Annotated in this window: 100 protein-coding genes and 4 pseudogenes (2 of these 104 running past the window's edge); 69 read left to right on the top strand and 35 right to left on the bottom strand. The window is 72.3% G+C overall.

The genetic code is table 11. The features are described 5' to 3' along the window. The 13 genes and pseudogenes from kdpB to F8R89_RS36560 form a co-directional block, all read left to right on the top strand. A protein-coding gene (gene kdpB / locus F8R89_RS03080) for a potassium-transporting ATPase subunit KdpB (RefSeq protein ID WP_151782484.1) crosses the window boundary here: on the top strand, positions 1-1,708 show its 3' portion. It extends 431 nt beyond the left edge of the window; only the last 1,708 of its 2,139 coding nucleotides appear in the window; its start codon lies beyond the left edge, outside the window; the stop codon is at positions 1,706-1,708. A 7-nt stretch (positions 1,709-1,715) separates the two neighbouring features. Further along, the gene (locus F8R89_RS03075) at positions 1,716-2,384 is read left to right on the top strand and encodes a potassium-transporting ATPase subunit C (RefSeq protein ID WP_151782483.1); all 669 of its coding nucleotides are present in this window, start codon (positions 1,716-1,718) and stop codon (positions 2,382-2,384) included. Between the two features lie 159 nt (positions 2,385-2,543). Continuing rightward, complete coding sequence (locus tag F8R89_RS03070) at positions 2,544-5,123, top strand: ATP-binding protein (RefSeq protein WP_151782482.1); 2,580 nt, start codon at positions 2,544-2,546, stop codon at positions 5,121-5,123. Beyond that, positions 5,120-5,803, top strand: a complete 684-nt coding sequence (locus F8R89_RS03065; RefSeq protein WP_151782481.1) for a response regulator — start codon at positions 5,120-5,122, stop codon at positions 5,801-5,803. Before F8R89_RS03070 ends, F8R89_RS03065 begins: the two co-directional genes overlap by 4 nt. Positions 5,804-5,880: 77 nt before the next feature. Next, complete coding sequence (locus F8R89_RS03060) at positions 5,881-6,684, top strand: alpha/beta fold hydrolase (protein WP_151782480.1); 804 nt, start codon at positions 5,881-5,883, stop codon at positions 6,682-6,684. Further along, positions 6,684-7,973 (top strand): PP2C family protein-serine/threonine phosphatase, encoded by a 1,290-nt coding sequence (locus tag F8R89_RS03055; RefSeq protein ID WP_151782479.1) that lies wholly within the window; start codon positions 6,684-6,686, stop codon positions 7,971-7,973. The genes F8R89_RS03060 and F8R89_RS03055 overlap by 1 nt, the downstream gene beginning before the upstream one ends. Positions 7,974-7,983: 10 nt before the next feature. After that, positions 7,984-8,322, top strand: coding sequence for an STAS domain-containing protein (locus F8R89_RS03050; RefSeq protein WP_151787976.1), 339 nt, complete (start codon positions 7,984-7,986; stop codon positions 8,320-8,322). A gap of 445 nt (positions 8,323-8,767) precedes the next feature. Next, positions 8,768-10,891 carry a hypothetical protein gene (locus tag F8R89_RS03045; RefSeq protein WP_151782478.1) on the top strand — a complete coding sequence of 708 codons (2,124 nt, stop codon included), beginning with the start codon at positions 8,768-8,770 and terminating at the stop codon, positions 10,889-10,891. A 76-nt stretch (positions 10,892-10,967) separates the two neighbouring features. Continuing rightward, positions 10,968-12,479 carry a GT4 family glycosyltransferase PelF gene (gene pelF / locus F8R89_RS03040; RefSeq protein WP_151782477.1) on the top strand — a complete coding sequence of 504 codons (1,512 nt, stop codon included), beginning with the start codon at positions 10,968-10,970 and terminating at the stop codon, positions 12,477-12,479. After that, entirely contained in the window at positions 12,476-13,888 is a 1,413-nt protein-coding gene (locus F8R89_RS03035; RefSeq protein ID WP_151782476.1) for a hypothetical protein, read from the top strand. The genes pelF and F8R89_RS03035 overlap by 4 nt, the downstream gene beginning before the upstream one ends. Before the next feature lie 88 nt (positions 13,889-13,976). Continuing rightward, positions 13,977-14,978 (top strand): GDP-mannose 4,6-dehydratase, encoded by a 1,002-nt coding sequence (locus tag F8R89_RS03030; protein WP_151782475.1) that lies wholly within the window; start codon positions 13,977-13,979, stop codon positions 14,976-14,978. A 31-nt stretch (positions 14,979-15,009) separates the two neighbouring features. Next, positions 15,010-15,723, top strand: a complete 714-nt coding sequence (locus F8R89_RS03025) for a nucleotidyltransferase family protein (RefSeq protein ID WP_151782474.1) — start codon at positions 15,010-15,012, stop codon at positions 15,721-15,723. A 6-nt stretch (positions 15,724-15,729) separates the two neighbouring features. After that, positions 15,730-17,075: pseudogene (locus tag F8R89_RS36560) on the top strand (NAD-dependent epimerase/dehydratase family protein). Positions 17,076-17,091: 16 nt separating this feature from the next. On the opposite strand, the gene F8R89_RS03010 reads toward F8R89_RS36560, so the two are convergent. Beyond that, on the bottom strand, positions 17,092-17,832 hold the full coding sequence (locus F8R89_RS03010) for an SDR family NAD(P)-dependent oxidoreductase (RefSeq protein ID WP_225994317.1): 741 nt from the start codon (positions 17,830-17,832) through the stop codon (positions 17,092-17,094). Positions 17,833-17,890: 58 nt separating this feature from the next. Next, the gene (locus F8R89_RS03005; RefSeq protein ID WP_151782471.1) at positions 17,891-18,268 is read right to left on the bottom strand and encodes a MerR family transcriptional regulator; all 378 of its coding nucleotides are present in this window, start codon (positions 18,266-18,268) and stop codon (positions 17,891-17,893) included. A gap of 71 nt (positions 18,269-18,339) precedes the next feature. Between F8R89_RS03005 and F8R89_RS03000 the strand changes: the two genes are divergently transcribed. Beyond that, positions 18,340-19,572, top strand: a complete 1,233-nt coding sequence (locus F8R89_RS03000) for an MFS transporter (protein WP_151782470.1) — start codon at positions 18,340-18,342, stop codon at positions 19,570-19,572. A 4-nt stretch (positions 19,573-19,576) separates the two neighbouring features. Here F8R89_RS03000 and F8R89_RS02995 read toward each other — a convergent pair whose 3' ends face one another. Further along, a complete protein-coding gene (locus F8R89_RS02995; protein WP_151782469.1) occupies positions 19,577-19,810 on the bottom strand; it encodes a hypothetical protein in 234 nt (77 codons plus the stop codon). After that, positions 19,807-20,586, bottom strand: a complete 780-nt coding sequence (locus tag F8R89_RS02990; protein WP_151782468.1) for a TioE family transcriptional regulator — start codon at positions 20,584-20,586, stop codon at positions 19,807-19,809. The genes F8R89_RS02995 and F8R89_RS02990 overlap by 4 nt, the downstream gene beginning before the upstream one ends. Before the next feature lie 69 nt (positions 20,587-20,655). On the opposite strand from F8R89_RS02990, the gene F8R89_RS02985 reads away from it, so the two are divergent. Then, the gene (locus tag F8R89_RS02985) at positions 20,656-21,855 is read left to right on the top strand and encodes an erythromycin esterase family protein (RefSeq protein ID WP_151782467.1); all 1,200 of its coding nucleotides are present in this window, start codon (positions 20,656-20,658) and stop codon (positions 21,853-21,855) included. Positions 21,856-21,897: 42 nt separating this feature from the next. Here the strand turns inward: F8R89_RS02985 and F8R89_RS02980 are convergent, their stop codons facing one another. Then, on the bottom strand, positions 21,898-24,912 hold the full coding sequence (locus F8R89_RS02980; protein ID WP_151782466.1) for a family 16 glycoside hydrolase: 3,015 nt from the start codon (positions 24,910-24,912) through the stop codon (positions 21,898-21,900). A gap of 304 nt (positions 24,913-25,216) precedes the next feature. On the opposite strand from F8R89_RS02980, the gene F8R89_RS02975 reads away from it, so the two are divergent. Beyond that, complete coding sequence (locus tag F8R89_RS02975; RefSeq protein WP_151782465.1) at positions 25,217-27,289, top strand: SpoIIE family protein phosphatase; 2,073 nt, start codon at positions 25,217-25,219, stop codon at positions 27,287-27,289. 19 nt (positions 27,290-27,308) lie between these two features. On the opposite strand, the gene F8R89_RS02970 is transcribed toward F8R89_RS02975, so the two are convergent. Then, a complete protein-coding gene (locus tag F8R89_RS02970) occupies positions 27,309-27,485 on the bottom strand; it encodes a hypothetical protein (protein ID WP_151782464.1) in 177 nt (58 codons plus the stop codon). A 216-nt stretch (positions 27,486-27,701) separates the two neighbouring features. Here F8R89_RS02970 and F8R89_RS02965 point away from each other — a divergent pair, with 216 nt between their 5' ends. From F8R89_RS02965 to F8R89_RS02955, 3 genes are all read left to right on the top strand, one after another. After that, positions 27,702-28,877 (top strand): spore photoproduct lyase family protein, encoded by a 1,176-nt coding sequence (locus F8R89_RS02965; RefSeq protein ID WP_151782463.1) that lies wholly within the window; start codon positions 27,702-27,704, stop codon positions 28,875-28,877. A 124-nt stretch (positions 28,878-29,001) separates the two neighbouring features. Continuing rightward, the gene (locus tag F8R89_RS02960; protein WP_151782462.1) at positions 29,002-29,520 is read left to right on the top strand and encodes an SRPBCC family protein; all 519 of its coding nucleotides are present in this window, start codon (positions 29,002-29,004) and stop codon (positions 29,518-29,520) included. 36 nt (positions 29,521-29,556) lie between these two features. Then, positions 29,557-31,863: an FdhF/YdeP family oxidoreductase gene (locus tag F8R89_RS02955; RefSeq protein WP_151782461.1), complete on the top strand. Its 2,307-nt coding sequence runs from the start codon at positions 29,557-29,559 to the stop codon at positions 31,861-31,863. Between the two features lie 63 nt (positions 31,864-31,926). Here F8R89_RS02955 and F8R89_RS02950 read toward each other — a convergent pair whose 3' ends face one another. Next, positions 31,927-33,339: a sugar porter family MFS transporter gene (locus F8R89_RS02950; protein ID WP_151782460.1), complete on the bottom strand. Its 1,413-nt coding sequence runs from the start codon at positions 33,337-33,339 to the stop codon at positions 31,927-31,929. Continuing rightward, on the bottom strand, positions 33,332-34,183 hold the full coding sequence (locus tag F8R89_RS02945) for a phytanoyl-CoA dioxygenase family protein (RefSeq protein WP_151782459.1): 852 nt from the start codon (positions 34,181-34,183) through the stop codon (positions 33,332-33,334). Before F8R89_RS02945 ends, F8R89_RS02950 begins: the two co-directional genes overlap by 8 nt. Positions 34,184-34,300: 117 nt before the next feature. Between F8R89_RS02945 and F8R89_RS02940 the strand changes: the two genes are divergently transcribed. The 14 genes and pseudogenes from F8R89_RS02940 (at position 34,301) to F8R89_RS02880 (ending at position 50,365) form a co-directional block, all read left to right on the top strand. Continuing rightward, positions 34,301-35,320: a LacI family DNA-binding transcriptional regulator gene (locus F8R89_RS02940; protein WP_151782458.1), complete on the top strand. Its 1,020-nt coding sequence runs from the start codon at positions 34,301-34,303 to the stop codon at positions 35,318-35,320. A 128-nt stretch (positions 35,321-35,448) separates the two neighbouring features. Further along, positions 35,449-36,120 (top strand): hemerythrin domain-containing protein, encoded by a 672-nt coding sequence (locus tag F8R89_RS02935; protein WP_151782457.1) that lies wholly within the window; start codon positions 35,449-35,451, stop codon positions 36,118-36,120. A 61-nt stretch (positions 36,121-36,181) separates the two neighbouring features. After that, complete coding sequence (locus F8R89_RS02930; protein WP_151782456.1) at positions 36,182-36,469, top strand: hypothetical protein; 288 nt, start codon at positions 36,182-36,184, stop codon at positions 36,467-36,469. A gap of 227 nt (positions 36,470-36,696) precedes the next feature. Next, positions 36,697-40,068 (top strand): family 78 glycoside hydrolase catalytic domain, encoded by a 3,372-nt coding sequence (locus F8R89_RS02925; RefSeq protein ID WP_225994316.1) that lies wholly within the window; start codon positions 36,697-36,699, stop codon positions 40,066-40,068. Next, positions 40,052-40,408 (top strand): PRC-barrel domain-containing protein, encoded by a 357-nt coding sequence (locus F8R89_RS02920; RefSeq protein ID WP_151782455.1) that lies wholly within the window; start codon positions 40,052-40,054, stop codon positions 40,406-40,408. Before F8R89_RS02925 ends, F8R89_RS02920 begins: the two co-directional genes overlap by 17 nt. Before the next feature lie 24 nt (positions 40,409-40,432). Further along, positions 40,433-40,600: a hypothetical protein gene (locus F8R89_RS36085; RefSeq protein ID WP_192806032.1), complete on the top strand. Its 168-nt coding sequence runs from the start codon at positions 40,433-40,435 to the stop codon at positions 40,598-40,600. Positions 40,601-40,869: 269 nt separating this feature from the next. Next, positions 40,870-41,901 (top strand): LacI family DNA-binding transcriptional regulator, encoded by a 1,032-nt coding sequence (locus tag F8R89_RS02915; RefSeq protein ID WP_151782454.1) that lies wholly within the window; start codon positions 40,870-40,872, stop codon positions 41,899-41,901. A gap of 277 nt (positions 41,902-42,178) precedes the next feature. Continuing rightward, complete coding sequence (locus F8R89_RS02910; protein WP_151782453.1) at positions 42,179-43,273, top strand: ABC transporter substrate-binding protein; 1,095 nt, start codon at positions 42,179-42,181, stop codon at positions 43,271-43,273. Between the two features lie 79 nt (positions 43,274-43,352). Further along, complete coding sequence (locus F8R89_RS02905) at positions 43,353-44,912, top strand: sugar ABC transporter ATP-binding protein (protein ID WP_151782452.1); 1,560 nt, start codon at positions 43,353-43,355, stop codon at positions 44,910-44,912. Further along, positions 44,905-45,867, top strand: a complete 963-nt coding sequence (locus F8R89_RS02900) for an ABC transporter permease (protein ID WP_151782451.1) — start codon at positions 44,905-44,907, stop codon at positions 45,865-45,867. The genes F8R89_RS02905 and F8R89_RS02900 overlap by 8 nt, the downstream gene beginning before the upstream one ends. Beyond that, positions 45,864-46,898, top strand: coding sequence for an ABC transporter permease (locus tag F8R89_RS02895; protein ID WP_192806031.1), 1,035 nt, complete (start codon positions 45,864-45,866; stop codon positions 46,896-46,898). The genes F8R89_RS02900 and F8R89_RS02895 overlap by 4 nt, the downstream gene beginning before the upstream one ends. Positions 46,899-46,990: 92 nt before the next feature. Continuing rightward, positions 46,991-49,345: pseudogene (locus tag F8R89_RS02890) on the top strand (AbfB domain-containing protein). 94 nt (positions 49,346-49,439) lie between these two features. Further along, positions 49,440-49,802: a DUF1304 domain-containing protein gene (locus F8R89_RS02885; protein WP_151782450.1), complete on the top strand. Its 363-nt coding sequence runs from the start codon at positions 49,440-49,442 to the stop codon at positions 49,800-49,802. Then, a complete protein-coding gene (locus F8R89_RS02880) occupies positions 49,799-50,365 on the top strand; it encodes a TetR/AcrR family transcriptional regulator (protein WP_151782449.1) in 567 nt (188 codons plus the stop codon). Before F8R89_RS02885 ends, F8R89_RS02880 begins: the two co-directional genes overlap by 4 nt. Positions 50,366-50,425: 60 nt before the next feature. On the opposite strand, the gene F8R89_RS02875 is transcribed toward F8R89_RS02880, so the two are convergent. The 3 genes from F8R89_RS02875 to F8R89_RS02865 form a co-directional block, all read right to left on the bottom strand. After that, positions 50,426-53,701, bottom strand: coding sequence for a LamG-like jellyroll fold domain-containing protein (locus tag F8R89_RS02875; protein ID WP_151782448.1), 3,276 nt, complete (start codon positions 53,699-53,701; stop codon positions 50,426-50,428). Positions 53,702-53,982: 281 nt separating this feature from the next. Then, the gene (locus tag F8R89_RS02870; protein WP_151782447.1) at positions 53,983-54,639 is read right to left on the bottom strand and encodes a hypothetical protein; all 657 of its coding nucleotides are present in this window, start codon (positions 54,637-54,639) and stop codon (positions 53,983-53,985) included. After that, the gene (locus F8R89_RS02865) at positions 54,636-56,279 is read right to left on the bottom strand and encodes a serine/threonine-protein kinase (protein WP_151782446.1); all 1,644 of its coding nucleotides are present in this window, start codon (positions 56,277-56,279) and stop codon (positions 54,636-54,638) included. The genes F8R89_RS02870 and F8R89_RS02865 overlap by 4 nt, the downstream gene beginning before the upstream one ends. A gap of 262 nt (positions 56,280-56,541) precedes the next feature. Between F8R89_RS02865 and F8R89_RS02860 the strand changes: the two genes are divergently transcribed. Then, positions 56,542-56,970 carry a hypothetical protein gene (locus tag F8R89_RS02860; protein WP_225994315.1) on the top strand — a complete coding sequence of 143 codons (429 nt, stop codon included), beginning with the start codon at positions 56,542-56,544 and terminating at the stop codon, positions 56,968-56,970. Positions 56,971-57,144: 174 nt separating this feature from the next. Further along, complete coding sequence (locus tag F8R89_RS02855) at positions 57,145-58,044, top strand: YihY/virulence factor BrkB family protein (protein WP_151787973.1); 900 nt, start codon at positions 57,145-57,147, stop codon at positions 58,042-58,044. Positions 58,045-58,047: 3 nt separating this feature from the next. On the opposite strand, the gene F8R89_RS02850 is transcribed toward F8R89_RS02855, so the two are convergent. Then, entirely contained in the window at positions 58,048-58,770 is a 723-nt protein-coding gene (locus tag F8R89_RS02850; protein WP_151782444.1) for a hotdog fold domain-containing protein, read from the bottom strand. 126 nt (positions 58,771-58,896) lie between these two features. Between F8R89_RS02850 and F8R89_RS02845 the strand changes: the two genes are divergently transcribed. Continuing rightward, entirely contained in the window at positions 58,897-59,706 is an 810-nt protein-coding gene (locus tag F8R89_RS02845; protein WP_151782443.1) for a hypothetical protein, read from the top strand. Positions 59,707-59,718: 12 nt separating this feature from the next. Here F8R89_RS02845 and F8R89_RS02840 read toward each other — a convergent pair whose 3' ends face one another. Further along, positions 59,719-60,759: a PucR family transcriptional regulator gene (locus F8R89_RS02840; protein WP_151787972.1), complete on the bottom strand. Its 1,041-nt coding sequence runs from the start codon at positions 60,757-60,759 to the stop codon at positions 59,719-59,721. Positions 60,760-60,989: 230 nt separating this feature from the next. Then, positions 60,990-62,153, bottom strand: a complete 1,164-nt coding sequence (locus tag F8R89_RS02835) for a PP2C family protein-serine/threonine phosphatase (protein ID WP_225994314.1) — start codon at positions 62,151-62,153, stop codon at positions 60,990-60,992. 337 nt (positions 62,154-62,490) lie between these two features. Between F8R89_RS02835 and F8R89_RS02830 the strand changes: the two genes are divergently transcribed. From F8R89_RS02830 to ykgO, 4 genes are all read left to right on the top strand, one after another. Next, the gene (locus F8R89_RS02830; RefSeq protein ID WP_151782442.1) at positions 62,491-62,739 is read left to right on the top strand and encodes a DUF5133 domain-containing protein; all 249 of its coding nucleotides are present in this window, start codon (positions 62,491-62,493) and stop codon (positions 62,737-62,739) included. 264 nt (positions 62,740-63,003) lie between these two features. Then, entirely contained in the window at positions 63,004-63,168 is a 165-nt protein-coding gene (gene rpmG, locus F8R89_RS02825; RefSeq protein WP_062672420.1) for a 50S ribosomal protein L33, read from the top strand. 50 nt (positions 63,169-63,218) lie between these two features. Then, entirely contained in the window at positions 63,219-63,476 is a 258-nt protein-coding gene (locus F8R89_RS02820; RefSeq protein ID WP_151782441.1) for a type B 50S ribosomal protein L31, read from the top strand. Between the two features lie 41 nt (positions 63,477-63,517). Beyond that, entirely contained in the window at positions 63,518-63,640 is a 123-nt protein-coding gene (gene ykgO, locus F8R89_RS02815) for a type B 50S ribosomal protein L36 (RefSeq protein ID WP_114533933.1), read from the top strand. A gap of 72 nt (positions 63,641-63,712) precedes the next feature. Here the strand turns inward: ykgO and proP are convergent, their stop codons facing one another. Together proP and F8R89_RS02805 are read right to left on the bottom strand one after the other, a co-directional pair. Beyond that, on the bottom strand, positions 63,713-65,221 hold the full coding sequence (gene proP / locus F8R89_RS02810) for a glycine betaine/L-proline transporter ProP (RefSeq protein ID WP_151782440.1): 1,509 nt from the start codon (positions 65,219-65,221) through the stop codon (positions 63,713-63,715). 205 nt (positions 65,222-65,426) lie between these two features. Further along, entirely contained in the window at positions 65,427-66,095 is a 669-nt protein-coding gene (locus F8R89_RS02805; RefSeq protein ID WP_151782439.1) for a type III effector protein, read from the bottom strand. 179 nt (positions 66,096-66,274) lie between these two features. Between F8R89_RS02805 and F8R89_RS02800 the strand changes: the two genes are divergently transcribed. The 7 genes from F8R89_RS02800 to F8R89_RS02770 all read left to right on the top strand — a co-directional run bounded on the left by F8R89_RS02800 (position 66,275) and on the right by F8R89_RS02770 (position 72,224). Beyond that, the gene (locus F8R89_RS02800; RefSeq protein ID WP_151782438.1) at positions 66,275-66,706 is read left to right on the top strand and encodes an Hsp20/alpha crystallin family protein; all 432 of its coding nucleotides are present in this window, start codon (positions 66,275-66,277) and stop codon (positions 66,704-66,706) included. A 404-nt stretch (positions 66,707-67,110) separates the two neighbouring features. Continuing rightward, positions 67,111-67,563, top strand: a complete 453-nt coding sequence (locus F8R89_RS02795) for a DUF2267 domain-containing protein (RefSeq protein WP_151782437.1) — start codon at positions 67,111-67,113, stop codon at positions 67,561-67,563. A 116-nt stretch (positions 67,564-67,679) separates the two neighbouring features. Beyond that, on the top strand, positions 67,680-68,351 hold the full coding sequence (lexA, locus tag F8R89_RS02790; RefSeq protein ID WP_151782436.1) for a transcriptional repressor LexA: 672 nt from the start codon (positions 67,680-67,682) through the stop codon (positions 68,349-68,351). Positions 68,352-68,614: 263 nt separating this feature from the next. Beyond that, a complete protein-coding gene (locus F8R89_RS02785; protein ID WP_151782435.1) occupies positions 68,615-69,943 on the top strand; it encodes a PP2C family protein-serine/threonine phosphatase in 1,329 nt (442 codons plus the stop codon). A 37-nt stretch (positions 69,944-69,980) separates the two neighbouring features. Continuing rightward, positions 69,981-70,334, top strand: coding sequence for a VOC family protein (locus F8R89_RS02780; protein ID WP_151782434.1), 354 nt, complete (start codon positions 69,981-69,983; stop codon positions 70,332-70,334). 132 nt (positions 70,335-70,466) lie between these two features. Next, on the top strand, positions 70,467-71,324 hold the full coding sequence (locus tag F8R89_RS02775) for an NAD-dependent epimerase/dehydratase family protein (RefSeq protein WP_151782433.1): 858 nt from the start codon (positions 70,467-70,469) through the stop codon (positions 71,322-71,324). A gap of 30 nt (positions 71,325-71,354) precedes the next feature. Next, positions 71,355-72,224, top strand: coding sequence for a LysR family transcriptional regulator (locus F8R89_RS02770; protein WP_151782432.1), 870 nt, complete (start codon positions 71,355-71,357; stop codon positions 72,222-72,224). A 19-nt stretch (positions 72,225-72,243) separates the two neighbouring features. On the opposite strand, the gene F8R89_RS02765 is transcribed toward F8R89_RS02770, so the two are convergent. Then, entirely contained in the window at positions 72,244-73,521 is a 1,278-nt protein-coding gene (locus tag F8R89_RS02765; RefSeq protein WP_151782431.1) for an MFS transporter, read from the bottom strand. After that, on the bottom strand, positions 73,518-74,057 hold the full coding sequence (locus F8R89_RS02760) for an ArsR/SmtB family transcription factor (RefSeq protein ID WP_151782430.1): 540 nt from the start codon (positions 74,055-74,057) through the stop codon (positions 73,518-73,520). Before F8R89_RS02760 ends, F8R89_RS02765 begins: the two co-directional genes overlap by 4 nt. Before the next feature lie 167 nt (positions 74,058-74,224). On the opposite strand from F8R89_RS02760, the gene F8R89_RS02755 reads away from it, so the two are divergent. Continuing rightward, entirely contained in the window at positions 74,225-74,440 is a 216-nt protein-coding gene (locus F8R89_RS02755; RefSeq protein WP_151782429.1) for a hypothetical protein, read from the top strand. Between the two features lie 84 nt (positions 74,441-74,524). Here F8R89_RS02755 and F8R89_RS02750 read toward each other — a convergent pair whose 3' ends face one another. After that, entirely contained in the window at positions 74,525-75,829 is a 1,305-nt protein-coding gene (locus F8R89_RS02750; protein WP_225994609.1) for a lipase family protein, read from the bottom strand. A gap of 336 nt (positions 75,830-76,165) precedes the next feature. Here F8R89_RS02750 and F8R89_RS02745 point away from each other — a divergent pair, with 336 nt between their 5' ends. Then, on the top strand, positions 76,166-76,780 hold the full coding sequence (locus F8R89_RS02745; protein ID WP_151782427.1) for a TetR/AcrR family transcriptional regulator: 615 nt from the start codon (positions 76,166-76,168) through the stop codon (positions 76,778-76,780). Between the two features lie 189 nt (positions 76,781-76,969). Then, on the top strand, positions 76,970-78,310 hold the full coding sequence (locus tag F8R89_RS02740) for a ferric reductase-like transmembrane domain-containing protein (protein WP_192806030.1): 1,341 nt from the start codon (positions 76,970-76,972) through the stop codon (positions 78,308-78,310). A gap of 64 nt (positions 78,311-78,374) precedes the next feature. On the opposite strand, the gene F8R89_RS02735 is transcribed toward F8R89_RS02740, so the two are convergent. Both F8R89_RS02735 and F8R89_RS02730 read right to left on the bottom strand, forming a co-directional pair. Continuing rightward, a complete protein-coding gene (locus tag F8R89_RS02735; protein ID WP_151782426.1) occupies positions 78,375-78,890 on the bottom strand; it encodes a hypothetical protein in 516 nt (171 codons plus the stop codon). Between the two features lie 173 nt (positions 78,891-79,063). Then, complete coding sequence (locus tag F8R89_RS02730) at positions 79,064-79,891, bottom strand: DUF2785 domain-containing protein (RefSeq protein ID WP_151782425.1); 828 nt, start codon at positions 79,889-79,891, stop codon at positions 79,064-79,066. A gap of 107 nt (positions 79,892-79,998) precedes the next feature. Here F8R89_RS02730 and F8R89_RS02725 point away from each other — a divergent pair, with 107 nt between their 5' ends. The 4 genes from F8R89_RS02725 (at position 79,999) to F8R89_RS02710 (ending at position 83,114) form a co-directional block, all read left to right on the top strand. Continuing rightward, positions 79,999-80,712 carry a 2-phosphosulfolactate phosphatase gene (locus F8R89_RS02725; RefSeq protein WP_151782424.1) on the top strand — a complete coding sequence of 238 codons (714 nt, stop codon included), beginning with the start codon at positions 79,999-80,001 and terminating at the stop codon, positions 80,710-80,712. A 115-nt stretch (positions 80,713-80,827) separates the two neighbouring features. After that, a complete protein-coding gene (locus F8R89_RS02720) occupies positions 80,828-81,346 on the top strand; it encodes a winged helix-turn-helix transcriptional regulator (RefSeq protein WP_225994313.1) in 519 nt (172 codons plus the stop codon). A gap of 9 nt (positions 81,347-81,355) precedes the next feature. Then, positions 81,356-82,201, top strand: a complete 846-nt coding sequence (locus F8R89_RS02715) for an MBL fold metallo-hydrolase (protein WP_151782423.1) — start codon at positions 81,356-81,358, stop codon at positions 82,199-82,201. Positions 82,202-82,295: 94 nt separating this feature from the next. Continuing rightward, a complete protein-coding gene (locus F8R89_RS02710; protein ID WP_225994312.1) occupies positions 82,296-83,114 on the top strand; it encodes a hypothetical protein in 819 nt (272 codons plus the stop codon). A 76-nt stretch (positions 83,115-83,190) separates the two neighbouring features. On the opposite strand, the pseudogene F8R89_RS36555 reads toward F8R89_RS02710, so the two are convergent. Next, positions 83,191-83,283: pseudogene (locus F8R89_RS36555) on the bottom strand (alpha/beta hydrolase); the annotation flags it as partial. Between the two features lie 183 nt (positions 83,284-83,466). Further along, positions 83,467-84,042, bottom strand: a complete 576-nt coding sequence (locus F8R89_RS02700) for a lamin tail domain-containing protein (RefSeq protein ID WP_225994311.1) — start codon at positions 84,040-84,042, stop codon at positions 83,467-83,469. 407 nt (positions 84,043-84,449) lie between these two features. Here F8R89_RS02700 and F8R89_RS02695 point away from each other — a divergent pair, with 407 nt between their 5' ends. From F8R89_RS02695 to F8R89_RS02685, 3 genes are all read left to right on the top strand, one after another. Then, positions 84,450-84,746: a hypothetical protein gene (locus tag F8R89_RS02695; protein ID WP_151782422.1), complete on the top strand. Its 297-nt coding sequence runs from the start codon at positions 84,450-84,452 to the stop codon at positions 84,744-84,746. An 84-nt stretch (positions 84,747-84,830) separates the two neighbouring features. After that, complete coding sequence (locus F8R89_RS02690) at positions 84,831-85,424, top strand: SMI1/KNR4 family protein (RefSeq protein ID WP_151782421.1); 594 nt, start codon at positions 84,831-84,833, stop codon at positions 85,422-85,424. 149 nt (positions 85,425-85,573) lie between these two features. Then, entirely contained in the window at positions 85,574-86,254 is a 681-nt protein-coding gene (locus tag F8R89_RS02685) for a class I SAM-dependent methyltransferase (protein ID WP_151782420.1), read from the top strand. A 39-nt stretch (positions 86,255-86,293) separates the two neighbouring features. Here F8R89_RS02685 and F8R89_RS02680 read toward each other — a convergent pair whose 3' ends face one another. Beyond that, positions 86,294-86,887, bottom strand: coding sequence for a DUF4291 domain-containing protein (locus F8R89_RS02680; protein ID WP_151782419.1), 594 nt, complete (start codon positions 86,885-86,887; stop codon positions 86,294-86,296). A gap of 19 nt (positions 86,888-86,906) precedes the next feature. Between F8R89_RS02680 and F8R89_RS02675 the strand changes: the two genes are divergently transcribed. Next, positions 86,907-87,332, top strand: a complete 426-nt coding sequence (locus tag F8R89_RS02675; RefSeq protein WP_225994310.1) for a hypothetical protein — start codon at positions 86,907-86,909, stop codon at positions 87,330-87,332. Positions 87,333-87,350: 18 nt separating this feature from the next. Here the strand turns inward: F8R89_RS02675 and F8R89_RS02670 are convergent. After that, positions 87,351-88,152: pseudogene (locus tag F8R89_RS02670) on the bottom strand (phosphotransferase). A gap of 84 nt (positions 88,153-88,236) precedes the next feature. Between F8R89_RS02670 and F8R89_RS02665 the strand changes: the two are divergent. Beyond that, a complete protein-coding gene (locus F8R89_RS02665; protein ID WP_151782418.1) occupies positions 88,237-88,710 on the top strand; it encodes a hypothetical protein in 474 nt (157 codons plus the stop codon). Positions 88,711-88,775: 65 nt separating this feature from the next. Here the strand turns inward: F8R89_RS02665 and F8R89_RS02660 are convergent, their stop codons facing one another. Continuing rightward, positions 88,776-89,489, bottom strand: a complete 714-nt coding sequence (locus F8R89_RS02660; protein WP_151782417.1) for an SDR family oxidoreductase — start codon at positions 89,487-89,489, stop codon at positions 88,776-88,778. Positions 89,490-89,561: 72 nt separating this feature from the next. Here F8R89_RS02660 and F8R89_RS02655 point away from each other — a divergent pair, with 72 nt between their 5' ends. Beyond that, on the top strand, positions 89,562-90,377 hold the full coding sequence (locus F8R89_RS02655; RefSeq protein WP_151782416.1) for a helix-turn-helix transcriptional regulator: 816 nt from the start codon (positions 89,562-89,564) through the stop codon (positions 90,375-90,377). 169 nt (positions 90,378-90,546) lie between these two features. Here F8R89_RS02655 and F8R89_RS02650 read toward each other — a convergent pair whose 3' ends face one another. Together F8R89_RS02650 and F8R89_RS02645 are read right to left on the bottom strand one after the other, a co-directional pair. Continuing rightward, on the bottom strand, positions 90,547-94,224 hold the full coding sequence (locus tag F8R89_RS02650; protein WP_225994309.1) for a S8 family serine peptidase: 3,678 nt from the start codon (positions 94,222-94,224) through the stop codon (positions 90,547-90,549). A 573-nt stretch (positions 94,225-94,797) separates the two neighbouring features. Continuing rightward, positions 94,798-95,136 (bottom strand): DUF6233 domain-containing protein, encoded by a 339-nt coding sequence (locus tag F8R89_RS02645; RefSeq protein ID WP_151782414.1) that lies wholly within the window; start codon positions 95,134-95,136, stop codon positions 94,798-94,800. A gap of 95 nt (positions 95,137-95,231) precedes the next feature. On the opposite strand from F8R89_RS02645, the gene F8R89_RS02640 reads away from it, so the two are divergent. Then, the gene (locus tag F8R89_RS02640; protein ID WP_151782413.1) at positions 95,232-96,239 is read left to right on the top strand and encodes a hypothetical protein; all 1,008 of its coding nucleotides are present in this window, start codon (positions 95,232-95,234) and stop codon (positions 96,237-96,239) included. A gap of 32 nt (positions 96,240-96,271) precedes the next feature. Here F8R89_RS02640 and F8R89_RS02635 read toward each other — a convergent pair whose 3' ends face one another. Continuing rightward, positions 96,272-97,237: an NAD(P)-dependent alcohol dehydrogenase gene (locus F8R89_RS02635; protein ID WP_151782412.1), complete on the bottom strand. Its 966-nt coding sequence runs from the start codon at positions 97,235-97,237 to the stop codon at positions 96,272-96,274. 99 nt (positions 97,238-97,336) lie between these two features. Here F8R89_RS02635 and F8R89_RS02630 point away from each other — a divergent pair, with 99 nt between their 5' ends. After that, complete coding sequence (locus F8R89_RS02630; RefSeq protein ID WP_151782411.1) at positions 97,337-98,059, top strand: TetR/AcrR family transcriptional regulator; 723 nt, start codon at positions 97,337-97,339, stop codon at positions 98,057-98,059. A 20-nt stretch (positions 98,060-98,079) separates the two neighbouring features. On the opposite strand, the gene F8R89_RS02625 is transcribed toward F8R89_RS02630, so the two are convergent. The 3 genes from F8R89_RS02625 to F8R89_RS02615 form a co-directional block, all read right to left on the bottom strand. Further along, positions 98,080-98,436 (bottom strand): VOC family protein, encoded by a 357-nt coding sequence (locus F8R89_RS02625; RefSeq protein WP_225994308.1) that lies wholly within the window; start codon positions 98,434-98,436, stop codon positions 98,080-98,082. Positions 98,437-98,600: 164 nt separating this feature from the next. Then, the gene (locus tag F8R89_RS02620) at positions 98,601-101,897 is read right to left on the bottom strand and encodes a GH92 family glycosyl hydrolase (protein ID WP_151787964.1); all 3,297 of its coding nucleotides are present in this window, start codon (positions 101,895-101,897) and stop codon (positions 98,601-98,603) included. 183 nt (positions 101,898-102,080) lie between these two features. After that, a complete protein-coding gene (locus tag F8R89_RS02615) occupies positions 102,081-102,653 on the bottom strand; it encodes a TetR/AcrR family transcriptional regulator (protein ID WP_151782410.1) in 573 nt (190 codons plus the stop codon). A 139-nt stretch (positions 102,654-102,792) separates the two neighbouring features. Between F8R89_RS02615 and F8R89_RS02610 the strand changes: the two genes are divergently transcribed. Further along, a complete protein-coding gene (locus F8R89_RS02610) occupies positions 102,793-103,530 on the top strand; it encodes an SDR family oxidoreductase (protein WP_151782409.1) in 738 nt (245 codons plus the stop codon). Between the two features lie 151 nt (positions 103,531-103,681). Here the strand turns inward: F8R89_RS02610 and F8R89_RS02605 are convergent, their stop codons facing one another. Beyond that, on the bottom strand, positions 103,682-104,332 hold the full coding sequence (locus F8R89_RS02605; protein WP_225994307.1) for a hypothetical protein: 651 nt from the start codon (positions 104,330-104,332) through the stop codon (positions 103,682-103,684). A 259-nt stretch (positions 104,333-104,591) separates the two neighbouring features. Here F8R89_RS02605 and F8R89_RS02600 point away from each other — a divergent pair, with 259 nt between their 5' ends. The 4 genes from F8R89_RS02600 (at position 104,592) to F8R89_RS02585 (ending at position 110,047) form a co-directional block, all read left to right on the top strand. Continuing rightward, complete coding sequence (locus F8R89_RS02600; RefSeq protein ID WP_151782408.1) at positions 104,592-105,803, top strand: HupE/UreJ family protein; 1,212 nt, start codon at positions 104,592-104,594, stop codon at positions 105,801-105,803. A 124-nt stretch (positions 105,804-105,927) separates the two neighbouring features. Next, a complete protein-coding gene (locus F8R89_RS02595) occupies positions 105,928-107,889 on the top strand; it encodes an FN3 domain-containing metallophosphoesterase family protein (protein ID WP_151782407.1) in 1,962 nt (653 codons plus the stop codon). A 115-nt stretch (positions 107,890-108,004) separates the two neighbouring features. Continuing rightward, positions 108,005-109,057, top strand: coding sequence for a WxL protein peptidoglycan domain-containing protein (locus F8R89_RS02590; RefSeq protein WP_151782406.1), 1,053 nt, complete (start codon positions 108,005-108,007; stop codon positions 109,055-109,057). 120 nt (positions 109,058-109,177) lie between these two features. Beyond that, positions 109,178-110,047 (top strand): AraC family transcriptional regulator, encoded by an 870-nt coding sequence (locus tag F8R89_RS02585; RefSeq protein WP_151782405.1) that lies wholly within the window; start codon positions 109,178-109,180, stop codon positions 110,045-110,047. A 56-nt stretch (positions 110,048-110,103) separates the two neighbouring features. On the opposite strand, the gene F8R89_RS02580 is transcribed toward F8R89_RS02585, so the two are convergent. After that, on the bottom strand, positions 110,104-110,850 hold the full coding sequence (locus F8R89_RS02580) for an SDR family oxidoreductase (protein WP_151782404.1): 747 nt from the start codon (positions 110,848-110,850) through the stop codon (positions 110,104-110,106). Positions 110,851-111,111: 261 nt separating this feature from the next. On the opposite strand from F8R89_RS02580, the gene F8R89_RS02575 reads away from it, so the two are divergent. Further along, positions 111,112-112,533 (top strand): sugar porter family MFS transporter, encoded by a 1,422-nt coding sequence (locus tag F8R89_RS02575; protein ID WP_151782403.1) that lies wholly within the window; start codon positions 111,112-111,114, stop codon positions 112,531-112,533. 31 nt (positions 112,534-112,564) lie between these two features. On the opposite strand, the gene F8R89_RS02570 is transcribed toward F8R89_RS02575, so the two are convergent. Further along, positions 112,565-113,629: a biotin/lipoate A/B protein ligase family protein gene (locus F8R89_RS02570; protein WP_151782402.1), complete on the bottom strand. Its 1,065-nt coding sequence runs from the start codon at positions 113,627-113,629 to the stop codon at positions 112,565-112,567. A 151-nt stretch (positions 113,630-113,780) separates the two neighbouring features. Here F8R89_RS02570 and F8R89_RS02565 point away from each other — a divergent pair, with 151 nt between their 5' ends. Then, positions 113,781-113,842, top strand: the 5' portion of a protein-coding gene (locus tag F8R89_RS02565; RefSeq protein WP_151782401.1) for an RNA polymerase subunit sigma-70. It continues 946 nt past the right edge of the window; only the first 62 of its 1,008 coding nucleotides appear in the window; it begins with the start codon at positions 113,781-113,783; its stop codon lies beyond the right edge, outside the window.

The raw sequence follows: 113,842 nt of genomic DNA, 5'->3' as shown, positions 1-113,842 counted from the left end.
GGTCCCCGGCACGGATCTGAGGATCGGCGACCGGGTGGTCTGCGAGGCCGGCGACGTCATCCCCGGCGACGGTGACGTCGTCGAGGGCGTCGCGTCCGTCGACGAGTCGGCGGTCACCGGTGAGTCGGCTCCGGTCATCCGCGAGTCCGGCGGCGACCGCAGCGCCGTGACCGGCGGTACGAAGGTGCTGTCCGACCGGATCGTCATCAGGATCACGACGAAGCCGGGCGAGACGTTCATCGACCGGATGATCGACCTCGTGGAGGGCGCGGCCCGGCAGAAGACGCCCAACGAGATCGCGCTGAACATCCTGCTGGCGTCGCTGACGATCGTCTTCCTGCTCGCGGTGGCGACCCTGCCGCCGTTCGCGGACTACGCGGGCACCCATCTGACGATGGTCGTGCTGGTGGCACTGCTGGTGTGCCTCATCCCGACGACGATCGGCGCGCTGTTGTCGTCGATCGGCATCGCGGGGATGGACCGGCTGGTGCAGCGCAATGTGCTGGCCATGTCCGGCCGGGCCGTGGAGGCGGCCGGCGACGTGTCGACGCTGCTGCTGGACAAGACCGGCACGATCACCCTCGGCAACCGGCAGGCCGCCGAGTTCGTACCGGTGCGGGGCACCACCGAGGCCGAGGTCGCGGACGCCGCCCAGCTCTCGTCGCTGGCCGACGAGACGCCCGAGGGCCGTTCCGTCGTCGTCCTCGCCAAGGAGAGGTACGGACTGCGCGAGCGCCACCAGGGCGAACTGGTGGACGCCGCGTGGATCGCCTTCACCGCCCGGACCCGCATGTCGGGGGTGGACGTGGACGGGCGCAAGATCCGCAAGGGCGCGGCCGGTTCGGTCGTCGCCTGGGTCCGGGAACGGGGCGGGACCGTCGCCGAGGACGCCGAACCGCTGGTCAGGCGCATCTCCGAGGCGGGCGGCACGCCGTTGCTGGTCGCCGTGGAGGACGACGGCGGCGCCCGCGTCCTGGGTGTCGTCCACCTCAAGGACGTGGTCAAGGACGGTATGCGGGAGCGGTTCGGGGAACTGCGCCGCATGGGCATCAGAACCGTCATGATCACGGGGGACAACCCACTGACCGCGAAGGCGATCGCCGAGGAGGCGGGCGTCGACGACTTCCTCGCGGAGGCGACTCCCGAGGACAAGATGGCGCTGATCAAGCGGGAGCAGGCCGGCGGCAAGCTCGTCGCGATGACCGGTGACGGCACCAACGACGCCCCCGCGCTGGCGCAGGCGGACGTGGGTGTGGCGATGAACACCGGCACGTCGGCCGCCAAGGAGGCCGGCAACATGGTCGACCTCGACTCCGACCCGACCAAGCTCATCGAGATCGTGGAGATCGGCAAGCAGCTCCTGATCACGCGTGGCGCGCTGACGACGTTCTCCCTCGCCAACGACGTCGCGAAGTATTTCGCGATCATCCCGGCGCTGTTCGCTGCGGTGTACCCCGGCCTGGACAAGCTCAACATCATGGGCCTGTCCTCACCGGACTCCGCGATCCTGTCCGCGGTGATCTTCAACGCCCTTGTCATCATCGCCCTGGTGCCGCTGTCGCTGAAGGGCGTGCAGTACCGGCCGGTCAGCGCCGACAAGCTGCTGCGGCGCAATCTGACGATCTACGGCCTCGGCGGCCTGGTCGCCCCCTTCATCGGCATCAAGATCATCGATCTGCTCATCTCCCTCATTCCCGGGATCGGCTGACACCGCCATGAACAACTCCGTATCCAACACCGCCCGGCTGCTCGGAGCGGGCCTGCGCGCCCTCCTCGTGCTGACCCTGGTGACCGGCGTCCTCTACCCGCTGGTCGTCACCGGCATCGCGCAAGGGCTGTTCCACGACAAGGCGAACGGCTCCGAGATCAAGGCGGACGACAAGGTCGTCGGCTCCTCCCTGATCGGCCAGGCGTACAACCTGCCGCTGAAGAAGGGCCAGGAAACCCCGGCACCGGACCTGAAGTGGTTCCAGGGCCGCCCGCAGAACGGCCTCGGCACCAACAGCGTCAACACCCAGTACACGCTCATCCTGTCCGGCGCGACCAACCGGTCCGGGGACAACGAGGAGCTCATCCAGTGGGTGAAGGACGCCAAGGCCGCCGTCGTCAAGGACAACTCCACGCGCGCCTACAAGGTGAAGCCGTCCCAGGTGCCCGCGGACGCGGTCACCTCCTCCGGCTCCGGTCTGGATCCGGACATCTCGCCCGCGTACGCCGACCTCCAGGTGCACCGGGTCGCGGAGAGGAACGGCCTGTCCGCGGCCCGGGTCCAGAGGCTGGTGGACGAGCACACCGAGGGCCGCACGCTCGGCTTCATGGGCGAGCCCCGGGTGAACGCCCTGGAACTCAACATAGCGCTCAGGGAACTCCTGGCGAAGAGCTGACGGGGCCGCCCGGCCCGTCCCCGCCGCACACTGGAGGAGGGTGTCACCGCCTCCGCCACCTCCTCACCGTCCGGGGACGGGCCACCGCCCGAGGCGTGAGCCCGTCCCCCACCCCTGCCGGAACCGCACACGAGAGCCGACGAGAGCAGAGACGAGAACATGGCACGCGGGAAGCTCAGGATCTACCTCGGTGCCGCACCGGGCGTCGGCAAGACGTACGCCATGCTGTCCGAGGCACACCGCCGGACCGAACGCGGCACCGACTGCGTGGTGGCCTTCGTGCAGCATCACGGGCGGCCGCGCACCGAGGTCATGCTGCACGGCCTGGAGGAGATCCCCCGCCGGGAGCTGGAGTACCGCGGCACCCTCTTCACCGAGATGGACGTCGACGCGGTCCTGGCGCGGCGTCCGCGGGTGGCGCTGGTGGACGAGCTCGCCCACACCAACGTGCCCGGCTCCCGCAACGCCAAGCGCTGGCAGGACGTGGAGGAACTGCTGGCGGCCGGTGTCGACGTGATATCGACGGTGAACATCCAGCACCTGGAGTCCCTCGGCGACGTCGTGGAGTCGATCACGGGAGTGCGGCAGCGCGAGACCGTCCCGGACGAAGTGGTCCGGCGCGCGGACGAGATCGAGCTGGTCGACATGTCGCCGCAGGCGCTGCGGCGGCGGATGGCGCACGGCAACGTCTACACGCCGGACAAGGTGGACGCGGCACTGTCCCGGTACTTCCGGCCCGGCAACCTCACCGCCCTGCGGGAGCTGGCCCTCCTGTGGGTGGCCGACCGGGTCGACGAGTACCTGACGCGGTACCGCAGCGAGCACCGGGTGTCGAGGATCTGGGGCTCGCGCGAGCGCATCGTGGTCGGTCTGACCGGCGGGCCCGAGGGCCGCACCCTCATCCGACGGGCGGTCCGCCTGGCGGAGAAGGGCGCGGGCGGCGAGGTGCTGGCCGTCTACGTCGCCGGCGGCGACGGGCTGACCGCGGCCTCGCCCAAGGAGCTGGCCGTCCAGCGCACCCTGGTGGAGGACCTGGGGGGCACCTTCCACCACGTGGTGGGTGAGGACGTCCCGGCGGCCCTGCTGGACTTCGCGCGGGGGGTGAACGCGACCCAGATCATGCTGGGCGTCTCGCGCCGCAAGAGCTGGCAGTACGTGTTCGGACCGGGCGTGGGCGCGACGGTGGCCCGGGAGTCGGGTCCCGACCTGGACGTGCACCTGATCACGCACGACGAGGCGGGCAAAGGGCGCGGGCTGCCTGTGGCGCGGGGCGCGCGGCTGGGCAGGACACGGGTCCTGTGGGGCTGGCTCGCCGGAGTCGTGGGACCCGTACTGCTCACCCTGCTGCTCTCGGTGTCCGACGCCGGTCTGGCCAACGACATGCTGCTGTTCCTGACGCTGACCGTGGCGGCGGCCCTGCTCGGCGGCCTGTACCCGGCACTGGCTTCGGCGGTGGTGGGCTCCGCCCTGCTGAACTGGTTCTTCACCCCGCCCTTCCACACACTCACGATCTCCGACCCGAAGAACATCGTCGCCATAGTGATCTTCGTCGGTGTCGCGGTGTCGGTGGCGTCGGTGGTGGACCTGGCGGCCCGGCGCACCCAGCAGGCCGCCCGGCTGCGTGCCGAGTCGGAGATCCTGTCCTACCTGGCCGGCAGCGTGCTGCGCGGCGAGACCAGCCTGGAGGCGCTGCTGGAGCGCGTCCGGGAGACCTTCGGCATGGAGTCGGCGGCCCTGCTGGAGAGGAGCAGCGACATCGCCCCCTGGACCTGTGCGGGCCGTGCGGGGCCGCATCCCGCCCGGAGCCCCGAGGACGCGGACGTCGACATGCCCGTGGGCGACCACATGGCCCTCGCCCTGTCCGGGCGGGTGCTGCCGGCGTCCGACCGCCGGGTGCTGGCCGCGTTCGCGGCCCAGGCCGCCGTGGTCCTGGACCGCCGGCGGCTGCAGCAGGAGGCGGAGCGGGCCAAGGCCCTGGCCGAGGGCAACCGGATCCGCACCGCGCTGCTGGCGGCCGTCAGCCACGATCTGCGCACCCCGCTCGCCGGGATCAAGGCGTCGGTGTCGTCCCTGCGCTCGGACGACGTGGAGTGGTCCGAGGAGGACCGGGCCGAGCTGCTGGCCGCCATCGAGGAGGGCGCCGACCGGCTCGACCACCTGGTCGGCAACCTCCTCGACATGTCGCGCCTGCAGACCGGCACCGTCACGCCGCTGATCCGTGACATCGACCTGGACGAGGTGGTCCCCGTGGCGATGGGCGGCATACCCGACGCCGGGTCGGCCGTCGTCCTGGACGTGCCGGAGAGTCTGCCCATGGTCGCCACGGACAAGGGCCTGCTCGAGCGGGTCGTCGCCAACGTCGTCGAGAACGCGGTCAAGTACAGCCCGGCGGGCGAGCCCGTCCTGGTCTCGGCCAGCGCCCTGGGCGAGAGGGTCGAGGTCCGGGTGGTGGACCGCGGTCCCGGGGTCCCCGACGAGGCCAAGGAGCGCATCTTCGCGCCCTTCCAGCGCCACGGCGACGCCCCGCGCGGCAACGGAGTCGGCCTCGGCCTCGCGGTCGCCCGCGGCTTCACCGAGGCCATGGGCGGCACCCTCACCGCCGAGGACACCCCCGGCGGCGGCCTCACGATGGTCCTCACCCTGCGTGCCGGAGGGGCGGGTGCGGGGCGTCCCCGGCCCGTTCCGGCCGGGCCCGCACCGGCACACCACCCCGTACACACCGAGAGGCGGACTCCATGACCCGGGTGCTCGTAGTCGAGGACGAGCCACAGATCGTGCGCGCGCTCGTGATCAATCTCAAGGCGCGCAAGTACGACGTCGACGCGGCCCACGACGGTGCCACCGCCCTTCAGCTCGCCGCCGCCCGCCACCCCGACGTGGTGCTCCTCGACCTGGGACTGCCCGACATGGACGGCGTCGAGGTGATCAAGGGCCTGCGCGGCTGGACCCGGGTGCCGATCATCGTGCTGTCCGCCCGGCACACCTCCGACGAGAAGGTCGAGGCGCTCGACGCGGGCGCCGACGACTACGTCACCAAGCCCTTCGGCATGGACGAGCTGCTCGCCCGGCTGCGCGCAGCGGTCCGTCGCGCCGAACCCACCGGCGGAGGCGAGGGCGACGTCGTCGTGGAGACCGCCGCGTTCACCGTGGACCTGGCCGCCAAGAAGGTCCACCGCGGCGGTGCGGACGTCCGGCTCACCCCCACCGAGTGGCAGCTGCTGGAGGTGCTCGTACGCAACACCGGTCGTCTGGTCGGCCAGAAGCAGCTGCTCCAGGAGGTCTGGGGGCCGTCGTACGGAAAGGAGACGAACTATCTCCGCGTCTACATGGCCCAGCTGCGCCGGAAGCTGGAGGCGGACCCGTCGCATCCGAAGCACTTCATCACGGAGCCCGGCATGGGGTACCGCTTCGAGAAGTGAGCCGTGGGGAGGAGACGCCGGCCCTCGGCACGGACCCGTGTCATATGCCCCCGGGTCAAGCTGCGACACTGGCCGGTATGGATGTGGTCCGCAGGAACAACGTCACCGTCACCGGCAACCCGCAGGGGCGCACGGTGGTGCTGGCCCATGGGTTCGGATGCGACCAGAACATGTGGCGGCTGACCGTGCCCGCGCTCGCGGACGACCACCGCGTGGTGCTCTTCGACTACGTGGGCGCGGGACGCTCCGACGCGTCCGCGTTCTCCGAGGACCGCTACGGGTCCCTGGACGGCTACGCCCAGGACGTCGTCGAGGTGTGCGAGGCGCTCGACCTGCGCGACGCGGTGTTCGTCGGACACTCCGTCAGCGCGATGATCGGCGTCCTCGCCGCCGACAGCGCCCCGGAGCGCATCGGCGCCCTGGTGATGGTCGCGCCCTCCCCGCGCTACATCGACGAGGACGGCTACCGCGGCGGCTTCAGCGAGGACGACATCGACGAGCTGCTGGGCTCCCTGGAGTCCAACTACCTCGGCTGGTCGGCGGCCATGGCCCCGGTGATCATGGGCAACGCCGACCGCCCCGAGCTCGGCGAGGAGCTGCGCAACAGCTTCTGCGCCACCGACCCCGACATGGCCCGGATCTTCGCCCGGACCACGTTCCTGTCCGACTCGCGCGACGACCTGAAGCGGGTGCGGGTGCCCACCCTCGTGCTGGACTGCACCCAGGACGTGATCGCCCCCCGGGAGGTGGGCGCGTACGTGCACCGTGAGATCCCCGGCTCCACGCTGGTGACGCTGGACGCCACCGGGCACTGCCCCCACCTGTCCGCGCCGGAGGCCACCAACGAGGCCATCGTCGCGTTCCTCGCCGGACTAGGATGATGGCGCGGGCCGGGCAGCACTCCGACCCGCACGACGCCGACGACGACAAGACGGCCCAGGCCGCCTTCGCCGCCCTGCTGGAGGACAGTGCCGAGGACTTGTACGAGAGCGCACCGTGCGGCTACCTGTCCACCCTCATGGACGGGACGATCGCCAAGATCAACAGCACGCTGCTGGGCTGGCTCGGCCTGGCCCGGCAGGACGTGGTCGGCCGGCTGCGCTTCACCGACCTGCTGACGGTCGGCGGCAAGCTCTACCACGAGACGCACTTCGCGCCACTGCTGCGCATGCAGGGCCACATCAACGGCATCGCCCTGGAGATCAAGCAGGCCGGCGGCGGCCGGATGCCCGTCCTGGTGTCCTCCGTCGTCAAGCACGGCACCACCGGTGAGCCCCTGCTGATCCGCACCACCGTCTTCGACGCCCGGGACCGGCGCGCCTACGAGGAGGAGCTGCTGCGCCGGCAGCGGCTCGCCGAGGAGGCACGCCGCCAGGCCGAGGCCGACCGGGCCCGCCTCCAGGACACCTTCGCCGTGCTCCAGCAGTCCCTGCTCCCCGACATCCTGCCCGAGCTGCCCGGGGCGGAGGCGGCCGCCCACTACCACACGGCCTCCCCCGACCGGCTGGGCGGCGACTTCTACGACGTCTTCCCGCTGGACGGCAAACGCTTCGGGTTCTTCCTCGGCGACGTGTGCGGCAAGGGCCCCCAGGCCGCGGCCCTCACCTCGCTGACCCGCTACACCCTGCGCGCCGCCGCCCTGCACGACCCGGACCCGGTCTCGGCCCTGACGACCCTCAACCAGGTGCTGCACGAGCGCTACTCCGCGAGCGGCGACCCGCGCTACTGCACGGCCGTCTTCGGCACCATCGACCCCGACCCGGCCGCCGGGCGCCTCACCGTCCACCTCGCCTCCGGCGGCCACCCGCCCGCGGTGGTGCTGCGCGCCGACGGCACCGCCACGTACCTGCCTACGCCGGGCGGACTGCTGATCGGCGTCCTGCCCAGCGCGCCCTTCACCGCCGCGAGCACCACCCTCGGCCCCGGCGACACCCTGCTGCTCTACACCGACGGGCTCACCGAGGCCCGCACCGGCACGGACCGCACCAGCCTCTACGGCGACGAGGCCCTGCTGGCCTTCGCCGCGACCCAGGCCGGCAGACCCCCGCACGCCGTCATCGAGGCCCTCGGCGGCCTGCTGGCGGGCTTCGGGGACGGCCTCGACGACGACACCGCCCTTCTCGCGATCGGCGTCCCCTCCTCCGACGACCCGACGAGCGAAACCCGATGAGCGGCACATGATGAACGCACTGAAGATCACGACCCGAGACGCCGCGACCGGACCGGTCCTGGAGGTCGCAGGAGACCTGGACTACCTGAACGCCGGGCAGTTCCGCGACCTCCTCCCGACGGTCACCGTCCGCCCAGGCCAGCGCCTCGTCGTCGACCTGGGCGCCCTGGACTTCTGCGACTCCAGCGGCATCACCGCCCTGATCGCCGCGCACCACCACGCGCAGTCCGCCGGAGGGCAGCTGGTACTGGCGGCCGTACCACCCAACACGCTGCGCGTCCTGAGCATCGTCGGGCTGGACCAGGTCCTCACCATCCACCCCGACAGCGAGGCCGCCACCCGCGTCTGACACGTCGTGGACACGCCCCTGATCCCGGAACGTCGTGTTCCGGGCATCTGAGGCGGTATGACCGGTCATCAAAGATGACCAGAAACCGGCGCGTGTCCTCGCGCCGGACCGGTTCAGACCAGTGGCAGTCGCACCGGCTCGCCCCACCCGCCCCACGGGCCTGTCTCCGCCTCGCTGACCTGCGGCGGAGAGATCGCGCCCACCTCGGCGGACGCCCGCCGCGAACGCCCGAGCACACGGACCGGCCCCTTCGGCGGTGCCCGGCGAACCTGCGTTTTTCCGTCAGGTTCCGCAGCAAGAGCACGAAAGCTCCACAGATACCTCACTATTTGACGCGACGGATGCGTCGACGACCGGTCTCTGAGGGGGAAGCCGGCGTCGCGCGCGGGGGTGCGTCGCTCTGCGGAGCCATGCTCACCCCTGCACGGGGAGGGGACAGCACCGCATGAAGCGGACCTTGAGCACCACTGTGCTGACGACGGGCGCGCTGATAGCCGCCCTCGGCGTACCGGCCGCCCACGCGGCGGAGCCGGAGCCCCGCATCGACCTGCGGGTGCTCGTCGTCAGCGACGGAGGCCCGGCCACCGACGCCATCGCCGCCGAACTGCGGACCGCCGGAACGCCGTACACGGAGATCGACCTGAACCGGTCCGACCGCCCCGTGATCGACGCCGGCTATCTCGCGGACACCGTGGACGGCCGGCCGCGCGCCAAGTTCCAGGCGGTCGTCCTGCCCAACGACAACCCGTTCCCGGCCGGCTCGGCGGAGATGGCCGCCCTCGCGGCCTACGAGCAGGAGTACGCCGTCCCGCAGGTCGACGCCTACACCTACGCCCGGCCCGAGAACGGACTGCAGTACCCCGTGAACGGCGGCTACTCCGGCAGCGTCGACGGGGTACGGGCCGAGGTGACGGACGCCGGGCGGTCCGGGCCGTTCGGCTACCTCGACGGACCGGTGCCCTTCGAGGACAACGCGCCCGACGTCGGCGAGAGCTACGCCTTCCTGTCCAGCCCGGCCGAGGGAGCCGACTTCACGCCGTACGTGCAGGCACCCATCCCCGGCTCCGACCGGCAGGGCTCCCTCGTGGGGGAGTACCGGCACGACGGGCGGCGCGAACTCGTCGTCACGTTCGTCTACAACCGATACCAGCAGCAGTTCCGGCTGCTCGCCCGCGGCATCGTCGCCTGGATGACCGGCGGTGTGCACCTCGGCGCCTCCCGCAACTACTTCGCCGTCCACGTCGACGACGTCCTCGCCGGCGACGACCGCTGGAACTCCACCCTCAACTGCACGCCCGGCGACGTCGACTGCACCGACCCGGACGCCACACCGGACCCGATCCGGATGACGCCTGCAGACGTCGACCACGCCGTCACCTGGCAGCAGGAACACGGCTTCACACTCGACCTCGCCTACAACGCCGCCGGCAGCGTCGACCACCGCGAGGACAACGGCGGCGCCGACCCGCTCGCCGACCGCCTCGTACAGCGGCGCGACGCGTTCCGCTGGATCAACCACACCTACACGCACGCCTTCCTCGGCTGCGAACAGGACACCTCCGTGGTGCCCTGGCGCTGCGCCACGAACGCCGACGGCAGCACCAAGTGGGTCAGCCGGAACGACATCGCCGACGAGATCGCCCACAACCGCGCCTGGGGGCAGACCGCCGGACTCCCGCTGGACGACGACGAGTTGGTGACCGGCGAGCACTCCGGACTCCAGGTGCTGCCCCAGCAGCCCGCCGACAACCCCAACCTGGCGCTCGCCCTCGCCGACACCGGCGTCACCTGGCTCGCCTCCGACAACTCCCGCGAACCCGGCCAGCGCCAGGTCGGCCCCGCCACCACGGTCCCGCGCTACCCGATGAACGTCTTCTACAACGCGGGCCGCGCCGCCGAACAGGTCGACGAGTACAACTGGATCTACACCAGCCGCGCCCAGGGCGGCAGCGGCATCTGCGAGGACAACCCCGCCACCACCACCTGCCTGCCCGCACCGCTCGACCCGGAGACCGGGTACACCGAGCACATCGTGCCCCTGGAACGGCAGATCGCCCTCGGCCACGTCCTCGCCAACGACCCCAAGCCGCACTTCATCCACCAGTCCAACCTGGCCGAGGAGCGCATCGCCTACCCGGTCCTCGACGGCGTCCTCGACGGCTACGAGGCCCTGTTCACGGCCGACACCCCGCTGGTCAACCTGCGGATGAAGGCCATCGGCGAGGAGATGGGCCGCCGCGCCGCCTGGCGGACCGCCGTGGACGAAGGACAGGTCACCGCCTACCGGATCGGCGACACCGTCACCGTCGACGGCCCCGCCGGCGTCGACATCCCCGCCACCATGCCCGACGGCACCACCCGCTCCGGCACCGCCTTCGGCCAGACGTACGCCGGACACCGCTCCGGCTGGACGGCCCCGGCGACCGGGCCGCTCACCCTCACCCTGCCCGCCTCCACGGCACCCGCCGCACCCGGCGGCACGGACGGCTCCGCACCCGCCACCGCCCCGGCCCCGGACGCCCGCGTCCCCGCGGGCGTGGCCGAGCACATCCCGCCCACGGGGAGCTGACCGACACCCGCAGCGAGGTCCCGGCCACCCGCCGGGACCGGCACCCCTCACCACACCTCGGCCGTGGAGCACATCCATGCACGTTCACCACGCCGCGCGGCGGGCCGCCGCCGCGCGCGTCACCCTGCTCACCGAAGGCACCTACCCGCACAGCCACGGCGGCGTCAGCGTCTGGTGCGACCAGCTCGTCACCGGCATGCCCGACATCGAGTTCGACGTCATCGCCGTCACCGGCACCGGACGGGAGCCCCTCGTCTGGGACCTCCCCGGCCATGTCCGCGACGTCCTGTCCGTGCCCATGTGGGGCGCCACCCCCGACGGCCGGCCCCCGCGCGGCCGCTCCCGCCGCCAACTCGCCACCGCATACGAACAGTTCCTGACCTCGCTCGTCGACCCCGGCACCGAGGACGGCTTCGCACCCGCCCTGCACGGACTGGCCCACGCGGCCGCCGCCGCCGAACTCAGCCCGTTCCTGCGGGGCGACACCGCCCTGCGCATCCTCACCGCCGTATGGACCCGCCCCGGCCTCGCCGTACGCGAGGCACGGCCGACGCTGCACGACGCGCTCACCGCCACCGCCCTGCTGGAACACGCACTGCGCCCGCTCGCCGCGCCACCCCCGCGGGACGGCGTCGCACACGCCGTCAGCGGCGGCGTCGCCGTCCTGCCGGGCCTCGCCGCCCGCGAACGGTACGGTGTCCCGCTGCTGCTCACCGAGCACGGCGTCTACCTGCGCGAACGCTACCTGGGCTACCGCACGGCGGCCTACCGCTGGCCCGTCAAGGCCGTCGTCCTCGGCTTCTTCCGGCTGCTCGCGCAGGAGAGCTACCGTCAGGCGGCCCTGATCACCCCGGGCAACCGCTACAACCGGCTCTGGGAGGAACAGGGCGGCGCCGACCCCACCGCGATCCGCACCGTCTACAACGGCGTCGACCCGGCCGCCTTCCCGCCGGCCGGCCCCGAACCCGAGACCCCCACCCTCAGCTGGGCCGGACGCGTCGACCCGATCAAGGACCTGGAGACCCTGATCCGCGCCTTTGCCCTCGTCCGCACCCAACGCCCCGACGCCCGGCTGCGGTTGTTCGGCGGCACCCCGCGCGGCGGCGAGGCGTACCGCGAACGCTGCGAAGCGCTCGCCGCCGAACTCGGGCACGCCGACGCGGTCACCTTCGAAGGCCGCGTCGACGACATCAAGGACGCCTACGCCGCCGGCTCCGTCGTCATGCTGTCCAGCATCAGCGAAGGCTTCCCGTTCACCCTGATCGAGGCCATGTCGTGCGGCCGGGCCACCGTGTCCACCGACGTCGGCGGCGTCCGCGAGGCCGTCGGCGACACCGGACTCGTCGTACCGCCACGCGACCCGGCCGCCATGGCCGCCGCCGCGCTCGAACTCCTCGGCGCCCCCGACCGCCGCCGCGCGATGGGGGAGGCGGCCCGGCTGCGGGTCATCGAGCAGTTCACCCTGCGGCAGACCATCGACACCTTCCGCGGCATCTACCACGAACTGGCTGCCGGGACGGCTCCGACGCCCGCCCGCGTCGTCCTGCCCGCCCCGGCGGTCACCGGAACCGGAAGCCTCACCGGATGAGCGGCCCCCTGTCCCTCGAACCCGGCGACGGGCACGACACGCTCGCCCTGCGCCTCGCCTCGCCCCGCCCGCCGCGCCGCCGCCCCCGCTGGGCCCTCGACGACGAGACCCTCGCCATCCGGCTGCCCGGACAGGGCCCCGACGAGGAGGCGGTCAGCACCCTGGCCGCCGAACTCGCCGACGCCATAGGGCCCGCCGTCCACCCCTACGAGGTCGCCGCCCTGCTCGAGGCCGAGGGCCTGTCCGCGTCCGTCATCAAGGAGCGGTACGGACACCCCAACCTGTTCTCCCTGGCGACCGCCCTGTACGAGCGGGTGCCCCGGACGTTCCCCGAACCGCCGCCCGCACCCGACCCCTGGCGCCCCGACACCCTGCGCTGCCTGCTGCGCGGCGTCCTGTTCGCGCTGCCCGCCCTCGCTCATCTGCTGACCGCCCCGCTGTGGCCGCTCACCCGGTACGCGCCCGTGCTGATCGTCGCGGGCATCGCCTCCTGGGCGTGGGGGCAGGCCCTCGGCCACCGCGCCCACCTGCGGCTCGTCACGGGACGCCGGGAGGCGTCCGGCACCCTGTTCACCGGCTCCCTGCTCGGCGCGGCCACGGCGACCGCCCTCGCGCTGGTCCCCGGCCCCGACGCCCTGGCCCTCGCGGTCGCCGCCGGCCAGTCGCTGTACCTGGCCGCCGCGGGCGTCCTCCTCGTGCTCGCCCGGGAGAAGCTGCTGCTCGCCGCGCTCAGCCCACTCATCGCGGGCGCCGCCGTCCTGCCGTGGTGGGAACCCGGACCCCTCGCCCGGGCCGGGCTGCCGCTGCTCGCGCTGCTCGCCACCCTGGCCGCCGCCGGGCACGTCCTGTGGCGGGGCCGCACCGGCCCAGCCGCCCCGCACGCGCCCCGCACGCCCGTACACATCTCCCTGCCGTACGGCCTGTTCGGGCTCGCCGCCGCCGTGCTCGTCGTCCTGATCGGCCGTCAGCAGCCGTACGCCGTCATCGCGTTGACCCTCAGCATGGGGCCCGCCGAATGGCTGCTGTACCGCTACCGCGGCTGGTCCGTGGCCGCGCTGCGCACCAGCGCCACCCCGGGCGGGTTCCTGCTGCGCTCGGCCGGTGTCCTCACCGGCTGCCTGGCCGCCTACCTGCTCCTGCTGCTGCCCGCCGCCCTGCTCACCGGCACGGACCCGGCCACCCCCCTGCTGCTCGCGGCCACCCTGTGGACCGCGCTGCTGCTGCAGGCGTTCGGCACGGCCTGGCCGCCCGCCCTGATCTGCCTCACCGCCGCCGCGGCAGCCGGCGCGGTGACCGCCCTGGACCTGCCGCCCGCGCCGGTCGTCCTGCCCGTGGTGTGTGCCGCGGCCGCGCTCTGTCTCGCGGTCTGCGCGCTGCGCCTGCTCGGCCGGCCCTCCCCACACGCCTGACCCTCCGCACCACCCCATCGGACCGCCGGAGCCCGCGTCCCGACCGCACCGGGCCCGCGTCCGACCACCACTACGAAGGGACCGACAGTTGACCTCCGCACCGCTCGCCGCCGTCACCGGAGCCGAAGGCTTCATCGGCTCGCACCTCACCGAGGCACTCGTCGCCTCCGGCCACCGCGTGCGCGCCATGGCCCAGTACAACTCGTTCTCCTCCTACGGCTGGCTGGAGACCCTGCCCGCCGACGTGCTGGACCAGGTCGAGATCGTCCTCGGTGACGTCCGCGACCCCGGCTCGGTGCGCGGCCTGCTCGACGGCGCCGACTGCGCCTACCACCTCGCCGCGCTCATCGCGATCCCGTACTCCTACCAGGCCCCGCACAGCTACGTGGACACCAACGTCACCGGCACCCTCAACGTGCTGGAGGCCGCCCGCGCCCTAGGCACCCCGCGCCTCGTCCACACCTCGACCAGCGAGACGTACGGCACCGCGCAGACCGTGCCGATCACCGAGGACCACCCCATCAACACCCAGTCCCCGTACGCCGCTTCGAAGGCGGGCGGCGACCGGCTCGCCGACAGCTACCACGCCAGCTTCGGCACCCCGGTGGTCACACTGCGCCCGTTCAACACCTTCGGCCCCCGCCAGTCCATGCGTGCCGTGATCCCCACCGTCATCGGGCAGGTGGCCGCCGGGGAACGCACGATCACCCTCGGCGACCTGCGGCCGACCCGCGACTTCACCTTCGTCGAGGACACCGCGCGGGCCTTCCTCGCCGTCGGCACCGCTCCGGCCGAGCAGGTCGTCGGCCGCACCTTCAACGCCGGGACCGGCGGCGAGATCTCCGTCGGCGACCTGGTCGCCCTGATCGGCAAGGTCATGGACGCCCCCCTCGACGTCCAGGAGGACCCCGCGCGGCTGCGGCCCGCCAACTCCGAGGTGATGCGGCTCGTGGCCGACGCGAGCCGGCTCACCGAGGCCACCGGCTGGTCGCCGCAGAACACCCTCGAGGAGGGACTGGCGCACACCGCCCGGTGGTTCACCGACCCCGCCCACCTGGCCCGCTACAAGACCGGCATCTACAACATCTGACCCGCCCGGCTCGTACCGCAGGAGGTATGCCATGCACGCAGTGATCCTCGCCGGTGGCAAGGGCGTCCGGCTGCGGCCGTACACCACGGCGCTGCCCAAGCCGCTCGTCCCCATCGGCGACCAGCACGCCATCCTGGAGATCGTGCTGCGCCAGCTGTCCACGTCCGGCTTCACCCGGTGCACCCTCGCCATCGGCCACCTCGGCGAGATCATCCGCGCCTACGTCGGCGACGGCTCCCAGTGGGGCATGAACGTCGACTACGCCACCGAGGAGAACCCGCTCGGCACCATGGGCCCGCTGCTCGCCCTGCGCGACCGCCTCCCCGAGCACTTCCTCGTCATGAACGGCGACGTCCTCACCGACCTCGACTACGCCGACGTCCTGCGCTCCCACGAGGCGTCCGGCACCCCGCTGACGATCGCCACGTACGCGCGCAAGGTGCACATCGACTTCGGGGTGCTGACGACCGACGCCAGCCGGGTGGTCGCCTTCACCGAGAAGCCCAGCATCGACTACCGGGTGTCCATGGGCGTCTACGGTGTCTCCCGGGCCACCCTCGACGGGTACACCCCCGGACTGCCCCTCGGCTTCGACGAACTCGTCACCGACCTGCTCGCCGCCGGACGCCCGCCGCACGCCTACGAGTTCGACGGCTACTGGCTCGACATCGGCCGCCCCGACGACTACGACCGCGCCAACGCGGAGTTCACCAGCCGCAAGTCGCTCCTGCTCAAGGGGGCCTGAACCACCATGCACGTCCTCGTACTCGGCGTCACCGGCTACCTCGGCACCCATGTCGCCGGGGAACTGCGCACCCTGCCCGGCGCCCGGGTCCTCGTCGCCGGACGCTCCCTCGCCGCCGACGTCACCGTCGACCTCGCCACCGCCCGCCCACGGGACCTGGCGGCGGCGCTGGCCGAGGTGGCGCCCGACGCCGTCGTCAACTGCGCGGGCGCGACCGGCGGCGACGCCGTCACCCTCGCCGAGGTGAACGCCCGCGGCCCGGCCGTGCTGTGCGCGGCGCTGCGGGAGGCGGCACCGGGGCACGCCTGGTCCATCTGGGCTCTGCCGCCGAGTACGGCCCCACCGGACCCGGCGTGCGCGTCACGGAGTCGGCGGCCACCCGGCCCGCCGGCCCGTACGGCGCGACCAAGCTGGCGGGCACGGTCGCGGTGACCGCGTCCGGCCTGGACGCGGTGGTCCTGCGGGTCGGCAACCCGGTGGGCGCGGGAGCCCCGCCCACCGGGCTGCCCGGCCGGGTCGCGGCCCTCCTCGCGGAGGCGGGCGACGACCCGGAGGCCGCACTGCGGCTCGGCGACCTGTCCGCCCACCGCGACTTCGTCGACGTCCGCGACGTGGCACGGGCGGCCGCGCTCGCCGCCACCGCCGCCGGACCGCTGCCACCCGTGCTGAACATCGGCGGCGGCGACGCCCGGCCGTCCCGCGACCTCGTCCGCGCCCTCGCCGACGCGGCCGGGTTCCGGGGCCGGATCGCCGAGGCCGGGACGGGCGGCTCCGCCCGCTCGGCGCAGGTGTCCTGGCAGTGCTCGGACATCAGCACCGCCCCCGACCCGGCGTTCGCCAAGGCGGCCGAGGCGCTGCGCGCGGCGGGCGCCCGCCTCCTCGGCTACCTGGACACCGACTACGGGGCCCGCGAACCCGCCGAGATCACCGCCGACCTGCGCCGCCACCAGGAGTGGTACGGCGTCGACGGTTGCTTCCTCGACCAGACCCCGGCGGCCACCGAGGCCCTGCCGGAGTGCCGCCGTCTGATCCGCACGGTCCGCCGCCTCGGCGCCTCGACGGTCGTCCTCAACCCGGGCGTCCACCCGGCCCCCGGCTACGCCCGCCTCGCCGACCTCACGGTCACCTTCGAGGGCCCCTGGTCCCGGTACGTCGCGGACTTCACCCGCCCCGCCTGGACGGAACGCGTCCCCGCCGACCGCTTGTGCCACCTGGTCTACGGCGTCCCCCACCCCCTCGTCCCCCTCGCCCTGCGCACGGCGGAGGAGCGGGGCGCCGGCGTCTGCGGCCCGGTGACGGGGGATCTGCCGAACCCGTGGGCGGGGCTGACACCGGCGTTGGCGGAGCGGTGAACCTTCCTGCGCCGGGTCAGACGGTGAACCCGCCGTCGACGGGCAGGGACGCCCCGGTGATGTACGCGCCGTCCGCACCGGCCACATGGGCGACGGTGGCCGCGATCTCGGACGCCCGCGCATAACGGCCCACCGCGGTGAACCCGGCGATCACCTCGGCGTTCGGGCCGTCGGCCGGGTTGGCGGCGGTGTCGGTGGGACCCGGGACCACCAGATTGACGGTGATCCCGCGCGGGCCCAACTCCCGCGCCAGCCCCTTCGTCATCCCCACGAGGGCCGACTTGCTCATCGCGTACAGCGCCATCCCCGGGAAGACCGCGCGCTCGGCGACATTGCTGCCGATGCTGATGATGCGGCCGCCCGCCCCCATGTGGCGCGCGGCCGCCCGACATGCCACGAACGGCGCCCGGACGTTCACCGCCAGGGTGCGCTCGACCTCGTCCGGTCCCAGCTCCTCGAGCGGGCCGACGAGGAAGACACCGGCGTTGTTGACCAGGACGTCGAGCCGGCCGAACACCTCCACGGCCTCGTCCACGGCGGCGGTGACCTCGGCCGTGCGCGCACTGTCGGCCCGCACGGCGAGCCCCCGGCGCCCCGCCCCCTTGACCCGCTCCACCACCTCCTCGGCGGCTCGCTCGTCACGCTCATAGGTCAGGACGACATCGGCGCCCTCTTCGGCGAGACGGATCGCCACGGCGGCACCGATACCCCGGCTGCCGCCCGTCACCAGGGCCACGTTTCCCTCACGTCGGTTCATGGCGTCGAGCATGGTCCGTGCCGCCGACGGGGACCGGCGCTCGAACGACGTGGACCTCTCAGGCCGCGTCCCCCCGCGCCCGCACCCGGACCTCGTCCAGGTAGGAGGCGATGGCGTCCCGGTTCTGGGTGAGGCAGGCGATGCGCTGGTTCATGCGGTCGAGTTCCGCCTCCAGGGTCGCCAGCATCTCCGGTGTGGCGTCCGAGAAGACGATGTGGCGCGGCTTGTCGAGACAGGGCAGGATCTGCTTGATGATGCGGGTCGGCAGCCCCGCGTCGAGGAGCCCGCGGATCTGCAGGACGCGGTCGACGAACCGCTCGTCGTAGCGGCGGTAGCCGTTGGCGCAGCGCTCCGAGACGATGAGGGACTGCTCCTCGTAGTAGCGCAGGAGCCGGCGGGAGACGCCGGTCCGTTCGGACAGTTCGCCGATGCGCATCCGCTCCACCTCACGCCGTGTCAGATCGGGCTTGACCTTCACACCGATGTGAAGGTTCGAGCATACGTGTCATGTCGACCGAGAGCATCCACCGAGCCGTTGGCCCACGCGAACCGTCCGGCGACGCCGAGCTGCCGATGGCGGCGCTGCTGGCCCTGAGCACCGCCGTCTTCATCACCAGCCTGACGGAGACACTGCCCGCCGGACTCCTCCCCGAGATGAGCGCCGGTCTCCATGTCGGCGAGCCGGCGGCCGGTCAGACCGTGACCGTCTACGCCGCCGGCACCGCCCTCACCGCCATTCCGCTGACCGCCGCCACCTCCGGCTGGCGGCGCAAACGGCTGCTGCTCACCGCCATGGCCGGGTTCGCCGCCGCCAACACCGTCACCGCCGTGTCCTCGCACTACCCGCTGACCCTCGTCGCCCGGTTCGTCGCCGGTGTCGCGGCGGGACTCGCCTGGGCCCTGCTGGCCGGATACGCCCGCCGCATGGTTCCGGCACGGCTTCAGGGCAAGGCGGTCGCCGTGGCGATGGCGGGTGTGCCGGTCGCGCTCTCCGTGGGCGTGCCCGCGGGCACGTTCACCGGACAGGCGCTCGGCTGGCGGGCGGCCTTCCTGAGCATGACCGCGCTGACCCTTGTCCTCCTCGCCTGGATCACGGCCATCGTCCCGGACCACCCGGGACAGCCCGCGCGGGAGCGGCCCCGGATGCTGCGGACGCTCGCTGTCCCGGGTGTGGCGCCCGTCCTGACCGTCACCCTCGTCTTCGTCCTGGCCCACACCGTCCTCTACGCCTACATCGCCACGTTCCTCAGCCATGCCGGCGTGGGCGGGTCGACCGACCTGGTGCTGCTGACGTTCGGGATCGCCTCGCTGGTGAGCGTCTGGTTCACCGGCGCCCACATCGACCGGCGGCTGCGCGCCCTCACGCTCGGCAGCGTCCTCCTGGTCGGCGCGGCGGCCGCCGTCCTCGGCACCCTGGCCCACAGCGAAGCCCTCGTGTACGGGGCGGCGCTGCTGTGGGGCCTCGGCTGGGGCGGCGTCCCCACCCTGCTGCAGACCGCAGCAGCCGACGCCGGGGGCACGGCAGCGGACGCGGCGCAGGCCATGCTCGTCACCCTGTGGAACGTCGCCATGGCCGCGGGCGGCATCGTCGGCGGGGTCCTGCTCGACACACTGGGCACCGCGTCCTTGCCGTGGAGCGTCCTCCTGCTCCTGGTGCCCGCCCTCGTCGCCGTCGCCGGAGCCCGCGTCCACGGCTTTCCGACGGCCGCCCGCTCGCGAGCGGCCCTCACCCCGGAATGAGCCGTCAGCCCTGAACGAGTCCCTCCACGAGCATCCCCAGCGCCGACCTCGGCACGCCGTCACCGGTCCCGCCGGACGACGGCGGCCAGGTCGGCCCCGCGTCGGAGGTCGTGGAGCCCTTGGCGTCGTTGACTCCCTGGAAGAGCCCGAAGTCGACGGGGCCGTCGTCGGCCGAGGCGGGAAGAGCGGCGGTGAACAGGGCGGCGCCGACGAGCGCGGCACAGGCGATGATCCTCATGCCGGGTCCAACGACGCCCCCGGCGCCCGGATGTCCGTATCCACGCCGACGGAGCATCCCTCACGGGCCCGCAGGTACCCCTCCAGCGCGGCGGCCCCGCTCAGCAGGGCCCGCCCGCGCGCCGAGAGCCGGCTGTGCCAGTCGCGCAGGGTCCCTTCCAGCGGCTCCAGCCCGCCCGCCGCCCGCACCTGGGTGATCAGCGGCGCGATCTGCTCCAGCAGATAGCCCCCGCGCCGGAGTTGGCGGATCAGACGGGCGTCGCGCACGTCCGCCTCGTCGTACACCCGGTACCCGGTCACCGGGTCGCGGCGCGGACGCACCAGCCCGGCACGCTCCCAGGCGCGCAGCGTCGCGGGCCGCACCCCGAGCTGCCGCGCGAGCGGGCCCACGAAGAGCCCACCCCCTCCCGGGCCGGCCGGAGGCGCGGGCTCCAGGTCACTCAGCGCCCGCTCCACGGCCGACAGCGTCGCCCGGTCCTCGAGGAGTTGGGCGTGGGTTCCGGCGATGAGCCGGAACGCCTCCTCCGGCGCGTCCTGCCCGACGGCCCGCATGATCGCCGTCGCCGTGGCGTGCCCGTGGCCGGGGAGCAGGGCGAGGAAGGCGCGCAGGGCCGCCGCGTGCGTCTCGGTGTAGACCCGGTAGCCGGACGGGGTGCGGGCCGCGGGCGGCAGGATGCCGGCCTCCTCGTAGTTCCGGACCGCCTGCGTGGACAGACCGGCCCCGCGCGCCAGGTCGATCGGCCGCAGACGCCCACCCGTTTGAAGGTTGTGACCCATGACGGCAACGATATCGGGGCTCCCAGTGGCCCAAGTCTCCACCGGATCTTCAACGATAGCGTTGAAGGCATGGCTTCCGACCTCAAGGACCTCACCCACCCCCTCGACGCCTCGGCCCTCCTGGAGCAGCTTCCCGTCCGGCCCCGGATCCTCGCCCTGGGCGAGCCCACGCACGGTGAGGAGGCCCTGCTCGCCGTCCGCAACCGCCTCTTCCGGCAGCTCGTCGAACAGGAGGGCTTCCGCACGATCACGCTCGAGAGCGACTGCCTGCGGGCCCTTGCCGTGGACGCGTACGTCACCACGGGGGAGGGCACGCTCGACCAGGCCATGGAGCACGGGTTCAGCCACGGCTGGGGCGCCTACGCCGGCAACCGCGACCTCGTGCGGTGGATGCGGGCCCACAACGAGCACCGGCCCTCCGGCGAGCACGTCCGCTTCGCCGGGTTCGACGGCCCGCTGGAGATCACCGCCGCCTCCTCCCCGCGCCGGGCCCTCCTGGAACTGCACGCCCTGCTCTCCGCTCATGTGGACCCGGGCCTGCTGCCGTGCACCGCCGAGACCCTGGACCGGCTGCTCGGCGACGACGGCCGCTGGACCGACCCCGACGCCATGACGGACCCCGGCCGTTCCACGGGCCGGTCCGCCGAGGCCCGCGAACTCCGCCTGCTCACCGACGAACTGGTGGCCCTGCTCGACACGCAGGCACCGCACCTGGCCGCCGCCCTGACGCCCGACGCCTGGGACCGCGCCCGCCTGTACGCGCGGACCGCGACGGGCCTGCTGCGCTACCACCACGCCATGGCGGACGACTCACCCGCCCGGATGACCCGGCTGTGCGCGCTGCGGGACCTGATGATGGCGCAGAACCTCCTGGCCCTCGCGGAACGGGGGCCGGTGCTCGTCGCCGCCCACAACTCCCATCTCCAGCGCCCCAGGAGCAGCATGACGATGTGGCAGGGCCGCGTCGAGTGGTGGAGCGCCGGCGCGCTCGTGGAGGCCCGGCTCGGCTCCGGGTACGCCGTCGTGGCCACGGCGGTCGGGACCCTGCGGCACCGGGGCGTGGAGGCCCCGCCGCCCGAGACCGTCGAGGGGTTGTTGTACGGGCTCACCGAGGAGCCCTGCCTCGTCGACGTCGACGCGCTGACCGCCACCCTCGGTGATCCGTCGCCCCGCGTGTCCTCCTGGTTCGGCTACGCCCCGGTGGACCCGGCGCACCTGGCCGCCCTCGACGGTCTGGTGTACGTCAAGGACGTCTTCCCGGGGACGTAGAGGGAAGGGCGCGCCCGGCAGATCCTGGGCGCGCCCCGTTCACTACAGCGGTTGGACCCAGATGTTGCGGTACCGCACCTTGTTGCCGTGGTCCTGGAGGCGGATGGCGCCCGCCGACGCGGCCTCCGGCCGGCCGCCTCCGGTCGGGCCGTCGATCGCGACGTCGTCGTGGACCTTCCTGCCGTTCCAGACGACGGTGACGCGCGCGTCTGCCGTCTTGGTGCCGTCGGTGTCGTAGCGGGCCGCGCGGAAGGTGATGTCGTACGACTGCCAGGTCTCCGGCGCGGTGGCCGCGTTGACGTCCGGCGCCTTCTTCTCGTAGATCGCGCCGGCCTCGTTCGTGTCGAGCGTCGTGTCACCGTACGAGTCGAGGATCTGGACCTCGTAGCGGTCCTGGAGGTAGACGCCGCTGTTGCCCCGGTCCTGGCCCGTGACGTCGTCGGGCAGGTGCGGCACCCGGAACTCCACATGCAGTGCGAAGTCCTGGTACGCCTCCTTGCTGCGCAGGTCGCCGCAGCACACCTCCATCGACTTCCCCTCGGTGAGGGGCCATTCGGTGACGCGTCCGTCGGTGTGCTGCCACTGGCTCTGCGACGCGGCGGTGCCGTCGAAGAGGGTGACGCGCGCGCCGTGCGGGCGGACCGTGATCAGGTCCAGGTTGACGTGCCCGTCGTCACCGGCGTCGAAGCGGTACGCGACGGTGTTGTGCCCCTTCTTCAGGGTGACCCGTTCCGTCCGGGTGGACCAGGTCTCCCAGTCGCCGGTCGAGGGAAGCCTCGTCTGGCGCAGCCTCTTGCCGTTGGCGTACAGGGAGAGGGCCTTGGTGCCCTGGAAGGGGTTGGGGCCGTTGGAGTAGCGCAGGCCGACGTCGTAGTCGCCGGCCCTGGGCACCGTCACGTCGAACGTGGTCGCCGCCTTGCCCTCGGTGCCGTACCGGTCGACGAAGCCGCTGCCCGAGTAGCCGCCGTGGTCCCGGTTCACCCCGGCCGTCCCGGTCAGGCGTGCCTCCTCCGCCTCGTACAGCGTGGCGGCCCGCGGCTGTTCGCCCGGCAGGGCGTTGAGCGTGTACCAGGCCTCGGTGCTCCACAGCTTCTCGCCGGACGCGGAGGCGAACGGCCGCGGGGAGCGCACGTGTACGACACGGCCGGGTTTCAGTCCGTCGAGGCGTAGCCGGACGGTCCGTCCGTTCTTGGCGAGGGTCGCCGAGCGGACGTCCAGCCGCTCCTCGGCTATCTTCGGGCCGCCGTAGTCCGACGTCGGCGTGTACCGCCACTGTTCGGCCCGGTAGCGGGAGGCGAGCTTGTCCACGGTCTCCTGCGACAGGGGCTGGGTGTACTCCAGGTCGAAGCCGCCGGGGACAGCCCGCATCTCCTTGATGTCGAAGGTGTTGCCGCCGTTGGGAGTGAGCTTCTGCAGCCCGAACTTCAGCTTGCCCTCCTGTCCCCAGTTGCCGTCGGCGCCGAGCCCGCCCGCGTAGACGGCGCCGTCCGGGCCCATCGTGATCCGGTTGACGCCGGCTTCGAGTCCCTGGGTGTAGCGGAACACCGCGCCCTGGTACTGGCCCTTCACCTTCTCCAGGTAGGCGCGCTGGAGTCCGCCGTAGGTGACGTCGCCGATGAGCATCTGCCCGGCGAACCGGCCCTTGGTGAGATACAGCGGTGTACTGGGGGAGTTGGCGATCTCGTTCTGCGGCAGCCACAGCACCGGTTCGGTGACCGGTCGGTCGTCGAAGGGGCCGGACGGCTCGGTGTAGTGGTTGAAGAAGCGGTCCCGCTTGATGTGGACCAGCTTGGAGGCGGGCAGCCAGCCGCCCTGGTTGTCGGTGGTGAAGATGTCGCCGCCGGGCCCCCAGCCGATGCCGTTGGGGGTGCGCAGACCGCCCGCGATCGGCTGGATCTTCCCGGTCTTCCGGTTGATCCGGTACGTGGTGCCCCGGCCGGGCGCCGGCTGCGGGGTGGTCGTCGCGCCGCCGTAGTCGATGGCGACGGACAGGTTCACGTAGAAGTAGCCGTCGCGGTACAGCAGGCCGAACGCGAACTCGTGGAAGTTCCCGCCGTACGGCCAGGTCGCCACCGTGCGGTACTCGTCCGTCACCGAGTCACGGTTCTTGTCGACGAGCCGGGTCAGCTCGTGTTTCTGCGACACGTACAGGGAGCCGTCGACGTACTTGATGCCTATGGGCTCGCGCAGACCGCTCGCCACCTTCTTGACGGTCACCTTGTCGCGGCTGGTCTCCCCGGTGACGTTGCCCAGCAGGTACACCTCGCCGGTCGTGGTCTCCGAGCCGCCCCAGGTGCTGATGGCCAGGCGTCCGTCGGGCAGCCAGTCCATACCGGTGACCTGCGGTTCGAAGCCGTCGGGGCGCAGGTCGGTGAGGGTGAGGTCGGGCCGTACGTCCGTCAGGGGCAGCCCGTCGCCGGGGCTGTCCGCGCCGGACTCGCACTCCTTGCGGCCGGGAGCGGTCACCCGGACCACGCCGGCGTCCGTGCTCAGCGCCTCCGTCGGCACGATGGTGAAGTCGCTCGCGGAGGGTGGTTTCCAGGCCAGTGCGAGGCGCTGGTCGCCGCCCCGCTCGAAGTAGTCGATGCGGAACGGGTGCGAACCGGCGGTGAGCTGAACCGATCCGTCCTTCGGTTCGGCTCCGTGCAGACCGTCGTGGTCGATGACGGTCCGGTCGTCGATGGTCAGCCGTGAGCCGTCGTCGCTGGTGAGCCGGAAGGCGTAGGAGCCGTCGTCCGGGATCACGAGGTAACCGGACACCTCCGCCGAGAAGTTGTCGCCGAAGCCGCCGAAGCCGCCGAAGTCGCCGGTCGTGGACCAGTCCACGGTCGGCATCAGCTTGTCGTGGTTCGGTGTCTGGCCGGGCTTGAGGGTGCACAGCTTGCTGAGCGGGACCTGGGTGTCGAACACCCGCAGGGTCACGCCGGGTTCCTGTGGCGGGATGTCGGCGGGGGCGGCGGCGGACGGGGGCGCGGCCAGGACGCCTCCGACCAGCAGGGCGCCGAGGAGAAGGGGAGTGAGTCTTCTTCGGGCACGGCGGAACAACCGTGGATGCATCGGTCCTCCAGAACGGACCGGAGGCCGCCGGATCGCTCTCCGGTCGAGTGACCCCCCGCGCGGGAGAGGCGCAGAGGTGGTACTCGTTGCGGTTGCGCCGTTACCGTAGGGGACTTTCTCCGTGCGCGTCCATACTTTGTCATCAGTGAGTTCAAAGTCCGGCCGGCTGGACGACCCGTCATGTTCGTGACACGGGGAGAGGCCGGGCGCGCGGCCCCTGCGGGTGCGGCGTGGCCGCCCAGGGCGCACCCTGTTGTACGGGGCGTACCCCCGAGCGCGCGTGGCGATCGGACCTCGGAGGTGGATGGGACCCTTGGGCAACGATCCCCTCGGCCATGTCGACCAGGCGGCGGCCTCGATGCTGGAGGCACTGTTCACCCAGTCCCCGATCGGGCTCCACCTCGTCGACCCCGACCTGCGCGTGGTCCGCGTCAACACCGCGGCACCCTGGATGCGCGGCGTCAGCCTCGACGAGATCCGGGGGCAGCGCGCCAGGGACGTCTACCGTCTCGTCGACGCCGATGTCGAGGCGCTGCTGAAGGACGTCCTCGACACCGGTACGCCCCTGCTGAGCCATGTCGTCCGGGCCCTGGTCGACGAGGCGCCCCTTGAGCGCACGTTCGAGATCAACGCGCTGCGTCTGCAGGGTTCTGAGGGGAAGGTGCTCGGGGTCGGGGTCATCGCCGTCGACGTCACCGAGCGGGAACGCGCCCACGCCAGGACCCGCATGCTGGACCGGGTGCGGGAACGCGTCGGCCGGAACCTGGACCCGGTCGTCATCGGCGAGGAGCTCGCCTCGATCCTGGTGCCGGACTTCGCGGACCTGGTGACCGTCGAGGTGGAGGACGCCGTCATCCGCGGCGATGACCCGCCCCTCGCCAACGCCCCCATCGGCACCCTCGTGATGCGCACCGCCTTCCGCAGCGCGGTCGAGGGCGCGGTGCGGCAGATCCACGCGGTCGGCGACGTCCGCCGCCTCGCGGACCCGACGCCGTTCACCCAGGCCCTGGCCGATCTGAGCCCCCGCATGGTCCGGCTCGGCCCGGACGCCCCCTGGCTCGCCGCGGACCCCGCCCTCGCACGGGCCGTGGACTCCGCGCGGGGCCACTCGCTGCTCGTCGTCCCGCTGGCCCTGCGGGACGCGGCCCTCGGTCTCGTCAGCCTCTACCGCGCCGACCGCTCACCCGTCTTCGACGAGGAGGACCGGGCCCTCGCGATGGAGGTGGGCACCCACACCGCGCTGTGCCTCGACAACGCGCGGCGCTACACGCGCGAGCACACGATCGCCGCCACGGTCCAGCGGCAGCTGCTGCCCCGCCGCCCCGAGGCCCAGGCATGGCTGGAGACCGCCTACCTCTCCCTCACCGGAGCCGACCCCGGCGCCTGGTACGACACGACCGCCCTGTCGAGCGCCCGCACCGCCATCGTCGTGGGCAAGGTCTCCGGGCGCGGCCTGGAGGCAGCCGCCACCATGGGCCAGCTGCGCACCGCCATCCGCTCGCTGTCGGCGTTCGACCTGACCCCGGACGAACTCCTCGCCCGGCTCCACGACACCGCGTCCCGGCTCGCCGCCGAACGGGCGCGGCTGCCGCTCGGCGACCCCCTGCGCCAGGAGGAACTGACCGCCGACTGCGTGTACGCGGTCCACGACCCGCTGACCGGAAGCTGCACGGCGGCGGCCGCCGGCCATCTGGCGCCGCTGGTCGTCCGCCCGGACGGCACGGTCTCGCTGCTCGACACCCCGGCCGGGCCCCGCCTCGGGAGCGTCGAGGGCGCCCCGTTCGCGGCCGTGGACGTCGGCGTACCGGCCGGCAGCGTCCTGGTGTTCACCAGCGACCCGCTGCTCACCGCGTACCTCGCCGAGCGCCCCGGCCCGCTGGCCGCGGTGTCCCACTACGGCGACCGCCCGCTGCAGGAGCTGTGCGACGACCTCGTCTACGCGCTGCCGGCCGGGATGGGCGTCCGGGACGCGGCGGTGATCATCGCGCGGACCCGGGCCTTCCCGGCCGACCAGTGCGCGATCTGGCCGCTCGACCCCGACCCGACGGCCGTGTCCGCGCTCCGGCGCCGCACCCGCGACCAGCTCACGACGTGGGGCGTGGACGAGGAGACCGCCTACAACACCCAGCTCATCGCCAGCGAGCTCGTCACCAACGCCCTGCGGTACGGACGCCCGCCCATCGAGCTGCGGCTGATCCGCGGCCGCACCCTCACCTGCGAGGTGCGGGACGCCGACACGGCCGCCCCGCACCTGCGCCACGCGGGCACCGTCGACGAGGGCGGGCGCGGCCTGTTCATCGTCGCCCAGCTGGCGCAGGCGTGGGGGACCAGGCCGGCCGCGCCGGGCAAGACGATCTGGGCCGAGCAGGCCCTGTGACGGCGCCCCCGCCGCGGCGTCAGCGGCGGCGGCCGCGCGCCGCCCAGCCGCTGCCTATCCCCGCCACGTGCAGGGCGAGCAGCATGAGGCCGATCAGCATGAAGTTGACCGACGTGAAGACGTCGTTGGTGGCGATGTCCGCCGCGTTGATCAGGAAGGAGATGAAGAACAGGACCGCCGCGATGATGCCCAGCACGTGGTGCCTCCTCGGAAGTAGGGATTCGCCGGTGGGGGTGGCTTCCCGCGTATGCCCCGGCCCGGCGACCTCACGCACGGCGGCCTCACGCACGGCGACCGTGCGCCACCCCGCGTGGCCGGTACATGGCCCGTACAGTTGAATCGGCGGCCCGCTGCCGGGCCGAGCCCGGCGCCCTCGGCGGCCGCCCCCCACGGCGAGCGAACGGAAGCACCCATGCACCACGCCTCCGGCCTCCCGGACGACGACTCCGGCACCCTGTTCGGACTGGACGCTCTCGGGCCCGCCCCCGCCCCGGCCGAGCGGCACTCCGCGTTCCGGACCTCCGCCGGGGCCCGCCGACTGCTGCCCGTCCGGGAGATCTACGCCGAGCCGGCCGCCGCGGCCTCCCCGCGCGGGCGGCAGATCATCGCCCGGTACCCCGACGCCGAGGTCGTCCCGGTCGACTCGCACTGGCGCATCCCGGGCCTGCACGGCAACGAGGGCAACATCGACCGCTGGGTGCGGGTCAAGGGCGAGACGCTCGTGCTCGGCGAGAAGAAGACCCTCACCACCCGGCCCAACGGCCGCTCGGCGGACTGGATCGCCCCCGGCCCCTCCAACGGCTGCGCGATGGCCTGCGCCTACTGCTACGTGCCCCGCCGCAAGGGCTACGCCAACCCCATCACCGTCTTCACCAATATCGACCGGATCATCGCCCACCTGGCCCGGCACATCACCAGGCAGGGACCCAAGCCCGAGCCGAACCAGTGCGACGCCGAGGCCTGGGTGTACGACATCGGCGAAAACGGTGACTGCTCCGTGGACGCCCTGATCTGCGACAACACCGCCGACCTGGTGCACGCCTTCCGGCAGTGGCCCACCGCCAAGGCGTCCTTCGCCACCAAGTTCGTCAACCCCGACCTGCTGGACCTCGACCCCCGCGGCCGGACCCGCGTCCGCTTCTCGGTGATGCCGCCGGACGACTCCCGGCTCCTCGACGTGCGCACCTCGCCGGTCGCGGACCGTATCGCCGCCGCGGCGGACTTCCTCGACGCCGGCTACGAGGTGCACTTCAACCTCTCACCCGTCGTCGTACGGCCCGGCTGGGAGGACGCCTGGGCCGATCTGCTGCGCCACCTGGACGACGTGCTGCCCGCGCGGGTCAAGGAGCAGGCCGCCGCCGAGGTGATCATGCTGACCCACAACGAGGAACTGCACGAGGTCAACCTCGGCTGGCACCCCCGCGCCGAGGACGTCCTGTGGCGACCGGAGATCCAGCAGGCCAAGCGGTCGCAGAACGGCGCCCGCAACGTCCGCTACCGCAACGGGATCAAGGGGGACGCCGTGACGGCGCTGCGCGCCCTCATCGACCGGCACGCCCCCTGGCTGCGGGTGCGCTACGCCTTTTAGTTAGAGGCCGTCTCCGAGGGGTAGTCGGGTGGCCCGTACGGGAACGGCTCATCCGGCGCCCCCTCCGCCGGTGGGCCGTCCTCGTGTGGCGGGACACGGCGAGGCGCCTGTCGATGGGTGGGCCATGCACAGTATCGAGCAGACGATCGAGATCGTGGTGCCCGTGCGCACCGCGTACAACCAGTGGACCCAGTTCCAGCACTTCCCGCGCTTCATGACCACGGTGCGGGAGGTGGACCAGATCAAGCCCTCCATGACCTCCTGGACGCTCGCCGTCGGCCCGCTGCGCGGGACCTACCAGGCCGAGATCGTGGAGCAGGAACCCGACTCGCACCTCGTCTGGCGCAGCCTCGACGAGCGGCCCGGGCACCGGGGGCGTGTCTCGTTCGCGCCCACCCCGGACGGCGGTACGGCCCTCACCGTGCGGATGGAGATCGGGCTGAACGGCCCCGCCGGGCTGGTCCCCGGCGTCTCCCGGCTGGCCGGCCGGGTCGTGGCCACCGAGCTGCGGCACTTCAAGGAGTACATCGAGGGGCTGGGGCAGGAGAGCGGGGCCTGGCGGGGCACGATCCGCGGCGGCCGCCTGCGGCGCGCCGAGGCCGAGCGGAACGTCAGCGGAGTGCCGTTCTGGCCCCACGGCTGAGCCCCCGAGAACCGTACGACTGAGAGGCGACTCGCGATGAAGAAGGCGCCCGGCGACGAGCCGGACGAGGACCTGACCGTCACTCCACCCAAGAAGTGGGCCGCGGGCGTCCCCGCGGTGGTCCACGCCATGGAGTACTCCCTGGAGGAGACGTCGGCCCGGCGCACCGGCACGACCCTGCTGACCATGAACCAGGTCGACGGCATCGACTGCCCCGGCTGCGCCTGGGCGGATCCGGCCCCCGGCCACCGGCATCGCAACGAGTACTGCGAGAACGGCGCCAAGCACATCAACGACGAGGCGACGACCCGGCGGATCGCCGCGGACTTCTTCCGCGAGCACTCCGTCTCGGACCTCGCCGGCCGCTCCGACGCCTGGCTGAACCAGCAGGGCCGGCTGACCGAGCCGATGGTCAAGCGGCCGGGCTCGGACCACTACGAGCCGATCAGCTGGAACGACGCGGTCGGGCTGATGGCCGAGGAGCTGACCTCGCTCGACACCCCCGACGAGGCCGTGTTCTACACCTCCGGCCGGGCGAGCAACGAGGCGGCGTTCGTCCTGCAGCTGTTCGCCCGCGCCCTGGGCACCAACAACCTGCCCGACTGCAGCAACCTCTGCCACGAGTCCAGCGGATACGCCCTGCACGAGACGCTGGGCACCGGCAAGGGCACGGTCAGCCTCCACGACCTGCACCACGCCGACCTGATCTTCCTGGTGGGCCAGAACCCCGGGTCCAACCATCCGCGTCAGCTGTCCGCCCTGGAAGAGGCCAAGCGCAACGGCGCCCGCATCGTCGCCGTCAACCCGCTCCCCGAGGCCGGTCTGCTGCGGTTCAAGAACCCGCAGAAGCCCCGAGGCGTCATCGGCCCGGGCACCCAGATCGCCGACCGCTTCCTGCGCATCCGCAACGGCGGTGACCTCGCCCTCTTCCAGGCCCTCAACCGGCTGCTCCTGGAGGCCGAGGACGCCCGGCCCGGCGAGGTGCTGGACCGTGACTTCATCGACGCCGACACCACCGGTTTCGAGGAGTTCGCCCGGCACGTCCGCACCGTCGAGTGGAACGACGTCCTCGCCGCCACCGGACTGACCCGCGAGGAGATCGAGCAGGTCCGCGACGAGGTGCTGCGCAGCGAACGCGTCGTCGTCTGCTGGGCGATGGGCCTCACCCAGCACAAGCACGCCGTCCCGACGATCCGGGAGATCGTCAACTTCCTGCTGCTGCGCGGCAACGTCGGCCGGGCCGGCACCGGCGCCTGCCCGGTGCGCGGGCACAGCAACGTGCAGGGCGACCGCACCATGGGCATCTGGGAGCAGATGCCGGACTCGTTCCTCGACGCGCTCAAGGAGGAGTTCGGCTTCGACCCGCCGCGCGCCCACGGCTACGACTCGGTCAACGCGATCCGGGCGATGCGCGAGGGCAAGGTGAAATTCTTCCTCGGCCTGGCCGGGAACTTCGTGCGCGCCACCCCCGACAGCACGGTCACCGAGGGGGCCGTACGGCGCTGCCGGCTGACCGCGCACATCTCCACCAAGCTCAACCGCTCCCACACCGTGTGCGGCGACACCGCGCTCATCCTGCCCGCCCTCGGCCGCACGGAGAAGGACGTGCAGGCGACCGGCGAACAGTTCGTGACCGTGGAGGACTCGATGAGTGAGGTGCACACCTCACGGGGACGGCTGCGGCCCGCGTCCTCGCTGCTGCTCAGCGACGTCGCCATCCTGTGCCGGCTGGCCCGCCGCACCCTCGGCGACAAGCCCGACATCGCCTGGGAGCGGTTCGAAGCGGACTACGGCGTGATCCGCGACCACATCGCCCGGATCGTCCCCGGCTTCGAGGACTACAACCGGCGGGTGTCCCGCCCCGGCGGCATCCAGCTGATGAACCCGGTCAACGAGGGCGTCTACTCCACCGGCACCGGCCGGGCCCTGTTCACCCGCAACAGCGCCGAGGCGCCGCGCGTCCCCGAGGGACACCTGCTGCTGCAGACCCTGCGCTCGCACGACCAGTGGAACACCGTGCCGTACACGTCCAACGACCGGTACCGGGGCATCCACGGCAGCCGCCGTGTCGTCCTCGTCAACCCGGACGACGTGCGCGCACTCGGGCTCAGCGACGGCGAGCATGTCGACCTGGTGAGCGTCTGGTCCGACGACGTCGAGCGGCGCGCCGAGGACTTCCGCGTCGTCCCGTACCCCACGGCCCGGGGTTGCGCCGCCGCGTACTACCCGGAGACCAATCTGCTGGTGCCGCTGGACAGTGTGGCCGACCACAGCAACCAGCCGACGTCCAAGTCGATCGTGGTCCGGCTCGAGCCCGCGCGGGTGGGCGCCCCGCAGACCTGACACACGGTACACACGGCGGCGCCGGACGCGATCACCGCGTCCGGCGCCGCCGTACGTCCTGGTTCAGCCGCGGGCGCCCAGGTTGCGCCGGAAGGAGCCCGGGGCGCGCAGGGCCCGCTCGATCTCCTCCAGGGACCGGTTGCGGGTCTCGGGGACCTTCAGCGCCACGAAGATCACGCAGAGCACGTTCATGGCGGCGTACACGAAGAACGTGCCGGAGCGGCCGATCGTGTTGATCGCGGTGAGCGCGGTGACGGCGATCAGCAGATCGAAGCCCCACACGGACACCGTGGCCAGGCTCGTCGCCGGGCCCCGCACGCCCAGCGGCAGGATCTCCGGGGCGATCACCCACACCACCGACTGCATGCCGATGCCGTTGAACAGGATGTAGGCGAACAGCGAGAGGATCACCACCCACCGCTGCACGGGGGAGTCGCCCGCGAGGAACGCCAGCCCCAGCACGGCCATGGACAGCCCCGACAGGGGCAGGAACCACAGCATGGTGCGCCGCCGGCCCACCGCGTCCAGCGCGACCGCGCCGACGATCCCGGCCACCACCAGCATCGTGCCGATGCCGATGCCGGTGAGCAGCGCGACCGAGGTGCCGAAGCCCGCGTCGGAGAGGATCGCCGGGGCGTAGTAGACGACCGCGTTGATGCCGGTGAGCTGGGAGAAGGCGGCGACGCCCACGGCGATCAGCAGCGCGGGGCGCACCCAGGGCCGGCGTACGGCCCGCCAGCCGTCCCGCGTCGGCGCCGACGACACCTCGCCGATCGCGGTGATCTCCGCGTCGACGTCCGTGCCGGGGGACCGCAGACCGCGCAGCACCCGGCGGGCCTCCTCACGGCGCCCCTGCTCCACGAGCCAGCGCGGGCTCTCTGGCAGCCGCACGATGCCGAACGCCAGGACGGCCGCCGGTACGGTCGCCAGCCCGAACATCAGCCGCCAGCCCCCGGTGTCGGCCAGCAGCCAGCCGCAGAAGAAGGAGACCAGCTGCCCGATCGCCACCATCAGCTGGAACAGCACCATCAGCCGGCCGCGGATGGCGGGCGGCGCCACCTCCGCGATGTAGACCGGCACCATGTTCGACGCCCCGCCCACGGCGAGACCGAGGACGAACCGTGCCGCGATCAGCGTGCCGGTGCCGGGGGCGACGGCGGCCGCCGCGGCCCCGGCCGCGAACACGACCGCCACCCACAGCACGACCCGGCGCCGGCCGTGCCGGGCGGCGAGCCGCCCCGAGCACAGGGCGCCGACCATGGCGCCGACCAGGATGACGCTGACGACGATCTCCTGCCCCCGCGAGGACAGACCGAGGTCCTCCCGCAGATGCAGCAGCGCGCCGGAGATGATGCCGGTGTCGTAGCCGAACAGCAGCCCGCCGAGCGCGGCGACGGCCGCCACCGCGTACACCTGACGCGGCGGACGGGCCGGCGCCGCCGGCTCGGTGAGCGTGGCGGTGGCCGCCTCAGGCATCGCCCATGACCAGACCCTCGATGGTGTGCTTCTGCGTGACGGGCGTCAGCTCGTCCACGACGGCGACGTCCAGGTGCCGGCGCACCCGCTCGGGCAGCGCCTCCCAGTAGCCGCGCGTGACGGCGGCGTCGTGCCGCTCGCCGTTGGTGGCCTCCGGTCCGTCGACGCCGAGGACCAGGACCGGACGCGACTTGCTCGACTGGTTGGCCGTGCCGCGGTGGATGGTCAGGGCGCTCCGGGCGGAGATGTCACCGCGCTGAGGGTACTTGCGCACCGCGCGCTCGGCGTAGCGCGGGTAGTGCGAGCGGGGCGGGAACATGCCGTGCCCGAACTCGGGGCTGTCGTCCCACTGGGTGCCCGGGGCTATCTCGAAGGGCCCCATGTCCTCGGCGGTGTCCACGGTGGTGACGTTGAAGGCCAGCGAGGTCAGCCGCCGCTCGCGCCGCGTCTCCTCGGGCATCGGGAAGTCCCGGTGCCAGGGCTGGTTCACGGCGCCCTCCAGCGGGACGTCGAAGCCGAGCTCCACGATGCGGTAGTCGGGGCCGAGCACCGCGGCGCACACCGAGCGGACCCACGGGTGGTCGACGAGCTCGACGAAGCCCCGGATCTGCTCGGGGTGGATCTCGACGTAGTAGCGGTGGGGGCCGCGCCCGACGGCGCCGCCCGGGCGGGACCGTGCCTCCTCGAAGGCCGCGTCGACGTCCTCGCGCAGCCGGTCGGCCCACGCGACGGAGAAGGCGCCCTTGCGGGCGGTGATCCCGTCGCCGTAGAGCGCCTCGACGTCGGGACGGACGTCGACGTCGAGAGCGGCCGGGTCGACGCCGGGATACAGGTGCGCGGTCATTCGGTGCCTCCTTGCACTGCGATGGAACCCCCTCATCGTGCAGCGTTGCATGCAACGTTGCAATACCCTGCGGGGAACCTTGTCGGATCGCCCCGGACACGTGCGAGGATGGCCACCGTGAGTAGTCGCCTGAAAGATGTCGCCGCCCTCGCGGGCGTCTCGGTCCGGACCGTGTCGAACGTCGTCAGCGGATCGGGCAACGTCGCCGAGGCCACCCGGCAGCGCGTCCAGCAAGCCCTCGACGAACTCGGCTACCGGCCCAACCTCGCCGCACGCAACCTCCGCGCCGGCCGTACCGGACTCATAGGCCTCGTCGTCCCCGAGCTGTACTCGCCGTACTTCGGTGAACTGGCCAGCCTCATCGTGGAGGCCGCGCAGCAGCGCTCCTGGACCGTGATCATCGACCAGACCTTCGGTGACGCCGAGGCCGAACGGCGCCTCCTCGACGGCACCCAGGGCCGGCTCGTGGACGGCCTGATCATCAGCCCCTGGGCCCTCGGCCCTGAGGAGGTCACCACTCACGCACGCAACGCGCCCGTGGTCCTCCTCGGCGAGCGCCCGCCCCGCGGACTCGCCGACCGCGTCGCCGTCGACAACGTCGCGGCCGCCGACGAGGCCACCACCCACCTCCTCGAAGCCGGCCGCCGCCGTATCGCCGCCATCGGCCTCCAGCCCCACCTGCGCAACGGCACCGCCGACCAGCGCCTGGCCGGCTACCGCGCCGCCCTGCGCCGCGCGGGCGCCGTCGTCGACGACGCGCTGGAACGCCCCGTCCGCCAGCTCCACCGCAAGGACGGCGCGCAGGCCATGGCCGCCCTCCTCGACGACCCGTCGGCGGCACCCGACGCGGTGTTCGCGTTCACCGACGAACTCGCGCTCGGCGCACTCCACGTGGCCCATGAACGCGGACTGCGCGTCCCCGATGACCTGGCCGTCGTCGGCTTCGACGACATCGAGGACGGGCGGTACGCCCAGCCGCCCCTCACCACGGTCGCCCCCGACAAGCGGCAGCTCGCCGAACGGGCGCTGCAGTGCCTCGCCGACCGCATCTACAGCCCCGACAACGGAGTGCCCCCGCTGGACGTCGTCGTACCGCACCACCTCGAGGTGCGGGGGAGCAGCGCCCCGAAGGTGTGAGCGCCCGGCGGCCCCCGCCCGTGTGGGGCGCGGAAGCGGCGGGTACTCGCCGCGCGTCCGTACGGCGACGACGGCGAGCGCGGCAAGGCCGTACGGGTGAGGCACCGCCGGTACCCAGGGGAGTGGTGATGACCAGGACCATCGCGGAGCAGACGGAGGAACAACTCGGCGGCCCGGACGGCATCCTGGCGCGGCAGCGCCGGGACCACCGGGAGATGGCCCGGCTGATGGACCGCTACCGGGAGGCCGGGCCGGGTGAGGACGGGGAGCGCGCGCTCAAGGACGTCGTGCAGCTCGTCTTCAGCCACGCGTTCGCCGAGGAGTCCGTGCTCTGGCCGGCCGTACGGCGCTCGGTCCCGGACGGCGAGGAGCTGACCTCCCGGGTGGAGGAGGAGCACCAGCGGATCAACGATCTCGTCACCGACATCGAGCGCCTCCCACCCGGCAGCCCCGAGCGCGAGGACAAGATCACGCGGGCCTTCGCGCTGATCGACGAGGACATCAGGGACGAGGAGGACCTCCTCCTGCCCCGCCTCCAGGAGGCGGTCGACGTCAGGCGGCAGCGCCGGCTCGGGTCCGCCTGGGAGGCCGCCCGCAGGACGGCACCGACCCATCCGCACCCCGTCGTCCCCCGCCGTCCACCCGGCAACGCGATCGCGGGCGTACCCCTGAGCGCCTACGACCGGACCCGCGACGCCCTCGGACTCAGCCCCTCGACACCGGCCTGGAAGACGCTCGCCGTCCCCGGCGCGCTGCTCGTGACGGCGGCGCTCGTGGGGGTGTGGCGCAGGCTGCGCTGAACCGTGTCTCGTTCCTTCCGGCGACGCGAGGCGTGATCGCGCCGCGTGACATCATCCGTCCGTGAGCAGCGATCTGGAAGTAAGCGCTCTGGCGATCAACGTCGTGATCCCCGAGGAGCTCCGCTGGACGGACACCCGGCGCGGTGAGACGTTCAAGCTGACCACCCTCAATGTGAGGCTCCTCCCCGACGGGCACCTCGCCGTGAAGGCGTACGGCAGACCCCTCGCGGGTGGCCGCGGCGCCTATGTCTCGTTCTCCGTGCCCGACAAGCCGGAGTTGGCGTCCCTGGTCTCCGAAGCGGCCGGTCGCGCGGGGGAGTTGTGGGCCGCCCACCGCGGTCTCGGCTGATCTCCGGCCCCCGCAGCCTCGCCCGCCCCGTGCACACCCCTTGTCGCGGCGCACAGCCCGCCCCTAGGATCCGTAGGCAGCGGATTGAATCGTTTCAGTAAAACGCCGGGCAGTCAACTCCCCAACAGCTCAAGGGAGTTGACGCTGCGACCAAAGGAGCGAGCATGCCGGGAAGTTGGGATCGCAGAACCTTCCTCCGCGCCACCGCGGGCACCGTAGGGGCGGGCGTGCCCCTCCTGTCCGCCGCGGGCACGGCCTCCGCGTCCGCGGCCCCGCCCGGTCAAGCCGGTCAGGCCGGCGGCACGGGACTGCGCATCGTCCGGACCACCGTGGAGCACAAGGAGAACCTCCTCGGCACCGACATCGCACGCCCGTTGCTCGCCTGGCAGTCCGAGTCCCCCGGGCGCGGCGCACGCCAGAGCGCCTACCGAGTCCAGGTGCGGACCGGCGGCAAGGACTGGGGGCGCTCGCTCGTCTGGGACTCGGGCAAGGTGACCTCGGCGGACAGTGTGGGCGTGCCCTATGGCGGCCCGGCGCTCGCGCCCCGCACCCGGTACGAGTGGCGGGTCAAGGTCTGGGACGGAGAGGGCGAGGCGTCCGCCTGGAGCGCCCCGCGCTGGTTCGAGACAACGATGTCACCCGACGAGTGGGGCGCCCACTGGATCGGCGAGGCCACCCCCCGCCCGCCGGACCTCACCGGCGCCTCGTGGATCTGGGCGACCGGCGCCACCACCCGGAACGCCCCCCTCGGCACCCGCTGGTTCCGCGGGCGCCTCCAACTGCCCGACGGCACCGACGTGGTGAGCGCCACCGTCGTCGCCACCGCCGACGACGACTTCACCCTCCACCTCGACGGCCACCGCGTCCTCCACGCCCCCGAGCAGCAGGACGGCTGGCGGGCCGGCCGCACCGCCGACGTCACCAAGGAGGCCGCCGAGGCCGTCCGCGCGGGCCGGGACCTCGTGCTCGCCGCCGAGGCCACCAACCGTCCGGGCCCGTCCGACAACCCGGCCGGTCTCGTCGTCCGGCTCATCGTGGAGACGGCGTCGGGACAGACGCACGAACTGCGCACGGACGCCCACTGGCTGGTCGCCGACAGTGAGCAACAGGACTGGCAGAGCCCCGCGTTCGACGACTCCGGCTGGCCGGCCGCCGTCGTCCTCGCCCCCTACGGGCAGGGCCCCTGGGGCAACGACGTCACCGTCACCACACCCGAACTGCCCGCACCCCTGCTGCGCAGGGAGTTCCAGGTGCGCCGCCCCGTGCTCCGGGCCCGTCTGCGGATCAGTGGTCTCGCGTACCACGAGGCGGAGATCAACGGGCGGCGCGTCGGACGCCAGGTGCTCGACCCCGGCTTCACCGACTACGACGAGACGGTGCTGTACGCCGTCCACGACGTCACCGACCTGGTCCGCCGGGGCGCCAACGCGATCGGCGTGACCCTGGGCCGCGGGTTCTACGGCATGACCACCCCGAACGCGTGGAACTGGAACCGGGCGCCCTGGCACTCCGAGCCCCGCCTCGTAGCCCGCCTGGAGGTCGACCACCCCGACGGCTCCACCACGACCGTCGTCACCGACGAACGCTGGCGCGTCACCGAGGGCCCCACCCTCTCCAACTCCCTGTACGCGGGGGAGACGTACGACGCACGCCGTGCGCCCGGCGGCTGGACCCGTCCCGGCTTCGACGACTCCACGTGGCGCGCCGCCGAGGTCCGGGAGGCGCCGAAGGGGCGGCTGAAGGCCCAGCCCCACGACGGCATCGAGGTCGTCGAGTCGTTCCGGCCGGCGCGGATCACCCGGCACGCCTCCGGCGACCACGTCGTGGACATGGGCCGCACGATGGCGGGCTGGACCCGGATCACCGTACGGAACCTCCCGGCCGGCACCCGCGTCACCCTCACCTACGGCGAGAAACTGAAGGACGACGGCACCGTCTTCGCCGAGAACCCGCTCGTCCCCGGCCGCTTCCAGCGCGACGAATACGTCTGCGCCGGCCGGGGCGAGGAGACCTGGGAGCCCTCCTTCTCGTACAAGGGCTTCCGGTACGTCCAGATCGGCGGGCTGCCCGAGGCGCCCCGCACGGACCAGATCCTGGGACGGCTCGTGCACACCCCGCTCGAGGAGGTCAGCTCCTTCGCGTGCTCCGAGCCGTTCTACGAGTGGCTCGACGGGGCCATGCGCCGGACGATCCTCAACAACATGCACGGCATCCCGACCGACACCCCCGTGTACGAGAAGAACGGCTGGACCGGCGACGCCCAGCTCGGCGCCCCGGTGATGACGTACGCCTTCGCCATGCACCGCATGCTCGCGAAGTGGCTCGGCGACCTCGCCGACAGCCAGACCTCCGCCGGGCAGCTCCCGGTGATCGTGCCGAGCGGCGGCTGGGGGTACGGCGACCTCGGCCCGTCCCCCGAGTGGACGACGGTGTACCCCTTCGTCGTCCGCGAGCTCTACCGGGTCTACGGCGACGAGCGCGTCGTGCGCGAGCACTGGACGGCGCTGACCCGCTACCTGGACTGGGAGCTGAACAGACTCCGCGACGGCCTCGCCGACACCGCGCTGGGCGACTACCTGGCCCCCGGTTACGGCGGCAACCCGCCGGAGGACACCCGGCTCACCGCGACGGCGTATCTGCACCGGGCGCTGCTGATCACCGCCGAGATGGCCGACGTGCTGGACGACGACGCCGTGGCCACGCGCTACCGGACGGCGGCCGGGCGGCTGAAGGACGCCCTGAACGCGGAGTTCCTGGGCCCGGACGGCCACTACCGCACCGCGAAGGACCCCGGTTACCGGCAGACCTCGAACGCGATCCCCCTCGCCTTCGGCCTGGTGCCGGAGAACGCCCGCTCCTCGGTGTTCGACAGCCTGGTGCGGGACATCGAGGCGCGCGGCAACCACCTGGACACGGGCGCGCTCGGCACCAGCGTGCTGCTGCGGGTCCTGTGCGACGGCGGGCGGCCCGACGTCGCCCACGCCGTGGCCACCCAGCGCACCTATCCCGGCTGGGGGTACTGGCAGGAGAACGGCGCGGACACCATGTGGGAGATGTGGCCACGGGACTCCCGCTCCCGCGACCACTACTTCCAGGGCACCGTGGCGCAGTGGCTGTACGAGAACGTGGCCGGTCTGCGGCCCGGTGACGCCGGGTACGCCACCTTCTCCGTACGGCCGGACGCCCGGACGGGCGTCGACTGGGCCCGCACGTCGATCCGTACCGTCCGGGGCACCGCGGGCGTCTCCTGGAAGCGGACGGCGACCGGTTTCCGGATGGAGGTGGAGGTGCCGGTCGGTGCGGTCGCCGAGGTCCACGTCCCGGCGGGCGGCCCGGACGACGTGACGGCGCCGCGGGGGCCCGGTACCTGCGGATGGACCGGGGCTTCGCGGTCCACCGGGTCGTGCACGGCACCTGGGACTTCCGGGCCCGCGGCTGACCGCGAGAGGGAAGGCCGGGCGGCCGGGGGAGCGGTCCCCGGCCGCCCGGCGGCGAAGGTGCCCCGTCGTCCTCCCGGTGGCACCGTGAAGAGAGCCCCGGACGGGGTACGCGAACCGAAGGAACGACGAGCGGAGGATCCCGATGTTCGAGGCCGGTGACATCCGGGAGTGGCGCGGCCACGACGTGGTCGACGAGGAGGCGCGCAGGATCGGCAAGCTGGAGTCGGTCTACGTGGACACGGCGACCGACGCCCCCCATTTCGCCACCGTCACGGTCGGCATGCCGACCCGGCACCGCCTGGTGTTCGTCCCCCTGGTGGGGGCGACGGTCGGTCCGGGGTACCTGAAGGTCGCGTACCCGAAGAACCTGGTCAAGGACGCCCCGTCGATCGACATGGACGGCGTCCTGCCCGCCGAGGACGAGAAGGCCGTCTTCGCCCACTACGAGCTGAGCTACCAGCCCGGGGCCGCCGGCGAACGGCGGCTGGCCCGCCGCTGACGGCACGATCCAGGGGAGGCCGCCATGGCACTGTTCCTGTTCCTGCTCCTCGTGGCCGTCGTGCTGGGCTTCATCGGGGTCCTCGCCAAGGGCCTGTTCTATCTGCTGCTCATCGGCGTGCTCCTGGCGGTCGTCGCCTTCCTCTACGTCGGCCTGCGCATCCGGCGCAGCGGCCGCCGGCCCACCCGCTGAACCGTCCCAGACGTGCGCGCGCCCGTATGTGACCCCGTGTGACGGCAAGCGCTTGCCCGCCCCGGACGCGCCCCCTCGGTCCCGCGTGTGCCGGGCGTGGCATCATCGCGCCGTCGGCCCGTACAACTCCTTGTCAGTGCGCGGACGTCGCCTGTATAACGTGCCTGTATAACGTTGTAAACATCCAGCAGGGACTCGGCGCCAGGCGCACGGTGACGACACCGTACCCGCACCGACCACCCGAGTCGGGCCGCTCTGAAAGGAATGCCGTGCGGGTCAGCCTCAAGGACGTCGCCGCCCACGCAGGAGTGTCCATCAAGACCGTCTCCAACGTGGTGAACAACTACCAGCACGTCACCCCCGCCATGCGCGAACGCGTGCAGCGGTCCATCGACGCGCTGGGCTACCGGCCCAATCTGGCCGCCCGTCATCTGCGCAAGGGGCGCACGGGCATCATCGCCCTCGCCCTGCCCGAACTCGGCAACCCCTACTTCGCCGAACTGGCCGCCGCCGTCATCGACGCGGCCGCCGCCCACGACTACATCGTGCTCCTCGACCACACCGGCGGACACCGCGAACAGGAGGTGCTGGTCAGCCAGGGCTTCCGGGCCCGTGTCATCGACGGCCTCATCCTCAGCCCCATCGAGCTGGAGCAGGAGGACCTGCGCGACCGCGCGGAGAACGTCCCGCTGGTCCTCCTCGGCGAACGCGACTACGAGCTGCCGTACGACCACATCGCCATCGACAACGTGGCCGCCGCACGTGCCGCCGTCCGGCACCTCCTCGACCTCGGACGCCGGGAGATCGCCTTCATCGGGGCCCGGCGGGGCCGCAGCGAGACCGCCCAGCTGCGGGTGCGCGGCTGGCGCGAGGAGCTGACCGCCGCCGGACTCCCCGCCGACGACGGGCTGGTGGCCGCCACCGAGGGCTGGGGCCACGCGGACGGCGCGGCGGCGATGACCCGCATCCTCGACGCGGGCCGCCGGCCCGACGCGATCTTCGCCTACAACGACCTGATGGCGATCGGCGCCATGCGCGTGCTGTACGAGCGCGGGCTGCGCGTGCCCGAGGACACGGCGGTCGTCGGCTTCGACGACGTCGTCGAGGGGCGCTTCGGCGCGGTCACGCTGACCTCCGTGTCGCCGGACAAGGAGGCCATCGGGCGGCTTGCCGTCGAGTCGGTCCTGGCGCGCCTGGGCGGTGAGGCGCCCGAACCCCGGCGCGTCTGGGCGGACTACCGCCTGGTCGCCCGGGAGAGCACGCTCGGACGCGCGGCCCGGGAGGGCGCCACCGAGAGCTGACGGGCGGGCGCGCCCGTGTCCCCCTGCTCGGCCGACGCGTCGTGGCGGTGTCTGCCGTTCCACGCGCGCGTCGGCCCGTCGTCGTGCCGTGACGCGCCCCGCGCTTTCCCGTGTCGGGCGCACAGCTCTGTGCACAAGGGGTTTACAGCGTCCTTCCAACGATGTAAAAACCTCTTGCGGCGGGCCGGACAACGTTGCCCGCCGGGGGAGAGGCACCGTTTCCTCACCTGCGTCGACTCCCCAGTTCCCTTTCAGCGTCGCCCGGATCGGGGTCACCATGCAGCGCACCACTCACCGTCCTCGCCTCTTCGCCCGCCCCGGGGTCGTGGCCCTGGCCGCCGCGGTGGTCTTGACCGCCGGCGCCTGCGCGAAGTCGGAGGACGACGCGTCGAAGGACACGAAGTCCCCGGCCGCCGCGGGCGCCGAACAGAAGGTCGTCACGCCGAAGCCGGGCAGCAAGTCCTGCGCCATCGACGCCTACGGCGCGAAGAAGATCGACCTGAAGAACGCGACCATCGGCTTCTCCCAGTCGGAGAAGGAGGCCAACCCGTTCCGCATCGCCGAGACCCAGTCCATCAAGGACGAGGCGAAGAAGCGGGGCGTCAAGCTGCTGACGGCCAACGCCCAGTCGCAGTTCTCCAAGCAGATCAGCGACGTCCAGGATCTGCTCGCCAAGGGCGCCGACCTGCTCGTCATCGCCCCGCTCAACTCCGACGGCTGGGACCCGGTGCTCCAGGCCGCCGCCGCCAAGAAGGTCCCGATCGTCACGATCGACCGCAAGATCAACGCCACCGCCTGCAAGGACTACGTCTCCTTCATCGCCTCCGACTTCGTCGAGCAGGGCAAGCGCGCCGCCGACCAGATGATCGAGGCGACCGGCGGCAAGGGCGAGGTCGCCATCCTCCTCGGCTCCGCCGGGAACAACGTCACCACTGAGCGCACCAAGGGCTTCAAGGACCAGATCGCCGCCAAGGCCCCCGGCCTGAAGGTGGTGTTCGAGCAGACCGGTGACTTCGCCCGAGAGAAGGGCCAGCAGGTCACCGAGCAGCTCATCCAGTCCAAGCCCGGCATCAAGGGCATCTACGCCGAGAACGACGAGATGGGCCTCGGCGCGGTCGCCGCGCTCAAGGGCGCCGGCAAGAAGGCCGGCGACGTCAAGATCGTGACCGTCGACGGCACCCGCAACGCCGTCCAGGGCATCGTGGACGGCTGGATCAGCGGCGTCATCGAGTCCAACCCCCGCTTCGGCCCGCTGGCCTTCCAGACCCTGGACACCTTCACCCAGGGCAAGGACGTCCCCCAGGACATCATCATCCAGGACAGCGCCTACACCGCGGACAACGCCAAGACGGACATCGCCAAGGCGTACTGATCCATCCGGGGGCACGGGCCACCGTGCCCCCCTCGCCTCCCCCTCACCACGATCCGCCCTTCACTACCTGGAGGCACAGGTGGCACCCCCCGCCGAAGTCCTCGCCGTCCGCGGACTGAGCAAGACCTTCCCCGGCGTCCGGGCCCTGGACGACGTGGACCTCACCCTGCACGCAGGCGAGGTCCACGCCCTGATCGGCGAGAACGGCGCCGGCAAATCGACCCTCATCAAGCTCCTCACCGGCGTGTACCGCCCGGACGCCGGCGAGATCACGTTCCAGGGCGACACGGTCTCCTTCGCGACCCCGCTGGACGCGCAGAAGGCGGGCATCTCGACCATCTACCAAGAGGTCAACCTCATCCCGCTGCTCAGCGTGGCCCGCAACCTCTTCCTGGGCCGCGAACCCCGCAACCGCTTCGGCGTCCTGGACGTCGCCCGGATGAACCGGGAGGCCGAGGAGATCCTCGCCGGGTACGGCGTCCACGTCGACGTCCGCCGGCCGCTGCGCACCCTCGGTGTCGGCGCCCAGCAGATGGTGGCCCTGGCCCGCGCCGTGGCCACCGACGCCCGCATCGTCATCATGGACGAGCCGACCTCCTCGCTCGAACCCCGCGAGGTGGAGACCCTGTTCACGGTGATCCGGCGGCTGCGCGACGCGGGCATCGCCGTCGTCTACGTCAGCCACCGTCTCGACGAGCTGTACGCCGTGTGCAGCACCGTCACCGTGCTCCGCGACGGCCGGCGCGTCCACCACGGGAAGCTGGCCGACCTCGACCGGCTCTCCCTGGTCTCCACCATGCTCGGCCGCGACCTCGGCGAGGTCCGCGAGGAGGGCCTCACCAAGTTCACCGGCGAGCACCACGCCGCCGACAGCGAACCGGTGCTGGACGCCGCCGGACTGACGGTGCCGCACAAACTGCACGACGTGTCCCTGAGCATCCGGCCCGGCGAGGTCGTCGGCCTCGGCGGACTGCTCGGCTCCGGACGTACGGAGACCGCCAAGGCCATCTCCGGCGCGCTGGCCGTCCGTTCGGGCCGGGTCACGGTCGCCGGAACACCGCTGCGCGGCGGTTCGGCGCCGGCCGCGATCCGCGCGGGCATCAGCCTGCTGCCCGAGGACCGCAAGAGCGAGGGCATCGTCCCCGGCCTGTCGGTCCGGGAGAACATCGCGCTCGCCGTCCTGCCCCGCCTGTCCCGCTTCGGCCTCGTCTCCGAGGCCAAGGTCGACAGTGTCGTCGACACCTTCATGAAGCGGCTGCGGATCAAGGCGTCCTCACCGCACCAGAAGGTCGGCGAACTGTCCGGCGGCAACCAGCAGAAGGTGCTGCTCGCCCGCTGGCTCGCCATGAACCCCAAGGTGCTGCTGCTCGACGAGCCCACCCGTGGCATCGACGTCGGCGCCAAGGCCGAGGTGCAGAAACTGGTGGACGAACTGGCCGCCGACGGCCTGGGCGTCCTGCTCATCTCCTCCGACCTGGAGGAACTGATCGAAGGGTCCGACCGCGTGGTCGTACTGAAGGACGGCGCCGTCGTCGGCGAACTCACCGGCGACGACGTCACCGAGGACAAGCTCATGCGCACCATCGCCGGGGACGCACGCCCGGAGCCGGTAGCGAAGGAGGTGGCGAGCGATGGCTGAGGCCACCCTGCGCACCGCCCCGCTGGACCGCACCCGGGTGCTGCAGTGGCTGCAGACCTACGGCGTCTACGCCGGCGTCGCCGCCCTGCTCGTGGTGAACACCGTCATCACCCCGCACTTCCTCTCGGCGGAGAACTTCCGCACCCAGGCCGTCCAGGTCGCCCCCGTCATCATCGTCGCCCTCGGCATGGCCCTGGTCATCGGCACGGAGGGCGTCGACCTGTCCGTCGGCGCCGTCATGGCGCTGGCCGCGTCCGTCACCGCGCTCTACCTCGGCTACGGGCTGCTGCCCGCGCTGCTCGTGGTCGCGCTGTTCGCCGCTGCGGTCGGCCTGGCCAACGGAGCGCTCGTCGCCCTCGTCGGCGTCCAGCCGATCGTCGCCACCCTGGCCCTCATGGTCGGCGGCCGAGGCATCGCCCTCGTGCTGCTGCCCCAGCTGAAGGACCTGCGCAACCCGTCGCTGGCCTCCCTCGGTTCGGGTGACATCGCCGGCGTCCCCTACCTCATCCTGATCGCCGCCGTCCTGGCCCTGCTGGTCGCCTTCGTGGTGCGCCGCACCACCTTCGGCCGTCAGCTCCTCGCCATCGGCGACAGCCGGCCCGCCGCGCAGCTCGCCGGACTGCCGGTGCGCCGCGTGCTGATCCTCGTGTACATCGCGTCGGCGCTGCTGGCCGCCGTGGCCGGGGTGCTCGCCACCGCCCGCCTCCAGGCCAGCGACCCGACGTCGCTCGGCAACCTCATGGAACTGTCGGCCATCACCGCCGTCGTCGTCGGCGGCACCCCGCTGACCGGCGGCCGGGTCAACATCGCCGGCACCGTGGCCGGAGCCGTCCTCATCCAGCTCCTCACCGCCACCCTCATCAAGCACGATCTGCCGCCCTCCTGGACCCAGATCGCCCAGGCCATAGTGATCGTCGCCGCGGTGTACGCGGCACGGGGACGGGGGAAGCGATGACCGTCACGAAAGCGGACGTACCCGTGACCACCGCGAGCAACGAACCGGCGGGGGAGAGCGAGCCGGCCGGCTCCGCCCGCTCCGAACGGCTGAGCGCCCTGATCCAGCAGCACGGCGCACTCGCCGTCCTGGTGATCGTCTCCCTGGTGGCGTCGTTCTCCTTCGACTCCTTCGCCACCGGCGACAACGTCAGCAACATGGCGACCAGTTCGGCCTTCCTGGCGATCGTCGCGCTCGGCATGACCTTCGTCATCATCACCGGCGGCATCGACCTGTCCGTGGGCTCGCTGTTCGCCCTCGGCGGCGTCCTCGCCGCCTGGGGATCACGCCACGGCACCCTCGTGGCGCTGCTGCTGCCCCTGCTGGTGTGCGGGCTGATCGGTGTCGTCAACGGCCTGCTGGTCGCGAAGTCCCGGCTCGCCCCGTTCATCGTGACCCTCGCGGCCATGCTCGGCGCGCGCGGTCTGCTGCTGGCCATCACCGACGAGGGCGCGGACACCTTCCTCATCGGCAAGGGCTCCGTCCTCGCCGAACTCGGGCAGGGCACCACCCTCGGCCTCGGCAACCCGGTCTGGATCACCCTCGCCCTGTTCGTCGCCGGCGCCGTCGTGCTGCGCCGCACCCGGTTCGGCCAGCACGTGTACGCGGTCGGCGGCAACGAGGACGCGGCGGCCCTGATGGGCGCCCCGGTGGCCCGGACGAAGATCCTCGTCTACACGCTGTCCGGGCTGCTCGCGGGCCTCGCGGGCGCGCTCAACGCCGCCTGGCTCGCGTCCGGCGTCACCATCCTCGGCAACGGCATGGAACTGGAGGCCATCTCCGCCGTGGTCATCGGCGGCACGCTCCTGACCGGCGGCCTCGGCTACGTCAGCGGCTCCCTGGTCGGTGTCCTGCTGCTGAAGGTCATCCAGAACGTCATCAACCAGATCGGCTCCCTCGACTCCTCCTACCAGCAGGTGGTCAGCGGCGCCTTCCTGGCCGTCGTCGTCATCGCCCAGACCTGGCTGGGCCGTCGGCGGCAACTCATGTGACGGATCCGGGCCTCCGCAGGGCTCGGGTTCGGGGGGTCGAACACCCCCTGGCACGCGCACGTCTCCGCAACCCCACGAAGCAAGGAGGCACGATGCGTCGAGTACCCGCAGGCCGGCGGAGGTTCGGCTGGCCGAGACGGCGAGCGCGGTGGGCGACCACCGCGCTCGCGGTGTTCGCCCTGGCCGCCGGCACGGTGGTGACGGCCACCGGATCCGCGGCCGCCGCACCTGAGGCGTGGACCCCGAAACCGTCACCCCATGACACCCCGGTGGACCGACAGGTCCCGTCGACAACCGCTGCCGGAATTACCCCGCCCGCAGCTGACCCGCCCCGACGGGCCAACCTCAACGGCATCTGGGACTTCGCCGTCACCTCGGCGAAACGCCGGACAGCCGCCACGTTCCCCGAGCAGATCCGGGTCCCCTTCGCCGCCGAGTCCGCGTCTCCGGCATCCACCGCAGGATCACCAGAACGACAAGCTCTGGTACAAGCGCACGTTCACCGTCCCGTCGAACTGAACGGCGCCGCGTCCAGCTCAACTTCGGCGCCAGCGACTGGCGTAGACCGTCTGGGTCAACGGCCGGCAGGACGGCGCCGTCCACAGCGGCGGCTACGACGCCTTCTCCCACGACATCACCGACCTGCTCACGACCGGCACCAAAACCCTCGTCGTCTCCGTCTGGACCCCACCGAGACAGGCACCCAGGCCATCGGCAAGCAGCGCATCCGTGACGTCGCCCCGCACCCCGGCGGCGGCATCCTCTACACCGCGGCGTCCGGGATCTGGCAGACCGTGTGGCTGGAACCCACGGCCCCCGCGTACGTCAGCCGCCTCGACCTGGTGCCGGACCCGGCGAACAACCGCCTCAAGGTCACCGTCCGCGGCACCGGGACGAACGGCCACCAGGCCCGCGTCACCGTCTCCACCGGCGGCACCACCGTCGGCACCGCCACCGGCCCGGTCGGCACGAGTTCACCGTGCCGGTCCCGAAACCCGCACCTGTGGACCCCGGAGGACCCCTTCCTCTACGACGTCAGGGCCGACCTGCTGTCCGGCTGGCACCACCGTCGACTCGGTCGGCAGCTAAACCGGTATGCGCACCATCGCCCTCGCGAGCGTCGGCGGACACCAACGCCCGGTGCTGAACGGGAAGTTCGTCTTCCAGACCGGCCCGCTCGACCAGGGCTACTGGCCCGACGGCATCTACACCGCGCCCACCGACGCGGCCCTGCGCCACGATCTGCAGAAACACAAGGACCTCGGCTTCAACATGGTCCGCAAGCACATCAAGGTCGAACCGCAGCGCTGGTTCTACTGGGCCGACCGCCTGGGGCTGCTGGTCTGGCAGGACATGCCGTCCATGGAGCGCACCCCCGACGCCGCCGCCCGCACCCAGTGGGAGGCCGAGTACGACCGGATCATCGACCAGCACCGCAGCTCCCCGTCGCTCGTCCTGTGGGTCAACCAGAACGAGGGCTGGGGCCAGTACGACCAGGCCCGGCTCGCAGACAAGGTCAAGGCGTACGACCCCTCCCGCCTCGTCGACAACATGAGCGGCCCGTCAACTGCTGCGGTGCCGTCGACGGTGGCAACGGTGACGTCGTCGACCACCACGTGTACGTCGGCCCCGGCACCACCGTGCCCAGCGCCACCCGCGCCGCCGTCCTCGGCGAGTTCGGCGGCCTGGGCTTCAGGGTCGCCGGCCACGAGTGGTACCCGGGCGGCGGGTTCAGCTACGAGGACCAGCCCGACCTCGCCCATCTGAACAACCGGTTCGTGGGGCTGATCGACGCGATCCGCGAGGTCCGGATGCCCCGCGGCCTGTCCGCGTCGGTCTACACCGAGATCACGGACGTCGAGAACGAGGTCAACGGCCTGCTCACCTACGACCGTCAGGTGGTCAAGGTCGACGAGGCGCGGGTACGGGCCGCCAACCGTGCCCTGATCGACGCCTCGCGCGGGTCGACGGCCCCGCTCACCCTGCCCGTCGACCAGTACCGGTCCCTGCGGGTCACCACGCCCGGCTACACCGACCGGTACATGCGCCACAAGGACGGCGCCGTCTTCACCGAGGTGGTGAACGCCGGCAGCACCGCCCTGCTGAAGAACGACGCCACCTGGCGGATCGTCCCCGGACTCGCCAACAGCACCTGCTACAGCTTCGAGTCGCGCAACTACCCCGGCCAGTACCTGCGGCACCGGGAGTACCGCGTCTACAAGGAGGCCGGCAGCGGCGACCTGTACCGGGCCGACGCCACCTTCTGCCCGGTCCGGGGCGCCGACGGCGGCGTACGGCTGTCCGCCTACAACTTCCCGGAGCAGTATCTGCGTCACTACAACGCGGAACTCTGGCTGGCCACGCCGGGCGGCACCCACACCTGGGACAACCCGGCCCTCTTCACCCAGGACACGACCTGGGCGGTGGAGGCGCCCTGGGCACCGTGATCACCCGGTAGCCGACCACCCGTCCGATCCTGGACAGGTGTCCATGTATGCTGGACATCTGTCCAGGAAAGTTCCGCGAGGGGTGGGGTCATCGATGGAGACGACGGCGAGCGTTCTGGTCGCGCTGGTGGCGGCACTGCACGCCTACATCCTGGTGCTGGAGATGTTCCTCTGGGAGAAGCGGCCCGGCCGCGAGCTGTCCGGCTTCGACGCCGAACTCGCCCGCGCCAGCGCGCCCCTGGCCGCCAACCAGGGCCTCTACAACGGGTTCCTGGCCGCCGGCCTGGTCTGGGGCCTCATCGCCGACGACCCGACCGGGTTCCAGGCCCGGGTGTTCTTCCTCGTCTGCGTCGTCGTCGCCGGCGTGTACGGAGGCGCCACCGCCAACCGCCGCATCCTGCTCGCCCAGGCACTGCCCGGCGCCCTCGCGCTCACCGCGGTCCTCCTCGCCCGGTGACCGGCCCCGAAGGCGACGCCCGCGCCGTCCGCACCCGCGCCAGGCTCCGCCGCGCCCTCCTGGACGCCTGCGCCGAACAGCCGCTGGCCGAGGTCAGTGTGGCCGCCCTCGTACGGCGGGCCGGGGTCGGCCGGGCCACCTTCTACGTCCACTACTCCGACCTCGAGGCACTCGCGGTGGACGCGTGCGCGGACGTGGTGGGCGACGCGGTGGACGCCCTGCACGCCTGGCGCGGCACCCCCGACCCCGCCTCACCACCGCCCGCACTCCTCGGCTTCTTCGCCGGACTCACCACCCACGCCGGGCTCCACCGGGAACTGCTCAGCCCCGGCGGCGGAGGACCCCTGGGCCGGCGGCTCCACCAGGACCTGCGCGCCCGCAGCCGTGCCGAACGCGCCCTCGCCGGCGCGCCCGAGCCGGACCTCGTCGCCTCCGCCGTCGCCTCGGCCTTCACCGGGGTCCTCGCCGACTGGCTGCACGGCCTCGTCCCCGGCGGCCCGGACGAGACCGCCCACCGCGTCTGGCGCCTGCTGATCTCCCTGCACCGCACCCCACTGCCCTGAGACACCGGACGGCCCCGGCGGGAAACGCTCCCGCCGGGGCCGCCGGTGTGCTCCGGACCGCTACGGCTTCTCGTCCGTGTAGAGCGCGCTCACCTCCTCGGCGGTGAGCGCCTTGTCGAACGCGTGGACCTCGTCGACGGCACCGTTCCAGAAGTCGGTGTCGTTGCCGCCCCACTGGGCCCGGCCGACCGCGAGGGAACCGGTGCTCGGGTAGGCCGCACCGCCGGTCGCGGACGCCGCCCGCTTCCCGTCGACGTACAGCGTGATCGTGTTGTCGGAGCCGTCGCGGACGCCGACCAGGTGGTACCAGCGGCCCTTCTCCGGGGTCGTCACCAGCCGGGCGCGGTTCTCCCCCGGGGTGCTGAACGCGAACGCCCCCTGCCCGTACTGGAGATAGAACGGGCTGGCCTGGCGCCGGGTGTCCTGGCTGACCGCCGTGGCGTAGTTGCCCGGCAGCTCGTCCAGCCGCACCCACGCGGACACGGTGTAGCTGCCTGTGGTGTCGAGCACCGGCCCGGCGGTCTGCGCGTACTGCCCCTTGCCGTCGAACTTCAGCGCGCTGCCGCTGACGCCCGGCGTCCAGCTCGTGCCCTCGCTCAGCGTGAGCGGCTTCTTGTTCGGGCCGGCGTCCTTCGCCGTGGTCCCGGAGCCCTCGTCGAGGGACCAGGACCCGCCGCCCTTCAGCGGGAGCTGGTCGCCCGCCGAGGCGCCGGCGGCGATGACCTTGCGGTTGATCTCACGGACCCGCGCCGGATCGACCTTGATCTCCCGGCGGTCGTACGTGTAGAGACCGTTGAGCTCGTTCTCCAGGTCCGTGATCTGCGTGTAGATCGAGCCGGACAGCTCGGCCGCGGCCTGGTCCAGGTAGAACTTCTCCGTGTTCTCCACGTACTTGCGGGTCAGCGCCTCCTTGGTGTCGACGCCGCTGTAGATCACGGTCGGGGCGCCCGGCCACATGTGCCCGGGGGAGCGCAGCGTGAAGCCGCCGTGCTCGCCGTCCATCGCCGCGCGCTTCGCGTCGGGGAACGGCGGGTCCTCGTTGTTGTAGTCGTGGTGGTCGATGATGTCGCCCTTGCCCGAGTCACCCTTGGAGTTGCAGCAGTTCACACCGCTGTGGGCGTTGACGACGCGGGACGGGTCGGCCTCCTTGACCGCCTCGGTGATCTTGCCGGTCTCGGTGCGGTCCCACTCGCCCCAACCCTCGTTGAAGACGATCCAGCCGATCACGGAGGGCGCGTTGTGGTGCTCCCGCATGATCTCGCGGCCCTGGTCGACGAAGGCGGTCCGCCCGGTCTCATCGGTCAGGTCGCCGGAGACGAAGTCCTGCCAGACCAGCAGGCCGAGCCGGTCCGCGTGGTAGAACCAGCGCGCCGGTTCCACCTTGATGTGCTTGCGCACCGCGTTGAAGCCGAGCTCCTTGTGCGCCTTCAGGTCGAACGCGAGCGCCTCGTCACTGGGGGCCGTGTACAGGCCGTCGGGCCAGAAGCCCTGGTCGAGGGTGGCGAGGGAGAAGACCGGCTTGCCGTTCAGCACCAGCTTCTGGAAGCCGCCGACCTTCGCCACGCCGATCTCGCGCATACCGAAGTAACCGCTCACCTTGTCCTTCGACTTGCCGTCGGTGAGCGTGACGTCCAGGTCGTACAGGTACGGGTCGTCCGGGCTCCACAGGTGCTGGTTCGCCACCGGCAGCCGCAGCTGCCTGCCCGCCGGCCCGCTGACCTTGCCGACGACCTTGCCGCGCTTGTCCCGCGCCACGGCCTCGACCCGGGCGCCCGCCGACGCCTGGGCCGACTCCACCGTCACCGCGAGGGTGCCGGAGTCGATGTCCGGGGTCGAGACAACGTTATCGATCGACGCCTTCGCGACCGGTTCCATCCACACCGTCTGCCAGATGCCCGACGACTGGGTGTAGAAGATGCCGCCCGGATTCGTGGACTGCTTGCCCATCGGCTGGTTCCGGCCACCGGTGTCGGTGACCGCGACCACGATCTCCTGGGGTCCCGAGCCCTTGAGCGCGTCGGTGATGTCGGCGCTGAACGCGTCGTACCCGCCGGTGTGTTCGGCGACCTTCGTGCCGTTGACGTAGACCCGCGCCTGGTAGTCGACCGCGCCGAAGTTCAGCTTCAGCCGGTTGTCCTTGCCGCTCTTGCCGACCTTCCAGTCCTTCGGGACGGTGATCGTGCGGCGGTAGAACATGTGGTCCTCGTGCCGCTCCAGCCCGGAGAGCTGCGACTCCACCGGATACGGCACGACGATCTTCTCGCGCAGGTCCTTGCCGAACGCCGGCTGCTCACCGGCCTTGGCACCGCTGAACTGCCAGGTGCCGTTGAGGTTCTTCCACTTGGAGCGGACCTGCTGCGGGCGCGGGTACTCCGGCAGCGGGTTCTTCTTGTCGACCTTGTCGCCCCACTTGGTGGTGAGCCGGTGCGTGGAGGCGTTCTCGGCGTACCGGATCACCTTCGGCACGGTCTCGCCGCCCGAGGTCAGACCGCCCTCGCCGTCGTAACTCACGCGCACCTGCTGGGCCTTCTGGATGGGCTCGGCGAGCGTCACGACCAGGGAGTTGCGGTCGCCGGGGGCCGTGGCCACCGACTTCAGGGGCATGGCCGTCGTGTCGGCCTCGACCTTCAGGTGGTCCTTGACCGCGCGCAGGTCACCGACCCTGCCCTCGAAGCGGGCGCGCAGTGTGCGGCCGTCCGCCCCCACGGTCAGCTCCACCGGGTAGACCTCGAAGCCCTCGGGCGGGGTGAACGCCGACATGGGCACGAGCTGCTTCGCGATGCCGGGGCCGGACCAGCGCAGGAACATGTTGGCGCCGCCGAAGTCCTGGAACATCTCCAGCCGGAAGTCGTGCTTCTCCCCGGCGTTCAGGTGGATCTTGGCGCTGGTCTGCTCCTTGTCCCAGTCGGGCTCCCAGTGGTCGATGACCGGCTCGCCGTCGATGAGGAGCCGGAAGCCGTTGTCGCCGATGGCGTAGAAGGTGTAGTCGCCGGTCGCCGGCGCCTCGATCTGCCCGGTCCAGCGGGCGGTGGTGTGCTCCGTCCGGCCGGTCAGCTCCTGGAACGTGCTGGTGAGGCCCGAGAAGTTGATCTGCGGCTCGAGGAGTGTGCCGCCGAGCCGCGCGAAGTCACGGGCGCCGGGCTCGGACATGGCGAAGTACTCGCCCTTCAGTCCGTGCACGACGACGTCGGACGCCTCGGCGGAGGGGGCCTGAGCGCTGCCGGCCGACTCCGCCGCCGACGCCGTGGCGGCCAGGCCGCTCGGGGGGACGACGAGGGCGGCCGCGGCCAGCAGCGCCCACACTCTGGCTCGGGGGCGGGTGTGTTGTCTTGTCATCGAACCTTTCCTCGCACGGAGGCCGCGGACCGGTGCCGGTCGGCACGTGCACGGGTGGGTCGCAGGACCGGCACGGACGCGGTCGGGGCGGCTCTTTCAACGTTGGAAAATCTTGCGACAGCGGAATGACAACACGCCCTTCGGACGGCTGTCCAGACCTCGCGCAGCACTCTGTCGCTCCGTCACCACGGCACCCACCGCACCGGCATGAGGCACGCGCGGCTCACCACGGCCCGCGTGTCACCGCGCGAACTGCGGCTTTGCCCCGTCCACGGGGGAGTTCAGCCGCAGTCGTAGGTGAACCGCGCGTTCGCCGTCAGATGGGCGGGCGACAGGATCTCCACCTCGGCCCGGGCCGCGTGGCGGCCCTGGCCCTCGAACGTCCAGCGCAACGTGAGGCGTGCCTGCCGCTGGTCGCGGGCCACCACCTCGCGCAGCACCCCGGAAGCCGTGCCGTCGCTGCGGGTCCACCGGTAGGTGAGGGTGCCCGGACGGCCGTCCGTCTCCACCCGCGCGACGACGTCGGCGGTGCCGTCGCACGGGAGCACCGCGGGCCGGGCGGTGACCGCGACCGAGCGCACCTGGACGGACGGCCCGAGCCGCTGCCAGGCCAGGAAGGCGAGGACGCACAGCACCACCAGCACGGGCAGGGTGTGGCGGCGCAGCCGCCGGGGTGCCGGTGTCGGGGTGGCTGGCAGTGCGGGCAGCGTGCGGTGGGTGCGATGGGCGACGGCGGCGGTGACGCCGGGGCCGAAGCGCAGCACCGTGCCCTCGACGCGGTCGGGTCGCGGCGCCGGCGCGACGAGGGTGCCGTCGGCGTCCGGTCCGGGGCGCTGGATCCAGTGGCTGCCGAGCACGGTGGCGCTGTAGCCGGTGTCCTCCGAGGGCTCCACGCGGCGCGGGCCGAGGCCGGCCGTCCGGTCGTCGGGCGCGCTCATCGGAGGTCACACTGCCGGGTCAGGAGCTGCTGGGTGGCCGTCCCGCCCGCGGCGGCGGGATCGGTCGCCGCCTGTACGAACCAGTAGCAGCCCCGGTTCTGGAAGGTGTGGTCGACCGGGATCGTGTACTGGGTGGCACCGCTGCGGGTGAGGGTCTGGGCCGCGCCGTCGGCGGAGCCGGGCAGCCCGGCGAGGTTGCCCGTGGACCAGGAGACGGTGACGGAGACCGGGCCGGTGCCGTCCGTGGTGACGACGACGGTCGCCGTGGCCGTCGTCGGGCCGGTCTGCGTGAAGCCGGACACCGCCACGTCCTTCACGGCGGGCGCGGTGGGTGTCGTGGGCGGCGCGTCCGTCGTGGGCGTCGCCGTGCCACCCGTGTCCCCGGGTGCCGTGGTCCCCGAACTCCCCGTGCCGGTGGGGGAGTCGGTGGTCGGGGCACTGGCGCCGTCGGTGGCCGTCGGGGTGGGCGAGACGTTCGGCGAGGACGAGACCGAGGGCGATCCGGACGAGGAGGCGGACGGGCTCGGCGTGCCGGGTCCGTCCGCCGGCGCGCCGGGCCGGGCGCCGGTCGTGGCGACGGCCCGGGCCGTGTCGCGCGCGGCGTTGTCCGGGGCGAACGGGACCCCGTAGGTCAGGAGCACCCCGAGCAGCACGGCGGCGGCCGACGCCAGCAGCCCGGCCCGGCCGGGCAGCCACGCCCGCACGGGGCTCGGGCCGGGCGGCGGGCCAAGCACCGTGCGCGCGACGTCCGTGGTGCCGCGCGCGCCGCCCCGGGCCGAGGGCAGCAGCAGGGGCAGCAGGGCGACCAGCGCCGCGAGCCGGTCCCGGCCGCGCTCCTCCCAGTCCGCCCCGTACGCGGCACCCGCGACCGCCTCGAGCTCGCGGACGAACTCCGCGGCCCGCGCGGGGCGTCGCGCCGGGTCCTTGGCCAGCCCGCGGCGCACCAGCTCCCGTACCGGCTCGGGCGCCTCCTCCGCCGGCACGGGCGCCTCGACGTGCCGCAGCGCCAGTTCGGCGATGTTGTCGCCCGCGTACGGCTTGCGGCCCGTGAGGCACTCGAAGAAGGTGGCGGTCGCCGCGTACACGTCGGCGGCGGGGGAGGCGGGCGCGCCGGTCCACTGCTCCGGCGCCATGTACGACGGGGTGCCCGCCACCCCGGCGTCGGTGCCCGCGTCCACGGCGATGCCGAAGTCGACCAGCTTGGACGTCCCGTCCGGCAGCACGAGCACGTTCTCGGGCTTGTAGTCGCGGTGGACGACCCCGACGCCGTGCGCGTCGGCCAGCCCGAGCAGGGAGCCCTTGAGGACGGCCAGCGCGGCCTCGGGCGTCAGGGGGCCCTCACGGCTCAGGAGGCTTCGCAGCGAGACGCCGTCCACCAGCTCCATCACGATGGCGGCGCCCTGCGGGCTCTCCACGTACTCGTACAGCCCGGTGACGTACGGGCTCTCCAGCCCGCCCAGCAGCCGTGCCTCGGCGCGGAAGTCGTGCACGAAACCCGGCCGCGTGCGCAGGGACTCGCTGAGGTACTTCACCGCGACCGGGACACCGGTCTCCTCGTGGACGGCCAGCACGACCCGCCCGCTCGCCCCCGACCCGAGCTCCAAGGACCCGGTGTATCCGGGCACTTCCCATGTACTCATGCGCGTCCCCCCAGGCCGCCTGTCGGCGCCGGCGGACCTGCTCGCCGCCGCACCGGAGCCCCGGCCGTCGTACGGCGGCCGTGTCCTGGGCTCAGAGACTCATTTTCGGCCGTCGCGGTCGCGTGGCCAGAGCGGACGGCGAGGCGTGCCCCGACCGTGACAAAGCCGTCGCGGACCGACGACATGGCGCGCCCCCGGCCCTCTCCGCGGATGCTCATGGTCGAACATGTTTGCTGCCGCGGGGAGCGGCAACGCGGTGTCCATGAGCCCATCCAACAACGACACCAACCAGGATTCCGCAACCGCCAAGAAGACGGCCACCAAGGCTCGTCGGGCCACGTCGCGGGCGACCGCGCCGGCGTCGAAGGCCGCGGACAAGGCGGCGGACAAGGCCGGTGACACGGCGTCAGCCGCCGCGGGCACCGCCGAGCGGACGGCCAAGGCCACTTCCGCCCTCGCCAAGTCCGCGGCCCAGCGGGCCGAGGCCGGCCGCAAGACCGTGGTCGCCGCCTCCGGTCAGGCCGTCGCCCTCGCGACGACGGCATGGACGGTCCTCGCGAACCGCAAGGCCCTCGCCGCCGGCGTCGGCACGGGCATCGCGGTGCTCGGCGCGTCCACGTACGCGGCCGGGCGGCGCGCCGGGCGGCGCACGCTCGGTCCGATCACCCGGCTCACCGGTGGCCGGATCTGATCGCTGAGCCACGCCGGTCCGCCCGTCGGACCGGCCCGCCGGCACGGCAGGGCGGTGGCGACCTCGCACCGACAGCGAGTCGCCACCGCCCTGCCGTGTGCGGGCGGTCGGCCCGCCCCGCACCTCCCCACCCCGTCCCGGGCGGTGCCCGCCGCCCCCACCACCCCCGAGGCCATGTCCGCCGACCCGCACCCCGCCGCCGCGCCGCACACCCGCCGCGTCCCGGAAACCTGGCTGCCCGCCCTGCGCCGCACCCCGCTGTCGATGTGGCGCGACGACATCTCCGACTACGCGGCCGCCCTCACCTACTACGCCATCCTGGCCCTGCTGCCCGCGCTGATGGCCACCGTCGTGGCGTTCAGCCTGATCGGCCCCGACACCGCCGAGGACTTCATCCGGCACGTCACCGCCTACGCCCCCGGACAGGCGAGCGGCCAGCTGCACGACGCCCTCGCCCGCACCCTGAGCAGCGGCACCGCCGCCTGGACGCTGCTGGGCGCGGGCGCGGTGAGCGCGCTGTGGTCCGCGAGCAGTTACCTCGCCGTCTTCCGGCGCGCCCTGCACCGGATGCACGGCGTGTCCGACCGGCGCTCGCCCTGGCGCACCGCCCCTCGCATCGTGCTGACGGCCTTCGCCCTGCTCGGTCTGCTCCTGCTCAGCTCGCTGGTGCTGATGCTGTCCGGCCCTGTCGCCGAGGCCGCCGGGCGGGCCCTCGCACTCGACGTCATGGCCGCCTGGGCGTGGACCCTGCTGCGCTGGCCGCTGCTGCTGTGCCTGGCGGCCCTGCTGGTGGTCACCGTCTTCCACACCGGCCCCGCCCAGGCCCGGACGCGGCACCGCAGCCTGCCCGGTGGCGCCCTGGCCGCCGCGCTGTGGCTCGCCGTCTCCGGCCTCTTCGCCCTCTACACCTCGGCCCTGAGCACCTACAGCAGGCTGTACGGCTCCCTCGCCGGCGTCGTCGTCTCCCTGATCTGGCTGTGGCTGTCCAACCTGGCCCTGCTCGCGGGGGCCCAGTTCACCGCGGAACTGGGCAAGGCCGAACAGCCCAAGGCAGCGGTGGAGCCGCGCGGTTGACGCTCAGGCGGCCGGCCTCGGGTCGATCCACAGGGCCTCCGACAGCGCGCACAGCTCGCCCCCGGCCGTCGCCAGGGCCACACCCATCGTGTGCTTGCGGCCGCTCTCCGACAGCATCCACGCATACGACACATACGGCTCGCCCGCCGTCACCGGCCGCAGGATCGTCCCCGTCAGGGAGGCCGTGACCGCGCCCGGCCGCTGGGTGCCCAGGAAACGGCCCGCCCAGTGCCCCGGACAGTCCAGGGCACCCCACACCAGGGCGTCGGGCAGCAGCCCGTCGGGACCGGCGAACACGGGGGACGGTGTCCAGGCCGTCGCGACCAGATCGCGGCCCGGCACCGGGGAGCAGTACACCCGCAGACCCTGTTCCGGAGCGCGCAGTCCGCAGCCGAAGCAGTCGACGACCGCCTCCGGCGGCTCGGCCCGGAACCGGTCGGCCGCGGCCGACGCCTCCTCCCAGGACGGCGCCCCGGGCACGTCGAGCGCCGACTCGGCCGGACGCGCGGTCGCCAGCGGCCGCTCCGCCTCGCCCAGTTCCGCGCCGCCGTCGCCCGTCCCGGCCAGCCGGACGGGCTTCTCGACCGGCACCGGCCCCCTGAAGTCGACCCGGACCGTCCCCGCCCCGCACGCACTCGCGAGCACCCCGGCGACGTATCCGCCGAAAGCCACCCCGGGATAACCGGAGTACAGCTCGGGCACCACGATCGCGTCACTCGTCGTCATGATCCCCACTTCACCACACGGGTCCGACCGTCACCATTACTTGATCGTCACATCGCCGCGGACCTGCGAGGATCCCCGCGCACAGGAGATCCACCTCGCGCGGGTGGAAGGCGAGGGGGAGTCCCGATGGCCACGGTCGACGCGTACCAGGACCGCTGCGAGCAGTTGTTCACAGCAGGGGGCAACGCTGCCGTGCGGCGCGCCGCCCAGGAAGGCATCGACCAACTCGGCCCTCACCCCGACCTGTACTGCTGGCTCGCTCTCGGACACGCGGCCGAGGACGACGACGACCACGACGACCGCGCGGAGGAGGCGTTCCGGGCCGGGCTCGCGCTCGACGCCGACCACCTCGGGCTGCTCGCCGGCTACGCCGAACTGTGCCTGCGCGCCGACGGGTTCGACCACCCCGGCCGGGCCGCCCGCGCCCGTGTCCTGGTCCGGCGCCTCGACGAACTGGCGCCGCAGTCCGCGCAGGCCCAGCAGGTCGCCGCCGCCGAGCGCTGGGCGAACCGCGGTTACTGGGAGGACTTCAGGATGGGCGCGGTCGCCGTGGTGGTCGCCGGCCGCGACACCGAGGCGCAGGCCCGGACCCTCGACGCGGACCTCCGGCAGGGCACGGCGGCACCGGCGGAGAACACCGTGGACCGCGACGCCATCGTGCGCGCCGCGACCCTGGAGGCGCTGTCCGGCCCCTGGAACGCCCCCGTCCGCTTCCTCGGCCGGTACCGCACGGCCGCCTGGATCGCCTGCGGCATCCTCTGCCTCCTGACCAACACCGTGCTGCGGCAGACCGGGGTGGTGGACTCCTTCAGCCTGTGGGGCGGGCTGTGGGCCGTGCCGCTCTGGATCGTGGACCGCCGCTTCGCCGCCGTCCGCAAGGAGGCGGAGGCCCGGCACGTCGCCGCGCTCGAGGCGTCCCTCACCGGTGGGAAGTGACCGGCGGGCCGGTCAGATCTCCTGTTCGGGCCAGCCCAGCAGGCGCGCGCCGATCACCGCGGTCTGCAGGGTGTAGCGGTGCATGGGGTCGGCCGGGTTGGCGCCGGTCAGCTGGTGGATGCGCTCCAGCCGGTAGGTCAGCGCCCGCACACTGAGCGACAGCCGCCGGGCCGCCTCGGCGGCGGTGCAGCCGGCGTCGAAGTACACCTGGAGGGTGCGCAGCAGCGGCTCCGCACCGCCGCGGGCGCTCCGCAGCGGGCCCAGCGCACCGAGCACCAGATCGGCCATGGCCTGCCGGTCACGGGCCAGCACCGGATACACGAGCAGGTCGGCGGCGTGCACCACGGGGTCGTCCAGGCCCAGACGCTCGGCGAGCTGGAGGCTGTTCAGCGCCTCCTCGTAGGAGTGCACGACGCCGCCCGCTCCGGTGCGGGGCCGGCCGATGGCCACCCGGCTGCCGTCGGTGGCGGCGTGGGCCTGCTTGGCGAAGTGCAGCAGGACGTCCCGGTCGTCGCCGGGCGCGATGCAGACCAACTGCCCGTTCTTCGTGGTGAGCAGGATGTTCCGGTCACCGAAGCGCGTGATGAGCGCACTCTCCACGCGCCGGGTCACGGGGTCGGTGTCGTCGTAGGCGTCCGGCCCCTCGGCCACGGCCACGGCGTGCGCGCGGGACAGCACCAGCCCGAACCGCTCCGCCCGCTCGGCGAGCCGCCCCAGGTCGCTGCGGCCGTACAGCAGGTCGTCGATGAACTCCCGGCGCGCGGCCTCCTCCTGGCGCACGGCCAGGCGCTGCGCGCGTTCGTAGCCCTCCGCGAAGGCGTCGACGGCCTGCTCGACGGCCGCCAGCAGGCTGTCGGGATGACGTGGGGGAGGCGGCCAGCCCTCGCGGGTGGCCCTGAGGTGCGCGCGGACCAGGGTCCGCAGGGTGTGCCCGTGGTCGGCGGCCTGTTCGCCGAGGGCGCGCCGGGACTCGATCTCGTCCCGGGTCATCCGGCGCCCGGTGGCGGAGACGTCCGCGAGGATCTCCGCGTACCCCTTCAGATACGCTCTCATCGTCTCCGGCTCGCTCACGCCCCCACCCCTCAGTCCCCGGCGCCGTTACCGGCCGGTTGGCGGCCGTCGGCATGCAGACCCTAGTGAACTCTGCCGGGAACCGGCAATGCGGGAGGCGTTCTCCGCCCGCATCATGGCTCGTGGGGAGCACCACGGATGGTTGCGGTGCCGAGGTTCTGCCGGATCTCGGCAGGCCCCCGGCACCGCAACCGCTGCCCGTCCCCGCCCGGTCAGTCCGGGTGCCAGCGCACCAGCATGATCGTGGCGTCGTCGTGCAGCCGGTGGTTCTCGTGCAGGTTGCGGATGAGCCGGCGCAGGGTCTCCGCGGGGTTGTTGCCGGACGCCATGGACCGGATGACGGTGTCGGTCAGCCGCTGTTCGCCGAAGAGCGAGCCGTCGCTCGTGCGGGCCTCGGTCACACCGTCGCTGTAGAGCACCACACGGTCACCGGGCTGGAGCCGGACGTGGTGTTCGGCCGGTGCCGCCGCCGGGCCGAGGCCCAGCCCGAGGGGGAGATGCGCGGGGAACTCCAGGGCCTGCGGCACGACATGGTTCTCGCGGATCAGCAGCGGGGGCGGGTGCCCGCAGTTGATCCAGGTGAACTGTCCCGTGCTGATGTCCAGTTGCGCGATGACGGCGGTGAGCAGCCGGTCGGGGATCCACTCGCTGAGGGTCGCGTCGATGGTGGTGGCGATGTCGGAGAGGCTCCCCCCGGCGCGGCGGGTGGCACGGCACGCGCCCAGGGCGACCGCGCTGGCGCCGCCGGAGGCCAGGTCGTGCCCCATGGCGTCCAGCAGGGCGAGGTGCAGCAGCCCGTCGCCGAGGCTGTGGTCGAAGGCGTCGCCGCCGGCGTCGTAGGCCGGTTCGAGGATGGCGGTGGACGTGACGTGTTCGGTACCGATGGTGCGTGGGGGCACGAACGCCCACAGCAGCTCGGCCTGGGTGGTCATGGTCCGGGTGCGGGTCTGTGTGACGAGCAGTTCGTCGTGCGCCGACTTCGACCTCACGAGCAGCGTCGCCAGGCCCGCCAGCGCCTCGGACGACTCCAGCAGGCCGGCGTCGAGGCGGGGGGCGGTGACCCGCAGGACGCCCACCCGCTCCATGCCGTCGAACATCGGCACCCAGGCGGTGCACGCGTCGCGGGAGCGCTGCACCAGCTGGGTCCGGTAGGCGAGACCGGCCATCGAGCCCTCGATCTCGAAGGCGGTGACCGCGGCGGGGTCGGGGTGCGGCATCGGGACCAGCCGGTTCTGCTGCAGGTCGGCCAGGTACACCTGGGTGGTCGAGAGCCCCAGCCGCCGGCCGGCCTCGTCGATCAGCGCGGGGATCTCCGCCGCGGTGACGCGGCGGGAACGCGCCATGAGGCGGGACAGGACGGCATCCTGGTTCGCCACAGCCCCTCCGTTCCGCCCAGTCCGCCTCCCCCCGCGGCGTCCGCTCCGCCGGGTGGGCCGGGCACGCCCGCACGCGCCGCTGCCTTCTCATGTTCCTCGGCGGGGGCGGTCCATGCAGCCCGGAACGTCCGCCGCCCCGCGTTCGGCCGTACGTCCGGCGATTGCTCCACACGGGGGACTTCGACGGTGTTACAGGTGTAAATCGTTCCCCATGGGGCACTTGGGGTTCAGCTCGGTGCGATCGGCGCCGGGCTCCGGTGTGTGGTGCCGGCACTCAGCCTCTCCGTCGCGGTGATCCCGCCGGGTCCGGGCTGCGTGCGCACAGAGGGGACTTGCCATGATCCTGCCGTCCGAGAAGGAACTGCGTGCCGCGCTGGCCCGCTTCGCCGAAGTGCGCTTCGCGCACGACGTGCACCCCACAGCCCCCAGCGGCCGCGCCCTCGAGGACGCCACGTACACGCTCTGCGTCATGGTCGGGGCCCGTACGGTCGCCGAGGCGCTGGTGGCGGCGGACGCGCTCCTCCAGCGGTTCGGCGCCGACCGCAAGGCCGCGGCGGCCCATGAGGACAAGACGCTGGCGGCCTGACGACCGGCCTTCCCGGCCCTCAGGGCCACGACCACGACCACGGGCACGGCGCCGCGCGCGCCGTGCCCGCGCGTGTTCCACGGGCGGTTACGGTGCCGCCGGGAATGGGCCGGGCCCGCCCGGCGTTCCACGGCACGGCCCCCGGATCTCCCCCTCGACCTCGTCGGAGGGGCGGGGAATGAACCCGAAGGTTCGGTGGTTGAACCCACTGTCTGACATGTTCGAGTCAGCCGGCTCGTGTGCGGACGGAAAGGAAGCACCCCCATGGCACGCAGCACCGCACGTCCCGTCGTGAAGCTGAGGTCGACGGCCGGCACCGGCGTCACGTACGTCACCCGCAAGAACCGTCTCAACGACCCCGACCGGCTGGTCCTGCGCAAGTACGACCCGGTCGCCGGCGCGCACGTCGAGTTCCGCGAGGAACGCTGACGCCCGCGTCCACACCGCTCCACGGCAGGCCCCCGGCGAAAGGACAACCCATGAGGCCCGGCATCCATCCCGACTCCCGTCCCGTCGTCTTCCGCGACCGCGCGTCGGGGCACGCCTTCCTCACCCGTTCCACCCTCGACTCCGCACGGACGATCGAGTGGGAGGACGGCCAGACCTACCCGCTGGTGGACGTCGAGACCTCCTCGGCGAGCCACCCGTTCTACACCGGCACCTCGCGCGTCATGGACACCGCCGGACGCGTCGAGCGCTTCGAGCGGCGCTACGGCCGTACCGCAGCCGCCCGCTGACGAGGCACCCACCGGTCCGTCGAGTCCGAGAGGAGACCGCGATGAAGGTACGCAACTCACTGCGCTCGCTGAAGGCCAGGCCCGGCGCCCAGGTGGTGCGCCGCCGCGGCGTGACGTACGTGATCAACAAGAAGGACCCGCGCTTCAAGGCCCGTCAGGGCTGAGCGCCGAGTCCACGGCGACGGCCCGGCATCCGCGTCCACGCGGGTGCCGGGCCGTCGTCTTGCCGGGGGCCGTCAGAACCGGGGGGCCGGGGCCTGGCTCTCCACCATCTCCGCGGCCTCCTGTGCCGTCGCGACCGACGGAGGGGAGCCCGCGAGCGGCTGCCGTGCCGTCTCCTTCGTGAAGGCCACGGCGATCACACCGACCAGCGCCGCCGCCATGGCGTAGTAGGCGGGCATCAGGTCGCTCCCGGTCGCCGAGATCAGGGCGGTGATGACCAGCGGCGTCGTACCGCCGAACAGCGAGGCGGACAGGTTGTAGCCGACGGACAGGGAGCCGTAGCGGACCTGGGTCGGGAACAGCGCGGGCAGGGTCGCCGACATCGTGCCCAGCAGGCACACCAGCGACAGGCCCAGCATCAGCATGCCCGCCGACACGGCGACCAGGCTGCCCTGCCTGACCAGCAGGAACGATGGCAGGGACAGCACCAGGAAGCCGAGCATCCCCGCCATGAGCAGCGGCTTGCGGCCCACCCGGTCACTGAGGCTGCCCACCTGGTTGATCACCAGCATCAGGATCACCATGGTCGCGATCAGGATCAGCAGCCCGTGCGTCTCCGAGTAGCCCATCTCGTCGGACAGGTAGGTCGGCATGTACGACAGGAGCATGTAGTCGGTGATGTTGTAGGCACCGACGAGGCAGATGCACAGGATCAGCGCCGGCCAGTACTGCCGGAAGATCTTCTTCAGGTCTCCGGTAGCCGTCGTCTCCACGCTGGAGGCGGCCTCGGAGGCCCGGTGCATGGACTCGTCCTCCAGCTTCTGGAAGGCGGGCGTCTCGTCCAGCTTCAGCCGCAGATAGAGACCGACCAGCCCGATGGGCCCGGCCACCAGGAACGGCACCCGCCAGCCCCAGGACTCCATGCCGCCGCTGCCCAGCGCCGACGTCAGGACCGTCACCAGGCCGGCGGCGCCGACGTACCCGGCGAGCGTCCCCAGCTCCAGGAAGCTGCCGTAGAAGCCACGCCGCTTGTCGGGCGCGTACTCCGCGATGAAGGTCGACGCGCCGCCGTACTCACCGCCGGTCGAGAAGCCCTGCACCAGCCGGAAGAAGATCAGCAGCACCGGCGCCCAGAAGCCGATCGTGGCGTACGACGGGATCAGGCCGATCGCGAAGGTGCCGATCGCCATGAGGATCATCGTCAGCGCGAGGACCTTCTTGCGTCCGATCTTGTCGCCCATCGGACCGAACACCATGCCGCCGATGGGGCGCACCAGGAACGACACCGCGAAGGTCGCGAACGACGACAGCAGCTGCACGGTCGCGTTGCCGGACGGGAAGAAGACATGCCCGAGCGTGACCGCGAGATAGCTGTAGATCCCGAAGTCGAACCACTCCATGGCGTTGCCGAGGGAGGCGGCCTTGACCGCCCGCTTCACCGCCGCCTCGTCGGTGACCGTGATGTCCGTACGCCGCAGCGGAGGGTTCCGGCGCCGCTTCACCGCCCTGAAGAGCGTGCGATGACGCCGGACGGCCCCCGGATCGGTATCGGCCTCGACCAGGTCCGAGTCGCTGACCGCCATGAGGGGTCCTTTCTGCCGAGCGCTGATGTGCAGACCATCGCCTGCTCACCCGCGCCGGTCGCAAACACGGCGAGCGCCCGATGTCGCCGCCGTCACGTCGGCACCCGACCGGGTACCCCCTCGGACCCGTGCCTCTCCTCCCGTCTCCGCATCCGCGTCGCAGGTCACCCGAACGGAGTCGCCCGCACCGCGTGCGAGCGGCGCGTCAGGGCCGGGCCCCGCGGTCCGCGTCGCTGTCCTGCCGCAGCCGGTCGGCGTGGCTGGTGAGGTCGTCGATCCGGGTGGCGAGCCGGGGGTGCTGAGCGCGCAGATGCGGCTCGGTGTCCGTCAGGGGGGCCAGCAGCAGTGCGGCGTCGTCGTCGGCCAGCGCGTGCGCGAGCCGCCGCAGCGGGGCGAGGGCGGCCTCCGGCAGATCGGGCAGCGCGGCGATCTGACCGGCGAGGCTGCGCAGCTCCCCGGCGTTGCTCCGGGCCCACGCGGTCACCTTGCGGTCGGCGGCGCGCCGGTCGCGCGTGGCCTTGACGCGCTGCTCACGGGTGCCGCCGTCACCGCCGGGCCGTCCCCGCAGATAGCGCCGCTCGGCGGCCTGGCGGCTCGCGACGCCGAGCGGGCCGGCGAGGTCCGCCCAGCTGGCGCCGGCCGCGCGGGCCGCCTCGATCAGGTTCGGCTCCCACTGCGCGAGCTGGTCCCGTACGTCGCGCAGCAGCATCAGGACGGCCAGCGCCTGCTCGGGCGCGGGTGGGGTGTCGCCCGCGTCGCCCGCCGGGGCGGTCCGCGCGGCACGCACCGCCTCCGTCATGGCGCGCAGTGCCGTCTCCGCCGCCAGGACGGACGCCGGGGTGCGGTGGGCGGATCGCTCGTCGGACGTCGGCACGGCCCTCCTCCTTCGGTTCGTCGTGGATGCCGGCCCGAAGCGCTCGCGAAGTGTTCGCCCATTGCGTCATCACTTCGTTGACTTCGGGATTGTCATCGTTCCGATGACATGGTACAACGGAGTCAGGTGAAGCGCATTGGCAGCAAGTAACTGCCCGACGCACAGGAGGTGTTCTGCTGATGTTGATGCGCACCGACCCCTTCCGTGAACTGGACCGGCTCACCGGTCAGATCCTCGGTACGCCCGGCACCTGGTCGCGCCCGGCCGCGATGCCGATGGACGCCCACCGTGAAGGCGATGTCTACGTGATCGAGCTGGACATCCCCGGGGTCAGCCCGGACGCGATCGACATCGACGTCGAACGGAACATGCTGACCGTCCAGGCGGAACGCCGGCCGAGCACCGCGGACGACGTCCGGATGGAGCTGTCCGAGCGGCCGCTGGGCGTCTTCTCCCGCCGGGTGATGCTCGCCGACACGCTGGACACCGAGAACATCGAGGCCGAGTACGACGCCGGGGTGCTGACCCTGCGTATCCCGATCGCGGAGCGCGCCAAGCCGCGCAAGGTCGTCGTCGGCGACTCGTCGCGGCGCAAGGAGCTCTCCGCCTGAGCGGCGCCTGACAGCCGCTCGATCGGCCACGCCCGCCGACGCCGTGCGCCCCGCGGGTCCGGACGGACGCGCACCGAGTCGTACGGACCCGCATCAGGCCGCCGGCGAGGCAGGCCGCACCTCGGCGCACACCAGGCACTCGGGCGACGCAGGCGCGTCCGCAGGCCCACCGTGGCCCGGACGCGCCCGCCCATGCCCGCCCCCTGCGGGACAGCCGGGGCGCACAGGATCGTCCGCGCACCCGGCCCCCCCGTCCCGCGACCCACTCGCACTCCACGACGAGCGCGCCCAGCCACCCACGCATGAGCGGAGCCCGCCCACCCGTCGGCGGCGACGGCTCACGGCCCCGGCCGCCCGCGACCGGCACACCGGGCTCCCCCGACACGAAAGGCACGCCACCCGACATGACCGCGCAGCTCCACGACCGCCGCGACGCCACCACGACCTACGACGCCCTGCTGGCCAAGGTGCGCTACGAAGGCGCCTACCCCACCCGGGAGCGGGCCGAGGAGGTGACCCTCCAGGTCCTCGCCGCCCTCGGCCGCCAGCTCACCGGCGACGAACGCGTCGACCTGGCCGCCCGGCTGCCGCTGCCTGCCGCGCTGGAGTTCACCGGGCAGGTGCCCGCCACCGCGCAGTCGACCGGCTGGGGCTTCGTGAAGGACCTGGCGCACCGGACCGGCACCAGCCCCGCGGTCGCCCGCTGGAACACCGGCACCGTCTTCAAGGTCATCGCCGACCTGGCCGGCCCCGACCTCGTGGACCGCATCCTCGACCAGCTGCCCGAGGGCTACGCGCTGCTGTTCGGACGCCCCGAGCTCCGGCCGCGCCGGCGCCCCGAACCGCAGGCCGCCTGAGCCGGACGACCCACCCGGGACGGGTCACGGACCCCACGAATTCGTCAAGGTGTTCCATTTGCGGAGGGCGGCAGGTTAGGGTCATTCCGAACGATCTTGTACGGAGGTGTGTCGGGATGGACGACACTGTGCCCGCCCGCCGGGGCCGTCCCCCGGGTCCCCGCACCCCGGCGGGGGAGTTGACGAACCGCCAGGCGGCCATCGTCCGCTTCATCACCGAGACCGTCGAACGGCAGGGATACCCGCCGTCCATGCGGGAGATCGGCCAGGCCGTCTCCCTCGCCAGCACCTCCTCCGTCGCGCACCAGCTGATGGCGCTCGAACGCAAGGGCGTCCTCTACCGCGACCCGCACCGGCCCCGCGCCTACCAGGTACGGCCCTCCTGGGCACCCGACCTCGGCACCACCGGCACCGCCCCGGTCGAGGTGCCCCTGGTGGGCCGTATCGCCGCGGGCGCGCCCCTGCTCGCCGCCGAGATGATCGAGGACGTCTACACGCTGCCCCGCCAAGTCGTCGGCGACGGCGACCTGTTCGCCCTCACGGTGTCCGGCGACAGCATGATCGAGGCCGCGATCTGCGACGGCGACATCGTCACCGTCAAACGGCAGGACAGCGCCGACCACGGCGACATCGTCGTCGCCCTCCTCGACGACGAGGCCACCGTCAAGGTGCTGCGCCGCCAGGACGGGCGGGTGTGGCTCATGCCGCGCAACCCCGCATACGACCCGATCCCCGGCGACGACGCCCGCATCCTCGGCAAGGTGGTCGGCGTCCTGCGCCTGCTCTGACCGGCCTCACCCGGTCGATTGTGTGATACAAATGAAGTTCGGCCTTTTGGGCCACTCGGTCGGTTGTTGGGGAAACAGCAGCCTCACCAAGGCACGACCCCCGACTCGTCCGTCATCGACCCGACCGCAGCACCTCGTCCGTCGCGTGCCCACGCACCCGGACGGTTCCGCGGCCCTTCCCTCTCTCGCGTGACGCGAGCGGATGCGAGGGCCCAGGTCGCATCGTCCTGTGCCGCGTTGCACGGCGGGAATGAGGAGCGACCATGACCGACACCGGCGGAGATGTCCTATCGGACTCCGCAGCGCTACCCCGCCCGCCCAGCCGTTCCCTGTCCGAGTTGGAGCGACTGGCCCTCCTGGCCGACACCACCGCCCAGCTCATCTCCAACAACGACGTGGCCGAGGCGCTGCGCCGGGTGGTCCAGCTCGTCCTGCCCCGGCTCGCCGACTGGGCCGTCATCGACCTGATCACGGACGAGAGGGACGTCTCCCGGCATCTGGTCCTGCAGAGCGGCCCCACGGGTCTCATCGAGCGTGAGGACCTGCAGGGCCCCATGCCGGCCGTCTCCGAGGCGTCCACCATGCCGCTCTCCCGTGCCCTGCGCGGAGTGGCCTCGAATCTCGCGGGACCCGAGACCTACCAGGGACCTCCCGACAGCGGCATCGCCGTCGAGCAGCGCCGGCTGTTCCAGGCGACGGGGATCAAGGCGGCCGCCATCGCCCCGATCCGCGGACCGCGCGAGGTCGTCGGCGCGATCACCCTCGGCCGTTCCGACCGGGCCCAGGTCTTCACCACCGCCGATCTCGCCCTCCTCCAGGACATAGGGCGGCGCATCGGCCTGGCCCTGGAGAACGCCCGCCACTTCGAGCGGCAGCGCCAGGTCGCCGAGACCATGCAGCGCTACCTGCTGCCCCAACTGCCGCGCCTGCCCGGCGTGGAGATGACCGCGCGCTACCAGTCGGCGCCCGACGCCTCGTACGTCGGCGGTGACTGGTACGACGCCTTCCCGCTGCCCTTCGGGGACACGGCCCTGGTCATCGGGGACGTCGTCGGCCACGACCTCGAGGCGGCCGCCGGAATGGCCCAACTGCGCAACATGCTGCGCGCGTTCACATGGTCCCAGGACCTGCCCACGCACCACACGGTCCAGCACCTCAACGACGCCATGCGGCAGATCACCGACGTCCGGATGACGACGATGATCCTCGCCCGGTTGGCCGCCGACGCCGCCGGCACCTGGACGCTGCGGTGGACCAGCGCGGGCCACCCGCCGCCCCTCCTCATCGGCCCCGACGGCCTGACCCGCTTCCTCACCGAGGCCAACGGCATGCTCCTCGGGATGCCGTCACCCCGGCCGAGAACCGAGGCCCGGCTCACCCTCCCCCCGCGGTCCACCCTCGTGTTCTACACGGACGGCCTCGTCGAGGCCCGCCGCCAGTCGCTGGACACCGGCCTGGAGAACCTGCGCCGGCACGCCGCCTCGCTCGTCCACCGCGGCCTGGACGACTTCGCCGACCAGTTGCTGCGGCGCACCCGGCCCCACGACAACGACGACGACGTCGCCCTGCTGGCGCTGCGCCTGCCCTCGTGACCGGGGCCCGCCCGCCCCTGCGTGGCAGGATGACGGCATGGAACGAGTGCTCGGCATCGGCGGATTCTTCCTGCGGGCCGGTGATCCGGCGGCCCTGAGCGCCTGGTACCGCGACTGCCTCGGCCTGGACGCCGACGACCACGGCGTGTGGCGGCAGGAGCCCGGCCCGACGGTGTTCGCCACCTTCGACTCCGGAACCGACTACTTCGGGTCCCGCTCCCAGGCCGCCATGCTCAACTTCCGGGTCCGCGACCTCGACGCGATGCTGGACCAGCTGCGCGCCAGGGGAGCCGACGTGGCGGAGGAGACGCAGGACATGCCCGGCGTCGGCCGGTTCGGCTGGGTCACCGACCCCGAGGGCAACCGCGTCGAGCTCCGGCAGCCCGCCTGACCGCGGGCACGTGAGCCCTGATGCCCGGCGGGTATCACAGACGCCGGAACAGGTCTTGGACGCGGCTCCGCCCCCCGACGCAGGCTGGTCGACAGAGCCACCCGGCTCGGCCACGAGACAGGAGCCACGACCATGAAGACCTTCCTCACCGGCGGATCCGGATACATCGGCAAGGCCACCATCAGCGCACTCGTCCGCCACGGACACACGGTGGAGGCGCTGGCCCGCACCGACCGGGCCGCCGACACCGTCCAGGCCCTCGGCGCGACGCCCGTCCGCGGCGGACTGGGCGACCTCGACGTCATGAACCGGGCCGCGGCCCGCGCCGAGGCGGTCGTCCACCTCGCCCAGGCCACCACCGGCGACGAGGACCTCGCGGCCGCCACCGCCCTCCAGGACGGCATCGGCGGCGGCCCCTACGTCCACACCGGCGGCACCTGGGTCTACGGCGACACGAACGGCGTCGCCGACGAGACCGCCCCCTGGAACCCGCCGTCCCTCGTCGCCTGGCGCCGGCCCGTCGAGGACGCCGTACTGGCCCGCGCCCGGCGGGGCGGCCGCCCCGTCGTGATCCGCCCCGGACTGCTGTACGGCGGCGAGAACCGCCTGATCGACATGTTCTACGGCACCCCCGGCAAGGCGGCCGGAGCCGTCCCCTGCATCGGCGACGGCGGCAACCACTGGCCGCTCGTCCACATCGACGACATCGCCGAGCTGTACGTCGCCGCGCTGCGGGCCGCGCGGGGCGCCGTCTACGTCGGAGTGGGCGGCGTCAACCCCACCGCGAAGGAGTGCTCCCTCGCCGTCGCGCACGCGGCCGGCCTCGACGGCAAGACCGTCACGCTCACCCTGGACGAGGCCCGCGCCCAGATGGGCCCGATCGCGGACGCCTTCGCCCTGGACCAGCAGTTCACCCCCGGACGCGCCCGGGCGGAGCTCGGCTGGGTCCCCGCCCACACCGACCCGCTGTCCGTCCTCGCCGGACGGTGACCTGAACGACCGGAAGGAAGGGCGAGCCCTGTGGACCTCGACCTGCGCAAGCTGCGGTACTTCGTGGCCGTGGCCGAGGAACTGCACTACGGGCGGGCCGCCGAGCGGTTGCACATCGCGCAGCCGGTGCTGTCCCGGCAGATCCGGAGCCTGGAGGACGACCTGGGCACCGAGGTCTTCGACCGGAGCCGGCGCGGCACCCGGCTCACCCCGGCCGGCCGGCAACTCCTGGAGGACGCCGTCCCCCTGCTGGCCTCCGCCGACGCCCTGCTGCGGCGCGTCGCCACGGCGGCACGCGACACCCCCACCCTCACCGTCGGCTTCATGCCCGGCATCACCGTCACCCCGGCCATGACGGCCTTCGCCGAACGGCACCCCGGAGTCGACGTCCGCCTGCTGCGCACCAGTTGGGCCAGCCAGGTGGAGGTGCTGCGCGACGGCCGCGCGGACATCGGGCTGGTCCGGCTGCCCGTCGACCGGCAGGGCATCGAGGTACGGCCGCTCTTCCGCGAGCCCCGCGTGGTCATGCTGCCGCTGGGGCACGCCCTGGCCGGCCGCGCCTCGCTGTCCGCCGCCGACCTGGCCGCCGAGCACCTCCTCCAGGACCCGGACGCCGTCCCCGAATGGCGTGACGTGGCCCTGGAGCTGCGCGACGGGCACCGCCCGGAGGTGCCGGTGATCCACCAGGTCGAGGAGAAGCTGGAACTGGTCGCGTCCGGCGCCGGCGTCTGCGTCCTGCCGCTGTCCACCGCCACGTTCTACACCCGGTCCGACGTGGTGCCCGTACCCGTACGGGACATCGGCCCGAGCGAGGTGGCGCTGGCCTGGCCGGCCACCCGCCGGTCCCCTCTCGTCCACGACTTCGCCGAGGCGGCGGCGAGGACGATGGGCGAGGGGTGACGCCCGCCTGAGTGAGGCGTCAGGACCGGGCCGCCACCGGCTCCCGGGCGGCGTCCTCGCGGCGATTCGGTGCGACGGCACGCAGCGCCGCCTCCACCCGGCGGTTGGTGGTCATGGACGCCGTGACGGCGGTCATCGACAGCAGGAGGGCACCGGCGGCGTAGAGCGGGGCGCGGACGTCGTACGCGGTGGCCAGCCAGCCGCCGACGACGGCTCCGACGGGGGCGGCGCACATGGCCAGCATGCGGGAGGTGGACGCGACCCGGCCCATGAGGTGGGCCGGAACGATCGCCTGGCGCAGCGAGGGCCCGAGCACCATCGTGGCGCCCATGCCGACCCCGCAGACGGCGAGCGCGAGCCCGGCCACGTACGCGTTCGGGGCGGCGGCCAGCCCCAGGATGGCAAGCCCCTCGGCGGCGGCCGTGCAGGTCAGTGCCGTTCCGGTGCCGAGCCGCCGGCCGAGGAAGGAGGCGATGCCCGCCCCGAGCAGGCCGCCGGTGGCCTCCGCCGTGAGGAGCAGACCGAAACCGTAGGTGTCGATGCCGAGGCGCTCGTGCGCGAAGAGGGCGAGGACGGTCTCCACCGCGAGGAAGGCGATGTTCCCGACCGCCGGGCGCAGCGCGAGCCCGAGCAGCAGCCGGTTCCGGAAGACGTACGAGGCTCCGGCCCGCGCCTGCCGGAGCAGCGACTCGCGGACGTCCGGCGCGGGCCGGGGCATGGCGGGCAGCGAACGGACCAGCACGGCGGAGACCAGGAACGACACCGCGTCGGCGAGCAGCGGGAACGCCCGCCCGAAGGTGAGCAGGGCACTGCCCGCGGGCGGCCCCGCGAACCCGGACATGGCGGTCTGCGCGCCGCGCAGACGGGAGTTGGCGCGCTCCAGGAGCGCGGGGTCGCGGCGCAGGAGGTCCGGCAGATAGGCGGTGGCGGCGGTGTCGAAGAAGAGCCCGCCGACGCCGAGCAGGAAGGCGACGGCCGCGAGCAGGGGAATGCTCAGCACGTCGAGCACGGCCGCGGCCGCGGCCGCCCCGAGCAGCACCGCGCGGGCCGCGTCCGTCACCCACATCGTGCGCCGCCGGTCCCAACGGTCCACCAGGGCACCGCCGAGCACGCCGAAGAGCAGCCACGGCAGGGTCCCCGCGGCCGTGACGGCGGCCAGCGTCATCGGGTCCCGTGTCAGTGTCAGCGCGAGCAGCGGCAGCGCGGCGTGTGTGACGCCGTCACCGAGCGAGGAGGTCGTCTGCGCGGCCCACAGCCGCCCGAACCCGGCCGTCGACTTCCCTGATCCCGCCTTCACTCGGCGTCCCCTTCCGTCGTGCGGACCGGAGCCGGACGGAACAGCGCGAAGGCGAGCGTGACGTCCGGCAGCGCGGGATCGGACAGTTCCCGGTACTCGTCCGCCAGCGCCTGCAACCGGGCCCCCAGCTCCGCGAACTGCTCGTCGGTGAGCCGCAGATGCGCCATCCGTACGTGCCGCTCGGCGTCCGGCGACGAGGCCTCCAGGTCCGCCACGGCGTGCCGCATCAGCACGTCCGGAGCGCCCTCGCCCGGGTCGGGCAGCACGATCGCCCGGGCGGCCATGGCGTAGTACCGCTCGGTGACACCCCGCACCTTCCGGGTGCGCACCACCCTCACCAGTCCGGCGCGCTCCAGGAGCCGCACGTGGTAGCTGGAGCTTCCCTTGGCGAGGCCGACCCGCTCGGCGATCTGCGTGATCGTCGCCGGCTCGAAGCGGAGCACGGCCATGATCCGGTGCCGGGTGAGGTTGGAGACCGCGCGCAACTGCTCGTCCGTGGTGACGTGGAACGTCTCGGGGATGTCGTCGGTGGGCATGCGAGCAATGGTCAACGTTTCTTGACCATTGGGCAAGGCGATTTTCGCGCCGACTGATCCCGGCCACGGGGTGCGGGGTTCACGGGCGTGATGCCGCCGAGCGGCCGACCGGCGGGCCTTCCGTCATGCTGGGGAGGTCGGCACCTCTCAGGTGACAAGGAGCGGACATGGCCACGGACACGGTCGGACGATTCCTCGCGGCCCTGGACCCGGAGCACCGCCGAGCGGTCGGCGACAGGTCGCGACAGGATCAGGAGCGCCTCGCGGCGGCATGGGAGTGGGAGCTGGAGTTCGACGACGAGCTCGACACCCTGGACGAACTCTCCCCGCCCGCGGCGGAGGCGGAGGCGGCGCATCGCGTGCTGCAGCGCGAGGCTCCGTAAGGGCTCCGTTTCTGACAGGTACGGCGCCGAGCCGCACGCGGAGTGGGGTGGCGTGCGGCTCGGCTGTCCGGGGTGCCCCGCCGGTCAGGGCTGGAGCGGCAGGGAACGGCAGTTGGAGGCGGCCGGGGTGCCGGAGAGGCGGTCCTTGAGCCAGTCGACGGCGTCGCCCTGGTCGAGGAGCAGCGGTGCCAGGTGGTTGGTGAGCAGTCTGTTGCCGAGGTTGGGCAGCCGGATGGGCTTGTAGGTGACGTCGGCGCCCTTCGCGCACCAGTCGACGGCGAGCTGCCGGGCCTGGCCGTGCGGCACGATGTCGTCCTTCACGCCGGTGGCCACGCGCACCGGGGCGGCCGGCGTACGGCGGCCGATGCGCTGGTCGTCGATGACCTTCTGCAGCAGCGGTTCGGCCTTCACGACGTCGTTGAGGGACGTGCCGTCGCTCGTCCACGAGGTGCTCTTGCGGAAGCCGTAGCCGAGGATGGCGTCCCCGACGCAGGCCGTGGACAGGTCGGCCAGCGCCTTGCGGCCGGCGTTGTTGAGGTGCGCTTCGGCGATGGCCCGCAGTTCGGGCGTGTTCTGCAGGAAGCCGTTGATCGACCAGCCGAGGGCGCCCGCCAGCGCGCTGCCGTCGATGCCCTTGGTCACGGCGACGAGGTCGGCGGGCGGCGCGCCCGCGTAGGCGCCGGCCAGGACGACGTCGGGGGCGTACGTGGGCTGGAGTTCGGCGGCCGAGGCGCTGGCGCCGCCTCCCTGGCTGTACCCGTACAGGCCGACGGGGGAGTCCGCGGAGACGGAGGACCCGGGCAGGGCGCGGGCCGCGCGCACGGCGTCGAGCAGGGCGTGGCCGCCCTCGACGCGGTTGACGTAGGTGTGCACCCGGTCGGTGGCGCCGAGGCCGACGTAGTCGGTGACGACGACGGCGACGCCGGTGGCGAGCAGCCGGTAGACCGCGATGTCCTCGTACCCGACGGACACGGTCTGCCCGTTGAAGGTGATCGGCTTCTCCAGCCCGAGGGACGCCGCGCACTGGTCGCCCTGGCCCATGGTGCCGGGTGCCACGGCGACGACGGGACGGGGGCCGCCGCCCTTCCAGCGGGCCGAGGGTTCGATGTAGGCGCCGGTGACCGCGACGGGCCGGCCGTTGGCGTCGGTCGACTTGTACATCAGGCGGGTCGCGGTGCCGGGCAGCGGGCGGCCGTCGAGCCCGGGCAGGCTCAGCGCCAGGCGCAGCGGCTCGGTGCGCACGACCGCCCCGTCGGCGGCGGGCAGCGTGGCCGGCGGCTGGTAGAAGGCCGGGATGGTGACGCCGCGCGAGACGACGGGGCCCGGCTCAGCGGCCGCCGCGGGTATGGCCTGGGCGCCCAGGCAGGCGGCGACGGCCAGGGCGCACATCAGGCTCCGGGCTCCGGGCGTGGGGCGTGCGGGGGCGGATCTGGCCGAGGGCTCGGGGGCAGGGGTCGGTGCGGTGTGCGTCATGCGGCTCACTCCTTGCTTCGTCGAAAGGCGCGTGGCCTCGGCCCGGGAGGCCGTGGGGAGAACGACGAGAGAACCGGCTCGCGCGGCAAGGGACTTACTCGCGAGTCAGCTACTGGAGAGTAGGAGTGGGTGTCACTCAGTGACAAGACGTCTGCATGTGTCAGTTGGGGGAGCGCCACTATGCTGCGGTGATCGGTGACGCAGTGAGATGGGGCGGCGACAGTGGGCGAGGCATCCGGAACCGTGACCGCGATGAGCGAACCGGGGGTCGCGCCACCGCTGGCCGAACGCCGCAGAGCCGCCCTCCGGTTGGAGATCGCCCGGGCCGCCGTGAGCCTGTTCGCCGGCCAGGGGGTCACCGGGACGACCGGCGAACAGATAGCCCAGTGCGTGGGCATCTCGGCCCGCACCCTGTGGCGCCACTTCCCGACCAAGGAGAGCTGCGTACGCCCGCTGCTGACCGCCGGGCTCGACGCCGCCACGGACCAGCTACGCCACTGGCCGCCCGGCGTACGGCTGCTGGACTACCTCACCGACTCCTGCCGGCGGGGCACCCTTCCCCCCGTCGACCCGGCCGTCCTGGACCTGATCCGCATGACCGTCGACGAACCGGCGCTCCGGGCCGTCTGGTTGCAGGCCCACGACGACGCCCTGCCCGTCATCGCCGGCCTCCTCGCCGCCCGCGCCGGCACCGGCGCCGACCGGCTCCAGGTCAAGGTGCACGCCAGCATGGTCAACGGGGCCCTGCGCATCGCGGCCGAGGACTACGCGGCGAAGTGCGCGAACGGAGGCGAGACGTCGGCCGACGCGCTCGCCGCCTGCCTGCACGCCGCCCTCCGCGCGGTCACCGAAGGACTGCCCTACTGACCACCCTGCCGAACCAGGCGCCCCGAAGGTGAAAAAGGCCGCCAGATCGCACGGTTCCGGCCTGAACGGAACCCGTCTCCCCGCCGTATTCTTACGCGATCGGGGGCGGGGTCCGGGCGGACCTCCCGGTCTTCACCGGTGTGGGCACACGGTCGCACGGACTGCGGCCACGGGGGAACGAGGACGACGATGACGGCGGCGACCAACGAGATCAGGACCGGCACCCTCCCACCGGTGACCGTGGCCCGCCGGGTGATGTGGGCGTTCGTCCTCGTCAACGTCGTGGTCGTCGAGTCGCTGTTCATCGCCTCCGGCTCCGGCAAGAACGACGTGCTCACCGTCGCCAAGTTCTTCGGACTGCACGCGGCCCTGCTGATGTTCCTCCAACTGCTGCTGGTGGCCCGGCTGCCCTGGCTGGACCGCCGGATCGGCATGGACCGCCTCACCGTGTGGCACCGCTGGGTCGGCTTCGCCCTGCTGTGGACCGTCCTCACCCACGCCACCCTCGTCGTCCTCGGCTACGCCACCCTCGACGACACCACCATGGCCAAGACGTTCGTCGCACTCAGCGGCGTCCCGGCCTCCCTGCTCGGCATGCTCGCCGCCGCAGTCCTCGTCGTCATCGCCGCCGTCTCCACCCGGCCGCTGCGCCGGCGCCTGCCGTACGAGGTCTGGCACGGGCTGCACCTCACCCTCTACGTCGCCCTCGGCCTCGCCTTCGTCCACCAGCTAAGGGAGACGACGACCTTCACCTCCTCGTCGTTCGCCACCGCCTACTGGTGGGTCCTGTGGCTGTTCGCCTTCGGCGCGCTGCTGACCGGGCGTCTCGTCCTGCCGCTGTGGCGCAACGCCTACCACCGGTTCACCGTGGCGGCCGTCGTCCCCGAGTCCGACACCGTGGTCTCCGTGTACGTCACCGGCCGCCACCTCGACAAACTCCCCGCCCGCGCCGGGCAGTTCTGCATCTGGCGGTTCCCCGGACACCACCACTGGTGGCTCGCCAACCCCTTCTCCCTCTCCGCCGCCCCCGACGGACGCGGACTGCGCCTCACCGCCAAGGCGGTCGGCAGCACCAGCGCCGGACTGCGGAGCATCCCCGTCGGCAGCCGCGCCTTCGTCGAGGGCCCCTACGGCGCCTTCACCGCCCTGCACCGCACCCGGCCCAGCGCCCTGCTCATCGCCGGCGGCGTCGGCATCACCCCGGTCCGGGCCATGCTGGAGGAGCGGACCACCGGGGACGTCGTCGTCCTGTACCGCGTCCGCAGCGAGGCCGACGCCGTCCTCCTGGACGAGGTGCGCCGCCTGGTGGAGCGGCGCGGCGGACGGCTCCACCTGCTCACGGGCCGGACCGGCGAGGCCGGGGCACCGCCGTTCGGCGCGCAGAGCCTGCATCAGCTGGTCCCCGACGTCACCGAACGCGACGTGTACGTCTGCGGCCCACCCGCCATGACGACCGCCGTCCTGACCGGCCTGCGGGAGCTGCGGGTCCCCGCCCACCAGGTGCACGCCGAGAAGTTCGGCCTGGCCTGACCGACGATCGTGGGCGGGGCGGGGGCCTGTCCGGCCGGTTCGGCGGACAGGCCGGGCCGCGTGCTCAGCAGCCGCCGCAGTTGTAGAAGGTGACGTCCCAGTGGTTGCCCTCGTCGGCGTACACGTTGCCGGCTCCGGAACGCCACTGCGGGGCCCCGTCACCGCGGACACCGATGTAACTGAAGGTGTTCTTCACGTAGTTGGTCACGCACGTGTTCTTGCCGAAGTCCAGCTTGTAGCCGTTCCAGTGCGAGTACGTCCCCGAGGCGTGACCGGTCTCGGTGCCACCGGTGATGTTCAGCGCGCAGCCACTGGCGCCCTTGAGGGTCTGGGCGCCCTGGGCGGTGGCGAGGTTGAGCTGCTCGAACGACGTACAGGTGGAGACGTTGCGGTCCGAGCAGCCGCCGGACGAGGACCAGGTGATGCCGGCCTGCCGGAACATCGAGGTGGCGGTGGCATGACTGATCTTGCTCACGGCCGACGCCTCACCGGCGGTGCCGATGACGGCGACGCCGGGGGCGACGACCAGAGCGAGTGCGGTGAGTGCCGAGCGGAGCTTCGGCGAGGGAGCGACCTTCATGTGTCGGAGCCTTCCTGCTGGGGCCGTGCTTCCTGTGGGGCGGGGCGGCGGTGCAGGTGGTGCAGGTGGTGCGGTGACGATGGTGCCCTTGTCTACGCGCGTTGGCCAGAGGACAAAAGGGGCCGGTGGGGGAGAGGAGGCGCCGCTTCGGCCGGACGAGCCCGTGCTCCGCGTCAGGCGAGCCAGTGATAGGGCAGACGCAGGAGGTCGGCGACGCGGGCGGCGACCGCCGGAGCGTGCGGAGGGGCGTCCTCGTCGGCGACGCCCCGCGTCAGATGCAGATGGAGGGACTGCAGGGTGGCGAACGTGTTGAACGCCCACACCGGCACGGGGCCGGGCCCGCCGCCCTCCAGCGCCTCGGCCATCACGTCCAGCCAGCCGGTGGCCTCCTCGGCCGACAGACCGGGTGCCTGAAGCACCCGTACCAGCGCCCGGGCCAGCCGGGCATCCTCCAACTGCGCGTACCGGTAGTCGGTCTGAGGCTCCGTCACCCTCCGCGCGCACAGGTCGAGCAGGTCCGTACGGCGGTGGGGGAGGACCTTCGCGAACGCCGCGGCGGCGTCGGCGCCATGGGCGACGGCGTGCAGCCAGCCCAGGGAGTCGTCCCAGCCGCGGGTGTCCCGCTCGTTCGGGTACCAGGCCGAGAAGGCGGCGTACCAGCGCTCGGCGGCCTGCCGCGGAACGAGAGCGGAGACCCCGGCCGCACGCGTCAGCACCAAGCAGATGATCAACGGCGCGAAAGTGCGGGCCTGTGTCCCGGGATGCGTGAACCGGCCGGCGGCCGAGTCCCCGAGTTCCTCCAGGACGGCGTCGAGACGCCCCTCCCTGATCCAGCGGGCGGCCGCGGTGTAGGCCCCGTCGTCACGGACCCCGGGGTCGGGCGACACCAGCGCGGCCGCCAGCTCGTCGACGAGCCGGGAGGCAGGTATGTGCTCGGGGAACGGGAACCCGTCGGCCGCGAGGGACGGCCAGTCGATGGGGGCGGCAGCGGCAGCGGTCATGGGCGTCAGGTTTCCACACGCCGGGTGGCCGTCCGGACCCGGGCCCGGCGCCGCCGGGGACGGCAAATGGCAGGCGGCAGGCCCTGGTCATCCATGAGCATGACCGCATGGACACTCGCTACGTCGGCATCGCCGAACTGACCCAAGTCCCCTCCGTCGCGGTCGTGATCGACGTGATGCGCGCCTTCACGGTGACCGCGTGGGCGTTCGCACGGGGAGCTGAGCGGATCGTGCTCGCCGAGTCGCTGGACGAGGCCCTGGCCCTCAAGGCGCGCCACCCGGACTGGGTGGCGATCAAGGACGGCCCGCCCGCGCCCGGCTTCGACATGGTCAACTCACCCGGCATGCTGCGGTCGATGGACCTGAGCGGGCGGAAGGTCGTACAGAAGACCACGGCCGGGACGGTCGGCGCCCTCGCGGTCAAGGACGCGTCGCTGGTGCTCTGCGCCGGCTTCGTGGTGGCGGAGGCCACGGCTCTGCTTCTGCGGTCGCGTGCCCGCGAGGCGGTCACGTTCGTGGTCACGGGGGAGGACGGGCGGGCCGAGGAGGATCTCGCGTGCGCGCAGTACATCGCGCTGCGGGCTGCCGGCGGCGCCCCGGCCGGAGCGGCCGAGCAGGCCGCCCCCTTCCTCCATCGGGCCGCCACGTCACGTGCCGCCGAGGAACTGGTGACGGGCGTACGCGCGGGCGTCCACCCGGACGACGTCGCCCTCTGCCTCGAACGGGACCGGTTCCCGTTCGCCATAGTGGCGAGCCGGGACGCGGGGGTGATGACCCTGCGTGCGTGCGAGGTGCCGGCCGCGGCGACCGAGGACGACTGATCGGAGCCGCTCCGAGGCGGCTGTCCGGCCCTCCCGCCAGGGACTGTGACCCTGAATACAAAAATTGATGCCAGATGCTGTGTTCATTTTTCAGAGTCTGCGTACCATGGGAGTCATGGACGCCATGTCACTCCCCGCGAACCGGTACTGCTCGATCGCCCGCACGCTCGCCGTCCTGGGGCAGAAGTGGAACCTTCTGTTGCTGCGCGAGGCGTTCCTCGGGCGTACGCGTTTCGCGGAGTTCCAGCGCATCGGCATCCCGAACGCGACCCTCGGCCAGCGGCTCGGCGATCTCGTGGACGCCGGTCTTCTGGAGCGCGTGACCTATCAGGAAGAGGGTGAGCGCAGCCGTGAGGAGTACGTCCTCACGCAGGCCGGCCGCGATGTGCTGCCGGTGCTCGCCGCCCTCAGTGCCTGGGGGGACCGGCACCGTCCTCAGGAGACGGGCCAGGGCGTCGTGTACGCGGCCGGCGGGGAGCGGCCCGTACACCTCGAATTCCGTGACGAGCGAGGCGAGCCGGTCGACCAGAACGCCGTCACGATCATCCGGGGCCCGGCGTATCACGCCGCCCTCGCCGCCGCCGCTGCCGACCGGTCGTCCGGCCGCGCCGCCGGCGACGGCCCTGTCAGTTAGGAACCCACCATGTCCACCAGCAGCCCTCTCGCCTACGACGTCTTCGTCGCCGACCCGATCCCGCAGAACGTCACGGATCTCGTCCCCAACGGGGACCGGAGGATGTTCTCGCCCCTGTCCGTCACCCTCGTCCACGGGGAGCGGGACGCCGTCCTGGTGGATCCGCCGCTGACCTCGGAACAGGCGGAGGCGGTCGCGGACTGGGTCGAGGCCACCGGCAAGAACCTGACCCATGTCTTCGCCACCCATGGTCACGGCGACCACTGGTTCACGGCGGGTCTCCTGGCGGAACGTTTCGGCGCCCAGGTCGTCGCCTCCGAGGGCACGATCAAGGAGATGCACCGCAACGTCTCCATCCGCCCGCAGTTCTGGGACCGGCTGTTCCCGGGGCAGATCCCGGACGCGCCCGTCACCGCCGTCACCGTGCCGGGCAACCGGTTCACCCTCGAAGGCCATGACCTCGTCATCGTGGAGGTCGGGCACAGCGACACCGACGAGACCAGCGTCCTGCACGTCCCCGACCTCGACCTCGTCGTGGCGGGAGACGTCGTCTACAACGGCGTGCACCAGTACCTCGCCGAGTCAGGGAACGGCGGCCGCGACGCCTGGCGCAAGGCGATCGACATCGTCGAGGAACTGCGGCCCCGCCGGATCGTCACCGGGCACAAGAACAAGGCCCTGGACGACGACGCGACTCGCGCGCTCACCGAGACCCGGCTCTACCTCGACACCGCCGACGAACTTCTCGGGCAGCACGACGACGCGCTCGGCTTCTTCAACGCCATGCTGGACCGCTTCCCCGACCGCCTGAACCCGGGCGCGCTCTGGGGCGGAGCCGTCGCGCTGTACTCCTGACCCGCGCGGTGTACGCGCAGCCGTCGCCCACCCTGCCGCGCCGGCAGCCCAGTTGGCTGTGTAGCCTCGCCTCCCACATCACAGGGGAGGGATCATGCGAGGCAGAACGGCCGGTGCGGCCGGTACGGCCGCGGCGGGTGGACGGGCCAGAGCGATCGGCGCCGTGGCGAGTGCGGCGGCGCTGACGCTGCTGTGCGCGACGGGGGCGCACGCCGAGGGCCGCGGGGACGTAGGGGTCACCAAGACCGTCGTGAACAGCGGCAACAACGTCATCATCGGCACCTCGGCGCGGGTCACGTACCCGATCGCCATCACGATCAAGGACAACTCCGGAGTCAAGGGCCTGACCGACGTCAGCGTCTTCAACACGTCCAAGGGCTGGGGCTTCAGCGACTGGACGGGCACCCGGTGCGAGAAGAAGAGCTCCACCACGTCGGTGTGCACGGCCACGATGACGGTCGCCCCGGGCTGGCTCCCGGACAGCGTGCCCGGCGACATCAACACCATCGCCGGGGTGTGGCAGGTCAACGCCACCGTCAAGGCCAACGACGGTGACTACTGGATCTCCGACCACATCGCCGAGTTCAAGATGAAGCGGGCGTCGAAGCTCACGACGGACGCGACGCCCGAGCCGGTGGCCAAGGGCGCCTCCCTCACGATCACGGGCAAGCTCTCCCGTGCGAACTGGGAGGACCTGAAGTATCACGGCTTCACCGGGCAGACGGTGAAGCTGCAGTACAGGAAGGCGGGAGCCGCCCACTACAGCACCGTCAAGACGGTGAAGACGGACAGCTCCGGCAAGCTCCGCACCAAGGTCACCGCCACCTCGGCGGGCAGCTGGAGGTACTTCTTCCCCGGCACGATCACCACGGCGCGGGTCGTCTCGACGGGCGACGCCGTCAAGCTGAAGTAGCCGCACGCTCGTCGGCACCCCCCGTATCCAGCGGGGGGCGTCGACGAGCCGGCCTTTCCGCCGACACGGATCGATCACGGGCCCGCTGATGAGCGCGAGCGAAGTCGGCCCCGCCGGCCCGGGACAAGGTGTTCTTCTCCCCGTTGAGAATGAGTACGGGAGCCCCCACATCCGGCGCTGGGGCGCTGCGGACGGCCACTACCTCCGCCTCGATGCGTTCGCGCTCCCGCGTCTCGAAACGGTGAGCGCCCGCACGCACGCGAGTGCACCCGGCCGTGGGAGGCCGGGTGCACTCAGGTGGGTCGGGTCGCAGCGTGGATGGGGGACTTCAGCTCACGGACCGCGCCGATGGTCAGCGCTGGTGCTGGTACCGGCCGTGGTGCTGGCTGTCACCGTGGCGGTGCTTGTCCCCGTGGCGGTGCTTGTCGCCGTGACGGTGCTTGTCTCCGTGGCGCTCGTAACCCCACGACTCGCTGTCGACGCGGCGCCCGTGGTCGTTGCGGAGGGTGGCCGTGTCGGAGCGGTTGTCCCAGACGTAGTGACGGAGGTCCTGGAAGAGGTCGGTGCGGGTGTCGCGGCCGATGCCCGTGTGGATCCGGACGGTGGCGCGGCCGGCGAGTCGGAAGTGGTCGAAGGTGTAGGTCTCGCCGTCCCGGTTCCGCAGGGTCCATCCGTCCAGGTTGACGGCGCGGCGGGTGGTGTTGGTGAGCTCCACCCATTCGCGGTTCAGGGATCGGTTGGTGTAGTTGTCACGGCCGGGGGAGTCGTACTGGACCGCACTGATCTCCACCTGTCCCCGCTGGTGGCGGGAGTGGTCGGCGGCGGAGGCCGGCAGCGTGATCGCCGAGACGAGCGCGCCGGTGGCGAGCGAGGCCGCGGCGACGCGGCGCACGGTGATGTAGGCGGGGGTGCGGGTGGAGCTGGACAAAGGTTCTCCCTGGTGGTGCGGACACCGTCCCTCGGGACGCCTGGATGGCTGCCCGGGAGCGGTGCGGTGTGCGAGGGCGACCGGTTGGCCGCGGACGCCATTTGTCCACGTTGCGGGGGAAGCGGCGCGACGGCGTGCCCGTTGTTACCGTTTGTGGATATTTCCATGACTCTCGACTGCAATGCTCATCTATGAGGGCTTGTGTGACGCAAGTGGGGTGCGGAGCACGGAAACCCATGCGTGACCTGGGTGGGGATGTTTCGGGAGGATTGGGGACGCCGTGGAGTGGGGTGATCTTCACCCGAAAGTGAGTAACAAAGTGCGCGGTGCCGGTGCCGATGTCGGTTCGGGGGGCCGGTGGATCTGGGTGACCGGCCGTTGTCGGTGGCGGCTGCGAGGCTGGTGCCATGAACGGCGATGAGCAACTGCTGCGGGGCCGGGTCTACGGCCACGACCACGACGACCCCCACCCGTGCCCTCTGCCCCACCGCACCTATGCGGCGCTGATAGGCGGGCCGTTGGACGGCTTGCTGCTGGACATCACCGGATGGCGTGCCGACGAGATCGACGGGGGTGTGGCGCTGCCGACGGAGCTCGGCCGCTTCCCGGGCGGCCGGGCTCTCTACGACGTGGGTGCGGGGGAGACCCGCGGGCCCGGCCCCGGCATGGCCTGCCGCCTCTACCACTCAGGGGACACGCCATGAGGACGGACGGGCCACGGGCCCATGGAAGCGGGCGACTTGGTGACTTGGTGATCACGAGGGAGTGCGCTGTGGCAGTCTGCTCGCGTGGACGATCTCGTGGGGACGCAGGCCCCAGGCCGCCGCTTGACCGACCCCGCTGAGTCGGTCGCGGAACTGGAAGGGAAGCTGCCCGGGCTTGCGGCCCACCGACTGCCGACACCGGTGGTTGTCGACTGGCCACGGCTGGAGAGCGTGCTGGGGACGGCTCTGCCCGCTGACTACAAGCTCCTCTGCGAGCTGTACCCGGCGTTCGAGCTGAGTGACTTCCTGCGCGTCGGCGGCCCGACGCCGGGTGCCGAAGTCGCCTGGGCCGAGGACACCGAGGACTTGGAGATCGTCGCCGAGTGGTGTGAGGACGCCGACTTGGCCGTCCCGATGCATCCGTACCCCGCGCCGGGCGGCCTGCTTCCCTGGGCCGTCTCCAACCAGGGGGACTACTTCCTGTGGACCACCCGCCCCGCCGGGCCGCAGGAATGGACGGTCACCGTCGCTTCGCGCAACGGTGCGTGGTGGCACTACACCGGTGGGGCGGTTCAGTTCTTGGCCGATCTGGTGAGCGGTGTCCTGGATCCCTGGGCGCTGCCGCCCGTCCGACCGGAGATCACATGGGTCCGTCAACCAGGCGGCGACAGCGGATGAGAGCCGCGGCGATGCCCGCGAAGGCGAGGTAGGGCTCGGCCTTGCGTTCGTGACGTCGGTACGTGCCGCTCATTACCTCGAAAGGTGGAACCGGCGCGCTGGGGGAACGGCTGTCCGGTCCGACCCGTTCCACCGACATGGAGACGAAGATGCGGGCGGGATATCAGGGGACCGGACCCGGTGCGATCACCCCGGACGGTTGCGCGGTCGAGCTGTACCGGCGATTGCCCGCCGGGGCGGAGCCGGACGTCGTCACGGCGGCGGTGCCGCCGGGCGCGCGCATCCTGGAGTTGGGGTGCGGGGTGGGACGCGTGACCCACCCCCTCCTGGAACGGCGCTTCGCGGTGACGGCCGTCGACGAATCCCAGGAGATGCTGGACCACGTCCGCGGGGCACGGACGATATGCAGCCCGATCGAGAGCCTCGACCTGGGCGAGACGTTCGACGTCGTGATGCTCGGATCGTTCCTCGTCCATGCGGCGGACGTCGAGGTCCGGCGAGGACTGCTGCGCGCCTGCGTACGACACCTCGCACCGGGCGGCTGCGTGCTGATCCAGAGGGAGGGCGAGGGCTGGCATGCGAACCTGCCGCGCGAGCGAGTCGACCCCGGTGGCTTCACGGTACGGGTGGTGTCGGCGGAGCCGACGGGTGACGGGGCGAACTCGGTGTTCGTGGAGTACGAGTTCCCGGACGGCACCTGGACCCAGACGTTCCTCTCCCGACCACTGACGAAGGAGCAGTTCGAGGATGCTCTCGCGGAGGCGGGCCTGACGGTGGAGACGTACCTGACGGAGGACGGCACCTGGGTGCGGTCGCGTCCGGCGGCCTAGCCAAGGGCCGGAGCGGGGGCTGGGGCTGGGCCGCGACTGCTAGCGGTGCAGGTGGGCCAGCGCCCCGTCACTCACGGGGTAGGGGCGTTCATCGGGGAGGAGTCCCCGCGCGGCATCCAGGTCCCCGTCTCGCACGTGTCCGTGGATGCGTTGGGCCAGCGGCGTGACATCGGATATGGAGACGATCCACTCGTCGGCGTAGCGATGAGACGCCTCGCCGGTGAGGCCGAGCTGCAGGGACCGGTACGGAAGCGGTTGGAGGTGCAGATCGCGCTCGGGGTCCCACTGCACCCGGGCAGGGGACCGCTTCAACTGGCGTTTCCACGCGGCCTGGTCGGTGTGGAGTCCACGCTCGTAGTGGGACAGGCAGGCGTGACTCAGCGCCCACTCGAATCCCTCGCGCGTGATCTCGACGGCCAGCACTGTCTCCTGACCTTCCTTGGTGCCCCATCCGCAGCGGTACATCATCCAGAGGAACGACGGCTTGATCCACGTCATCCGGTCCCGCTGCCACAGAGCCGGGAACCGCCCGTCCCGGGCGGCCGGCAGACCGATCTGGCGGGAGTAGGCCTGGTAGACGGTGATCGTTCGATCCGTGTGCAGCGCTCGGATTCGGTGCTTGGGTTCTGTCATCGGACTAGGGTGATCACGCGTGTCCTTTGACGCCAACGAATTCTCCCGCCGAGAGGACCTGGGTGACGTCTTGAACTTCCAGAAGTTGCCTGACCTTGCAGGGCACTCGGCCGTCGAAGGGCTCGCGCAGCATTTCGAGGAACTGCGCCTTTCCGGCGAGGGGTACCTCGAAGCCGGCCTGCAAGGCGATGACTTCCCCTACCTGACCCTGGGATTCCGAGGGGATCACGCGATTGTCCACCGCTTCGACGAGTCCGGCGGATCGTGTCTCCACGTGGGTGATGGAACCGTCGCATCCGACGCCGAAGTCGAGGTCGTGATCATGGAGGAACCGGCCGTCTTCACGGGAGATGTGGTCCTGTCCACCGCTCACGCATGGGCCGTCATAAGCGGCTTCGTCCGGAACGGCCAGTTCGGCGAACCGAACGAGTGGATCGCGCTGTAGCGCTGAACCGACCGCCGGTCACACCAGGAGGGTGGCCTCGAACGTCTCTCGGTGGTCGGTCAGCCAGGTCTGGATGCGGTCCCAGCGCGCCCAACCGCCCCGCTCTGCCAGCGCCTTGAGGTAGACCGGGTCGCCGTCGGTCACGCGGCGGGCGACGAAGGCTCGGCAGACCTCCGTCGCCTGCTCGATGACGGCGGGCAGCTCGGCGCGGTCCTCCGCCGAGAGGCCGTAGGCGTCGGCGAGAGTGCGAAGACGGGCGGCCGTAACGAGCCCCAGGGGGTAGAGAGCGGCGGCGGACGCGGGGTTGAGCATGGGGACCCAGTAGCGGGCGGTCATGGCGATGTCCCAGAGGGGACGGCCCGGGGCCGCGAAGTCGAAGTCGATCAGGGCGGCGGCGCCGCCGTCACGGAAGACGACGTTGTCCGGGCACACGTCGTTGTGGCACAGCATCGTCCCCCCTTCCGGATCGGCCAGATCCCGGGGCCACTGCGCGTCCGTGTCGATCGCGACGGTCGCGCTCGTCTCGTGCAGCCGACGCAGCAGGCCGCCCACCGACGTCAGGGCCGTACTCGTCATGGCCCAGGCCGGAAAGGGCGGCAAGTGCCACCTCGCCCGGAAGGAACGTCAGTTGCTCGCGGCCATCTGCCGTCAGACCCACAGGCGTCGGCGCCCCGTCGAAGCCGTGCCGCTTCAGTGCGAGCAGATAAGCGTGCAGGGCGCGCGCGTTGGGCGGCGCCGGGCGGTCCACCAGCTCGCCCCGGCGGAAGACCGCCCCCGCGTTCACCATCCCGCCGGTCAGTGCCTCGTCCTCAGCCGTCATGCCGAGCACGCTATCGAGGGAACGCCGGGCCGACGGAGCGTTTATTGTGTCGCCGGGCGACGCGAGACTGCGTAGGTTCGTGCGGTGACCTACGACATTTCGCTCGTGCGCGTGCATCCGGGCCTGACGTTGCGGCAGACGCTCGAGCGTCTCAACGCCGGCTTCGACTTCGACGCCGAGCTGCCCGTGCTCCAGCTCACCGACGCGCAGCGAGGCGAGTGGGAGCGGATTCTGCGACGGGTGTCGCGGGACATGGGTCCTGTCGAGTCCGGGGAGTACCTGTACAGCCTCACCCTCGAGACGCTGGGTCCGCCAGGACGTGTCCAGCTCGACTACTGCGGGGACACGGCCAACATCGAGATCGCCTACCGGCATTCGGGAGCACGCGCGGCGGAGATCATGAAGCTGGCCTATCGGATCGCTCGCGTGGTCGAGGAGGAGAGCGGCATGACTGGTCACGACTTCGAGGTGGACCAGCCCACCCGCACCGGCGCCCCCGCCGTCGCAGCCGCCCGCCTGAGCGCCGTCTCCGACTGGGCCCAGCGCACCTTGACGTAGTCGGGCACCCCTTCTGCATCAGCACCCGCTGACCGGGAAGGGCGTGGAAAGGGGGCCCGGGGGCGTCACCAGGGCACAGACGTTCCGTCCCAGGAGAAGAAGGCGCCCGTGGGGCCGTCGTCCGGGAGCAGGGCCAGGTGGACGGCGCCCTGGGCTGCCTCGGCAGGGTCGCCGCCCGCCGCTGCCCTCGGGTTGAGATCGGTGGCCCGCAGGCCGGGGGCGAGCGCGTTGACCTTGAAGCCGTCCTCCGCCAGCGTCTGCGCGTACAGGACGGTCAGCGCGTTGAGCGCGGCCTTCGAGGAACGGTACGCGGCGCCGGCCCCGTTGCCCGGCGTGAACTGGGGGTTGGGGTGGGTGCTCCAGGTCAGCGACGCCGTACCGCTGGAGACGTTCACGATCCGTGGGTGCGGGGACCGGCGCAGGGCGGGCAGGAAGGCGTTGGTCACCGTCACCACGCCGTACACGTTGGTCTCGTAGACGCGCCGGAGCTCCTCGGCGCCGGTCTCGTTCGGCGGGGCGAGCGACGGTGAGATGCCGGCGTTGTTGACCAGGACGTCCAGGCGGTCGACGCGGGAGGCGGCCCGTTCGACGGTACCGGCGTCGGTCACGTCCAGGGTCAGCGGCCGGGCGGTGCCGCCGATCTCCTCGACGGCCCGCCGCCCGCGTTCCGGGTCGCGGGAGCCGACGTACACCGTGAAGCCCTCGGCCGCGAGGAGCCGGGCGATGTGCTGGCCGATGCCCTTGTTGGCACCGGTGACGAGAGCTGTGCGATCGTTCATGGCGACTACGTTCCCCTGGCGCGGGGCCACCAGCCAGGGACAGGTTGTACCAGGCACGCCCCTGGAGGTGGCATGGCGCGGCAGGAACTCGCCCGCTTCCTGCGGGACCGCCGGGCCGGCCTGCTCCCGCACCAGGTCGGGCTGCCGGCGACGGGCGCCACCCGCCGCACACCCGGTCTGCGGCGCGAGGAGCTGGCCGAGCTCGCCCACATGTCCGTCGACTACTACACACGGCTCGAGCAGGCCCGGGGACCGCGGCCGTCGCCCCGGATCCTGGACGGGCTGGCCCAGGCCCTGCGCCTGACCCCCGCCGAGCGCGGCCACCTGTTCCGGCTGGCCGGGGCGGACACGCCGCCCGCCCGGCGCGCCGTACGGCAGGTGCGCCCGCACGTGGCCCGGATGCTGGAGCGGTTGCCGCTGACCGCGGCCGTCGTCACCGACGCGGCGTACGGCGTCGTCGCCTGGAACCCGCTGGCCCAGGCGCTGCTCGGCGGCGACCCCGGCCGGTGGCCGGTCAACCTGGCGCGGCGCCGGTTCCTGGGGGAGGGAGCGGCGTACACGGACTCCGGGGCGGAGGAGTTCGGGCACATCGTCGTGGCGCGGCTGCGCCGGGCCGCCGACCGCTACCCGGACGACCCCGAGCTGACGGCCCTGCTCGCCGCACTGCACGCGGGCAGCGAGGAGTTCCGGCAGATCTGGCAGACGCGTCCGGTGCACGCCCCAGGCCACCGCACGAAGACCTTCGAGCATCCCCAGGCCGGCCCGCTCCGGCTGAACTGCGACGTCCTGCTCGTGCCCGAGGACGACCAGGAGGTCGTCCTGATCACCGCCGACCCGGGGTCGCCCACGACACGTGCTCTGCGGCAACTGTCCCGGCAGACGGCCTGAGTCGCGACACGGGCCATGGGTGACGTCCGTGATCCGGCGCGCGGAGCCCCATCACCGATGCCTCCCGGCGTCCAAGCATCACAACGTCGGGAACCGGCGGTCAGCACCCTGTGCCGTGCGCGGCGGCCGGCGCACCCACCGGGGTGGATGCACCGGCCGCACATCGGGGCTACTTCAGGCCGAAGGCCCGGGTGACGGTCTGGGTGATGCCTCCGCCGTTGCGCTGCTCGGCGGTGACACGGACGGACACGTAGTGCGCGCGGGCGGGCGCGTGGAGCCGCGCCTGCCAGCTGCCCTTGCTCTCCTTCACGTCCTGTGCCTGCCAGGTGTCGCCGTCGTCGTAGGAGACCTCCACACGGACCGAGGAGACGGCGTCCTTCGCGGCGTCACTGCCCAGGACGACGGGCTTGACGGAGAAGGCGGAGGTCCGCTTCGCACGCCCGTCCAGGTCCACCGCCGTGTCGTAGTCGAGCTGGACCAGCGCGATGGCCTGGTCCGCGACGGCTCCGGACCGGAACCTCCACTCGGTGTGCGTGGTGGAGGAGTACGGCGTGATGTCGGTGTTTCCCCGCGTGTCGACGACAAGCCGGTAGGGGAGCTTCTGCGGCGCCAGGCCACCCGCACCGAGGTCCGGGTACATACCGCCCTGTGTCAGTTTCTCGTCGCCCTGGTACAGGGCGAACTCTCGCGACATCGCGCCGGTGTCGCCGCTGTGGGCGGACCCTCCGTCGCCGAAGCCCGTGACCTTCCCGTAGATGAAGTCGCCCGAGCGGTGAGGAAGCTCGAAGCCGACCATACGAGGCCGCATGAGCGGCCCGTGCCAGTGTTCGCTCTGCTCGCTGCGGGGACGGTAGCTGACGATGTCGGTGTAGGCCGACAGAACGCCGGTGACGTGCTGCTGCCATCGCACGTCCGCCGACACCCAGTCGGTGCGGGTACCGGGTGCCACCGGCTCCCGCGGGAACTGCAACGACGGTCCGCCATAGGTGTTGTAGGGGTATCCGGCCGGATACCTCTCGTACGGCGGCTGGTCCTCTCGGCTCTCCCGAGCCGGCTCGGCAGAGCCCGTGGGGGCGAAAACGTTGTCGACACGGGCGAGACTGCCGGGGTCCGTCGCCGCCGAGGGATCGTCGGGGATGCCCCCGCGGTGGTAGTCGGCCAGGTCGTACAGGTACTGCGGCGAGGGATGCGCCTCGACCTTCAGCCTGGTCTTCCCGGGCGACGAGATCTTCTTGATCAGGTCCGCGCCCTCGTCGACGGTGAGCGAGGCGACAGGGAGCAGGCCCGTGGTGTAGCCGTCCGGAGCGCCGTACCACTCGGCCAGACGCCCGTCGGCGTCGTTGACCACGAGGAGCATCGTCGCTCCCGCTTCACGGGCGGCCGCGCTTCGCTCGACCGGTGTGACCGCGCTGTCGGCTCGCACCACCACGGCCTTGCCCCGGGCGGACAGGCCCGTGTAGTCGGAGGCCCGGCCCGTGCCGGCGAAGACGGCGTCGACCTGCGTGGTGCCGTCCGGGAACGCCCCGGAGCCCGGCTGCGCCAGCACGGTCTCGTCGAGGCTGTGCCCGCCGTAGCCGATCCTCACCGGGGTCTGCTTGGCGCGGACGCGGGTGGTGAAGACGAAGCTGCCCTTCCGCACCTTGCCGCCGGTCGGGAGGGCCCACAGGCTGTCGTACTCGGGCGAGGGCATGACGACCTGGTGCAGCGCCTGTGCGTCGCCGGGTGCCGGCTCGTCGGAGGTGAAGGAGCGGTACAGGTCGATCCGGCTCGTCGTGACGACCGTGGGCTTGGGTGTGTCCACCTTGACCTGGCGGACCCGTGACGCGTCCAGCGAGATCTCACGGTCGGCCGTGAGGTCGAGTTCGGGCACGGTCAGCAGGGCGTAGCCGAGGGAGTGCGGGCCGTTGCGGCCCTCGACGTCGAGGGTGGAGACGACGGTGTAGGAACCGGGAGCCCATCGGCTTGTGAGCTTGCCGTCCGGGACCCACATGACGGTGGTCTCCCCGTCGGCGCCGGTGATCTCGACCTCGCCGCTGACGGGTCGGCCCTCCCTGTCCTTGAGGCGGACCGTCAGGTCGTACTTCTCGGGCTCGACGGACATCCCCACGGCCGTGTGCATGGTGCCGGTCGCCGAACGCGCGGTGACCCGGGCGGCGTACTGGCCTGCCGCGAGGCCCTTCGGGTCCGCGACCACGTCGACGGTCGCCGTGCCGTGCGCCGGGACCACGACGTGATCGGCGCCCAGAGCGAAGACACCCGCGGGCGAAGCGCCGCGGTCGACCGTGAGACGCAAGGTGACAACGTTGTTCGAGGTGTTGGTGTACGTGATCCGTCGCTTCACCGGATCGCGTCGGTGGTCCTTCGACCAGCGCACCAGTCCCGCGTCCACGGAACCGGTCGCGATCACTTCGTCACGGTAGGCGGCGGCGACGTCCAGACGCCCGGAGCCCGCCTGGTAGGGGGTGTAGTCGGGGGTCGGCGCGCTGGTGCTCATCAGCGCGTCCTTGATCCGCTGACCCGTCCACTCCGGATGCTTCTGCGCGAGCAGTGCCGCCGCCCCGGTGACGTGGGGCGCCGCCATGGAGGTGCCGCTGAGCTCCTGGTAGTCGCCCAGGGAAGCGCCCGGTGCCTGCTGCGAGTTCGCGGCCAGCACGTTGACGCCCGGGGCGGTCAGGTCGGGCTTCATGGCGTCGTCGCCCAGCCGCGGGCCGAGGGTGGAGAACGAGGCCAGGGCGTCGGAGGAGTCCACCCCGCCGACGGTCAGCGCGGCGTCCGCGGTGCCCGGCGCGCTCAGACTGTAGGGAGTGGGACTGGCCGAGTTGCCCGCTGCGACGACGAACAGCGCGCCCGTCTCGGCGGTCAGCCTGTTCACCGCCTGGCTCAGGGGATCGTCCTGGGTGTGCCACGACGCCGTGCCCAGGCTCATGTTGATGACCTTGGCGTGCTCGGTCCGTGCGGCCCACTCCATGCCCGCGATGATTCCCGAGATGGCGCCGGCGTTGTTGTTTCCGAGCACCTTGCCCACGATCAGCTCGGCACCCGGGGCGACCCCCCGTTCCCTGCCACCGGAGGCGGCGCCGGTCCCGCCGATCGTGGACGCGGTGTGGGTGCCGTGGCCATGGCGGTCGACGACCTCCTGGCCCGGGACGAAACTGCGGGACGCCACGACGCGACCGGCAAGGTCCGGGTGGGTGAAGTCCACCCCGGTGTCCAGGACGGCGACCCGCACGCCCGCGCCCGTGCCTCCCGCCTTCCACACCTCGGGAGTACCGATCTGCGCGTTCGTCTCCGCCATGGCGCCCTTCGCCTTGGCGTCGAGCCAGACCTCGTCGACGCCCTCGGCGAACGACGGCACCGCCGCTCGGCCCGTCGCCCCGGCCTTCCCGGACGCCGACCGCTCGGCCTCACGGAAGGGGGTGTCGGTGAGTGCCGACCAGAAGGTGGCGGCCTTGGACCGCTGCGCCTTGACGGCGGCACCGTTGATGGACGGCAGTTCCCGGGCGGCCTTCGCGCCGGGCAGCGTCGCACCGGACGGCAGCGCGCCCTCGGCGGCACGGCTCCGGTGGGCGACGGCCGCCTCGGACTGAGTGACGATCAGAGGCAGTGCGCCGGTGTGGGCGTCGTCATAGCCCTGCGCCACCAACCGCGTGACGTTGAACAGTTGGCGGTCCAGCCGGCCGGTCGCGATGTACGGCATCGCCTCATCGGGATACACGTAGGTGTCGTCGTTCTCGAACGCCACCCGCACCGAGCCCCTGGCCCCCGATGCCCGCTGCACATCGGTCACGGCGACCGCACCGCCGGAGCGCTGAATGGCCGTCACCTTGTCGCCGGTGATCAGCGTCACCGAGAGAGGCGCGTCCTTTGCGCCGCCCTGTCCTGCCGGGTTGAGCGGCGGGGCGCCGGGTGGAGCGCCGGCCGCCGCTGGAGCGGTTATCAGTCCGGCCACGACCGCCACGGCGACGGATACGGCGGATCTTCGTATGGATGAATTCCTCAACAATGCCTCCACAGCTGGTGATCGAGCCGAATCTGATCACCAGCTGTCGAGCCTTGTAAAGGAGGTGACGTGGCCGCGAACAGCCGGTGACATGCGGCCTTCTGGCCGCGATTCCCATGGGGTCGCGGGGCGCGGTGCGGCCGAAGTGCCCCCTATGGGAAGGGTGAGAATCCGGTATGACATCGTCGTGGGCGCCAATTCCCCGGTCATTCCACGGGACTTCTTACGCGGCTGAAACATCGGCGTTTCGAAGGCGTCACGGAAGCCTTATTCCATCGGCGTCCGGCGGCGCTTCTCACGCACATGCCGGTCGTCGGTTCGCGCGCCCGCCGGTCACCCCGCCTTCGCGCGCCGACGCCCTCCGGTCTCGCCGATCCCGCCGTCGGGTACCCGCCCCCTCCGCGTACCGGAACCCGGCTCTCACTCGATGATGTGCAGCCGCGCGGCCGGCTCGCAGTGGCTGCACCCCTCCAGCCCCGTCGCGAGCAGCCGGCGCGCCTCGTCCCGGCTCACGGCCCGGCGCCGCTGTCCCGCCATGTGGCAGTCGCCGGCATGGACCTGGACCGGGGACCGGTCGGCGCCGATGCCGAGCTCGACGATCCACTCCGGGGGTGCGGGGCGGCGCCGCCGGCCGTTCTCCTCCTCGGCATGCCGCCGCTGCAGGGCCGCGATCTTGGCGTCGATGCGCTGGACCCAGAGGGCGTGCCAGACGCGCAGGGTGCGCAGTCGGTCCAGGTCGGGCGGCAGGTCATCGAACACATTTTTGATTCTATGCTCAAGATCCACGGTGTGCGCCCTCGCGTGTTCGATTTTTTGTTCGATACCGTGAAGGGGTGAGTGCGGGAGGTGGGACCATGACGACGGACGGACCGGCGCGCAAGATCTCGACGGTGATGCACGTGCGGTGCCCGGAGCGGCTGGGGGAGGAGACCTACCGGCGGGTGCTGGAGGAACTGTCGGAGCTGTCCCCGGTCGTCCAGGCCCTGCCCCCCTCCGCGGCCCTGGTGGAACTGAGGGGCGCCCTGCGCTACCACGGCACCGACACCCGGCGCCTGGGCGAGGTCCTGCGGGTGCGCACCCTCTCCCGGCTGGGCGTCGACGTCCGCGTCGGCATCGGGCCGTCGATCACGGTCGCGGCCACCGCCTCCGCCCAGGTCCCCGCGCCGGGCGGCGTCCTGGCCGTCCACCCCGACGAGGTCACCGCCTGGCTCGGGGCGCTGCCGGTCGACGCCCTGCACGGCATCGGCCCCCGGCAGGCGGAGGCGCTGCGCGCGTACGGCGTCCACAGCGTCGGCCTGCTCGCCGCCGTGCCGCCCGCCACCGTGCACCGCCTGCTCGGGGGCCGTGCGGGCCGTACGGCGGTCGACCGGGCGCACGGCATCGACCCGCGCCCCGTCGTCCCGCGCGGGCTGCCCCCGACGGCGTCCGTCCGGCACACCTTCGACCGGCACGCCCTGGACGGCGCCGCCGTCCGCGCCGCCCTCCTCGACCTGGTCGTCCGGCTCGGTCTGCTCCTGCGCCGCAGGGGCCAGGCCCCCCGCGCGCTCACCCTGAAACTGACGTTCGCCGGAGGCGGCGGCTGGGAGAGGACCCGACGCCTCCCCGAAGTGTCCGCGCACGACGACGACCTGCGGACCGTGGCCTACCAGCTGATGGACGCCGCCGGCCTCCAGCGCGGCCGCCTCACCGGGCTGACCCTCAAGGGCACGGATCTCGTCGGCGCCGACCAGGTCGCCCAGCAGATCAGCCTGGACGACGCCCGCGAGGCGCGGCTGGTCGCCGAGGACGCCGTCGACCGCGTCCGGGACAAGTTCGGCCCCGGAGTCATCGGACCGGCCGCGGTCTTCCGGCGCGCCTCCTGACCCCGGCGAGGCGCGCCCCCGCACGGAGGGGGTCACACGACCCTGACCACGTACTTCCCGCGCACTCCGCCCGCCTCCAGCGCGCGGTGGGCCGCCGCCGTCCGGTCCAGCGGGAAGACGGTGTCCACCGCCGGGCGCAGGCTGCCCTCGGTCACGAGACGGGCGAGGTCGTCCATGTCCCGCCGCCGGGGATCGCCGCTGAAGAAGCGGACCCGGCCGCGGCCGTGGAGCGCGCTGGCCGCGACATAGCCGAGCGACCTGACGGGCCGGCTCAGGTCGAACGCGATGGTGACCATGCGCCCGCCGGGACCGAGCAGACGCCGATGGGCCCGCAGGGCGGTGCCCACCGTGTCCACGACCACGTCGAAGCGGCCCAGCTCCGCCGGTTCCACACTCCGGTGGTCCACCACCTCGTGCGCCCCGAGCCCCCGGACGAAGTCATGGCCGGCGGGCCGGGCGAGCGCGGTGACCTCGGCGCCGTACGCCCGTCCCAGCTGGACCGCCGCGTTGCCGACGCCTCCCGCCGCGCCCCGCACCAGGAGCCGTTCGCCGGGCCGCAGCCGCGCCTTGTCGCGCAGCGCGGTGACGGCCGTCGTGGCGACCGGCAGCGAGGCCGCGTCCACCAGGTCCAGTCCGTCCGGGACCCGTCCGATCCGCGCGGCTGGCACGGTCACGTACTCGGCCGCGCTGCCGAATCCCGAGGTGCGGCCCAGGACGCCCCAGACGCGGTCGCCCACCGGCCAGCCGGTGACCCCGGTGCCCAGGGCGGCGACCTCACCGGTGAAGTCCAGGCCGACCCGCCGGGGGAAGGAACGGCCGGTCAGCAGGCGGAGCCGGCCGGCGCGCGCCGACAGCTCGCCGCCGTTGACGCTGAACGCGTGCACCTTCACCAGCACCTCCCCGGCGGCCGGTTCGGGCCGTGGCACCCGGCCCACGTAGAGCACGTCGGGGCCGCCGTAGCGGTCGTAGAGCACTGCCTTCATCATGCGGTCGTCCATGTCCTGCCTCCGCTGCCGTGGTCGTACGGGCTTCCGACGCCGACGGTAGGCTCGTAAACGGACGACATCGTCCGTTTGAGGCGGAAGCGAGAGACAGTGATGGGTGAATCCTCTCGGATCGCGGCCCGGGGCCGGGCAACGGCCGGGGCGCGGGCGGACGCCCGGCGCAACCGCGAGCGTGTCCTGGCGGCCGCCCGCGCCGTCTTCGCCGAGCACGGCATCGACGCCCCCATGGCCACCGTGGCCCGCCGGGCCGGAGTCGGAGTGGCCACGCTGTACCGGCACTTCCCGACACGGGACGCCCTGGTCGAAGGCGCCTACCGACGGCAGATGGAGACCTGTGCGCGGGCGCTCACCGACGCACTGGACGAGCCCGACCCGTGGCAGGGCTTCCAGCGCCTGGTCGAGACCGTGTGCGAGCTGCAACGGGAGGAGCGTGGGTTCCCGGCCGCGTTCCTCGGGGCGTTTCCGCAGAGCACCGCGGAGCAGGCCCAGGCCAGGGAACAGGCCGAGCGTGCCTTCACCGCCCTCGTCCGCAGGGCCCAGGCGGCGGGCGAGCTGCGGGCCGACTTCCATCCGTCCGACCTGGCCGTCGTCCTGCTCGCCCACTGCGGACTGGTGACCGCGCTGCCGGACGACCGCGCGGCCTCCCGGCGCCTGGTGGCCTACCTGCTCCAGTCGTTCCGGGCCGGCGGGGCGGCCGCCCGGCCGCTGCCGCCCCCCGCCGCGCTCGCGCTCCGCGACCTCCCCATCGCGTCGGTCCCGCAGCGCGCCGAGCGCGCGGCGGCGGGCGGCGCGACGGCCCGCGGCGCACGGGGCTGACCGGCCGTCGCGCCGACGCCTCAGCGGTGGCTGAGGACGTTGATCACACGGCCGTTGGGGTCACGGACGAAGAACCGCCGCACGCCCCACTCCTCGTCCTGCAGCGGATGGACGATCTCCGCGCCGCTGTTCCGCATGGCGGCGTACGCCGCGTCGACGTCGTCGACCTCGATGCTCGCGTCGGGGGTGACCGGGGCCGTCTTGTCGCGGGTCATGACGCTGATCTGGATCGCGGGGTTCGACGGCGAGGCCAGCGTCATGATCCAGCCGTGGTTCATGACCTCCTCGAACCCGAGCAGGCCGTAGAACTCCCGGCTCTCCTCCACGGCCTCCGACCGGAAGACGGGCATGACACGGCGAACGGACTGCGGGGACATCGGCGTCTCCTGACGGATCGGCAAGAACCTCGGACCGTCCAGGCGTACTACACCGTGCGGGGCCGCCGCACACCTGTCCCGCACCGGGCGGGCGGCGTGTCCGGCACAGGAGACAGCCGTACGCCCGCCCCGGCGGCGCCGGGGCGGGCGTACGGGTGGGACTTCTACCCGAGCGTCAGCGCGTAGATCTGCACGCGCGGATCGTTCGGCAGTCCCACGGAACGCACGGTCCTGGAGCCGTCCAGCTTCGCCGACGTCCCGAACAGGCGGACCGGCGGGCCGTCGACGCCCTGCCCGTGCTTGATGCGGTGCGGCATCTCCAGGACGACGGTGCTGCCCTGCGGGGTGGAGCCCGCCCAGTCGCCCACGGTCACCGGTACCTCGGCGGTGCTTCCGTCGGTGTAGCGGACGGTGAGGGCCGTGGACACCGGGCCGTGGTGGGACGCGGCGACCAGGCGCAGCGTGCCGTACGAGCCGGCGGGGAGCAGCATGGCCTGGCCGCGGGTCTCCACGAAGTTCGGGGCCGTCCCCGACGGGCCGGGAGCGTCATAGGCGACGCCGTCCCAGACCACCGGACCGGCCTTCGGCAGCAGGCCGGCGTCGTAGCTCCAGCCGCCTCCGTCGAAGTCGCCCTCGTCGGGCGCGGCGACGGTCGCGGTGCCGTCGTGGTTCGCCTCCTTGGCCAGGTCGACGGCGCACACGTCCCCGGCGCCCGGCGCGCAGTGCGCCGCCGCGCGGACCTCGACGGTCGCCGTGCGTTCCACGGCCTTCACGCCCTGGGCGGCCTTCGCGGCCGCGGTGATCCGCACGGCGTACGTGCCCGGCGCGGTCCCGGCGGGCACGCCCACGTCCACGGTCGCCGTGCGCTGCACGGGAAGCCGGTGCGAGGCGAGCGAGAGGGACGGGGACGTCCTCGCGGTCCAGCCCTTCGGGGCCTTCGCGTCGACGTCCACGCGCAGGGTGCCGGGGGACTGGCCCAGCACGTCCAGCTGGAGGCGGACGCTCTGCGCACGGTCCGCCGTCGGGACCACGTCGGCGCTGGTGCGCAGCGCGGCGTCGAGGTGCCGGCGGGAGTCGGCCGCCGCACGGTTCACGGACGGCGGCTCGGCGCCCTTGCCGGTGCCCCACGCCGACGGCTTCGTGCTCATCGCGAACGACAGCCTGCCGCCGCCGGCGACCGCGTCCCAGTCCAGCCAAGTGGCCCGCAGGTCCTTCCCGTCGAAGGTGGCCCGCTCGACGTAGCGCCGGCTGTCGCTCGCGCCGGGCGCCTTGACGGTGAGCGTGCCGCCCTGCAGCTTCCCGTAGGAGCCGATGCGGATCTGTGCCGAGGGGAACTGCGGGCTGGACACCGCGAGGAAGCCGCCGCCGTTCGTCGTCGGGTACAGGCCCAGCGAGGAGAAGACGTACCAGGCGGACATCGTGCCCAGGTCGTCGTTGCCGGTCATGCCGTCGGGCCCGTCGGTGAACAGCGTCATCGCGGCGCGGACCACGGTGGCCGTCTTCGCGGGCGCGCCCGCCCACAGGTACATGTACGGGGAGTGCAGGTCGGGCTCGTTGTTCGGGTTGTAGGTCGGCTTGCCGTAGTAGTCGTACGGCGCGGAGATCCAGTCCTCGCGGGCGGTCCCCGCCGGGTCCGCGAGCAGCTTGTCGTAGGCGAAGAAGGCGTCGAGCCGCTTCTCGGTGGCCTTCCTGCCGCCCATCAGGGACACCAGACCGGCCGGGTCCTGGGGCACCAGCCACTGGTACTGGTAGGCGCCGCCCTCATGGAACTGGTGACCGGCCTCGACCGGGTCGTACGGCGTCAGCCACGTGCCGTCCTTGGTGCGCGGCCGGAACTGCCCGATGGAGGAGTCCCACAGGTTGCGGTACCACTGGCCGCGGGCCGCGAGCATCCGGGCGTCCGCGGTGTGGCCGAGGGCCTTGGCCATCAGGGCCAGCGACGCGTCCGCCGCCGCGTACTCCATGGTCGCCGACGCGGGATGGACGCAGTCGTTGTCACCGCCCTTGTCCGCGCAGTCCTTGCCGAGCTCCAGCCCGCTCGGGATGTAGCCGCGCTGCTGATAATCCGCCACGCCGGCACGGCCGTTGTAGGGGGAGCCGTCCGGCGGCGTGCTCGTCGCGTTCTTCCGCAGGAGGGCGTACGCCTCCTTCTCGTAGCCCTTCAGCAGGCCCTTGGACCACGCCTCGACCAGGAACGGGGTGACCGGGTCGCCGGTCATGATGTTGGTCTCGCTGTTGGCGAGCGACCAGCGGGGCAGCCAGCCGCCGTCCCGCCCGATCGCGACGACCGACAGGGCCACGTCCCGCGCGACCTTCGGCTGAAGCATCTGCAGCAACTGGTTCTGCGGCCGGTGCGTGTCCCACAGCGACAGGTTCTGGTACGGGGTGAAGTCCGACGCGGTGTGCGTCTTGCCGTCGAATCCGGCGTAGCGGCCGTCGACGTCTCCGGCGAGGTTCGGGTGCAGCTGAGCGTGGTAGAGCGCGCTGTAGAAGGCGCGTTGCCGCTCCGCCGGGCCGCCCGTGACCCGGACCGCCTCCAACTGCTTCTCCCACGTGGCGTGCAGCGCCGCCCGGGTGGCGTCGAAGTCGTAGGAGTCGCCCGTCTCGGCCTTCAGGTTCTTCCGGGCGCCCTCCAGGCCGGTGTACGACAGCCCGACCTTGACGACGACGTCCCGGTCGGTGCCGGCGTCGAAGGTCACCCAGGCGCCGTTGCCGCCCTCACCGGCGGCGTCGCGCCCGCCGGGCGCCGGGGTGCTGCCGCGCCAGGTGCCGTGCGAGGCGAAGGGCCGGTCGAAGGTCGCGGTGAAGTAGACGGTGTGCCGGTCCTTGCCCGCGCAGAAGTTGCCCGCCTCGACCCGCCCCTCGACGGTGCGGTCGCCGACGACGTGGACCTCCGAGCCGTACACCCGCTGGTTGGCCTTGCCCGTGTTGAACAGGACGTTGGCGCGGCCGGTCTCCGGGAAGGTGTACCGCTGCCAGCCCGTGCGCCGGGTGGCGGTCAGCTCGGCGTCGATGCCGTACGTCTTCAACCCGACGCGGTAGTAGCCGGGTTCGGCGTCCTCGTCGTCGTGAGAGTACGTCGAGCGGTAGGAGTCGGCGTCCACGCGGTCGACGGCGCCGGTCGTCGGCATCAGCGGCAGTTCGCCCATGACGGAGCAGCCGACGCCGGAGAGATGGGTCTGGCTGAAGCCGTAGATCCTGTCCTGCTGGTAGTCGTAGCCGCCCTGGCCGCCGGTGTCCGGGCTGACCTGGACCATGCCGAAGGGGGCGCTCGCGCCGGGGAAGGTGTTGCCGAAGTTCTGCGTGCCGATGAACGGGTTGACCAGCGATGTCAGCGCGGCGGTGTCCGCACGGTCCTGGGCGACGGCCGGCGCCGGGCTCAGGGCGGCGCCGGTGACGAGGAGGGCGGCGAACACCGTCGACGCGCGCTCACGTAGTCGATGGTGCAGGGATCTGTGCATGAAGGCGGTCTCCTGTTCCTCGGCCACGTCCGTCACGCCGAAGTCACCTCTCCACGCGCGCGCTTGACCGGCGATCAGTGGCATCCGACTGGATCGCTGGGGACTAGATCACGCTGCTGACATCGTTGTCAATGCTTCTGACAGAGATGGCGTCGAGCGGGGGCGCGGTGGGTCTCCGGCCTCTCAGGCGCCGACCGTGAGGCCGTCCAGGGTGAGGTCGAGCAGCCGCTCCGCCTGCTCCCGGTGGTCCGCGCCCGCCGAGGTGGAGGCGATGCCTTCGAGGGCGGCGGCGATGTCGGACGGCGGGATGTCGCGGCGGATCGCCCCGGCGTCCGCGCAGGCGTCCATGAGGAGGGCGATGGCCGTCCGGATCAACTCCCGGCTGTGGCCGTACGGGTTGGCGCCGGTGGCGGCGATCGAGCGCAGCGCGTCGATCATGCCGTACTTGGCGGTGACGTAGTCGAGGAAGAGGCGCGTCCAGGCGCGCAGCGCGTCCATGGGGGCCTTCTCGGCGAGCAACGCGGGAGCGGCGTCGCAGAGTTGTGCCACCTCGTTGCGGTAGACGGCCTCGATCAGGGCCTCGCGGGTGGGGAAGTGGCGGTACAGCGTGGCACTGCCCACCCCCGCCTCCTTCGCGATGTGTTCCAGGTGGGCGTCCAGGCCCTCCGTGGTGAACGCGCGCACGGCGGCGGCGAGGATCTTGTCCCTGTTGCGCTGTGCGTCCGCCCGCAGCGGCCTCCGCGCTCCTTCGCTCATCGGTGGTCGTCCTCCCCTTCGAAAGCCCTCGCTTGTTAAACGGGGGCGCCCCCACTTAGGCTGGGTGAACCGGAGGCGCCTCCGTTTCACTGTAGGTCACCTGGCGTGACCTGCGCACACCCGCGAAAGGACGCTGATCATGTCGGGTATCGAGGGCAAGGTCGTCGCCATCACCGGAGCCAGCAGCGGTATTGGGGAGGCGACCGCCGCCCACCTCGCCGAGCGGGGCGCCCGGCTGGTCCTCGGAGCGCGGCGCGAGGACCGGCTGAACGCCGTCGTCGACGGCATCACGGCGAGGGGCGGCACCGCCGTCGGCGTCGTCGTGGACGTCACACGCCGCGAGGACCTCCGCCGCCTCACGGACACGGCCGTCGAGCGGTACGGACGGCTCGACGTGCTCGTCTCCAACGCCGGGACGATGGCCGTCTCCCCGTTCGACGACCTGCGCCAGGACGACTGGGACGCCATGGTCGCCACCCACATCACCGGCCTGCTCAACGGCATCGGGGCCGCCCTGCCCGTCTTCCGCCGGCAGCGCTCCGGCCAGTTCGTCAACGTCGGCTCGACGGCGGCGTACGTCGTGAAGAGCCCGCAGGGCGTCTACGCGGCCACCAAGACGGCCGTGAAGGTGCTCACGGAAGGGCTGCGCCAGGAGTCGGGGCCCGACCTGCGGGTCACCCTCGTCTCGCCCGGGTTCACGCACACCGAGGGCGTCGGCAAGGGCGCCGCCCCCGAGGCCGCCGCCGCCATGGTCAGGCAGCGCGACGAGATCGCCATGCCCCCGTCGGCCGTCGCCTCGGCCATCGGGTACGCCATCGAGCAGCCCGAGGGCGTCGACGTCAGCGAGATTGTCGTCCGCCCGACCGCGCAGGCCTGACCACGCCGGTCACGGGTCGACGAACCGTCCCGTCGGGCCGCTCGTGCGGATCGTGCGGCGACGGCCCGGCCGCGCGCCGGCGGGAGCCACGGCTCTTCCCGGTACAACGCGACCACCGCCACCGCCACCCCCACCGCCCCCCAGGGGCGCCCTACTTGACGTCGTCCAGCCAGAGCACGATCCCGGTCAGGTCGTTGAGCACGGCCGCCACGCCCGCCCGGACGGCGGCGGCGCAGCGCGCGGCGGTGAACGAGCGGGCGTCGTACGCCGAGGACATCCCGAGCCCCTCGCCGCGGAAGGACGCCCCGGTCCAGTCGGCGGCCGTCACGTTCTCCGTCGGCTCGGCCAACTCGGCCCCAACGACCAGGAATCGCTGGTCGAGATGGCTGGGGCTGACCGCGGCGAGCGGGTCGACCAGGTCGTTGCCCGCGGTGACGACGAGGTCGGGGTCCATGTCCATGGCCCGGGTGAGCGCGGCGACATGACGGGTGGGATCGTCGGCGGTCACCGTGCGCAGATCGACGTCCTCCTCCTTCGCCCAGTCCCGTACGGCGGTCACGAGTGCCGTGGTCGGCCGGTCGTCGCCGGCGGTGACCAGGACCACGCGGTAGCCCGTGGGCGGATGCACGTCGTCCCAGGAGCCCGGCCGCGGTGTCACGGTGGCCTCGGGCGTGGGGGACGCGGACGGGTCGACGAACCCGGGGGCGAGGGCGCCGACGGGCGTGGGGGAGGCGTGCGGCCCCGACCAGGCGTCGGCCGACGCGCACCCGGTGGCCAGGGCGGCGACGGCGGCCAGCGCCACGGCGGCCCGCAGCGGAAGCGGTGCACGCGAAACGCGCGAGGCGGACAGGGGGCGTGGCGAACGCAAGACGAGCGGTGGGCGCAAGACGATCGTCCCTCGGAGCGATGACGGATGGTGCCGCGCCCATCCTGCGCTGCCCCGCACCCCCGAAAGGCCCTCTCGCGGCCCGGCGCACGGCTTGTTGTCCGACGCTTCGCCGCGTGGTCCCGCGTTGTTCACCCGCGCCCCGCACGGTGCTCCGGAAACCTGAAGGAGCACCATGTCACAGCGGGTTCGCCGCATCCTCATCGCCCTGTGCGCGGCCGTCGTCGCCCTCGTCGGCACCGGCGCGCCGGCCCACGCGCACGGCTTCGCGTCCACTGCCTACGCCGACGTCAAGGAGAACGACGCGGGCCGTCCCCGTACGACCGTCGCGCTCGAGTACGACCTCCTCGTCGTGTCCGCGGCCGACGCCGCCCACGACGACGCCCTCTTCCGGCAGGGCACCGCCGCCTTCGAGTCCGGGGACGCCCGCGGCCGGGCCGCCGTGCTCGACGCCCACGCCGACGCGGCCGTCGGCTATGTCACCGGCCGCTTCACGCTCTCCTCCGACGGCCGCCCCTGCGTCCCGCGCCGGCACGGCGGCTTCACGACGACCCGGCGCGACGGCGCGCCCTACGCCGTCCTGACCCTTGACTGGACCTGCCCGGGCGGCGACGCGGGACTGGAGGTGCGCAGCACGCTGTTCCCCGACGCGGAGCAGTACGTCAAGGGCACCAAGACGATCGTCACGTACGCGGTCGACGGGCTCACCGGCAGCGCGGCCCTCGACGCCGCGCATCCCTCCTTCCTGGTCGGCCAGAGCTGGTACCAGAGGTTCTGGGAGTTCTTCCGCCTGGGCGCCGAGCATCTGCTGACCGGGATCGACCACATCCTGTTCCTGCTCGCGCTCATCGCGGGATCGCGCTCGCCGCGCGAAGTCGTCCTGACCGCCACCGCGTTCACGCTCGCGCACTCAGTGACCTTCCTGCTCGCCGCCCTCGGCCTGGTCGAGGTCCCGGCCGGTGTCGTGGAACCCGTCATCGCCCTGTCCATCGCCGTCGTCGCGGGCTGGCACCTGTGGCGGCTCGCCCGGCGCGACGACCGGGCTCCTGAGTCCCGGGAGCCGGGCGGGACCGGTCACCTCCGGCTCGACCGGGCCGGCTGGACGCGGCTGGGCGTCGTCTTCTGTTTCGGTCTGGTGCACGGCCTCGGGTTCGCGGGCGCGCTCGGCATCGAGGCGGCGTGGTCGTGGACCCTTCTGTGGTCGCTGCTGGTGTTCAACCTCGGTATAGAGGCGGTGCAGTTGGCGATCGTCGGGCTGCTCTTCCCGGCGCTGGCCGTCCTGCGGCGCCGGTCCCCGCGCGCCGGGCGCCGGGCGACGGGACTGGTCGCGGCGGGCGTGGCCGTCATGGGTCTGACGTGGTTCGCGCAGCGGCTCGCGGGGCTCTGAAGCCCCTGTTTGGCGGGACGTTCAACCAACACCGCCGGATCGTTTCCCTCCGGTTCACGCCGCCCGGTGATCGTACAGACCTCCAATCCGTGCATTCATGCATGCATAAGGAACGAAAGAACCCATGAGATCGAGCAGTAGAACGACGCAGACCGACCGCGCCGCGCGACGCCGTGTCGCCGGCGGTGCCGCCACGGCCGTGCTGGGGCTGACCATGGCCCTCGGCGCCGGCGGTGCGGCTCCGGCCGCCGCGGCCGGCTCCGCCGACCTGTCCGGCGTCATCCTCGGCGTGGGCGCCGACGAGACCCAGCGGATCGTCACCTGGTACTCCGCGGCGGACACCCCGCAGCAGCTCCAGGTCGCCCCCACCGCCACCCTGGTCGACGGCCGGTTCCCGGCCGACGCGGCCACCTTCGCGGCCACCGGCGGCGCCAACATCGCCTCCAGCGGCGGCTACAACCGGCACGCCACGATCACCGGCCTCAAGGAGAACGTCGCCTACTCCTACCGGGTCGGCGGCGAGGGCGCCTGGTCCCCGACGTACACCTTCAAGACGCGGGACTTCGAGGGCGACTACGACTTCCTCTTCCTCGGCGACCCGCAGATCGGCTCCAGCGGCGACGCGCAGAAGGACGGCGCGGGCTGGGCCGACACCCTCAAGGTGGCGACCGAGGCCAACCCCGACGCGGAACTGCTCGTGTCCGGCGGCGACCACGTCGAGAGCGCCAACGACGAGAACCAGTGGAAGTCGTTCCTGGCCCCCGACCAGCTCCGCCAGGTCCCCCTCGCCGCCACCATCGGCAACCACGACGTCGGCGGCAAGTCCTACGAGCAGCACCACTTCACGCCCAACACCGACAAGTCCGACGCGTACTACGACAGCAACGCGGCGACCCGGTCGGGCGGCGACTACTGGTTCATCCACAAGGACGTGCTGTTCATCGACATCAACAGCAACGCCCAGAGCGACACCAAGGACGCCCAGCACGTCGGCTACATCACCGACGTCATCAAGAAGCACGGCTCGGAAGCCAAGTGGAAGGTGCTGGTCTACCACCACTCCATCTACTCGCCCGCCAGCCACTCCCTCGACCAGGGCAACAAGGACCGCCGCAAGGACTTCACGACGGCCTTCTCCGACCTCGGCATCGACATGGTGCTGCAGGGCCACGACCACAGCTACTCCCGCAGCTACGCCATCAAGAACGGCCAGAAGGCCAACCCCGAGGAGCAGCCCGGCCAGGCCGAGGTCTACCCCGGCCCCGGCGGCGTCATCTACGTCACCGCCAACTCGGCCTCGGGCTCGAAGTACTACGACCTCAAGAAGCCCGACGGCACCGGCACGGGCGTCCAGGGCAACGGCCCCGACCCGCTGAACAAGGACAACTTCTGGTTCAACTCGGTGGAGAACCAGGAGCACGTCCGCTCCTACGTCCGGGTCAAGGTCAGGTCCGACAAGCTCGTCCTGGAGAACCTGCGCTCCGGCACCTGCGCCACGCCGAACCCCTCCGTGGACAACGGCAGCGTCCCCTGCGCGAACTCCGGCGACAAGCCCGTCGGTTCCGTGGTCGACAAGGTCACCGTCCACCCCTACCAGGGTGACGGCCAGTCGCTCCAGGTCAACGTCCCGAACGCGGCCCCCGGCGAGTTCGGCTGGACCATCGACGGCTACAACGGCCTGGTCGACCTCGGCACCGCCAAGGAGAAGAATGGCGACCACTTCGAGGCCGCCGGCAAGATCAACCCCCTCCTCGTGACGGACAGCCGCCGCACGCTCGCCCCCTGGTCGATCTCGGCCGACGTGAGCGAGTTCAAGGACGCTGGCAAGAAGTTCTCCGGCTCCTACCTCGGCTGGAAGCCGTACGTCCTCGACGCCGGAGCCGGTGCCACGGCCGCCAACGCGGTCGCCTCCGGCTACGACGACCAGGGCGCGGGCCTGTCCGTCTCGCGGGGCCTCGCCTCCGCCGAGCAGGGCCACCCGCGCGGCGGTGCCCGGCTGGGCGCCGACCTCGACCTGAAGATCCCGGACAGCGTCGAGAAGGGCTCGTACCGCGCGACCCTCACGATCACCGCGCTGAGCAGCTGACCGGACACCCCACCCTGCCGCCGCGCTGAAGCGGGGCGGCAGGACCGTTCCACCGGCGTGGCAGGGTGCCCGCGGGCGCCCTGCCACGCCTCCCGCTCCAGGAGAACCCCCCCAGATGCCCACGCACCGACGTCTCCGCCCCGCCGCGCTCCTGCGCGCCGCGGCCCTCGTCCTGCTCACCGCCCTCGCGCTCACCGGCCTGCGCGCGGGCCCCGCCGCGGCCGCCGACGGCGACGTCAGCTGGACGGTCCGGACCGCCGCGAACGCGTACGGCGACAACCGCTCCAGCTTCGGCTACGCCGTGAACCCGGGCGGCACCGTCGAGGACACGATGGTCGTCACCAACCGCGGCCGGACCACGCTCCGCCTCGCCGTCTACGCCTCCGACGGCTACACCACGGACGCCGGTCAACTCGACCTGCTCACCCGGGAGAAGAAGTCCGTCGGCGTCGGCGCCTGGGTGCACCCCCGGGCCACCTCCCTCACCCTCGCGCCCGGCAAATCCGCCGACGTCCCCTTCACCGTCAGCGTCCCGAGGAACGCCACGCCCGGAGACCATGTGGGCGGCCTGCTCACCTCCCTCAAGCAGTCCGACTCCGCCGCCGGCATCAACGTCGACCGGCGCCTCGGCGTCCGTGTCGCCCTGCGCGTCGGCGGCGAGCTCACGCCCCGCCTCGCCGTCGAGGACCTGCACGTCGACTACGACGGCACCGCCAACCCGTTCGCGAAGGGCACGGCCACCGTCACCTACACGGTCCGCAACACGGGCAACGCCCTGCTCTCCGCCCGCCAGGACGTCTCCGTCCAGGGGCCGTTCGGCTCGCTGCGCACGGCGGCGGACGACCTCAAGGACACCCCGAAGCTGCTGCCGGGGGAGCGGTGGACAGTGAAGGTGCCCGTGCACGGCGTCGCACCCGGCGTCCGCCTCACGGCCACCGCCACGCTGCTGCCCCTGCTCACCGACCCCTCCGGCTCCACCACCCCCCTGAAGCCGGTCGAGGCCACCGCGCACACCTGGGCCGTCCCCTGGATCGTCGTCCTGCTCCTCCTCGCCGTCGCCGCGACGCTGTTCCTGGTACGCCGGGCCCGCGCGCGACGCAAGGAACGCGAGGCCGCCCGCGTCCAAGGTGCCGTGGAGCGGGCCCTGCAGGAGGCCCACAGGGAGTAGGCGGGGCGGTTCACGACTCCGTCGTGCGCCGGACGCCGAGCGCGCATGATCGGATCGGACCGCGACGATCGGGCGCGGCCGGAGTGCCCGCTGCCAGGGTTGTCCGTGAAGGGAGACCTCATGATCTCGGCACTCAACCGGCTCGTCGACCACGTCGAGCGGCACCTCGGCGAGGAGCTCGACATCGGCGCACTCGCCGGAGAGCTCGGAACGACCGAGTACCACCTGCGGCGGATGTTCTCGTCGCTCGCCGGCATGCCCCTGTCGGAGTATGTGCGGCGGCGCCGCATGACCGTGGCCGCCGCGGACGTCGTCCGGGGCGACGCCGACCTGCTGGACATCGCCGTCCGGCACGGCTACGGCTCCAGCGAGGCGTTCGGCCGGGCGTTCCGCGCGGTCCACGGTGCCGGCCCCGGTGACGTACGCCGTGACGGAGGTCCCCTGCGCACACAACCGCAGCTCAGGTTCCGCCTGACCGTCGAAGGAAGCACTCCCATGGACACCCGTCTCGTCGACCGCCCCGCGTTCCGGCTCGCCGGCCACGCCGCCCGCGTCCCGCTCGTCCACCGGGGCGTCAACCCGCACATCCAGCGGCACATCGCCGCCCTGCCCCAGGAGGAGCACGCCCGGCTCAAGGCCCTCGGTGACAGCGAACCGGCCGGCCTGCTGCAGGTCAGCGACGACGTCGACCCGGACGGCACGGAGGGCAGCGAGCTGACCTATCTCCACGGGGTCGCCCTCGGCCGTGACACGCCCGCCCCGGACGGCCTCGACGTCATCGAGGTGGAGGCCGGGACGTGGGCGGTCTTCCGGACCGCCGGACCGCATCCGGGGACCCTGCAGACCACCTGGGCGGCGACCGCGACCGAGTGGTTCCCGTCCAACCCGTGGCGGCTGCGGTCGGGCCCCTCGATCGTCGCCGTCCTGGACCGCGCGGCCGACTTCACCACCGCGACCTGCGAGCTCTGGCTGCCCGTCGAGCCCGCGTAGGGCAGCGACCACGCCTGGGCGCCGGACCGTGTCGCCGGTCCGGCGCCTCGGCCGGTCTATGCCTGGCGCGCCGTCCACTCCGCCAGGGAGGTCGCGCCGATCGACGCGTCCGGGCCCGGCAGCAGGTCGGAGTCCTCGAGGGCGGCGCCCCAGTACAGGCCCCGCGGGTCGGTCACCACCGTGCGCGGGTCACCCTGGGCCGCGAGAGCCTGCCGGATGAAGTCCTCCAGCGCGAAGACGTCCGGCCCGGCGGCCTCGACGATCCCGCCGACCGGCGTACCGACGGCCGTGCGGGCCACGGCCGCCGCCACGTCCCCGGAGAACATCGGCTGGATCTTGATGGGGGCGAGGGACACCGTGTCGCCCTGGGTGGCCGAGTCCGCCAGACCCTGGGCGAACTCGAAGAACTGCGTCGCCCGCACGATCGAGAAGGGGATCCCGGACCCCCGGATCATGTCCTCCTGCGTCTGCTTGGCGCGGAAGTAGCCGGCCTCCTGCAGCCGGTCGGTGCCCACGACGGACAACGCCACGTGATGGGCCACCCCGGCCTCCCGCTCGGCCTCCAGCTGGTTGGCGGTGGAGCGCCGGAAGAAGTCCAGCACGGCGTCGTCGGCGAACGACGGGCTGTTCGTGACGTCGACGACGACCGACGCCCCCTTCATCACCTCGGCCAGGCCCTCACCCGTCAGCGTGTCCACCCCGGTGCTGGGTGAGGCGGCCACCGCCTCGTGCCCGTGTCCGGTGACCTCGGCGACCACCTTCGAACCGATCAGCCCGGTCCCACCGATCACTACGACCTTCATGAATCATCCCTTCGTTCGCGGCCCCGTCCGTCCGTCCGTCTGGCTGGTGCGGCACGGCTCCGGCGACGACTGCTCGCATCCCTACTGACCGGGCGGCGGTCCCGTCTGTGACAGCCCCGGGGGAGGCGGACGGTTCCCAGGGTGCCCCGGTCCAGGCATATCGGCGCGCGCAGGGGGCACCGGATAGAAGCCCTGCCGTTGATCACTGCCGTGATCACCGTCCATCGCCCGGCGGCTCTGCCGGCGGCCCGAGGAGTACACGTGACCAGCACCGCGTCGCAACCACCCCGGTCAGGAGCCTCGACGGCTCACCCCGATCATCTCGGGCACGTCGTCTTCATCGCGGCGGCGGCCGCGATGGGCGGCTTCCTGTTCGGCTACGACAGCTCGGTGATCAACGGGGCCGTCGAGGCCGTCCGCGACCGCTACGACATCGGCTCGGCGGCACTGGCCCAGGTCATCGCGATCGCGTTGATCGGCTGCGCCATCGGCGCGGCGACCGCGGGCCGGATCGCCGACCGCATCGGCCGTATCCGGTGCATGCAGATCGCCGCCGTGCTGTTCACGATCAGCGCCGTCGGTTCGGCGCTGCCGTTCGCGCTGTGGGACCTGGCCTTCTGGCGGATCGTGGGCGGTTTCGCGATCGGCATGGCGTCCGTGATCGGCCCCGCCTACATCGCCGAGGTGGCCCCGCCCGCCTACCGCGGGCGCCTCGGCTCCTTCCAGCAGGCCGCGATCGTCGTCGGCATCGCGATGTCACAGCTGGTCAACTGGGGCATCCTCAACGCGGCGGGAGGCGACCAGCGCGGCCGGCTGATGGGCCTCGAGGCCTGGCAGGTCATGCTCGGCGTCATGGTCGTACCGGCCGTCCTGTACGGCCTGCTGTCCTTCGCGATCCCCGAGTCGCCCCGCTTCCTGATCTCGGTCGGCAAGCGGGAGCGCGCCCGGAGCATCCTCGCGGAGGTCGAGGGCGAGGACGTCGACCTCGACGCCCGGATCTCCGAGATCGAGGCGGCGATGCACCGTGAGGAGAAGTCCTCCTTCAAGGACCTGCTGGGCGGCACGTTCCTGTTCAAGCCGATCGTCTGGATCGGCATCGGCCTGTCGGCGTTCCAGCAGTTCGTCGGCATCAACGTGGCCTTCTACTACTCGTCCACGCTGTGGCAGTCGGTCGGCGTCGACCCGACGGACTCGTTCTTCTACTCGTTCACGACGTCGATCATCAACATCGTCGGCACGGTCATCGCGATCATCTTCGTCGACAGGATCGGCCGCAAACCGCTCGCGCTGATCGGCTCCGTCGGCATGGTCGTCGGCCTCGGCCTGGAGGCGTGGGCGTTCTCCTACGACCTGGTCGACGGCAAGCTGCCCGCCACGCAGGGCTGGGTCGCGCTGATCGCCGCCCATGTGTTCGTGCTGTTCTTCGCCCTGTCGTGGGGCGTCGTCGTGTGGGTCCTGCTCGGCGAGATGTTCCCCAACCGGCTGCGCGCCGCCGCCCTGGGTGTGGCGGCGGCCGCGCAGTGGATCGCCAACTGGGCGATCACCGCGAGCTTCCCGTCGCTGGCCGACTGGAACCTGTCGGCCACGTATGTGATCTACACGGCCTTCGCGGCGCTCTCGATCCCGTTCGTCCTGAAGTTCGTCAAGGAGACCAAGGGCAAGAAACTGGAGGAGATGGGCTGACGCCCGGCCCGCGTTCCCTCTCCCCGTGCGGTCAGGGAACGCGGGCCGTCCACTCGGGCGTGGAGAACTTGTCGCGGACCAGCTCCTGCGCCCGGGCCAGCTCGGCGTCCGTCACCTTGCCGTCGGTGAGCCCGTAGCGGCGCCGGAACGAGTCGACCATCCCCGCGATGACCTCGTGCCGGGGCAGACCGGTCTGCCGGCGCAGCGGGTCCACCCGCTTCTTCGCGCTCTTCGTGCCCTTGTCCGACATCTTCTCCCGGCCGGTGCGCAGCACTTCCAGCATCTTGTCGGCGTCGATGTCGTACGCCATGGTCACGTGGTGCAGGACGGCCCCGGGCCCGCCGTCGGGCCCCACGACCCGCTTCTGCGCGGCGCCGGCGATCTTCCCCTGCTCGGTGGCGATGTCGTTCAGCGGCTGGTACCAGGCCTTGATCCCCATCTCACCGAGCGCCTCCAGCACCCAGTCGTCGAGGTAGGCGTAGCTGTCCTGGAACGACAGCCCCTGCACGAGGGCGTCCGGCACGGACAGCGAGTAGGTGATCGTGTTGCCGGGCTCCACGAACATCGCGCCGCCGCCCGAGATACGGCGGACGACCTCGATGCCGTGCCGCTCGGCGCCGGCCGGGTCGACCTCGTTGCGCAGCGACTGGAAACTGCCGATGATCACCGCCGGCGCGGCCCACTCCCAGACCCGCAGCGTCGGCGGGCGGCGCCCCGCGGCGACCTCCGCGGTGAGCACCTCGTCCAGCGCCATGTGCAGCCCCGGGCTCTGCGGACCGTCGTAGATCAGCTGCCAGTCGTAGTCCGTCCAGTCCGTGGCGTGCGCGAGCGCCCGGCGCACCGCGATGCCGACGGCCTCCGAGGTCAGCCCGTACATGACCGTGCCCTCGGGCAGCGCCCGGTCGATACGGCTCGCCAGACCGGCGGCGTCGGTGTCGGCCGGGGCGCCGTCCAGAGCCTGGTTGACCGCGTGGAGCGCCTCGTCCGGCTCCAGGAAGAAGTCACCGGCGACCTGCGGGTGCCGCAGCACCCCGTCCGCCACCTCGACGTCCACCACCACGAGCTTGCCGCCCGGAACCTTGTACTCACCGTGCACGATGTCGCCATCCCTTCTCCGACAAGCTGGAACCGGCGGGACGGCCGGAGTGTTCCCGCGGCCGGACCGGCGGGCGACGCCCGGTGATGAGTTTCCGCGCTCCCACCCGTCACACGTACGACGGGACACGACGAGGCGGAAGGACGACGCGATGAGTGCCGACACACGGCCGGAGCAGGACCTGGCCCCGCACGGGCTGGGCGAGATCGAGGA

Origin of the sequence: Streptomyces sp. SS1-1 (assembly GCF_008973465.1) — a bacterium.
Classification (GTDB): Bacteria; Actinomycetota; Actinomycetes; order Streptomycetales; family Streptomycetaceae; genus Streptomyces.
Note: the sequence above shows the minus strand (reverse complement) of the source record. Positions and strands in the feature narration are given on the sequence as shown.

Bases quoted from the DNA above. Each gene is read 5' to 3' on its own strand.
- F8R89_RS03035 (WP_151782476.1), top strand. From the start codon at position 12,476: ATGAGCGGCCCCCTGTCCCTCGAACCCGGCGACGGGCACGACACGCTC.
- F8R89_RS02920 (WP_151782455.1), top strand. From the start codon at position 40,052: ATGTTCGAGGCCGGTGACATCCGGGAGTGGCGCGGCCACGACGTGGTC.
- F8R89_RS02750 (WP_225994609.1), bottom strand. From the start codon at position 75,829: ATGTGCGCCCTGGCCGTCGCCGCCTGCCTGGGCGCCCAGGCCATACCC.
- F8R89_RS02775 (WP_151782433.1), top strand. From the start codon at position 70,467: ATGAAGACCTTCCTCACCGGCGGATCCGGATACATCGGCAAGGCCACC.
- F8R89_RS02730 (WP_151782425.1), bottom strand. From the start codon at position 79,891: ATGACCGCTGCCGCTGCCGCCCCCATCGACTGGCCGTCCCTCGCGGCC.
- F8R89_RS02680 (WP_151782419.1), bottom strand. From the start codon at position 86,887: ATGACAGAACCCAAGCACCGAATCCGAGCGCTGCACACGGATCGAACG.
- F8R89_RS02685 (WP_151782420.1), top strand. From the start codon at position 85,574: ATGCGGGCGGGATATCAGGGGACCGGACCCGGTGCGATCACCCCGGAC.
- F8R89_RS02845 (WP_151782443.1), top strand. From the start codon at position 58,897: ATGGCCACGGTCGACGCGTACCAGGACCGCTGCGAGCAGTTGTTCACA.
- F8R89_RS02965 (WP_151782463.1), top strand. From the start codon at position 27,702: ATGCACCACGCCTCCGGCCTCCCGGACGACGACTCCGGCACCCTGTTC.
- F8R89_RS02585 (WP_151782405.1), top strand. From the start codon at position 109,178: ATGATCTCGGCACTCAACCGGCTCGTCGACCACGTCGAGCGGCACCTC.
- F8R89_RS02875 (WP_151782448.1), bottom strand. From the start codon at position 53,701: ATGACAAGACAACACACCCGCCCCCGAGCCAGAGTGTGGGCGCTGCTG.
- F8R89_RS02910 (WP_151782453.1), top strand. From the start codon at position 42,179: ATGCAGCGCACCACTCACCGTCCTCGCCTCTTCGCCCGCCCCGGGGTC.
- F8R89_RS03005 (WP_151782471.1), bottom strand. From the start codon at position 18,268: ATGCGCATCGGCGAACTGTCCGAACGGACCGGCGTCTCCCGCCGGCTC.
- F8R89_RS02755 (WP_151782429.1), top strand. From the start codon at position 74,225: ATGGCCACGGACACGGTCGGACGATTCCTCGCGGCCCTGGACCCGGAG.
- F8R89_RS03025 (WP_151782474.1), top strand. From the start codon at position 15,010: ATGCACGCAGTGATCCTCGCCGGTGGCAAGGGCGTCCGGCTGCGGCCG.
- rpmG (WP_062672420.1), top strand. From the start codon at position 63,004: ATGGCACGCAGCACCGCACGTCCCGTCGTGAAGCTGAGGTCGACGGCC.
- F8R89_RS03055 (WP_151782479.1), top strand. From the start codon at position 6,684: ATGGCGCGGGCCGGGCAGCACTCCGACCCGCACGACGCCGACGACGAC.
- F8R89_RS02960 (WP_151782462.1), top strand. From the start codon at position 29,002: ATGCACAGTATCGAGCAGACGATCGAGATCGTGGTGCCCGTGCGCACC.
- F8R89_RS02610 (WP_151782409.1), top strand. From the start codon at position 102,793: ATGTCGGGTATCGAGGGCAAGGTCGTCGCCATCACCGGAGCCAGCAGC.
- F8R89_RS02975 (WP_151782465.1), top strand. From the start codon at position 25,217: ATGGGACCCTTGGGCAACGATCCCCTCGGCCATGTCGACCAGGCGGCG.
- F8R89_RS02955 (WP_151782461.1), top strand. From the start codon at position 29,557: ATGAAGAAGGCGCCCGGCGACGAGCCGGACGAGGACCTGACCGTCACT.
- F8R89_RS02725 (WP_151782424.1), top strand. From the start codon at position 79,999: ATGGACACTCGCTACGTCGGCATCGCCGAACTGACCCAAGTCCCCTCC.
- F8R89_RS03010 (WP_225994317.1), bottom strand. From the start codon at position 17,832: ATGAACCGACGTGAGGGAAACGTGGCCCTGGTGACGGGCGGCAGCCGG.
- F8R89_RS02620 (WP_151787964.1), bottom strand. From the start codon at position 101,897: ATGCACAGATCCCTGCACCATCGACTACGTGAGCGCGCGTCGACGGTG.
- F8R89_RS02785 (WP_151782435.1), top strand. From the start codon at position 68,615: ATGACCGACACCGGCGGAGATGTCCTATCGGACTCCGCAGCGCTACCC.
- F8R89_RS02625 (WP_225994308.1), bottom strand. From the start codon at position 98,436: ATGTCCCCGCAGTCCGTTCGCCGTGTCATGCCCGTCTTCCGGTCGGAG.
- F8R89_RS03070 (WP_151782482.1), top strand. From the start codon at position 2,544: ATGGCACGCGGGAAGCTCAGGATCTACCTCGGTGCCGCACCGGGCGTC.
- F8R89_RS02795 (WP_151782437.1), top strand. From the start codon at position 67,111: ATGACCGCGCAGCTCCACGACCGCCGCGACGCCACCACGACCTACGAC.
- F8R89_RS02710 (WP_225994312.1), top strand. From the start codon at position 82,296: ATGCGAGGCAGAACGGCCGGTGCGGCCGGTACGGCCGCGGCGGGTGGA.
- F8R89_RS02615 (WP_151782410.1), bottom strand. From the start codon at position 102,653: ATGAGCGAAGGAGCGCGGAGGCCGCTGCGGGCGGACGCACAGCGCAAC.
- F8R89_RS02635 (WP_151782412.1), bottom strand. From the start codon at position 97,237: ATGGACGACCGCATGATGAAGGCAGTGCTCTACGACCGCTACGGCGGC.
- F8R89_RS03065 (WP_151782481.1), top strand. From the start codon at position 5,120: ATGACCCGGGTGCTCGTAGTCGAGGACGAGCCACAGATCGTGCGCGCG.
- F8R89_RS02900 (WP_151782451.1), top strand. From the start codon at position 44,905: ATGGCTGAGGCCACCCTGCGCACCGCCCCGCTGGACCGCACCCGGGTG.
- F8R89_RS02640 (WP_151782413.1), top strand. From the start codon at position 95,232: ATGACGACGGACGGACCGGCGCGCAAGATCTCGACGGTGATGCACGTG.
- F8R89_RS02740 (WP_192806030.1), top strand. From the start codon at position 76,970: ATGACGGCGGCGACCAACGAGATCAGGACCGGCACCCTCCCACCGGTG.
- F8R89_RS02870 (WP_151782447.1), bottom strand. From the start codon at position 54,639: ATGAGCGCGCCCGACGACCGGACGGCCGGCCTCGGCCCGCGCCGCGTG.
- F8R89_RS02820 (WP_151782441.1), top strand. From the start codon at position 63,219: ATGAGGCCCGGCATCCATCCCGACTCCCGTCCCGTCGTCTTCCGCGAC.
- F8R89_RS02660 (WP_151782417.1), bottom strand. From the start codon at position 89,489: ATGAACGATCGCACAGCTCTCGTCACCGGTGCCAACAAGGGCATCGGC.
- F8R89_RS02780 (WP_151782434.1), top strand. From the start codon at position 69,981: ATGGAACGAGTGCTCGGCATCGGCGGATTCTTCCTGCGGGCCGGTGAT.
- F8R89_RS02860 (WP_225994315.1), top strand. From the start codon at position 56,542: ATGAGCCCATCCAACAACGACACCAACCAGGATTCCGCAACCGCCAAG.
- F8R89_RS02855 (WP_151787973.1), top strand. From the start codon at position 57,145: ATGTCCGCCGACCCGCACCCCGCCGCCGCGCCGCACACCCGCCGCGTC.
- F8R89_RS02600 (WP_151782408.1), top strand. From the start codon at position 104,592: ATGTCACAGCGGGTTCGCCGCATCCTCATCGCCCTGTGCGCGGCCGTC.
- F8R89_RS02850 (WP_151782444.1), bottom strand. From the start codon at position 58,770: ATGACGACGAGTGACGCGATCGTGGTGCCCGAGCTGTACTCCGGTTAT.
- F8R89_RS02895 (WP_192806031.1), top strand. From the start codon at position 45,864: ATGACCGTCACGAAAGCGGACGTACCCGTGACCACCGCGAGCAACGAA.
- F8R89_RS03000 (WP_151782470.1), top strand. From the start codon at position 18,340: ATGTCGACCGAGAGCATCCACCGAGCCGTTGGCCCACGCGAACCGTCC.
- F8R89_RS02630 (WP_151782411.1), top strand. From the start codon at position 97,337: ATGGGTGAATCCTCTCGGATCGCGGCCCGGGGCCGGGCAACGGCCGGG.
- F8R89_RS02580 (WP_151782404.1), bottom strand. From the start codon at position 110,850: ATGAAGGTCGTAGTGATCGGTGGGACCGGGCTGATCGGTTCGAAGGTG.
- F8R89_RS02995 (WP_151782469.1), bottom strand. From the start codon at position 19,810: ATGAGGATCATCGCCTGTGCCGCGCTCGTCGGCGCCGCCCTGTTCACC.
- F8R89_RS02980 (WP_151782466.1), bottom strand. From the start codon at position 24,912: ATGCATCCACGGTTGTTCCGCCGTGCCCGAAGAAGACTCACTCCCCTT.
- F8R89_RS02830 (WP_151782442.1), top strand. From the start codon at position 62,491: ATGATCCTGCCGTCCGAGAAGGAACTGCGTGCCGCGCTGGCCCGCTTC.
- proP (WP_151782440.1), bottom strand. From the start codon at position 65,221: ATGGCGGTCAGCGACTCGGACCTGGTCGAGGCCGATACCGATCCGGGG.
- F8R89_RS03045 (WP_151782478.1), top strand. From the start codon at position 8,768: ATGAAGCGGACCTTGAGCACCACTGTGCTGACGACGGGCGCGCTGATA.
- F8R89_RS03060 (WP_151782480.1), top strand. From the start codon at position 5,881: ATGGATGTGGTCCGCAGGAACAACGTCACCGTCACCGGCAACCCGCAG.
- F8R89_RS02760 (WP_151782430.1), bottom strand. From the start codon at position 74,057: ATGCCCACCGACGACATCCCCGAGACGTTCCACGTCACCACGGACGAG.
- F8R89_RS02655 (WP_151782416.1), top strand. From the start codon at position 89,562: ATGGCGCGGCAGGAACTCGCCCGCTTCCTGCGGGACCGCCGGGCCGGC.
- F8R89_RS02985 (WP_151782467.1), top strand. From the start codon at position 20,656: ATGGCTTCCGACCTCAAGGACCTCACCCACCCCCTCGACGCCTCGGCC.
- F8R89_RS02945 (WP_151782459.1), bottom strand. From the start codon at position 34,183: ATGACCGCGCACCTGTATCCCGGCGTCGACCCGGCCGCTCTCGACGTC.
- F8R89_RS36085 (WP_192806032.1), top strand. From the start codon at position 40,433: ATGGCACTGTTCCTGTTCCTGCTCCTCGTGGCCGTCGTGCTGGGCTTC.
- F8R89_RS02720 (WP_225994313.1), top strand. From the start codon at position 80,828: ATGGACGCCATGTCACTCCCCGCGAACCGGTACTGCTCGATCGCCCGC.
- F8R89_RS02590 (WP_151782406.1), top strand. From the start codon at position 108,005: ATGCCCACGCACCGACGTCTCCGCCCCGCCGCGCTCCTGCGCGCCGCG.
- F8R89_RS02595 (WP_151782407.1), top strand. From the start codon at position 105,928: ATGAGATCGAGCAGTAGAACGACGCAGACCGACCGCGCCGCGCGACGC.
- F8R89_RS03050 (WP_151787976.1), top strand. From the start codon at position 7,984: ATGAACGCACTGAAGATCACGACCCGAGACGCCGCGACCGGACCGGTC.
- F8R89_RS02735 (WP_151782426.1), bottom strand. From the start codon at position 78,890: ATGAAGGTCGCTCCCTCGCCGAAGCTCCGCTCGGCACTCACCGCACTC.
- ykgO (WP_114533933.1), top strand. From the start codon at position 63,518: ATGAAGGTACGCAACTCACTGCGCTCGCTGAAGGCCAGGCCCGGCGCC.
- F8R89_RS02715 (WP_151782423.1), top strand. From the start codon at position 81,356: ATGTCCACCAGCAGCCCTCTCGCCTACGACGTCTTCGTCGCCGACCCG.
- F8R89_RS02865 (WP_151782446.1), bottom strand. From the start codon at position 56,279: ATGAGTACATGGGAAGTGCCCGGATACACCGGGTCCTTGGAGCTCGGG.
- F8R89_RS02935 (WP_151782457.1), top strand. From the start codon at position 35,449: ATGACCAGGACCATCGCGGAGCAGACGGAGGAACAACTCGGCGGCCCG.
- lexA (WP_151782436.1), top strand. From the start codon at position 67,680: ATGGACGACACTGTGCCCGCCCGCCGGGGCCGTCCCCCGGGTCCCCGC.
- F8R89_RS03075 (WP_151782483.1), top strand. From the start codon at position 1,716: ATGAACAACTCCGTATCCAACACCGCCCGGCTGCTCGGAGCGGGCCTG.
- F8R89_RS02745 (WP_151782427.1), top strand. From the start codon at position 76,166: ATGAGCGAACCGGGGGTCGCGCCACCGCTGGCCGAACGCCGCAGAGCC.
- F8R89_RS02800 (WP_151782438.1), top strand. From the start codon at position 66,275: ATGTTGATGCGCACCGACCCCTTCCGTGAACTGGACCGGCTCACCGGT.
- F8R89_RS02885 (WP_151782450.1), top strand. From the start codon at position 49,440: ATGGAGACGACGGCGAGCGTTCTGGTCGCGCTGGTGGCGGCACTGCAC.
- F8R89_RS02990 (WP_151782468.1), bottom strand. From the start codon at position 20,586: ATGGGTCACAACCTTCAAACGGGTGGGCGTCTGCGGCCGATCGACCTG.
- F8R89_RS02695 (WP_151782422.1), top strand. From the start codon at position 84,450: ATGAACGGCGATGAGCAACTGCTGCGGGGCCGGGTCTACGGCCACGAC.
- F8R89_RS02840 (WP_151787972.1), bottom strand. From the start codon at position 60,759: ATGAGAGCGTATCTGAAGGGGTACGCGGAGATCCTCGCGGACGTCTCC.
- F8R89_RS02950 (WP_151782460.1), bottom strand. From the start codon at position 33,339: ATGCCTGAGGCGGCCACCGCCACGCTCACCGAGCCGGCGGCGCCGGCC.
- pelF (WP_151782477.1), top strand. From the start codon at position 10,968: ATGCACGTTCACCACGCCGCGCGGCGGGCCGCCGCCGCGCGCGTCACC.